Origin of the sequence: Mesorhizobium sp. M0340 (assembly GCF_040321535.1) — a bacterium.
Taxonomy (GTDB): Bacteria; Pseudomonadota; Alphaproteobacteria; order Rhizobiales; family Rhizobiaceae; genus Mesorhizobium.
On sequence record NZ_JAMYRR010000005.1, the window covers coordinates 224372 to 339714 of the forward strand.

Below are 115343 nucleotides of genomic sequence, written 5' to 3' on the forward strand. Positions count from 1 at the left end.
ATGAAATCCTCGGCGACGTTCACATAATGGATCATCCGGTCATAGGCCTGTTTGGCATCGTCGCCGAAGGTGAAAATGCCATGCTTGTCGAGGATCAGGCCTTCGACCATCGGATCGGCGTCGAAAACATCGGCGGCCGCCTTCGCCAAATCGAAGCCCGGCATGATGTAAGGCACAAAGCCCATCTTTTCGCCGAACACCTTGCGGCTCAGCGCCTCGCTGTCCTCCTGGTCGACGATGGCGAGGATTGCGGTCGAATGCGTGTGGTCGACGAATTTGTGCGGCAGAAAGGCGTGCAGCAGCGTCTCGACCGATGGATTTGGCGAGGACGGATCGATGAGGTTCGCCCGCTGCAGCGCGACCATGTCCTCGTCGGAGAGCTTCTTCAGCGACCGCGCCTTCAACAGCGCGCCGAGCTTGACCGCCGGCAGGCCCTGCGGCTCGATGACGCCCATGTCCCAGCCGCTGCCCTTGACGCAGAGCACGTCCCACTCGTCACCGACAAGATCGGTGGCCTTGGTCTTGCACGAGGTGTTGCCGCCGCCATGCAGGACGAGCCGCGGCTCGCCGCCCAGCAGCCTGGTCGTGTAGACGCGCAACGCCAGGTCGCGGGCCACACCCTTCTTTGCATAGTCGGCGACCAGCTTCTCCGCCTCGCCGTCATTCCATAGGTTCTTCATGTCAGCTTCGTCCGATTTCTCTTTGTTGTGAACAGGAATGCCGCGACGCTTTGATGACAACGCACCGGCTGGAATTAACTATCAGGCGACCTTTTCTGCTGCCGCTCCGGCATGGTCGAGCAGCCGTCGTGCCATGCGCGCGCCGACGACGAGATGAGTGCAGAGCCCGCCGGCGATCGCCGCGACGAGCGGTTCGAACTTGCTCTCCTCCTGCACCACCACAAGGCGCTTTTCGATCTGGCGCAGCGATGACAGCTCCGCCGAAATCAGCCGGCGGTTGTAGCTGCAGTCGAGCGCCTGGCCCTGGGCGTCGATGATTTGCCCGGCAATGACGCCGGCCGCACCCGCCTTGCGCAATGCAGCCATTTCGCTTGGCGTCAGCGCGCCGCATTTGACCAGATGGCTGTCGGTATCCACCGAGCCGACCGAGTATAGCGCCAGGTTGCAGTCACCGATGCCCGACAATTGCTCGCGGATCACCGGCTCGGCGCGCAGGCCGCGTGCCAGTTCTTCCGTCGTCAGCACCAGCGGCGCGTAAAAATTCAGTCCCTTGGCGTTGAGCCGGCGGGCGATCTCCATGGTGCATTGGTCCGGCCGGTACGAATAGGGGGCGCCGAGATTGCCGCAGAGCTGCACCACGGTGACGTGCTGCAGATCGGCATAGGACATGATGTCGGCGATCGTGTAGATGGTCCGCCCCCAGGCGACGCCGATGCGGTCGCCCTTCCTGACCAGCTCGAGGAAGACGCTTGCCGCAAGTACCGCGATGTCGGTGGACGGGTCGGCGACATAGCCGTTTTCCGGCGCGATCCAGACGGCGTCGAGCTTCAGCGCGTCTTCCAGCTCGCGCGCCAGCACGTCGTCGGTGAAAAGCTGGGTCGAGGTCGAGATGTTGACGATGCCGGTCTCGCGCGCCTTGCGCAGATACATGGCCACCGAGGCACGCGAAATCTTGAGCTGGCTGGCCACCTGGTCCTGGCGCAAGCCGTGTGCGTAGTAAAGCCAGGCGGCCTTGTGGATAAGCTGTTCTGCCGGTCGGATCGCCATGCCATCTCCTCGCTGACATTATTCACGGCTCTCGACAAAAGTCAAATTGGAGGAAGGAATAGATGCGCTTTCGCTCGCCGAATCTAGACCGTTCTTATGCCAAACGCGGTCTGTGATGGCATCGTTGGTGGTGACGGGCCGGAAGCCGGTCGCTAAAGTTATCGACGAAGACATTGCGGAGGACGGGATGGGCAATCCCTACGAACAGGACCTCGATCGAAATCCGGCCAACCATCAGCCGCTGACGCCGCTCACCTATTTCGAGCGGGCGGCAAAAACCTTTCCCGACCAGGTCGCCATCATTCATGGCCGCCGGCGCACGACTTATCGCGATTTCTGGAAACGCTCGCTGAGGCTTGCCTCGGCCCTTTCTAAGCGCGGCATCGGCAAGGGCGACACCGTTACTGTCATGCTGTCCAACACACCGCCGATGCTGGAAGCGCATTTCGGCGTGCCGATGACCAAGGCGGTGCTGCACTCGCTCAACACCCGCCTCGACGCCGCCGTCATTGCCTTCCAGCTCGATCACGCCGAAAGCAAGGTGCTGATCGTCGACCGCGAATTCGCCGGCGTGGTCCGGCAAGCGCTGACGCTGGCCAAGGTCAGGCCGCTGCTGATCGATTACGACGATCCCGACTATGCCGCCGATGCGCCCTACGCCAAGGGGGAACGGATCGGCACGCTGGACTATGAGGCGTTCGTCGCCGGCGGCGACGAGGATTTCGCCTGGTCGATGCCGGACGATGAATGGGACGCCATCTCGCTCAACTACACCTCCGGTACGACAGGCAATCCGAAGGGCGTCGTCTGTCACCATCGCGGCGCGGCACTGATGGCCTATGCCAACACTATCCATGCCGGCATGGGCAAGCACCCGGTCTATCTGTGGACGCTGCCGATGTTCCATTGCAACGGCTGGTGCTTTCCCTGGACGCTTGCCGTGCAGGCTGGCACCCACGTCTGCCTGCGCTGGGTGCGGCCGAAGCCGATCTACGACGCCATCGCCGATCACGGCGTCACCCATCTGTGTGGCGCACCGGTGGTGATGTCGGTGCTGATCAACGCCAGGGACGAGGACAAGCGGCAATTTCCGCAGACCGTCACCTTCAACACCGCCGCGGCGCCGCCGCCTGAGGCGGTGCTGTCGGGCATGGCCGATGCGGGCTTTGCCGTCACCCATCTCTACGGCCTGACCGAGACCTACGGCCCGGCCGTCGTCAACGAATGGCATGGCGAGTGGGACCGGCTGGAGAAGGGGGCGAGGGCGGCGAAGAAGGCCAGGCAGGGCGTACGCTACGCCGCGCTCGAAGGCCTGACGGTGATGGACCCGCAGACCATGCAAGAAACGCCGGCCGACGGCGAGACGATCGGCGAGGTGATGTTCCGCGGCAATATCGTCATGAAGGGCTATCTCAGGAACCGCAAGGCGAGCGACGAGGCTTTTGCCGGCGGCTGGTTCCATTCGGGCGACCTCGGCGTGATGCATCCGGATGGCTACATCCAGCTCAAGGACCGTTCCAAGGACATCATCATCTCCGGCGGCGAAAACATCTCCTCGATCGAGGTCGAGGAGGCGCTCTACAAGCATCCCGCCGTCGCTTCCTGCGGCGTTGTCGCCCGATCCGACGATAAATGGGGCGAGGTGCCCGTTGCCTATGTCGAGCTGAAGCCGGGCAAGGCGGCGACTGAGGCCGAAATCATCGAGCACTGCCGCGCACTGCTCGCCCGCTTCAAGGTGCCGAAAGCGGTGATCTTCGCCGAAATCCCGAAGACTTCGACGGGCAAGATCCAGAAGTTCCGGCTGCGGGAGATGGCAAAGCAGCCTTAGCGCCTGATCCGAAACGGAACCGATTTCGGAAAGCATCTTTTCAAAAATCCTTCGCACAAAAAAACGCGCGCTGTCGCAGGCGCGCCCGGCGCCAATCCCATGCGCTTCATGGGCCAACTCCGTCCAGAGATGTCACCCTCTGTCGTCAGCGCCCAAAATCGTGCCTTGACAGGTGACGGTTTTCAATTTACGAGTGACGAAATTCTAAATTCGTCAGTCGTAAATTTTGGCCAACGAGATGCTTGAAACCCTAGACGCCACCGCCGATTCCGCCCGCCAGGAAAATGTCACGCGCATCCTGGATTGCGCGGAGCGATTGTTCCGCCACTACGGCTACGGCAAGACCAACGTCGCCGACATAGCGCGCGAACTCGGCATGTCGACCGCCAACATCTATCGCTTCTTCGCCTCCAAGGTGGAAATCCACCAGGCGGTTTGCGGCCGTATGCTCGAGACCTGCTACCGGTTGACCTACGAAGCCTGCCATAGCCCCGGCACCGCCAGCGAAAAGCTCCGCCGCTACGTGCGTACGCACTATCAGTGGACGCTCGAGACCATGATCGACCAGGAGAAGGTGCACGAGATGGTCATCGTCGCCATCGAGCGCGACTGGCACGTCATCGAAAAGCACATCGACAGCATCCATGAACTGGTCGCGGAAGTGATCCGCGAGGGCATCGCCACCGGCGAGTTCGTCGATCAGGATCCGGTGATCGCGTCCCGGTGTTTCGGCGCTGCCATTATCAGCCTCTGTCATCCACAGATGGTGGCCCAGTGCCTCGCCAAGAAGAACCGGGCAACGCCGGACGAGCTTGCCGACTTCGCCATCAGAGCCTTGAAGAAATGACCGTTGCCGCCCGTCGGGCGGCGATGCCGAGAATTCATCTCCACAGTTCGGGAGTACGAAAGTGTCTTTGTCCAAGTCTATCACCTACAGGCGACCGGCCGCCGGCCTGGCACTGATTGTCGTTGCCGCTCTCGGCCTCGCCGGCTGCTCGCAGGAGAAAGCCGAGGTCAAGGAGATCATCCGCCCGGTCAAGGTGGTCGAGATCGCCAAGGCGAGCGATACCCGTCAGCTTTCCTATTCCGGATCGGTGCGTGCCCGCACCGAGATGAATCTCGGCTTTCGCATCAACGGCAAGATCACCGAGCGCCTTGTCGACATCGGTGACCGCGTCAAGCCGGGCGACGTTCTTGCCCGCATCGATCCCACCGACTACGAGCTTTCGGTGAGAAGCGCTCAGGCCAGCCTCGATGCTGCCGACCGTCAGGTCGAGACAGTCGAGCTTACGCGCAAGCGCGCCGAACAGCTCTACGCCAAGAATTTCGCGCCGAAGTCGCAGCTCGAGCAGGCGACGCTCGCCTATAATCAGGCGGTCGCCACGCGAGACTCCGCCCGCTCGCAGCTTGCCCAGGCGCAGAACCAGGTCCGCTATACCGATCTCAAGGCGGACAAGAACGGCATCGTCACCGCCGTTGCCGCCGATGTCGGCCAGGTGGTCGGCTCCGGCACGCCGGTGGTGACCGTTGCCATCGACGGCGAGAAGGAAGTGCTGATCGCTGTTCCGGAAACCGATATCGCCGAATTCAAGCCGGGCAAGACCGTCAAGGCTGGCTTCTGGTCCGACGAGGCGCTGACGCTCGACGGCAAGGTCCGCGAAGTCGCCGGCAGCGCCGATCCGCAGTCGCGCACCTTTGCCGTTCGCGTCAGCCTGCCCAACGATCCTCGCGTGCTGCTAGGCATGACCGCCTCCATTGAAGCCGCGGCGGACAACCGGCAGCAGCTGGTGTCGATCCCGCTGGCCGCGTTGGCGCAAAAGGACAGCCAATCGATCGTCTGGACCGTCGACCGCAATGGCGGGACCGTCCATGCGCATCCGGTCAAGGTCGCCGCCTTCACCCCCGACGGCGTCAGTGTCGCCGATGGCCTGAAGCCGGGTGACGTGGTCGTCGCCGCCGGCACGCAGTTCATGACCGAGAATCTGAAAGTCAAGCTGACCGGTGATGCAGCGCAACAGTCGGCGTCTGCCGATGACGCTGCGAGGCGCTTGCGCTGACGGCCAGGCAATTCACGGTTTCCGGGCGGCAGGCGCCCCGATTTTCGAGATCTCAGGTCGATGTAACCCCCACGTCGATCCTCGTGTCCCACCGCGATGTAGATCTCTCAACTCGGAAAGCCACGCCGCCCGGAAGCCCACATCGGAAGTTCCTTGGGCATGCGAAAGCGCGTGCTCTGTTGATCAAATTGAAACGGACTGACGCCGATGACCATCGATACCAATGAAAAGCGGTCTTTCAATCTTTCGCGCTGGGCAATCGGCCATCCGAGCATTGCCCGCTTCCTGTTCGGGCTGATCATCGTCGCCGGTGCGCTCGGCCTGATGCGCATGGGCCAGAAGGAAGACCCCGATTTCACCTTCCGCGTCATGGTTGTCCAGGCGATCTGGCCAGGCTCCTCGATCAAGGAGATGGAGGACCAGGTCGTCAACAAGATCGAGCGCAAGCTGCAGGAAACCCCACACCTCGATTTTGTCCGCTCCTACACCCGCGCCGGCAGCGCCATCATCACCTTGCAGGTCAAGGGCGACACCAATCCGGCGCAGGTCGCCGATGCTTTCTATCAGGTGCGCAAGAAGGTCGGCGATATCGCCAACGAACTGCCGCAGGGGCTGCTCGGGCCTTACTTCAACGACGAATTCGGCGACACGTTCATCACCCTGCATTCGATCAGCGGCGACGGCTACAGCTATCCCGAGCTGAAGAAATTCGCCATCCAGGCGCGTGACATGTTGCTGACGACGCCCGGTGTCGAGAAGGCCGTGATCATCGGCGACCAGCCGGAAAAACTCTACATCGACGTTTCATCCAAGGCGCTTGCCGAACGTGGCCTGACGTTGACCGACCTGCAGAATGCGATCCGAGGCCAGAACAATGTCGACCCGGCAGGTTCTGTCGACACCGGCCAGCGTTCGGTGCGCATTTCGGTCGAGGGCGATGTCACCAGGGCGGCCGACATCCGCGAGCTTCGCCTGCGCGCCGGGAACCAGGTGACGCGCCTCGGCGACATCGCCACCGTGACCTCCGGCCTCGAGGATCCGTACCAGCGCAAGTACCGTTTCAACGGACACGACAGCGTCCAGCTCGGCGTCGTCATGGCCAAGGGCTTCAACGTCACCGACGTCGGCAAGGACGTCGAAGCGACCTATAAGCGCTTCGAAGAGGCGCTGCCCTATGGCGTTTCGGTCGATCAGATTTCCGACCAGCCACATGTCGTGAAGGAGGCGGTGAGCGAGTTCATGGAAGCGCTGGGCGAAGCGCTGCTGATCGTGCTTTTCGTATCGTTCCTGTCGATAGGCTGGCGCTCGGGCCTGGTGATCGCGATCGTCATTCCGCTGGTCCTGGCGGCCACGTTTGCCATCATGTACGAGCTCGGCATCGACCTGCAGCGCATTTCGCTCGGCGCGCTGATCATCGCCCTTGGCCTCTTGGTCGACGACGCGATGATCGTCGTCGAAATGATGGAGCGAAAGCTCGAGGAAGGCTTGGTCAAGGTCGAGGCGGCAAGCTTCGCCTACTCCTCGACCGCCTTCCCGATGCTGACCGGCACGCTGATCACCACAGCTGGCTTCATCCCCGTCGGGTTCGCTGCCTCGACAGCCGGCGAATATGTGCGCACCCTGTTTTACGTCGTCGGCATCGCGCTGGTCGTGTCCTGGTTTGCGGCAGTCTATTTCACGCCGTGGCTCGGCCACATGATCCTGAAGCAGCGCAAGCACGCCGGCAACCATCACGATGTCTTCGACACGCGCTTCTACCGCCGTCTTCGCTCGACCGTGGGATGGGCGGTGCGCCACCGCATCATCGTCCTGGTGATGACGCTGATGACGTTTGCCACCAGCCTGTGGGCGTTCCAGTTCATTCCGCAGAATTTCTTCCCGCAATCGTCGCGTCCGGAAATCCTCGTCGATCTCTGGCTGCCGGAAGGCACCAGCATCAAGGAAGTCGAGACGCAGGCCAAGGCGCTCGAAGCCAGGATGATGGACGACAAGGACAAGCGCTTCATAGCCACCTATATCGGTGAAGGCGCGCCGCGCTTCTTCCTGCCGCTCGACCAGCAGCTTCGCAACCCGAACTTCGCCCAGCTTCTGGTGATGGCCAATGACGAACCGGCCCGCGAGCGGCTGATCGTCAAGCTGCGCACCATCCTGGCCGAAGATTTCCCATCGATCCGCGCCAAGGTCGATCGCCTGTTCCTCGGTCCGCCGACCGGCTGGCCGGTGCAGATGCGCGTCATGGGTCCCGATCGCCAGGAGGTGCGCCGCATCGCCGACGAGGTAAAGGCGAAGTTCCAGGCAAATCCGCTGCTCGGCGCCATCCACGACGACTGGCTGGAGCCGGTGCCGGCGATGAAGCTGGTGATCGACCAGGATCGTGCCCGTGCGCTCGGCGTCACCTCGCAGCGCATCCGCCAGATGCTGCAGGCGACCATGTCCGGAGCGCCGCTCGATGACTTCCGCGACGGCGAGGAGACGGTTTCGATCGTCGCCCGTGAGCCGGAGGCAAGCCGTCACCTGCTGTCGGCGGTCGACTCCGTCTACATCCCGACCGATTTCGGTGGCTCCGTGCCGCTGTCGCAGGTCGCCAAGGTGGTCCCGGTGCTGGATCAAGGCGTCGAATGGCGGCGCGACCGCTTGCCGACCATCAGTGTACGCGCCACGCTTCCGGATGGCGTGCAGCCGAACGATGTCGCCATGAAAATGTACAGCGAGATGCAGGGCCTGCGCGCCAGCCTCGCCCCCGGCTACAAGATCGAGATCCAGGGCGGCGCGGAGGATGCGGCCGAAAGCCAGGCCTCGATTGCGGCGAAAGCGCCGATCATGCTGGCCGTTATCGTCGTGCTGCTGATGATCCAGCTGCAGCATTTCGGCAAGGCGATGCTGGTGCTGGCGACCGGTCCGCTCGGCATTATCGGCGCGGCCGCGGCACTTTTGATCAGCGGCGCGCCGTTCGGCTTCGTCGCCATCCTCGGTGTCATCGCCCTGCTCGGCATCATCATGCGCAACTCGATCATCCTGGTCGATCAGATCGACCAGGACATCGCCGCCGGCGTGGAGCGTTCCGAGGCCATCATCGGCTCGGCGGTGCGCCGGTTCCGGCCGATCGTGCTGACGGCGCTGACGGCGGTGCTGGCGCTGATCCCGATCTCGCGCGGCGTCTTCTGGGGGCCGCTCGCCTACGCCATGATGGGCGGCATTCTCGTCGCCACGGTGCTGACCATCCTTGTCCTGCCGGCAGCCTATGCGCTGTTCTTCGGCAGGGAGCCCAAGAAGGTGGTGGAGCAGCCGGCCGAGACGGAAGAAAAGAACGAAAGGCCGCAACTGGCCCTGGCGGCCGAATAGCGCTGTTGGCAAATGTGACCTCCGGCGGTTTAATCCGCCCACCAGGCGTAGGCGCCGGAGGAGGACGTTATGACCATGCCTCAGACAGCGGCGGCGCTGCGGCTGCCGATCGACGGGCGCCATCGCCGGATGTTCATCGGCGGTGGGTGGGTTGATGCCCGCTCCGGTCGGACCATGGAGAGCCGCAACCCCGCCACCGGCGCGGTCATCGCCACAGTGCCGCGCGCCGACCGCCAGGACATCGACGTCGCGGTGACTGCCGCCCGCAAGGCGTTCGAGGGGCCATGGAGCCGGTTCAAGCCTTATGAGCGGCAGGTGCTGCTGCTAAGGATCGCCGACCTCTTCGAAAAGCACTGGGAAGAGATCAGCCGCTCCGACACCACCGACATGGGCATGCCGATCATACGCACCCGCGCCAACCGCAACCGCGTCATCGGCATGCTGCGCTACTATGCCGGCATGGCGACGGCGCTGCACGGCGAGACCATCGACAACTCGCTGCCCGGCGAAATCGTCTCTTTCACCCGCAAGGAGCCGGTCGGCGTCGTCGGCGCCATCATTCCCTGGAACGCGCCAACGGCGGCGTCGATCTGGAAGATCGGCCCGGCGCTGGCGACCGGCTGCACCATCGTGCTGAAACCATCGGAAGAGGCGCCGCTGACGCCGCTTTTGATCGCCGACATCATGAACGAAGCCGGCGTCCCGGAAGGCGTCGTCAACATCGTCACCGGCACCGGCGCCGAGGCAGGCGCGGCACTCGCCGAGCACATGGGCGTCGACAAGATCGTCTTCACCGGCTCGACGGCAACCGGCCAGTCGATCGTGCGGGCCTCGGCTGGCAACCTCAAGCGCGTCTCGCTGGAACTCGGCGGCAAGTCGCCGGTCATCGTCTGCACCGATGCCGATCTCGACAAGGCGGTACCGGTGGCGGCGATGTCGGTGTTCGCCAATTCCGGCCAGATCTGCATTGCCGGCTCGCGCCTGTTTGTCGAACGCGCCGTCCATGACGAGTTCGTCGAGCGGCTGGCGGCATATGCCAAGGGTCTCAGGGTCGGCGACGGCATCGACCCGGCGACCGAGATCGGCCCGCTCGTCTCCGAAAAGCAGTTGCAACGGGTCACCGGTTACCTTGAGGCCGGCACTGCGGAAGGGGCGAAACTCGTCACCGGAGGCACCCGGCTTGTGGAAGGCGCGCTTGCCACCGGCAATTTCGTCGCGCCGACCGTCTTTGCCGGAGTCTCGGACGACATGAAGATCGCCCGTGAGGAGATCTTCGGGCCGGTGATTTCAGCCTTGCCGTTCGATGCTCTGGACGAGGCGGTCGAGCGGGCCAACAACACGCCTTACGGCCTGGCTGCAGGGGTCTTCACCCAAAATCTCGCTACCGCCCACCAGCTGTCGCGCAAGATCCGCGCCGGCTCGGTCTGGGTCAACACCTATCACGCCATCGATCCGGCCGTGCCCTTCGGCGGCTACAAGATGAGCGGCTACGGCCGCGAGGGTGGCGCCGAACACCTCGACGAATATCTCAACACCAAGGGCGTGTTCATCAAGATCGATTGAGCCTGGCGCCAACAGGGTCAGAAACGAAAAACCCGCCTCGGGAGGCGGGTCTTTGGAGCCAATTGGCACCATACCCAATTTAGTAGCATAGCTGCGGGCACAAAGCAAGAACAAAATAGGGCTATGCCTCAAATAATCGACGTGCCGGGCGTCTCGATGTTCCGGCAGGGGATCGGGCGCATCGCGCACCCGATCCCTCAAGGCAAGCCTCAGATGACGAACAGCCAGTTGGCGAGCAGCATCACCGCGACGCCGGCGACCAGCGTCAGATAGGGCAGCATCCCCGCCTTTCGCACTGTAAGGTCGGACGAGCTCATGCCGAGATCGGCCAGCATGTGGTCGGGGAACTTGCCCTTGTCCTGGATGTAATGCCGGAAGCAGAACACCGGGATGATCAAGGCTGCCGTGATCAGCCCTGCCCACAATGCCATCGGGTTCCAGACCTTGGCTCCGGCGCCCATGAAAACAGCGTTGACGTAGGCAAAGACCGCGCCAAGGCCGAGCAGCCAGCTCGGCGCCTTCCAGGGCCGCGCGATGTGGCCATTGTCGATGCGGTGGATCCAGCCGGCATTGAGATTGAGGAAGTTGAAGATGATATAGCCGCAATTCGACACCGCCAGGATGAAGAAGAAGCTTGTCGCGTCGGCCGAGGCGATGGCCAGCACGATCAGGTTGAAGACCAGGTCGGTCCACATCGCCCGCGTCGGTGCGCCATGCTCGTTGACATGGCTGAGGTAGCGCGGCAGCCAGCCGTCGACCGAACCTTGGTAGAGCGTGCGCGAAGAGCCGGCCATCGCTGTCATGATGCAGAGCACCAGCGCCAGGATCATCAGCATGACCAGCAGGCTGTGGATCAGCTGTCCGCCGCCGACCATGCCGGCCAGCGCATCGGCAACGCCGGAGCCGTCGACAATCGGCGTCGCCAGCATGCCGTTCAAGCCGAGGACGCCCTGGAAGGTGAATGGCACCAGGATGAACAGCAGCATGCATAACAGGCCGGAGTAGAAGATCGCCTTGAAGGTATCGGTGCCAGGGTTCTTGAATTCGGAGGTGTAGCAGACCGCGGTCTCGAAACCATAGGTCGACCATGCCGCGATGAACATGCCGCCGAGCACCAGCGTCCAGCCGGCGATGTTCCAGGCGCCGGGCTCCGGCGCATAGGCTGCCGCGAGCGGCACCAGCGGCGAGAAATTTGCCCAATCGATCTGGCCGGTGACGATCGGCACCACGCCGACAATGAGCATCGGGATGATGACAAGCAGGCCGATATATTTCTGCACGTTGGCCGTGCCCAGGATGCCGCGATGCTGGATCGAGAAGATGATCAGCATCAGCACCGCGCCGATGAAGAAGGTGGCGTTGAAGGTAAAGGAAACCGGGCCCAGCGTGTGACCGTAGAGCGTCCAGTTACGGATCGCCGGCGTCGCCGCCGCGGTGACCGCGGTGATGGCGTCGGCGGCGCTGGTTCCGGCATGGCCGCAATATAGGCGGCGACTTCCGGCGAAGTGTCGGTGAACAGCGGCACCGGCGCCAGTGCGTTGAGGATGTAGGCGGCGGCGATCGAGCAGCCGAGCGACAGCACCGGCGACCACGCGAACCAGTTGCACCACACCGAAAGCGGCGCGATGAATTTCGAATAGCGCAGCCATGCGGTGGCGCCATAGATCGAGGCACCGCCGGATTTATTCGGGAACAGCCCGGCGATTTCCGCATAGGTGAAGGACTGCAGGAAGCCCATGACCATGGATACGGTCCAGATCAGGAAGGCCAGCGTTCCGGTAGTGCCGGCGATGCCGCCGATCGAAAACAGGACAAGGGCCGGAACGCCGCTCGCGACCCAGAAGGCGCCGCGCCAATCGATGTTCCGGTGCAGCTGCCCTTCGGCAGGCGGCACCAAGGTGGTGACTATCGTGCTCATTTACGTGGATTCCCCATTTTTGATGTTCCCATCGGCAACAGCCACAGTCTCGCGAGGCGTCATCGACGCTCACGTTCAACGGCCCCAGGCGTTTTCCGCTCAGTAGTATTTTTTTCTTAGCAGTGAAGATTGACCCAACGCGCTTTCACGTCAAGCGCTTTGTGACGCTGTGCACATTGCGTTTGTGAAACAGTCGAGCTTCGTTGGCACTGCTAACGGGTGCGGTCTTCCTTCTCCCACGACAGCAACGGGAGAAGGGAAGAACCAGACAGCATCGATCAGGAGCGCGGCCTGGTCTTTTGCGGGTCATAATGGGCAAAGGCGACGACGCGCGCCGGCAGCCGCTTGCTGTGGCCGTCGAGCTTGCCGATCTCGACCTCGGTGCCGACCGACGAATGCGCGACGTCAAGCCTGGCCAGCGCGATGGTCTTGTTTAGCAGCGGCGAGCGCATGCCGGAGGTGACCACGCCGATCTGGGCGCGGCCGACGTGCACGCAATCGCCGTGGCCGACGGCGACATTGGCGTCGATGTCGAGGCCGACCAGCTTCCTCTGTGGATTTTCCTTGCGCCGGATCAGCGCCTCGCGGCCGATGAAATCGTCGCTCTTGGTCTTCAGCGGTACGGTGAAGCCGATGCCGGCCTCGAACGGATCTGTTTGGTCGGAAAATTCGTAGCCGGCAAAGATCAGCCCGGCCTCGATGCGCACCATATCGAGCGCCTGCAGCCCCATCGGCTTCAGGCCGTGCGGCTGGCCGGCCTGCCAGATCGCGTCGAACACCTTTTCGGCGTCGCGCGGGTGGCACCAGATCTCGTAGCCGAGCTCGCCAGTGTAGCCGGTGCGCGAGACAACGACGGGAATGCCATTGCCGCCGCCGATGCGGGCGACCGCGAAACGGAACCATTCAAGCTCGTCGATCGACGGCTGCAGCGGCGAGGTCCAGATGATCTGCCGCAGGATGTCGCGGCTTTTCGGTCCCTGCACGGCGACATTGTGCATCTGGTCGGTCGACGAGCGCACCAGCACGGTGAGGCCGAGTTTTTGCGCCGTTTCCCGCAGCCATTCACCGGATAGATCGTCGCCGCCAACCCAGCGGAAATTATCCTTGCCGAGCCGAAGCAGCGTGCCGTCGTCGATCATGCCGCCATGCTCGTAGCACATGGCGGAGTAGACCACCTGACCGACGCCGAGTTTCTTGATGTCGCGGGTCAGCGTGTATTGCAGCAGCGCTTCGGAGTCCGGCCCGGTGATCTCGAACTTGCGCAGCGGCGACAGGTCCATGATCACGGCGTCCTGCCGGCAGGCCCAGTATTCGTCGATCGGGCCTTGCCTGGCGAAGGAATTGGCCAGCCAATAACCCTTGTACTCGACGAAGTTGCGGGTGTGCTTGGCAAAGCTCGAATGAAAGGCGGTCTCGCGGGTCATTTTCGGTTCCGAATCGGGCGTCATGCGTCTGGCGATCGCTCGCGAGAATTTGTGCTGGCCGGAATAGGTTCGCACATGGATGTCGGTCAGGTTCCAGCCATTGGCCGGCGTGGTGTCGTCGGGGCAGGCGGACGAGACGCAGACGATGTCGGTCAAGGCGCGCAGCAGCACATAGTCGCCCGGCCGCGACCACGGCTCGTCCGAAACCACGACGCCATGCGCGTCGATCGCCGTGTTAAAGAAGAAGTTGATCGCCATCCAGCCGGCGCGGGGCGTGACGCCCTTGTCGGCCAGCGCGCGGTTGAAATTCTCCGAGCAGTTGGGATGGCCGGGATAGCCGATGTCGTCGTAATATTTGGCGGCGCAGGCGAGCGCGAACGCATCGTGCCGGCCGCAAGTGTCCTGCACCACCTCGACCAGCGGCTCCATGTCCTGGTCGTAGTATTTCGAATGCAGGCCGGGCATCGGATAGCTCGAGCCCATCAGCGTGCGCGTCGTCGTCACGTCGAGCGGATGATCGCGGCCCTTGTCCAGCTTGCGCGCCGAAAAGCACTGGAAATCCGTGCATTGGCGCCCGTCGACATCAATGATCTGCAGATAATCGCCCGCCCTAACGAAATAGGCCTCCGCCGTCGCCGAATGGACGCGCAGGTCGAGCACGGGATCGGCCAGCGGGTCGGCGAGCCTGGATTTCTCCGCCGGGCGGATGGTGGCGCGCCGGACGACGACGCTAAGCGGCGTCGCGGTATCGTGGCCGTCGACCAGCATCGGCCCGCCGGGCGCGGCAATCAACATTGAACCGTCGCGGGCGACGGCAAAAGCCTGTTCGGTACCGGCAGGGGTGGCGCCGCCGAAAACGCGAACCGCCTTTGCCTGATCGAGCTGCACCTCGCGCCGCTCGAGGCCTCGGCGCAAGGAAGCGAGGCTGTCGTCGCCCTCGGCCAGCATCGCCTTGATGCCGGCGGCATTGCTGTTCGATTTCTCTCCGAGAATGCCGGGATCGGTCGCGCCGCTGCTGTCCCATGCCAGCAGCTCGCAAGCCTGCCCGCCCTCGACATTGCGCACGCTGATCGTATCGCCGGCCTCGACCTCGATCAGCACCGCGCCGTTGCCATGGACGGTGTAGCGCTCCATCCCGGCCGGCAGCGCGATCTGGCCTGGCCTCAGGATCAGGCTCGGCCGCGGCGGTCCGGCGACGACGGCGGGGTAGGGCGACTGGCTCATCTCAACCCTGGTTTCGAGAAACAAGTTTGCCTGTGCGTGAAATTATTTTAGCGGGAAGAATAGGATAGAAGAGCCGGAGTTGGCAAGTGAAGGTGGAGCGCGCGCCTCTTCCTTCTCCCACAAGGGGAGAAGGGAAGACGCGCCAAGGCTACCCCAATTCCTCGGAATGCCCGATATCGACGCCATACTCCGCGGCCGCATCGAGCATCGTGTGCCACAGGCTTTCCGCGAAGGTGGCGAACACCAGAAGATTGAACACCGCCTGCCCATCCGGCCGGTCACTGCCGCGCCAGAGATTGATGCTGGTGTGATCGACCGAGGTCGCCGCAGCGGTGCCGGCCGGGAACGCCGCCGGGTGCAGGTCTAGCGACGACAATTTCACCAACATCGAGCGCGCCTTGGCTCCAGAGACGCTGATCAGGGCGCGCGCATGCGACTGATCGGAAAGCGAGGCGGACTGCGAGAACGCCTGGCTCAGCTTCTCCATCGCGTGAATGCCGCCCTTCGACAGGACGAGGAACTGATCCGGTCCCGACCAGATCAGCGTGGCGTCGGGAACTCGGACCGCGTTGGGCGCATTCGGGGCGGCAACGCCGAAGCGGGTTTCGGCAGCCTTCGCCAGTTCTGCCGCCTTGCCGCGCTGCGCCATCACCTGGATCAGGTCGAAATTGCGAATCTCGGTGAGCGATACGCCGGCCGCCGTGCCGCGCGCGCCATAGCCGCCGACAACAAGCGCTTTCTCCAGCGGACTGCGGGCAATCCAGGAAAACTCAGCCACGCTGGCGCCCTCCATCCGGATCGTAGAAGACGGGACTGCACAGCTCGACATCGTAATCTTCGCCGCGCAGTGGATCGTGCGCATGGACGATCTCGCCGATGCGCTCGCGGCCGCGCTCGACCAGCCCAAGCCCGATCCACTGGTCGAGCATCGGCGAAAAGCAGACCGAGGTGACATAGCCCTGGTCATTGTCGGGACCGGGCGTCTCGCCCTTCGGGATAATATGCGCGCCGGAACGCAGGCGGCGCGTCTTGTCGACCGGCTTGATGCCGACGACGACCTGACGGTCCGGCGCGACCAGCGCCTCGCGCCCGGCCATGACGCGGCCGATGAAGTCTTTCTTGGTCGACATCATCTTGCCGAGGCCGAGGTCGGCGGCGGTCGTCGTGCCGTTCAGCTCCGGTCCGGCGACATGGCCCTTTTCGATGCGCATGACGCCGAGCGCCTCGGTGCCGTAGGGCGTAACGCCGAATGGCTTGCCGGCCAGCATCAAATTGCGCACCAGTGCGTCGCCATAGCGGGCGGGACACGAAATCTCGAACGCCATTTCGCCGGAGAAGGAGATGCGGAACAGCCGCGCTCTGATGCCACCGTGCAGCGCGACTTCCCGCGCCCCCATGAACGGGAAACCTTCGTTCGACAGGTCCTCGGATTCATCAACGACCTGTTTCAGCAACTCCCGCGCGCTCGGCCCGGCGATCGAGAATTGCGCCCACTGGTCGGAAACCGAGGTCAACTGCACGTCGAATTCAGGGAATAGCACCTGCCGGCAGAATTCGAGATGCTGCATCACCAGCCCGGCCTTGGCGGTGGTGGTGGTCAGGAAATAATGGTCCTCGGCGAGCCGCGACGTCGTGCCGTCGTCATAGACGATGCCGTCCTCGCGCAGCATCAGTCCGTAGCGGGCTTTTCCGACGGCAAGATTGGAGAAAGTGTTGATGTAGACGCGGTCGAGGAAGGCGCCGGCATCCGGGCCGTGCACGTCGATCTTGCCGAGCGTCGAGACGTCGCAGAAGCCGACGCCTGAGCGCACCGCCTTGACCTCGCGCGTCACCGATTCCAGCCAGTCCTTTTCGCCGGCGCGCGGATACCATTGCGCCCGCTTCCACAGGCCGGTGTCGACGAACACCGCGCCCTGTTCGGCTGCCCAGTGATGCGACGGCGTCAGTCGTGTCGCGTGGAAGTTTTCGTCGCGATGATGGCCGGCGAAGGCGCCGATGGCGACCGGCACATAGGGCGGGCGGTAGATCGTCGTGCCGGTCTCGGGAATGGACTTGCCTGACAACGCAGCCATGATGGCGAGGCCGGCGACATTCGAGGTCTTGCCCTGGTCGGTGGCCATGCCGAGCGTCGTGTAGCGCTTGAGATGCTCGACCGATTCAAACCCTTCACGCTGCGCCAGTTCGATGTCGGACGCGGTCACGTCATGCTGGTAATCGACGAAGGCTTTCCCTTTGCCGGCCACATGCCAGAGCGGCGTTAGTGAAAACGCCTCGCTGTCGGCGACCGGCCGCGTGCCGGCATTGCCGCTGCGCCCGGCGCTCTGCGCTGCCGCAGCACCCGCGGCAAATCCCTGGCGCAGGCAGTCGCCTAGGCCGAAGGCGCCGTTGGCGGCGCCGACGGCCACCATGCCGGGCGGCGCGCCATCCGGCACGAAGGCTGCGATATCGTCCTGCCATTTCGGCCGGCCGCGATGATAGGAAGTCAGCCCGACCGCCGGATTCCAGCCGCCGGACACGGCAAGCCCATCGGCTTCGACTTCGGCGCGCGCGCCGCCGGTGAGCGATACCGCGATTTTCCGGACCCCGTCCTTGCCGCCCTCGACCCCACTGACGAAACCGTTGAGCACGGCAAAGCCGCCTTTGGCGGCAAGCGCGCGACGTTCGGCGGATACGTCCGGGCGTGCATCGACGACCGCTGCGATCTGCAATCCGGCGCCAAGCGCGGTCTCGACGGTGCGCCAGCCATCCTCATTGTTGGTGAACAGCGCGATCCTCGTGGCAGGGGTTGCCGCATAGCGTTCGACATAGGTCCGCATCGCCGAAGCCATCATCACGCCGGGCGTGTCGTTGCCGGCAAAGACAATCGGCCGCTCGATGGCGCCGGCGGCAACGACGCAGCGCTTGGCTACGATCCGCCACAGCCGCTGGCGCACCTGGTGCTCGGGCGGCGAGGGCAGGTGGTCGTTGACCCGCTCGATCGCGCCATAGGTGCCGCCATCATAGACGCCGAACAGTGTCGTGCGGTTCATGATGCGGACATCGGGCAGTGCGGCGAGTTCGGCCAGCGTGCGCGTAATCCATTCGGCCGCCGGCGCGCCGTCGATCGTGCCGCCGTCGGCAAGCAGGCGGCCGCCAAGCGCGAAATCTTCCTCGCACAGGATGACGCGGGCGCCGCCGCGCCCGGCCGCCAGTGCCGCAGCCAGCCCAGCCGGGCCGGACCCGGCAATCAGCACGTCGCAATGCGCCCACGCCTTGTCGTAATGGTCGGGATCGGCGATGCCTGCAGCGCGACCGAGGCCAGCGGCGCGGCGGATCGCCGGCTCGTAGACCGCTTCCCAGAATTTGGCCGGCCACATGAACGTCTTGTAGTAAAAGCCGGCGACGAAGATCGGCGCCAACAGCTGGTTGACCGCCATCAGATCATGGCGCAGCGACGGCCAGCGGTTCTGGCTGGCCGCTTCCAGACCGTCATAAAGCTCGGCCGTGGTCGCCTTGGTGTTGGGCTCGCGTCGCGCTCCGCTGCGCAGTTCGACCAGCGCGTTGGGCTCCTCCGAACCAGCGGTCAGGATGCCGCGCGGCCGATGGTATTTGAACGAGCGGCCGACCAGCTTGACGCCATTGGCGATCAGCGCCGAGGCCAGCGTGTCGCCTTGGAAGCCGGCAAAGCTCTTGCCGTCGAAGCGGAAGGCCAGCGGCGCGGCGCGATCGATGAGACCGCCTGATACGAGACGATAGGGCTGGCTGGAGGTCACGATCGCCCGCCTTCCGTCGCTGTGGCCTGATGCAGGAGCGTCGCGCTGCCGCTCATCCGGCCTCCGCTTCGCTGTGGCCGCCTTGCACGCAGCCTCCTTCTCTTCTCCCCGCCGGGGAGAAGGTGGCCGCGAAGCGGCCGGATGAGGGGGCCGCCGGCAGGGTTATGAGCGCTGACCCGGACAGAATTCATTTGGCGGGCTGCCTTGCACCAACGCCCGTCGCCGGCTCGACGGAGGAAATCTCATGCGTCAGCGTGTTGCGGGCGACCTTCAGCCAGGCCCGGCAGCCGCCGCCATGGTACCAGTATTCGCTCATCGGCCCGGCGATGTTGTCACGCAGGTAGACATAGTCGAAGACCTCGTCTTCGGTGGCGCCGGCCGCAGGACGCGTCGGCTTGGCGTCGCCCAGATAGGTGAACTCGCCGAGTTCGCGTTCGCCGCAGAAGGGACAGACAATCCGCATGCTTCTTCAGCCAGCCTTCAATGCAGGTTCGGTTGGGCGCCCTGGCCCTTTTCGTCGATCATGGCACCTCGCCGGAAGCGGTCGAGGCGGAAGCGGGTAGCCTCCTTGTGCGGCTCGTCGCGCGCCAGCAGATGGGCAAAGACCAGGCCGGAGCCGGGCGTCGCCTTGAAGCCGCCATAGCACCAGCCGGCGTTGAGATAGAGCCCGTCGACCGGTGTCTTGTCGATGATCGGCGAGCCGTCCATCGACATGTCCATGATGCCGCCCCACTGACGCAGAAGCCGTATCCGGCCGATCATCGGCATCAGCGCCATGCCGCCTTCGCAGACGTCTTCCATGACAGGCAGATTTCCGCGCTGGGCGTAGGAATTGTAGCCGTCTATATCGCCGCCGAAGACCAGCCCGCCCTTGTCGGACTGGCTGACGTAGAAATGGCCGGCGCCGAAGGTCATGACATTGGGGATCAGCGGCTTGATCGCCTCGGAGACGAAGGCCTGCAGCACATGACTTTCGATCGGCAGCCACATGCCGGCCATCGCCGCGACGCGCGACGAGGAGCCGGCGACCGCCATGCCGACCTTGGCGGCACCGATCCTGCCGCGCGATGTCTCGACGCCGGTCACCTTGCCGCTGCCGTCGCGAACAAAGCCGGTCACCTCGCAATTCTGAATGATGTCGACGCCGAGCGCGCTCGCCGCATGCGCATAGCCCCAGACCACGGCGTCGTGCCTTGCCGTGCCGCCGCGTCGCTGCAAGAGGCCGCCCTGCACCGGGAAACGTGCGTTGTCGAAGTTCAGGAACGGCATCATCTTCCTGACTGCGGCGAGGTCGAGCAGTTCGGCATCGATGCCGTTGATGCGCATTGTGTTGCCGCGCCGCGCATAGGCGTCGCGCTGCGCGTCGGAATGGTAGAGGTTGATGACGCCGCGCTGGCTGACCATGGTGTTGTAGTTGAGGTCCTGCTCCATGCGCTCCCAAAGCTTCATCGACAGCTCGTAGAACCCTGTATTGCCGGGCAGCCCGTAATTGGAACGGATGATGGTGGTGTTGCGGCCGGCATTGCCGGAGCCGATCCAGCCTTTTTCCAGCACGGCGACATTTCTGATGCCGTATTCGCTGGCGAGGAACCATGCCGTCGCCAGGCCATGGCCGCCGCCGCCGATGATCACCACGTCGTAGTGGCTCTTCGGGGTGGCGTCGCGCCAGGTGCGCTGCCAGTTCTTATGGCCGGAAAATGCCGCCCGGGCGAGGGAGAAGATCGAGTATTTCATGAACCTGTTTCGCGCCGGGCGTGCAACAATCCGGATCAGATGTCGAGCGTGTGGTCGCGCTCCCACTGGGTGAAGTGGGAAGCATAGGAATTCCATTCCTGCTGCTTGAGCTTTAGATAGGCCGACGAGAATTCCTCACCCAGCGCCGCCTTGAGCGATTTGTCGTTGTCAAACTCGCGCAACGCGTCGAGCAGGTTGAGCGGCAGCTTCGGCGCGCCCTCGACCGTATGGCCGAACTGGTACATGTCGATGTCGTAGCGCCGGCCGGGATCGGCCTTCGAGCGGACACCGTCAAGGCCGGCGGCGATGATGACGGCCTGCAGCAGATAGGGGTTTGCCGCGCCGTCCGGCAGGCGCAGCTCGAACCGGCCGGGACCAGGCACGCGCACCATGTGGGTGCGGTTGTTGCCGGTCCAGGTCACGGTGTTCGGCGCCCAGGTGGCGCCGGAGATGGTGCGCGGTGCGTTGATGCGCTTGTAGGAATTGACCGTCGGGTTGGTGATCGCGGCAAGGGCGGAAGCATGTTTCATGATGCCGCCGAGGAAGTTCCGGCCCTTTGCCGACAGGCCGAGCTCCATCGCATTGTCGGCAAAGACATTGGTCTTGCCGTCCCTGTCCCACACCGAGATATGCGCATGGCAGCCATTGCCGGTCAGGCCCTGGAAGGGTTTAGGCATGAAGGTTGCGCGCAGGCCGTGCTTTTCGGCGACCGATTTCACCATGAATTTGAAGAAGGAATGCTTGTCGGCGGTCGCCAGCGCATCGTCGAAGGCCCAGTTCATCTCGAACTGGCCGTTGGCGTCCTCGTGGTCGTTCTGGTAGGCGCCCCAGCCGAGCGCCAGCATGTGGTCGCAGATCTCGGCGATCACGTCGTAGCGGCGCATCACCGCCTGCTGGTCGTAGCAGGGCTTCGACGCCGTATCATATTCGTCGGAAATCGTCTTGCCATCCGGCGAGATCAGGAAGAATTCGGCCTCGACGCCGGTCTTGATGTGCATGCCATCGCCAGCGGCCTCCGCGATCAACCGCTTCAGCGTGTTGCGCGGCGCCTGCTCGACCGATTTGTCGTCCATGATGCAGTTGGCGGCGACCCAGGCGACCTCCGGCTTCCAAGGCAACTGAATCACCGAGGCCGGATCCGGCACCGCCAGCATGTCGGGATGCGCCGGCGTCAGGTCGAGCCAGGTGGCAAAGCCGGCAAAGCCGGCACCGTCCCGCTGCATGTCGGCGATCGCCTGCGCCGGCACCAGCTTGGCGCGTTGCCCACCGAACAGGTCGGTGTAGGATATCATGAAATATTTGACGCCCTTTTCCTTGGCGAAGGCGGCGAGATCGTTCCCCATTATAGTTCCTCGCTTACTGGCATTTGGTTTGTTTTTAGAAGCCGTTCTTGCCCGGTATCCAATTGGTGCCGGCCAGCGGCACGCCGGCCATGGCTGCGGCTTCGATCGTCAAGGCCACAAGATCCTCGGGCTCGAGATTGTGCAGGCTGTTCTTGCCGCAGGCGCGGGCGATTGTCTGAGCCTCAAGTGTCATCACCTTAAGATAATTCGCCAGCCGTCGTCCGGCCGCAATCGGATCGACCCGTTTCATTAGCTCGGGATCCTGCGTGGTGATGCCGGCCGGGTCGCGTCCCTCATGCCAGTCGTCATAGGCGCCGGCGGTGGTGCCGAGCTCGTTGTATTCCGCCTCCCAGCGCGGATCATTGTCACCGAGCGCGACAAGCGCTGCCGTGCCGATCGACACCGCGTCGACGCCGAGCGCCAGCGCCTTGGCGACGTCGGCGCCGTTGCGTATGCCGCCCGAGACGATCAGCTGCACCTTGCGGTGCATGCCGAGGTCCTGCAGCGCCTGCACCGCCGGCCTGATGCAGGCAAGCGTCGGCTGGCCGACGTTCTCGATGAACACTTCCTGGGTTGCCGCGGTGCCGCCCTGCATGCCGTCGACGACGACGACGTCGGCGCCGGCCTTTACCGCAAGGGCTGTATCGTAATAGGGCCGGGCGCCGCCGACCTTGACGTAGATCGGCTTTTCCCAGTCGGTGATTTCGCGCAGTTCCAGGATCTTGATCTCGAGATCGTCCGGCCCGGTCCAGTCGGGGTGGCGCGAGGCCGAGCGCTGGTCGATGCCTTTCGGCAGCGTGCGCATTTCGGCGACGCGGTCGGAGATCTTCTGGCCGAGCAGCATGCCGCCCCCGCCGGGCTTGGCGCCCTGGCCGACGACAACCTCGATCGCGTCGGCACGGCGCAGATCGCGCGGGTTCATGCCGTAGCGCGACGGCAGATACTGGTAGACCAGCGTCTTCGAATGGCCGCGCTCTTCCTCGGTCATGCCGCCGTCGCCGGTGGTCGTCGAGGTGCCGGACAGCGTCGCGCCACGGCCGAGCGCTTCCTTCGCCGGGCCGGACAGCGAGCCAAAGCTCATGCCGGCAATGGTGATCGGGATTTTCAGTTCGATCGGTTTTTTTGCATAGCGCGAGCCGAGCACGACGCTGGTGTCGCAGCGTTCGCGATAGCCTTCGAGCGGATAGCGCGAGATCGAAGCACCGAGGAACAGAAGGTCATCGAAATGCGGCAGCTTGCGCTTGGCGCCGGCGCCGCGGATGTCATAGATGCCGGTCGCCGCGGCGCGGCGGATCTCGGAAAGGGTGTAGTCGTCGAAGGTCGCGGATTTGCGCGGCGTCGTCGGCGGGTTGCGATAGGTCATTGAGCCTCAATACGCGTCGGCGTTGTCGATATTGAAATTGTAGAGGGTACGAGCCGAGCCATAACGCTTGAACTCCGCCGCCTTGACGCCGGTCACGCCGGCGCGGTCGAGCAAGCCTTGCAGCAATTCGAGATGCTCGGGCCGCATCTCCTTGGCGATGCAGTCGGCGCCGAGGCTTTCGACCTTGCCGCGCACGAAAAGCCGCGCCTCGTAGATGGAATCGCCGAGCGCATCGCCGGCATCGCCCAGCACCACCAGATTGCCGGACTGCGCCATGAAGGCCGACATGTGGCCGATATTGCCATGGACGACGATGTCGATGCCTTTCATCGAAATGCCGCAGCGCGATGACGCGTTGCCTTCGATGACGAGCAGCCCGCCGCGGCCGGTGGCGCCGGCATACTGGCTGGCATCGCCTTTGACGACGATCTGGCCGGACATCATGTTTTCGCCGACGCCGGGCCCGGCCGAGCCATGCACGGTGATGGTGCCGCCGTCGTTCATGCCGCCGCAATAATAGCCGACGCTGCCGCGCACATCGATGGCGACCGGCTGGTCGACGCCGACGGCGACCGAATGGCTGCCTCGCGGGTGCAGCACCTCCCAGGCAGTCTCGTTCGAACCGGGCGCCAGACCGTGCAGCGCCTGGTTGAGCTCGCGCAGCGACATTTCGGCCAGGTCGAAGACCCGTGACGCATGGCCCGGCTCGCGAGCCGCCTTGGAGAGGTTGATTGCCGGCATTGGTTCAATGCTCCCAGAAATAGACGGTTGCGGGCTCGGGTTCCCAGACCTTCGCATTGTCTATGCCGGGCAGTTTGGTGAGCGCACGATATTCCGAGCCGAAGGCGACATACTGGTCGGTTTCGGCCATCACGGCGGGCTTGCAGGCGATGGGGTCGCGCACCACGCCGAAACCGTTCTTGGTGCCGACGACGAAGGTGAAAAAGCCGTCGAGATCGCTCAGCGTGCCTTCCAGCGCCTCGCCGAGGTTCTTGCCATGCGCCATCTGCGAGGTGAGATAGGCGGCGGCGACCTCGGTGTCGTTCTCGGTCTCGAACGTCATGCCTTCACGGATCAGCTCGCGGCGGACATTGTTGTGGTTGGACAGTGAGCCATTATGCACCAGGCACTGGTCGGCGCCGGTCGAGAACGGATGCGCGCCCATCGTCGTCACCGCCGATTCGGTCGCCATGCGGGTATGGCCGATGCCGTGCGTACCGGTCATCTCGCGGACGCCGAAACGGTCGACGACCGCTTCCGGCAAGCCGACTTCCTTGTAGATCTCGACGACGTCGCCGGCGCCCATGATGCGGATGTCGGGGCGCAGCGTCTGGATCGCCTCGCGCGCTTCGTCGATCTTGGCAGGCATCGTCCGGACCACGGCATGCGTCGACTTCGCAGCAATGCTCACCGGTGCGCCGATTGCCTTGGCGAGTTCGGCGTCGAGGCCGCGGAAATCGCGCTCCGGCTTGGCCGACTGGATGGTGATCTTGGCTTCACTGGAGGGCGCGCCATAGATGGCGATGCCGGCGCTGTCGGGACCGCGATCGCTGAGCGAGATCAGCATCTCCGACAGCATCGCGCCAAGCTGGGGCTCGAGCGACTTGTCCTTCAAAAACAGTCCGACGATTCCGCACATGTCAGGCTCCGCGAGTTTGTTCCTCCGAGATGTATCGAATGAGTCCCGGGAATTCAATTGGTATGAAAAAAATTTTCCTCTCGTTATATATCGGTTGAGGCGCCGTCGGCCGCACCATCGCTACGCTGGCCGCCATTGTGAACCCATTTGGCATAGCGGATGCGGGCGATCTTGTAGGCATCCAGGATCGACAGGGCATAGATCAGGACGCCGCCGGCATGGCGGCCGATGAAGCTGGCATCGGGCGGCGCGATCTTGGCGGTGACCCAGGCCAGGACCACCATGAAGAACAGGAATTGCAGGCCGCGCACCGGCACGCCGAGCACGACATGCCCGCTCGCCGGCAAAACGATCGCAGCGCCCAGAACCAGATAGGGGCTCGGTGGTGCGGGGGAGGTGCTGATCTGGCTGGTCATGCCGCCTGCCGTTCGCTTTGATTGATGGCATCGCGGAGCGCCGAAGCCGACGACAGCAGCCGCTCGATCAGCCCCGGATCGAGCCTGACCGTGCCGAATTCGGCTTGCCGGAATACGCCGTAGCGCGCCCGCTCGGCCTCGGCCAGCAGCCAGACGATGCGCACGCCGTTCGGTGTGATCAGCAGTTCCTTGGCGCGCTCCTCGGCAAAGACATCGAGGTGATCGGCGATGATGGCTTCGGGGAAGCGCACGCCCTTGCGGTCGCTCCGCAGCACCGCCTCGGCTGGAAATCCGGCGGCCTTCGGCAGTGTATGGACGAGATGATCGAAATTGGAAAAAGTCGTCGGCGATCCCGGCCGCATCATCATGTCGAAAGTGCCTGGTATCACGACCTTTTCGGTGATCGAAACGCTCAGCCAGCGCGCCGGCAGCTTCCTTATCGCCAGCGTGTCGACGATGGTCCGCACCTGCACCCGCCGGCCGTTCCACGAGCCGGCGAAGGTGACGACGCCGGTGGTGCCGTCCGAGACGTTGGCCGCGTCGGGGATGACGGCGCGGACGTCGGCTTCGTCGGCGGCAAGCCCGGTCGAAGCCTTGGCGCGGCTGGCCCGCGCAAGCCAGGTTATGTGGAGGACGAGAGCCAGGGCAACCGCCCCGGCGAGCAATGCTGAGATCACCTAACGCACCTCGTCACGCAAATGCCTGCCCAGACCGGGCGCGCCGTCAGTACCCCTGTGGTTTCGGCCACGGCATGGTGAACTGGGCACCGCGGCGCACGAATTTGTAGCGGTAGAAGTGGAACCACAGCGAAATCAGGAAGTAGAAGGCGACCATGGCGATCAGCTGCGAGCCGAAGCCGAGGAAGATCGCAAAGAAGGTGACCACGCAAAGGCAGAACAAGACGATCGCCGGCAGCGGATGGAAGGGATGGGTGTAGCCGCGGCGGATCGAGCCGAGCGGCCACTTCTTCCTGAACATGATGATGTTGATGCTCATGAAGGTGTATTGCAGCACGCCCGACAGAATCGAGAAGGTGATCGCCTGGTTGAGGTCGGCGATGAAGGCGAAGGCGAGCGCGATCGGCAGCAGGAACAGGATCGAGCGGTAGGGTGTGCGGTATTTCGGATGCACCGCCGAGAACCAGGTCGGCAGATAGCGGTCGCGGCCGAGCGAAAACCAGGCGCGCGCGGCGTCGTTGATGCAGCCATTGGCAGAAGCAAGTGCAGCAAGCAGCGTCGCGATGAACAACAGGTTCTCCAGCAGCGCACTGCCGGTCAGTTTGCCTGCGTCCCACAGTGGATAATAGGTGATGCCGAGATATTCCCAGGGCATCAGCGAGGCGCAGACATACCAGGTCATGGCGGCCGCGATCAGAAGCGTGATCATGCCGGCCATCGTGCCGTAAGGCAGCGAGCGCGCCGGCGAGCGTACTTCCTCGGCCGCCTGCGTGGTGCCCTCGATGCCGAGATAGTACCAGATGCCGAACTGGAAGGCGGCGATGACGCCGATCCAGCCATAGGGCAGGGCGTTGCCGGGGGTGACCAGCTCGTTGAGCTTCAGCACGGCGCCTTGGGTCCACGGGCTGACCGAGAAGAACAGGATGACGATCGAGACATAGGCGATGGCGGTGATGACGAAGTTTACGTTGAGCGTCATCAGCACGCCGCGATAGTTCAGCCATGCCAGCACGACGATGGTCGCGGCGATGAAGGAATTGTGGTTGAGGCCCTCGACGCCGGCCTTGGCGACAATGGTGTCGCCGAGCAGGATCGCGTCCGACACTTCGAGCATGGTATAGGCAAAGACCAGGAAAAGCGCGACGTTGAAGGCCATCAGCGGCCCGACAATGTGCTTGGCCTGGGCATATTGGCCGCCGGCGGCGGCAACCGTCGAGGTGACTTCGGAATCGATCATCGCGACCGAGGTGTAGAGCAGTCCGACGATCCAGCAGACGATCAGCGCCGCCAGCGCGCCGCCCTTGTCCGCTGCGAAATTCCAGCCGGTGAATTCGCCGACCAGAACGATGCCGACACCGAGCGCCCAGACATGGGCGGGGCCGAGCACTCTGAGCAGTGAAACCCTGTCGCCTTGCACTTGCACCGCTGGTTCAGCCGTGATCGTCATCGTTCAATTCCCCACTCAGATCCGGTGTTTTTCGGACACGGCTTCAAGCTCGCCTTCCCTGGACGAGGTCAGCATCTCTTCGGAATAGGTCGTGTCGATCTTGAACCAGTCGTAGAGCATCCACAGCGCGAACACGATCGAGATGCCCCAGCATGCGTAAGAGAGTGCCACCCACATGACGATGCTTCCCTATCTATTTGTCGCCGAACTTTTCGTCGATGACGTCGCGGTATTCGCGGTCCGATGCGCGGAACAGAAAGATGAAATAGCCGATCAGCACCGCGGCCATGATGATCAGCGTCGGCCAGTCGATGATGTAGTGGAACCGGTTCTGGATGATGTCGTGCGCGGTTTCCGGCGTGTAGCCGAGCTTTTCCCAGATCGAGGCCATGGTCGGGTTCTGGCCGAGCGCTTCCCACGTCTTGGCGTCGAGCGCGTCGATGGATTTTGCCGCCCCTGCCAGGCCTAGTTTCAGCGGCAGCCACAGCGCGACGAAAATCGCGACCACGACGACGGCGATATCGAAAACCTGTCCGGCCTTGCTCTGTTCGGGCGGTGTATAGCGGGCCATGCGTCTCCCCCTCAGGACTTGCGGTTGCGGTAGGCGTCGGCATTCTTGATGTCGAGGCCGTAGATGAAGTCCTTGTCTTCCTTGTAGTGATTGACCATCGCCAGGATCGCGGCCGTGTTGAAGATCAGCACGGCGGCCGCGGCGACCGCGACCACGAGCTTGATGCCGCCATCGGGGATGTATGGCCATGTCATGAACAGGACAAAGAGGATCGTCGCCCACAGGCAGACGATCAGGAGCATGGATCCACGCACGTCGGAACGGTACAACGCTTCCACGCGCTGTTGCAGGTCGGACATCGGCTTTCCCCTTTTTCAACGCCGGTCCGGACTGGCCGGTCATTGCCCTCTTTCAAGAGAGTGAAATTTTTTTCATAAAATCCGGCCGAATTCTGGAATTGTCAAGACGATTTTACGCGACGTTAACCGTTTGTTTGATCCGCCGAATTTTGCCTGACAATGAAATTATTTGCTTGCGGGTATTGCAGGCTCCCGGCGTTTGCGATCAATATTCGGGCAACGCTCCCGCCGCTGTGCAGGGAGCAGGGGAAAGCAAACGTTTTTCGAAACGGAGGACAAACGGATGACGGCATCCTGGAGATTTTCGGCGCTTGCGGACCGCCATCGCGCGCTCGGCTCGAAGCTCGAAGATTGGAGCGGCATGGGCACCGCCTGGACCTACGACAAGGACGCTGACGAAGAGTATATCGCCATCCGCACCAAGGCCGGCCTGATGGATGTGTCGGGCCTAAAGAAGATCCACATCACCGGGCCGCACGCCTCTCACCTGATCGACCTGGCGACGACGCGCGACGTCGAAAAGATCTATCCCGGCAAGTCGGCCTATGCCTGCATGCTCAACGAGGCCGGCAAGTTCACCGACGACTGCATCCTCTACCGCACCGGCCCGAATTCCTGGATGGTCGTGCATGGCTCGGGCACCGGCCATGAAGAGCTGCAGCGCGCTTCCGTCGGTCGCGACGTGTCGCTACGCTTCGACGACAATCTTCACGACCTTTCGCTGCAGGGGCCGCTAGCCGTGGATTATCTGGCAAAGCATGTGCCCGGCATTCGCGACCTCAACTATTTCCACCACATGCAGACGCAGTTGTTCGGCTTTCCGGTGATGATCTCGCGCACCGGCTACACCGGCGAGCGCGGCTACGAGATCTTCTGCCGTGGCCAGGACGCCGGAACGATCTGGGACAGGATCCTCGACGAGGGCAAGAGCGCCGGCATCATCCCGTGCCGCTTCACCACGCTCGACATGCTGCGCGTCGAGAGCTACCTGTTGTTTTACCCTTACGACAATTCGCAGAAATATCCGTTCGAGAATGAGGGGCCCGGCGACACGCTGTGGGAGCTTGGTCTCGACTTCACCGTCAGCCCGGGCAAGACGGGCTTTCGCGGTGCCGAGGAGCACTACCGCCTGAAGGGCAAGGAGCGCTTCAAGATATTCGGTGTGCTGCTCGAAGGCAGGGAGCCGGCCGACGAGGGCGCACCGGTCTATCGCGACGGCAAGAAGGTCGGCGTGGTGACCTGCGCCATGTATTCGCCGCTGGTCAGGAAATCGATGGGTATCGCCCGGCTCGACATTGACTGCGCGGTCCAGGGCACCCGGCTCGAGATCCGCAACAAGAGCGGCGCCATCAGCGCAACCGCCGAGCCGCTTCCGTTCGACGATCCGAAGAAGACCAAGCGCACGGCGAAAGGCTGAGGCATACTGCGGGTATGGCAGCGAAAAGCATCATCAGCCGCCCGGTCTATGGGACCCTGTCTCCACAGCCCGGCAAGCACCATCTTTTCGTAGCGGACGCAGAGGGAGCGCTGGCGATTGCCGATCTTGCCGCCAAGGCACCGGCGGATTTCTTCGGCGGCACCCACATCATCTTCATTCCCGGCCGTGACGGTAAATATGCCGAGGCGCTCGAAGCACTAAAGCCGGCGCAGCTCTACCTCGGCCATTCCTTCGCCAGTGCCCTGCCGCGGCTGAAGCAGACGCTGGCCAACGCCCATATGGGCCTCAGGCTCTATCTTGCCGGCACCGAAGGGCTGATCGGCCAGGCCATGCAGGCGGCGCTCGAAGCCGGCGTCGACCACACCTCGATCCAGACCGAGCATCGCGGCTCGCTGGCGCGCCGCGTGCAGTGCGTCCATTGCAAGGGCATCACCGAGAACGTCACGACGCAGCCGGCAACCTGTTCGCATTGCGGCCTCTTGCTTCTGGTCCGCGACCACTATTCGCGGCGCCTCGCCGCCTTCCAGGGCGTCTGCATCAACGCCGAGGACCGCAGCGAAATTCCTCCGATCGAGGAGGTCTTTCGATGAGCACCGGCACCACCAAACTCGATGTCGTCGTCAGCGATGTCGTCCCGGTCAACGAACTGGTGACGCGCTTTCATTTCCGCAGGCGCGACGGCCAGCTTTTGCCGACCTTTTCCGGCGGCGCCCATGTCGTCGTCGAGATGCGCGATGGCGAACGCACCAGACTCAATCCCTATTCGCTGATGGGCTCGCCGCTCGACACCCGCGAATACACCATCTCGGTGCGCCGCGACGACGCCGGCCGCGGCGGCTCGCTGTTCATGCACAGGCAGGTCAGGCCGGGCACGGAGATGGTGGTGAGCTACCCCGTCAATCTGTTCTCGCTCGATCTTCGGGCCAGGAAGCATCTGATGCTGGCCGGTGGCATCGGCATCACCCCGTTTATGGCGCAGACCGCGCAGCTGGCGGCGCAAGGCGGCAATTTCGAATTGCATTACACCTGCCGCACCGCCTCGCTCGGCACCTATGCGGACCTGCTGAGAGAGCGCTACGACCGCCGGGTCAGGCTCTATCACGACGACCGCGACGAGCGCGTCGATCTCGACCGGCTGTTGTCGTCGCAGCCGCTCGGCACGCATCTCTATGTCTGCGGGCCGTCCGGCATGATCAGCTGGGTGCGCGAACGCGCCGCTGCCCTCGGCTGGCCGCCAGAGACCGTGCATTTCGAGCATTTCGCGGCCCCACAGCCCGGCGCGCCCTTCGACGTGACGCTGGCGCTCAGCGGCAAGACGATCCGCGTCGACGAGCAGCAGAGCCTGCTCGAGGCGATCGAGGCGGCCGGCGTCGATCCGCCCTATCTGTGCCGCGGCGGCGTCTGCGGCCAATGCGAGACCAATGTGATTTCGCATGACGGCAAATTCATCCACAACGACCACTGGCTGAGCGAGGAAGACCACCGTTCGGGCTGCAAGATCATGCCTTGCGTCTCGCGCTTCGAGGGCAGGTCGCTGGTGCTGGAAAGATAGGAGGCGAGCTTGGGCATCACCTTTCGCAAGGAAACGTTCCGCGACGACTTCACCTTCAGGAACAGCCCCGAGCACATCAGGCGGTTCCCGTTCCCGTTCCATGAAGACAGCTACATGTATGCGGTCAACATCGAGCCGCATGTCGTCGGGCCGAGGGGCAGCGTGCTGGAGAATTTGATCGACGTCGACGAGCACTATGTCGCCGAGATGCAGGACCGCGCTTTGGTGCTGGCCGAGGATCCGCTGCGCTGCCAGTCGCTGCCGCACATGACGCTGGCCGGCTGGGACCTGCTCGAACTCCTGATGGAGCAGCAGGCGCTGGGCTATCCCGAGCATTTCACGCTGATCCGCGACGGCGATCGCTGGCGCTGGATCAACCGGCCGCTCGGCATCGACGACAGCTTCACCTTCGGCGACGTCTCGACGCTGCCCTATGGACCGATGGAATACATCACCCGCCAGAGCCAGGGCGATTTCTGCATTCTCGACCAGCGCGACGGCAATCTGTGGATGGATGCCGGCATGGTCACCACCCAGGCCGACTGGTCGCTCGATTTCGACATCGGCATGAACTTCTTCGAATGGCACGCGCCGGTGCCGCTGGCGCACGAGAAGGGGATCTTCGTCCGGGCGCTGAAATTCCTCACCAACATCCAGCAGGGTAAGCCGGCGCGCCGGCTGAACTGGACGATGACCATCAATCCGCGCCTCGACACCAGCCCGGAAAATTACCACAAATGGGGCCCGGACCGCGCCACGGTGACGCCGGAAAACGTCGGCGAAAAAGTGCATCTGCGCGTCGAACTGCAGAGTTTCTGGCGGCTGCCGCGCTCGAATGCGATCGTCTTCCCGATCCGCTGTTACCTCATCAAGATGGACGAACTGGTGACGCAGCCGAAATGGGCACGCCGCCTGCACCGCGTCATCCGCGACCTGCCAGAGGAACTCGCCAATTACAAGGGCCTGACGCGTTATCGGCCGACCTTGGTCGAATGGCTGTCGAAATTGGATGATGGCAGCCCGACATCGCCGGGCTTCGGGCCGGATTGAGTTTTTTCCTGCTGATGTTGGCGCTGCCCATCAAGCTGCCAATCTCCCCCCAAGAGGGGGAGATGCCCGGCAGGGCAGAGGGGGGCGCCGTGGAGCGCCGGCCTTGCCGTTATGTCAGCCCATCGCTTGGGCGAGACTCACGGTGCGCTAGCCAGACCAGCCACAATCACGATATGCTGGCAGACATTGTCGATATCGCGGACAACGTCATCATTCCAGAAGCGAAGGCTGGTCCAGCCCAGCGCTTCGAGCCTTGCGGTTCTTGCAGCGTCTAATTCCGACGCTTCGGCCTCCGCGTGCTGGGAACCGTCGAGCTCGACGATCAGCTTTTTGTCCGGGCATGCAAAGTCGACGATATAGCCGGCGATAGGCATCTGGCGCCGAAACCCCAGTCCCATCAGCCTGTGCGCCCGGATCTCGTTCCAGAGCTTCAGTTCGGCATCGGTCAGCACCCTGCGCATCCTGCGCGCATTGCGGCGATTGTTGGCGGGTACTGGATTATGCGTCATCGCGGTTCGCCCCCCTCTGTCCTGCCGGACATCTCCCCCTCAAGGGGGGAGATTGGATGTCACCTCAGCTTTCGCTGATCACCAACGTTGCAAAAGAGGCGCCGTCGGCGAAGCTGTCGATCTCCCCCACGAGGTCCACAAGGGGGTGAGATCGCTCAGCCCGCACTGCTCTGCGGGTAGCAGATGATCGACAGATAGCGCATCGGCAGAACGCTCAGCACTTCCGGTCCGTGCGGCGCATCGGCGTCGAAGAACAGGCTGTCGCCGGGCTTCATCGGGTAGAGATTACTGCCGTGCCGGTAAACCACTTCGCCTTCGAGCATATAGAGGAATTCCATGCCTTCGTGCTGGAAGGTCGGGAACACGTCGGAATCCTCGGTCAGCGTGATCAGATAGGGTTCGACGACGACGCCGCTGGTGTTGGAGCCGATATGGCCGAGCAAATTGTACTGGTGGCCGGCGCGCGTGCCGCGGCGTTCGACGTCGAGGCCTTCGCCGGCCTTGACGAAGACGGCACTGCGCTCCTCCTCGAAACGGCGGAAGAAGGCGGTGACCGGAACGCCGAGCGCCCGCGACAGCGCCTGCAACGTGGTCAGCGATGGCGAGGTGATGCCGTTCTCGATCTTCGACAGCATGCCGAGCGAAATGTCGGTGGCGGCAGCCAGATCGGCGACGGTGATGCCGAGCTTTTTGCGGAATGCCCGCACCTCGCGGCCGATCGCGACCTCAAGCACTTTTTCGCGGGTGTCGCGAATGGCGTGCGGATTCTGGGTGAGCGGCACGCGTATCTTGCGCGGCTCGATCGCGGCGGGTTTGGCTTTGCCCGCCGCGGCGCCGGCATCTTGCTTCAGACTGGATGCTTTTTTCGCCATTTCGCCACCCCGGACCTTGCCGATTCATTTCACTCACGGTGAACATATTCGGTGCCGATACAGAAGCGCAACTGGCACGGCAAGCCGAATTGCGCAATGACCGGATTTCGCCCGAGCTTCCACGTCGTTTAGAAATCCAACTCGGCGAAGCGCGGTTTCGCGACAAGCCCTGTTGACAGCATCGAAGGGGCAATTACTGTCCTGTCAGTGAAATTTGTTTCGTTAGAGAAATGAGATCTGGAGGCCCGCATGAAACATCGTGTTGCCGTCATCGGAGCCGGGCCGTCCGGCCTGGCCCAGCTCCGGGCCTTCAAGTCGGCCGCCGACAAGGGCGCCGATATTCCCGAGATCGTCTGCTTCGAAAAGCAGTCCGACTGGGGCGGCCTGTGGAATTACACCTGGCGCACCGGCCTCGACGAGCACGGCGACCCGGTGCATGGCTCGATGTACCGTTACCTCTGGTCGAACGGCCCGAAGGAATGCCTCGAATTCGCCGACTACACGTTCGAGGAGCATTTCGGCCGGCCGATCGGCTCCTACCCGCCGCGTGCCGTGCTGTGGGACTACATCAAGGGCCGCGTCGAAAAATCCGGCGTGCGCCAATGGGTGCGCTTCAACAGCCCGGTGCGCATGGTCACCTTCTCCGACACGACGAAAAAATTCACCGTCACCGCGCATGACCGCACCAACGACGTCACCTATTCGGAAGAGTTCGACAATGTCGTCGTCGCCTCGGGGCATTTTTCCGTGCCCAATGTGCCCTATTTCGAGGGCTTCTCGACCTTCAACGGCCGTATTCTGCACAGCCACGATTTCCGCGACGCGATGGAATTCAAGGGCAAGGATATCTTGATCATCGGCCGCTCCTATTCGGCCGAGGACATCGGCTCGCAATGCTACAAATACGGCGCCAAATCGATAACCTCTAGCTACCGCTCGAAGCCGATGGGCTTCAAATGGCCGGAGAACTGGAAGGAAGTGCCGCTGCTGCAGAAGGTCGTCGGCAAGACCGCGCATTTCAAGGATGGCAGCACCAAGGACGTCGACGCCATCATCCTGTGCACCGGCTATCTCCATTCCTTCCCGTTCCTCACCGAGGATTTGAAGCTGAAGACCGCCAACCGCATGTGGCCGGACGGGCTCTACGAGGGCGTCGTCTGGGAGAAGAACCCGAAGCTTTTCTATATCGGCATGCAGGACCAGTTCTACACCTTCAACATGTTCGACGCGCAGGCCTGGTTCGCCCGCGACGTCATCATGGGCCGTATCAAGCTACCCTCGGCCGAAGCGATGGCGGACCACGGCCGGAAATGGCGGGCACGCGAGGAGACGCTGGAAGACGCCGAGCAGATGATCTGGTTCCAGGGCGACTACACCCGAGAGCTGATGGAGCAGACCGACTATCCGGGCTTCGACGTCGAGGCCGTCAATCGGACCTTCATGGAGTGGGAGCACCACAAGGCGGAAGACATTATGGGCTTCCGCGACCATGCCTACCGCTCGCTGATGACCGGCACGATGGCGCCTTTGCACCATACGCCGTGGCTGCAGGCGATGGACGATTCGATGGAGAGCTATCTCGAGGTGAAGGGCGTGGCGGCGGAGTAGCAGTCCGAACGGCGATGACTTGCCTCAGACAACCTCCCGCGTCGGGTCGGCTGCAAGCGCCAGGGAATTTGCGACGTGCTCGAGCTGCTCCTCGTCCAGAATGCTGGTCGCGACGCGGACGGCGTTCGTTTTTCCGGTCGAAAACTTCGCTCCGGCATGGACCGCGATGCCGTGGGCGGCCAGCGTGACCATCGCGTAAGGTTCCGAAGCAACCGGAATGAGGATGCTGAGACCGTGCCCGGCGTCGATCACGACATTGCGTTTGGCCAGTTCGCAGGCCAGCCGTTCGCGGCGGTGGCGGTAGACCTGCTTCGCCCGCTCCACCAGGGTGGCCGTGGCCGGGTCTTGCAGCAGCCAGGCAGTGGCCGCCTGCAGGATGCGGCTGGTCCATCCCGAGCTGAAGCTGCGGTAGGATTGGATCTGCTCGACGATCGTCGCCGATCCGGACAGGACGGCGAGCCGCAGGTCAGGGCCATGGGTCTTGGAATAGGACAGGATGTGGACGACGCGATCGGGAAAACGCCGACCCAGCGAAATGCGCGGCGCCGAGGCAATATCGCCAACGCCGTCGTCTTCGACAATCAGCACGTCGGTACCGGCGAGCAGGTCGCCGATGACTTCCAGCCGCGCCGGCGACATGCAGGCGCCGGTCACCGAATGGACGCGCGGCTGGAACAGGAACGCGACCGGCCGCTGCCGCAGAGCGCTGGCGAGCGCGTCGGGCAAGGGGCCGTCACCGTCGCAATCCACCGGGATGATCGGTACGTCGAGATCTTCGAGGATGTCGAGCAGGCGAAGCGCCGTCGGGTTCTCGATGGCCACCGGCGCTCCCGGCGGGACCAGCGCATGCAGCAAGGTGTAGATGGCGTTGTAACCGCCATTGGTGGCCAGGAACGCACCGGGATCGTACGGCCATGACGGGCGCACTGCGGCCTCCAGCTCGGGCAGGATACGCACCCGCTCGTAACTGTTGAGCTTTTCGGCGCGCGCACCATGCGCCAGCGCGATGTCGAGCGGCGGCAAGAGCCTCACATCGGGCTCCGCGATCGCCAGGTTCAGAACATCCTGTCCGTAATTGCCGCCGCTCATGTGGCGCTCGGGCCGGGCGGCAAAGCGGTTGCCCATGATCCAGGTGCCGTTGCGTCCGCGGCCGCCGATGATCTTGTAGCGCCGCAACTCGCTCCACGCCTGCGAGACCGTCGCCGGGCTGACGCCGAGCACATAGGCCAGATCGCGCACCGGCGGAAGTTTCGCGCCGACCGGCAGCGCGCCGCTTCTGATCAGAGCACTGGTCTCGCGCGCGATGCCGCGCATCGTGCGGTCGCCAAGGCGTTCAGCGAACCATCCTGCATCGAAATCCATCGGCATCGGCGACCGTTAAAGCTAATGTTCAATAACATAATAACATTTGATCGGCAGAAAATAAACATTTACCAATCGCCGGTCAAACATAGCTTTGAAGTTCATGCCGATGGCCGTTTCGATCACTATAGCCACCCGCGATTGGGACTATCTCACCCCCTTGGTCCTGGGTGACGTCGCCTCCAATCGCCTGTCGTTGAAGGTTGACCGCGTCGCCACGCTGATCGCGGATCTCGGCACCGATCCGAACTACGATGCGGCGGAGGTCTCGTTCAGCCGTTATGTGTCGGCCATGGCTTCGGGCGTCGATACGGTGGTTGGACTACCGTGTTTCATCATGCGCGGCTTTCGCCATCGCTGTATCATCACGGTCGAGGACAGTCCGCTGCAGCAGCTTTCCGACCTTGCCGGCAAACGTATCGGCGTCACCGGCTGGCGCGATTCCGGCAACACGTGGACGCGCGGGGCGCTTCGCCGGGAGGGCGTCGGCATCGAGGATGCCTATTGGTTTGCCGGCCGGTTGACATCCGAGCACCCGATCGCCGACCGCCTCGACGGATTCGGCAGGCCGGGGCGCATCGAAGCAGCACCGGGCGAGCGCCCGATGATGGAGCTGCTGGCGCAAGGCGAGCTCGACGCCGTTTTCACGCCCTTCATGCCGGACGGCTTTTTCGGCCCGGCTTCCGGCTTCCGGCAAGTGCTGCGCGATTTTCGCGCGGCCGAACGCGCCTATTTCGCCGACGTCCGTTATGTGCCGGGCATGCATCTGGTCGCTGTCAAGGCTGCAATGGCCAGGGAACATCCCTGGCTGCCGCAGGAACTCGCCAGGCTGATCGACGAAAGCCAGCGCGTCTGGACGGCAAAGCGCCGAAAATATGCCGACACCTCGCCGTGGATCCTCGAGGAGCTGCTTCATGCGGGGCGCGACCTGCCTGCCTCCTGGAACGCCAGCGGCCTGCCTGCCAACCGGCGCATGATCGAGGATTTCGTCACCGAGCTCCATGTCCAGGGCATTCTGACGGAACCGATTTCCGCCGAAGCCTTGTTTCCTTTCGAGGCCAGGTCGCGGGCCACCTGACAACGCAACGAAGAACACGAAGGAGAATGCCATGAGGACAATCAGCTTCATATTCGCCTCGCTCGTCACCATGCTGGCGCAGGCCAGCTTTGCCCAGGATATCCAGAAGCAATCGGTGAACGAAGACTTGCGGGCCCGGCTGCCGGAGGAGATCCGCGCGGCGGGAACGATCACGGCCGTCAACAACGGCTCGTTCCCGCCCTATGAGATCGTTACCGGCACGGAACTGTCAGGGGCGACCAAGGACATTTCGGACGCTATAGGCCAGTTGCTCGGGATCGAGGTCGATCATGCCTCCGTCGCCGGCCTGCCGGCTTTGCTGAGCGGCATCAATGCCGGCCGTTATCAGTTCGCGATGGGGCCTGTCGGCGACTATCCCGACCGCCAGAAATCCAACGACTTCGTCGATTGGGTGCGCGAATACGTTGTCTTCGCCGTCGAGAAGGGCAACCCGCAAGGCATCACCTCGCTCGACACCGCGTGCGGCAAGCGCATTGCCGTGATGTCGGGTGGCTCGGCCGAAAAGGTTATCAAGCAGCAGGCGCAGAAATGCACCGAGGGCGGCAAGCCGGCCGTCGAGGTGCAATCCTTCACCGACCAGCCAAGCTCGATACTGGCCGTCCGGTCGAAGCGCTCCGACGCATTCTTCTCCTCGCAGGCGCCGCTGACCTATTTCGTCGAGCAGGCGAAGGGCCAGCTGGAACTCGCCGGGGTCGGCCAGGCCAACGGCTTCAAGGACATCTACCAAGGCGCCGTCGTCAAGAAGGGTTCGCCGCTGGGCGGCGTGCTGCTCGACGCCTTCAAGATCCTGATGAAGAACGGCACCTACGCCGCGGTGATGAAGAAGTGGGGCCTCGAGAAGAACATGATCGACGCGCCCGGCATCAACCAGGGCCAGTAGAGGCTGCCATGACCGACGCGACCGCTGCCTACGCGGCCGGGCTGCCGCGACGTCCCGACGACGCGCTGCGCGACGTCAAACGAGCCCACCGGCCATTCCCGCTCGTCCGGCTGGCGCTCTGGGCATTCACCGTCGCCGTCGCCGCCGGCTTCGCCTATATCGTCGCGGTCAACCCGAATTTCGGCTGGCCCGTGGTCGCCCAGTATTTCTTCGATCCGACGGTCATGCAGGGGCTTTCCGTAACGCTCGGCCTGACGGTCGTGGCGATGATCCTGGGCATCGTGCTCGGCCTGCTGCTCGCCATCGCGCGCATGTCGAACGACAGGCTGGCATCCTTTCTCTCCGGCCTGTTCATCTGGTTCTTCCGCGGAACGCCGCTGCTGGTGCAATTGATCCTGTGGTACAACCTTTCGACGCTGTTTCCGCGCATTTCCATTGGCTTCGCCAGCTGGAACACCAACGACCTGATCACGCCTTTGACGGCCGCCGTTCTTGGTCTGGCGCTGAACGAGGCCGCCTACATGGCCGAGATCATTCGTGGCGGGCTGCTGTCGGTGGACAAGGGACAGGCCGAAACGGCTGAAGCCTTCGGCATGACCCGCGCGCGGGCCTTGCGGCGCATCATCATCCCGCAGGCGATGCGATCGATCGTGCCGCCGACCGGCAATCAGCTGATCAGCATGATCAAGGCGACGTCGCTTGTCAGCGTCATCGCCATGGCCGACCTGCTCTACTCGGTGCAGTCGATCTACAACCGCACCTTCGAAATCATTCCGCTGCTGATGGTTGCAGTGCTGTGGTACCTGCTGATCACCTCGATTCTCAACGTGGCGCAAGGCGCGATCGAACGCCACTACAGCCGCGGCGACCGCGGCGCGCGTGAGAAGACGGCGACCGCCACACTGGAGGCCGCCAATGAGCGCGCATGACACGCCCCTGGTCAGGGCGCGCAACGTTCACAAGGCGTTCGGCCCGCTCGAGGTGCTGAAGGGCATCGACCTGGACGTCGCGCCTGGCGAGGTGGTGGTCATTCTCGGACCGTCCGGCTCCGGCAAATCAACCTTCCTGCGATGCATCAATCATCTGGAGGCGATCGACCAAGGGTCGATTGAGGTGGACGGCGAGCAGATCGGCTACCGGCTGCACAACGGCCGGCTCGACAAACTCTCCGACCGGGCGATCGCGGCGCAGCGGCGCAAGATCGGCATGGTGTTCCAGCAGTTCAACCTCTATCCACACATGACGACCCTGCAGAACGTCATCGAGGCTCCGGTCGGCGTTCACCGGGAGAACCGCAAGGAGGCGATCGGCTACGCCCGCGAACTGCTGACCCGCGTCGGTCTCGCCGACAAGATCGACGCCTATCCGCGCCAGCTTTCAGGCGGCCAGCAGCAGCGCGTCGCCATCGCCCGTGCGCTCGCCATCCGCCCGAAATTGATGCTCTTCGACGAGCCGACGTCGGCGCTCGATCCGGAACTGGTCGGCGAGGTCCTCTCCACCATGCGTGATCTCGCCAGGCAGGGCTTGACCATGATCGTCGTCACGCACGAGATCGGCTTTGCCCGCGAAGCGGCGGATCGGGTGGTGTTCATGGACGACGGCAATGTGATCGAGGCCGGGCCTCCGGACGAGGTTCTCGCCAAACCCAGGCACCCGCGCACGCGGGCCTTTTTAAGCCGTTTCATCTGACAGCAAAGCCGGCACGATTACGTGCTCGGCAAAGGACCTTCCATGCCAAAGACCTCCAACCAGTTCGCCGACATTTCCGACTTCGCCGACAAGGCCGCCGAGCTTGCGGCGGTTCGCCAGCACCTGCACGCGCATCCCGAGCTTTCATTCCAGGAGCACGAAACGGCTGCATACGTTGCCGAACGGCTCGAAGGCTGGGGCTACGAGGTGACGCGCAATGTCGGCGGGCTCGGCGTCGTCGGCCGCTTGCGCCAGGGCAGCGGCCGCAGCATCGCCATCCGCGCCGACATGGACGCCTTACCGATTACCGAAGCGACCAATCTCCCTTATGCCAGCCAGGCCAGCGGCACGATGCACGCCTGCGGCCATGACGGCCACACCACGATGCTGCTCGGCGCCGCCGAATACCTGGCGCGCACGCGGTATTTTAACGGCACGGTGAACCTCATCTTCCAGCCGGCCGAGGAAGCCGGCAAGGGAAGCGGGGCGCAGGCGATGATCGCCGACGGCCTGTTCGAGCGCTTTCCCTGCGATGCGATATTCGGGCTGCATAACCATCCGGGCGCGCCGACGGGTTCGTTCCTGATGCGCGCCGGGCCGCTGATGGCGGCGAGCGATACCGTCACGATCAAGATAACCGGGCGTGGCGGCCACGCCTCGCGTCCGCACCTGACGGTCGACCCGATCGTCGCTGCCGCCAACATCGTCATGACGCTGCAGACGGTGGTGTCGCGCAACGTCAACCCGATCGAGACGGCTGTCGTTACCGTCGGCACCATTCACGGCGGCACGGCCTCCAACGTCATCCCGGAACACGCCGAGATCACGCTGAGCGTCCGCTCTTTCTCGGCCGAGATTCGCGACACGCTTGAGCAGCGTATTCGCAATATCGCAGCACTTGTGGCGCAGGCGCATGGCGCAACGGTCGAGATCGATTACGAGCGCGGCTACCCGGTGGTGATCAATTCCGAGGGCGAGACGTCCTTCGCGACAGACGTCGCTGTCGAGCTCGTCGGTCAGGACAAGGTGTCCGTCTGCCCGTTGATCCCCGGCAGCGAAGATTTTTCTTATTTCCTCGAACACAAACCCGGTTGCTTCCTGCGCCTCGGAAACGGCGAGGATTCAGCCATCCTGCACAGCTCGAAATACGATTTCAACGACGGCAATCTGACCGTCGGCGCAGCGCTCTGGGCTCGATTGACCGAGAGATTCCTGGCCATGTGATCCACACCTGCGGCTTGGATTGTCGAACGGCCGGCCGGGCAGAATTGGGGCGACCGGCCGCGCGACTATCCTCAACGAACTCTCACCGCATTCCAGCTCCTTCGAACAGGGTAGGTGTTTATTCTCTCAGACGAACAAAAAGTCACTCGTTGTCAGCGGGCTCGTAAAGTTTGCGAGAGTAACTTGATCGACTCCCGCGGTAATGATGGTGTCGGCTCCAGTTTGCGCAATTGTGAGATCATCGAACGATTGCACGCCCTCCACGCCGCTAAACACGATAGTGTCGCCTTGGGTCTGGCTGAAGTCGTAAATGGTGTTTTGGGTTCCGACCGTCATGGAACCATCGTCCTTGAATATGAATTGGTCTTTGCCGCCCTGAGCCAACTCGCTCAGTTGCCCGTCGCCCCACATGTCATTGATGACCGTGCAGCCGGGTGCCGCGCTCCCGGCGTACAGGGTATCGTTTCCGCCCTTGGCCGAACCGGACATTTGTAGAGCGTCGCCGCACAGGAAGTTACGGACCTGGCCGCTTTCGCTGTTGTGGCCCCCGGTAAGAATGTCGTTGCCGCCCTGGGCGGAACCGGACATAGCGCGCGCGTCGCCGTATAACTCGTTTAGAACATCAGGAAAGGCGCTTTTGTCCCCGCCGGTCAGGGTATCATTGCCGCCCACAGCGCTGCCGAGCATCGTGACCGCATCGCCATACCCCAAATTATGAGTGCCTTGCAACACGGCCACGTCGTCGCCCCCAAGCGCGTGATCGAACATACTGCCGCCCGCGTCGCCGTAGAACGTTATCTCCGAGCCACCCGCGCTCGTGAAAGTGTCGTTGCCGCCCGCGGCGAAACCGGAAAGATCACCGCCCGCATCGCCATAAAGAGTTTTGCTCCCGATCTCCCCACCCAGGTCCGTATAGTGGTCGTCGCCGCCCTGAGCATGGTCAGACATGTTGCCGCCGGCGTCGCCGAAGAAAGTGTTGGTGGAAAAGAAGCCACCCGTGAAGGTATCGTTGCCACCCTTGCTGTAGTCCGACATATCGCCGCCGGCATCGCCGTAGAAAGTGTTGAAGGAGTCGGTCCTGGTCGTGAAACTGTCGTCGCCGCCTTGCGCATTGCCGGACATGTTGCTGCCCGCGTCACCGTAGAAAATGTTATTGGCTTCTATCGAGCCCTGGAAGGTGTCGTTGCCGCCCTTGCCATGGTCGGACATCTCGCCGCCCGCGTCACCGTAAAAGGTGTGATCGGCTCCTTGTCGAGTGCTGGTCACGAAAATGTCGTCGCCGCCTTGAGCAAAGCCGAACATGTTGCCGCCGGCGTCGCCGTAGAACGTGTTGTCTACCCGTCTACCCACTTCACTGCTCAACGTATCGTTGCCGCCTTTGCTGTGGTCCGACATATCGCCGCCGGCATCGCCGTAAAAAGTGTTGAAGGAGTCGCCCTCGGCTCTAAAACTGTCGTCTCCGCCCAGAGCATGAACGAACATGTTGCCGCCGACGTCACCGTAGAAGACGTAGGTGCCCAGCGAGGCGCCTGTGAAAGTGTCGTTGCCGCCCTTGCTGTGGTCCGAGCCATCCTCGCCGGCATCTCCGTAAGCAGTGGTGGTGGAGGATGGCGATCCCGTGAAGATGTCGTTGCCGCCCCTCGAGAAATCTAGCAGGCTGCCGCCAGCATCGCCGATTAAGATGTTTGTATTTAGATCGCCTGCGAGGACGTCATCGGTGCCCCGTTGACGGTCTACTAGATCACCGGGAGTAAAGGGAACGCGTATAGCCATTGTTCGCTCTCCTGTTGAGCCTGCCCGTCCGATGACAGCCGTACGAGGTGAGGTAACAGCGAGCAATCATCCCGAATGGCTATATCTTTAGGCGTAGGGATCGGTGCCTCGTTAACGGCGCGCTTGGCGGCAGCTTCCTGAGGCCGTCCTATTCCGGACTATCCCAGCCTTGCGCGAGCCTTCGCCGTCCAGGCGTTGAACAGCCGGTCGGCGACGATGCCGATGAAGGCAATGGCCAGGCCGGCGACGATGCCGCGGCCGGAATCGGCCTTGGACAGCGCGATGAACACCTCCTGGCCGAGATCGCGGGTGCCGACCATGGCGCAAATGATGATCATCGCCAGTGCCATCAGGATCGTCTGGTTGACGCCAAGCATGATCTCTGGAAGGGCCAGCGGCAGCTGCACGCGAAAGAAGGTCTGCCGCTTGGTGCAGCCGGACACCTTCGCCGCCTCGATCAGCGCCGGCGGCACCTGCCGGATGCCGTGATTGGTGTAGCGGATCGCCGGCACCACGGCGAAGGCGACGGTGGCGATCATCGCGGTGACGTCGCCGACTCTGAACAGCATCACCACCGGAATGATGAAGCAGAACGACGGCAGCACCTGCAGCGTGTCGATGACCGGCGTGACGGTCTTTTCGAAGCGGTCGCTGCGCGATGCCATCAGCCCGATCGGAATGCCGATGAGGCAAGCGATAAAGGCCGAGATGCCGCACAAATAGACCGTCGCCATGGTCTTTTCCCAAAGGCCGGTGACGGCGCAGAACGCTGTCAATGCCGCGACCAGGGCGGCGAGGCGGAACCCGCCGAGCTGGTATCCGGCAAGGCCAAGGAGACAAACCGCGCCCAGCCACGGAAAGCCCTCGCAGAAGGCGCGCACCGGGTTCAGCACGTTGAGGATAAGCGCCACGCGGAACGCTTCGATCGTGTCGAAGAAGTTGATGGTGATCCAGTTCACCGCCGCCTTCCACAAAGGCGCGGTGGTGAAGGTGATCGCTTTTGGCACCGCGGCGAAGGCCGGCACGAACAGGCCGAGCAGCGTGGCGACGGCGAGGATGGCAACGGCCAGCGTCAGGTTGGGATAACGCCGCCAGAAGCTGGTGCCGGCCTGATGGCGGACATTGCCCTTGTCGTGATTGTGGGCGATCGCCTGGCTCAGCCGGTCGAGTGCAATTGCCAGTGCGACAATGGCGAGGCCAGCCTCCATCGCCTCGCCGACCTTGAGCGCGCGCAGCGCCAAAAGCACGTCATAGCCGAGCCCACCGGCGCCGATCATCGAGGCGATGATCACCATATTGAGTGCCAGCATGATGACCTGGTTGACGCCGACCATCAATGTCGGCCGCGCCGACGGCAACAGCACTCGCCACAGCTTCTGCCGTGCCGTGCAGCCGGCCATCTCGCTGAAATCGTCGATCTCCGACGGCACCCGCGACAGGCCGAGCATCGTCGCCCGCACCATTGGCGGCGTCGCGAAAATTGCCGTCGCGATCATTGCCGAGACCGGGCTGTTGCCGAAAAGAAGCAGCATCGGGATGAGATAGGCGAAGGTCGGGATCGTCTGCATCAGATCGAGGGCAGGGGAGATCAACAGCCTCTCCACCCAAGGCTTGCGCCATGCCCAGATGCCGGCGAACAGCCCGGTGACAATGCAAAACGGCACGGCGATCGAGATCAAGCCCAGCGTCAGCATGGCGCTGGTCCACTGCCCGAACAGCGCGATGTAGAGAAAACAGCCGCCGGCCAGCGCACCCAGCTTCCAGCCGCCGGCGGCGCGTCCGGCAAGGTAGGCGGCAGCGCAGACGCCGACCCAGGACAGGCGCGGCAACACGACCATATCGGCGCCATGGCCGATCTTGAAATTCTTGGCCAGAAGAGCGAGCGCGAAATCGAGCGGTACGCCGAGCACCGCGGTGATCGAGCGGGTCAGCCAGGAGAAGTTCGACTTCACCCAGTTTATCAGCGCACCGACCCAGTCTGCGACAGGAACGATCGCGCCGGCCGGGTAATTGACCGCCCAGGGCAGGCCTTCCTGCAGCAGGAAGACGATAAGCACGGCGGCGAGCGCGCAGGCCCAGATCGCCAGCCAGGTTTGAACCGGCCGGGGCCTCGCTGCGCTGGCGCTTGCCGTGACCGTCATGCGCCGGCCCCACGACGTTCTATGCCGGCCAGAAGATCGATCACCGCCTGCGGCGTGACCTCGCCGATCGGCTTGCCGGTGCCGTTGACCACCGCGAAGGGCTTGCCGGCAGAGACGATATCAGCCGAAAAACTTGATATCTTGGCATCCGGCGCGACCGTGCCGCCGTACTCGGCGCCGTCGCAGGCGCGCATCAGGCTGCGCGCCGATATCACCTTGGCGCGATCGACATCGCGGGTGAATTCGGCGACATAGTCGGTCGCCGGATTGACCACCAGCTCTTCCGGCGTGCCGATCTGGATGACCTCGCCGTCCTTCATGATGGCGATCCGGTCGGCCAGCCGGATGGCCTCGTCGAAATCATGGGTGATGAAGACGATCGTCTTGTGCAGCATGGTCTGCAGCCGCATCAGCTCGTCCTGCATCTCGCGGCGGATCAGCGGATCGAGGGCCGAGAACGGTTCGTCGAGGAACCAGATTTCCGGCTTCGTGGCGAGGCTGCGGGCGATGCCGACACGCTGCTGTTGTCCGCCGGAAAGCTCGCGCGGATAGAAATGCTCGCGGCCGCGCAAGCCGACCAGCTCGATCACTTCCCGTGCGCGCGCCTCGCGCGTCGGCCGGTCCTGTCCCTGGATGCCCAAGGGAAAGGCGATGTTCTCCAGTACGTTGAGATGCGGGAGCAAGGCAAAATTCTGGAACACCATGCCCATACGGTGGCGTCGCAGCTCGATCAGCGCGGCATCGGAAATCTTGAGCAGGTCCTTGCCTTCAAACTCGACCTTGCCGTGGGTCGGCTCGATCAGCCGCGACATGCAGCGCACCAGCGTCGACTTGCCTGACCCGGAAAGTCCCATGATGATGAAGATCTCGCCCTGGCGGATTTCGAGATCGACGGCGCGCACCGCCCCAACCAGTCCGGCGGCGGCGATGTCCGTCATGCTGGCCTTGCCGTCGCGCCGGCGGATGAAATTGGCCGCGTCCGCGCCAAACAGCTTCCAGACATTGCGACAGGCAAGTTTGATCGGGCGTGCATCGTTGCCCGCTTTCGCCGCCTGTTCAATCGTATCGCTCATTCAATCGTCCTTCTGGAATAGGGGATCGAGACCCGGCCCTGAGTGGCCGGGTCGTCGCGTTTCCAGTCAGACGGTCACTCGGCCCAGGCTTTCCAGTCGGCTTCGTGGGCGGCGATCCAGGCGGCGGCGACGTCTTCCGGCGTCTTGCCTTCGAGATCGATCTCGCCGCTCATCTTGTTGAGCTCGTCGGTATCGACCGTGTAGTTTTTCGCGACCTTGTAGGCGACCGGCCATTTGTCCTTCATGCCGGCCCAGGAATATTTCCAGATCTCGCCATGCGGCTTGCCGCAGTCATATTTGGCATCGGGGTTCACGCCCCATTTCGGGTCGTTGTAGCATTCCGGCGTATAGTCGGGGAATTCGACCCATTCGCCCTTGTATTTGGCCGGCGCCCAATGCGGCGAATAGATCCACAGCATGATCGGCGCCTTGCGCTGATAGGCCGAGTCCAGTTCGGCGAACATCGCCGCATCGGTGCCGGCATGGATGACGGTGAAGGGCAGTTTCAGCGCCTCGACGCGTTCGTCATCAAAACCTTCCCATGTCACGGGTCCGCCGAGATAGCGTCCCTTCGGCGCGGTTTCGGCGGTCGAGAACGCTTCGGCGCATTTCGGGTCTTTCAGCGCCTCCCAGTTAGGCAGGCCGGGGCATTTCTCTTTCATATACTCGGGAAACCACCATTCCTCCTTGGCCTTGGGCCCGAGCTTGCCGAGACGTTCGGTCTGGCCGGTCGCGTCCGAGGCCTTCATCGCCTCGCCGGCCGTCGTGTCCCAGAATTCCAGGCCGACATCGATGTCGCCATTGGTCAGGCCGGTGGTCAGGCTGGAGAGATAGTCGGCGGTCGGATACTCGACGGTGTAGCCGAGCTTTTCGAGGATGCCGCCGAGGATCTTGGCGTTCAGATTGACGCTGGTCCAGTCGAACAGCGCGATCTTGATCGGGTCGTTGGATTCCGGCGCTGCCGCATAGGCCGAAGACGTCAGCGCGCTCGCCGCGGTAAGTATTAAGGCTCCCATTGAGAAACTCGAAATCATGTTCCGAAGTGACATGCTTGTTCTCCTGTCAAGCTCTGGTGAAGTTATCGTTCGTTCCCTTCTTGCGTCTTTTTTTGATTGTGTTGGAAAAGCTGGTCGTTGCGCAAGGGCGTTGGCGCCAGATTGCTGCCGGCGCTGAAGCGGCGCAGAGCGGATGGTGCCCAATTTCGTGAAGATGTGCCGGAGGGGACCGTGTCATGGCTGCCGATGGATTGCTGCCAAGGCAGTCCGCGGATCGATCGCCGGTCTGGCGGCGCTCTGAAAGATGCGAGCCATCAAGGTCCCATGATCTCAGCTGTCGGCCTGGCGAACCCCATCTCGCCAGAGCCGTTTCATGGGATGAAATTATATATACCAACAGTCATGTCTCGCAACGCATAATGCCGTCACGGTGATGCAATTCGGACAGGGCACTGGCGCCCGAGTATCCTCACGACATGATCAGGCCGCCATCGACATTGATGGTCTGCCCGGTGATGTAGGCCGCATCGTCGCTGGCGAGAAAGCTGACCAGGCCGGAGACGTCCTCGCCGCTGCCGGCGCGGCCCATCGGGATGTTCTTCACCCATTCGGCCATCAGTTCGCCGGGCTTGTAATCGCCCATCAACTTGCCCCACGCCGCATCGTTATAGGCCCACATGTCGGTGTCGATGATGCCGGGGCAGATCGCGTTGACGGTGATCTTCTCCTTCGCCACTTCCTTGGCCAGGCTCTGGGTGACGCCGACGACGCCGAATTTCGAGGCCGCATAATGCGGCGTGTAGATAAAGCCCTGCCGCGCCTGGCCGGATGCGGTGTTGATCAGCCGGCCGCCGTCGCCGTGCTTGCGGATGCGCGCGATCGCCTCCTGGCAGCACAGGAACACGCCCTTGGTGTTGACCGCCATCACCTTGTCCCATTCGGCCTCTGTCATCGCCTCGACCCTGGCGATGGTGATGACACCGGCATTCTGTACGGAGATGTCGACGCGGCCGAACTGTTGCTCGGCCAGATCGTAGAGCGCGACGACTTCGTCTTTCCTGGTCACGTCCATGCGCAGCGATGCGACCCTGGCGCCCGCAGCCTTCAGATCGGCGGCAACCTCTTCGACGCGCGCGTCGATGGCGCTGACGACGACCGCAGCACCTTCCGCCGCGAAGCGCTTTGCCATTGCCGCGCCAATGCCGCCGCTGGCGCCGGTGATGACCGCCGTTTTTCCCTGGAATCGCTTCTGCATTTTTTCACCTACCAGCAGACGAAGCCGCCATCGACGATCAGGTCGATGCCGGTGACGAAACTCGAGGCGCGGCTGGCCAGGAACACGGTCGGGCCGACCATCTCTTCCGGCGCCGCCATGCGGCCCATCGGCGTGTCGCGCTCGAAGATCTTGACCTGGTCGGCGACCTCCGGTCGCTTGTTCATCGGCGTCAGCGTATAGCCGGGGCTGACGACATTGACGCGCAGGCCGCGATCGGCCCATTCCATGGCCAGGCTCTTCGACATGTGGATGACCGCGGCCTTCGACGAATTGTAATGCGCCTGTGTCAGGCCGCGATTGACGATCGAGCCAGACATCGAGGCGATGTTGATGATCGAGCCTTTGCGCCGCGTCAGCATGGCGCGGGCCTCGGCCTGGCAGGACAGGAACACGCCGCTGACATTGACGTCGTAGAGCTTCTGCCATTTCTCCAGCGACAGCGTCTCCGCCGGCTCAGCTCCGGCGACGCCGGCATTGTTGACGGCGACCGTCAGCGCGCCGAGTGCCTTCTCCGTACGCTCGATCGCGGCCGCGAGATCGGCCTCTGACGTCACCGTGCCGTTCAGCACCAGCGCCTTGCGGCCAAGTGCCGTGATCCGGTGCGCGGTCTCCTCCAGCCCGCCTTTGGAGGCGTGGCCGAAGCAGGCTATGTCGGCGCCGGCCTCGGCCAAGCCGATGGCGATTGCTTGGCCGATGCCGCTGCCGGCGCCTGTAACAAGTGCCACGTCACCATGAAGTTCGAATAGTTTCATCGTCGGTCCCTCTGTTCCAACCGCCGTCCTCCGGAAATAAAGGGGCGCCAACTCTGTTGCTGGCGCCCCGCGCGGTCTGGTGCCCGGGAGGATACCACCTGCTGCGCTTTGTTTCGATGGGCCGTCCTAGCTCGTGGCGAGTTCCATCACGGCGACATTGCTCGCTTCGCTGCGGCCGAGAATGCCGCGTTGCCGGCCGCGGCTCAGTACCAGCACGCGATGCGACAGGCCGAGCACTTCCTCGAGATCGGAACTCACCACCACCACCGCCATGCCGGAACGGGCAAGGTCGGCGATGACATCATAGATCGCGGCGCGCGCACCGACGTCTATGCCGCGCGTCGGCTCGTCCAGGATGAACACCTTGGGCGGGCGCGACACCCATTTGGCGATGATCACCTTCTGCTGGTTGCCGCCGGAGAGCTTGCTGACCGCCTGGTTCGGCCGGCCCTTGACGCCGAGCCGGCGAATGCCGGCCTCGGCGAATTTCTGCACCGCCTTCGGGAACACCCAGCCATTCGGCGCGACATGGTCGAAATTGCCGATCGCCAGGTTCTCGCCGATCGTCTGGTCGAGCACCACGCCTTGCGCCTTGCGGTCTTCCGGTACGAGAACGACGCCGGCCTTGATCGCCGCCGCCGGGCCATTGAGATGCACCGGCTTGCCGGCGACGCGCACCGAACCCGATGAGATCGGATCGGCACCGGCGATCGCCCGCACCAGCTCCGTGCGTCCGGCGCCGATCAGCCCGGCAATGCCGAGGATTTCGCCGGCCCGCACTGAAAAGCTGACATTTTGAAAGCTGCGTTCCGGCGAGGACAGGTTCTCGACTTCGAGCAGCGTGTCGTTGCCCGGCGCCGATACCGTAGGGAACATCCGCTCGACGCTGCGGCCGACCATCTGCTCGACCACGGTGCGCACCGGAACGTCGGCGCGCTCGTGCCGGGCGACGATGCGTCCGTCGCGCATCACCACCACGCGGTCGGCGATTTGGGCGATCTCGTCCAGCCGGTGGCTGATATAGATGAAGGACATGCCTTCCGCCTTGAGCTTGCGGATTTGCTGGAACAGGAGCTCCGTTTCCTCGCCGCCAAGGGCGGCCGTCGGTTCGTCGAAGATCAGCAACTCGGCATTGAGCGTCAGCGCCTTGGCGATTTCGACCTGCTGCTGGGCGGCGATACGCAGCGTGCGCACTTTGCGCTCGGGTGAGACATCGAGGCCGAGGCGCTTCAACTGGGCCGATGCCCGTGCATTCATTGCCGTGCGATCGATGCGGCCGCCGCGCATCGGCAGGCGCCCCACATAGACGTTTTCGGCGACCGACAGATCGGGCAAGAGCTTCAGCTCCTGGTGGATCATGCCGATGCCGGCGTCGATCGCCGCGGCAGGATTGGCGGGGGAATAAGGGTTCCCCCGCCAGGTGATGGTGCCGGCATCGGGTTTCGTCGACCCGGCGATGATGTTCGAGACGGTCGACTTGCCGGCGCCGTTTTCGCCAAGCAGCGCCACGACCTCGCCCGGCCGCACCTCGAAGCTCGCATCGGCCAGGACCTGCACCGGCCCGTAGCTCTTGCAGAGGCCGCTGACGACGAGCCCGTTATGGGGGCTGTGCGTATGGCGAGGATCGGTGGACATCGTTGCGCTCGCTGACTGCCGGACTGGTCTCAATCAGGGATGCTTGGCGATGAACTGCTCGACATTGTCCTTGGTGGTCAAAGTCGCATCCTGCAGCTGTTCGGCGGGAATGGTCTCGCCGGCCACCAGCTTGATTGCCGCGTCGACGGCAAGCCGGCCCATGCCTTGCGTCTGCTGCGTTGCCGTCACGTCGAAGACGCCGTCCTTCAGCGCCTTGAGCGCCGCCACGTCGCCGTCGAAGCCGGCAACCCAGACCTTGTGGCCGGGATTGGCGACCTTTACCGCCTGCGCCGCACCGAGCGCCAGCGCGTCGGCCTGGCCGATGACGATCGACACATCCGGATGCGACTGCAACAGATCCTGCGTCAGCTTGAAGCCTTCGTCCTGGTGCCAGCCTTCGCTCCACAATTCGCCGACCACCTTGATGTCGGGATAGCCCTTCAACGCTTCGCCACAGCCCTTCGAGCGATCGACCTCGGGCGTCGTACCCTTCTGGCCGTGGATGATGATCAACTCGCCCTTGCCGCCGGCCTGCTTGGCAATGTAGTCGCAAACCGCCTTGGCCGATGCCACGCTGTTGGTGGCGATGAAGGTGTCGCCGGGTGCGCCGTCGGCGTTGCGATCGACATTGATGACTGGGATGCCGGCCGCCTTGGCCGTCTTGGTCGGCACGGTGGCGGCGGTGGCGCCGGCCGGAATGTAGATCAGCGCGTCGATGTTTTGCGTGATCAGGTCCTGCACCTGGCTGACCTGGGTCGCCGAATCGCCCTTGGCATCGACGGTAACGACCTCGATGCCCTTTTCCTTGCCATAGGCTTCGACGGACTGCTTGATCTGGTTGAAGAAGTCGGCCTGCAGATTGGCGACGGCGAGGCCGAGCTTCTTGGCCTCCTTCGCCGAGGCCATATCGGACAGGCCAAGCAGCGGGATGACGGCCGCGGCGGCAAGCAGCAATGAACGTTTGGTCAGCATGTTATTCCTCCGTTGATGTTCAATATGTCCTGCCCGCGCATCGCGGCGCCCCTTGGCCGAACAACTCCCAGTTTCGGATCACCGATCCGTTTTCGCCCGAATATCCGGGTGAATCTCATTGAGCCCAATTCTTCATTGTGCCCATTCTTCATTGTGCTCGGCGCCGCCAGGTGTCGGTGGCCACCGCCAGCGCGATCACCACGCCGATAACCACTTGCTGGATGAAGGGCGAGACACCGAGCAGGTTCAGCCCGTTGCGCAGCACGCCGATGATGAGGACGCCGATCGCGGTGCCGCCGATCGAGCCGACGCCGCCCGACAGGCTGGCGCCGCCGATCACTACCGCCGCGATGGTGTCGAGTTCGTAGCCGAGGCCGGAGCTCGGCTGGACGGAATCGAGCCGCGCGGCAAGCACGATGCCGGCGAGGCCGGCCAGCACGGCGCAGATCGCATAGACCCAGTTCGTCAGCGACTTGACCGGTATGCCGGACAGCCGGGCGACTTCGGCACTGCCGCCGATTGCGTACAGGCTGCGGCCGGTGGCGCGGTAGTTGAGGAAGATCGCGAAAATGACGGCAAGCACGATCATCAGCCCGACGGTGACCGAGAGGAAGCCGAAATGGCGGATGATCGACAGGCTGGTGAACCAGTCGGGAAAGCCGACGATCTGCGAGCCGTCGGTGATCATGTTGGCGAGACCGCGCGCCACCGACATCATCGCCAACGTGGCGATGAAGGGCGGCAGCTTGGTGATCGTGACCAGCAGGCCCGAAACCAGGCCGCAAAGACCGGCGACGACGAGGGCCGCGGCGATGCCGGCGGGCAGGCCGAGATTGAGATAGTCCGGATGGGCGACGAAGCCCATCACCATGGAAGCCAGTGCCAGCACCGAGCCGACGGACAGGTCGATGCCGCCGATCAGGATGACCAGCGTCATGCCGATCGCCATGATGCCGAGCACGGTGACCTGGTCGAGCACGTTGAGGATGTTGCGGATGGTCAGGAACGTGTCGGTGGTCAGCGAGAGCGCCAGGCACAGCAGAACCAGCCCGATCAGCGGACCCATGGTTCCGGCAAAGACAGCTGAAAACCTTGCGCCCGCCGTAGCCTGCGCGCCAGAGCCTGCCTTCAACTCGCCTGCCTTCAAATTGCTTGTGTCGTTGCTCACAGCCACTTTGTCTCCTCCACAGCAATCCGGCGCTGCATCACCGGGCCACTTTGCTCACCAGGCTCCTCCCTGTGAACAATTTATCTTTAACATGCAATTTTGTTCAGCTAAACTGTTCGTCGGAAAATTGTCAAGGCCTGCCGCTTCATTCGAGGACGGGTTTGCGCTGTCCGCCGGATTGGCTTACGCAAGGTCTCCGAAATCTTGGGCATTTCGAAGTCGCCGGATTGGAATTTCATGAGCAGAGCCGGCGGCTGCGGCAAGGCAAACAGATGACGATCGTAGAGAACGAAAGAGCCTCGCGCTTCCCCGACGCCGAACTCAAGGCCCGGGCCGCCTGGCACTATTACGTCGAGGGTCTTACACAGGAACGGATTTCCGAAATTCTTGGCGTCGGCCGCATCAAGGTGCATCGCATTCTCTCCGCCGCCCGCGAAGAGGGGGTCGTCCAGTTTCGCATCCGTGACAGCGTCGTCGAATGCGTGATTTTGGAGGAAAGCCTGAAGCAGCGGTTCGGGCTCAGCCAGGCCGTGGTCGTGCCGTCGGCAGCCGACCGAAGCAATGCGCCGCTGATGATCGGCCACGCCGCTGCCGCCTACCTGGCCGACCATGTGAATGCCGGCGATGTCATCGCGCTGGGCTGGGGGCGGACACTGAAATTCGCCATCAATGAATTGCCGCGGCGGCCCATCGCCAGGACGACGGTGGTTTCGATGCTTGGCGGCCTCACCCATGCCCAGCCGCTCAACCCGACAGAAAGCGCCTGGGATTTCGCCGAAAAGATCGGTGCGGAGTGCTTCCTGCTGCCGGTGCCGGTCTATGCCGACAGGCCGGAGCAGCGCGACGCCTTCATGAGCCAGCGCAGCGTCCAGGACGTCGTCTTCCGCGCACGCCGGGCAAACATCGCCGTGCTCAGCGTCGGCTCGTTTTCCAACGACAGCCCGATCGCCAATTATGGCTTCATCAAGCCAAGCGAGCTCGAGGAATTGCAGGCGGCCGGTGCCGTCGGCGATATTCTGTGTCATTTCATCGACGCCGAGGGCCGCCCGGTCGACCACGAGGTCAACCGCCGCGTCTGCGCCTATCCGCTGCAGGATCTGTCGGATATCCCGAGCATCATCCTGGTGTCGGGAGGCAGCGAGAAGGTTGCTGTGATGCGGGCTGCGCTCGCCAACACCAAGGTATCGGTTCTGATCACCGACGAAGACGCGGCAAAGGGCCTGCTCAACCGCTAGATTTCGCGGAGAGCGCCGAGGCGGGTATGGATATCGCGCGTCGCCTGGTAAAGGTCGCGGTAGATTGCCTTGCGGGCGCGATAGGCGGCGACAAGCCCGTCGACCGGATCGACATGCCTGGTGGGAGCGGCAGCCATTGCCTGCGCGGCGGCTTCCGGTGAGGCAAACCAGCCGATAGCCGCTGCCGCCAGCACCGCAGCGCCGAGTGCGGCGGCTTCGTTGACCGGCGAAACCGAGAGCGGCCGCTCGAGCACGCTTGCCATGATCTGCATGAGCAGCGCGCAATTGGTGCCGCCGCCCGCGGCAATCATCGCCGCCGGTCCGCCGGCCTGGGCTTCCATGGCCTCGGTGGCAACGGCCTGCTCGAAGGCGATGCCTTCCAGGACAGCGCGGAAGAGATGCTCCGGCCGGTGATCGAGCGACAGGCCGACAATGGCGCCGCGCGCCGCACCGTCCCAATAGGGGCTCATGACGCCGGCCCAATAGGGCATGATGAGCAGGCCCTCGCTGCCCGCGGCAACATCCAGCGCAGCCTTCTCCAGCGCTGCCACCGACGGCGAACCGGTCGTGCGAACGATCCAGTCGACCAGCTGCATGCCAGAGCGCAGCACGGTCTCGAGCATGAAACCGGAGCCGGTCGGCGAGACCAGCGTTCGAAAAGCGTCCGAGGTTTTCACCTTGCCGGAATAGCAGCCGCTGACCACGCCGGAGCCGAGCGAGAGATAGCTCTTGCCCTCGCCGTAAACGCCCATGCCAAGGCCCATAGCTTGGCCGTCACCGGCGCCGGCAACAACCGGCGTGCCGGCCTTCAGGCCGGTCAGTTGCGCTATGCTTGCGGAAAGACCGCCGCAGACCACGCCCGGCGCGACCAGCTCGGGCAATTGCTCCAGTTGCAGCCCCGCCGCCGCAACGAGCTCTGGACGCCAAGTGCCCTTCTCGACGTCGAGCAGCCCGAGCGGATCCGCACTTGCGGTGCTGGTGACCAATCGCCCGGTCAGTCGCTGGACGAAGAATCCATGCACGTCGACCAGCGCCGCTGCCTGGCGAAGCACTTGCGGCTGGTGCTCGGCAAGCCAGGCGACGGCGTAGAGTGCCGGCGTCGGGTCCGGCGGCTTGCCGCTCCAGTCGCGGATCGCCTCGCGGCCGAGTTCGGCCGAAAGCCTGATAACCTGCGGACGGGCGCGTTCGTCCAGCCACAGGATCGCCGGGATGAGTGCTTTGCCGGCGCTGTCCACCAGCGTGAAGGTCTCGCGCTGATGGGCGATACAGATCGCCGCCACCCGCGCAGCGCCGACCGCCTCGGTGACGTGCTTCAATGCGCCAAGCAGCGCCGTCCACCAATGTTCGGCATCCTGCTCGAAATGGCCGGGCTTCGGATTTGAAAGCGGGTACGGCTCGCGCGCCTGGAACAACTCCTCGCCGTCGCGCGCGAAGGCAATTGCCTTCACGGCCGTGGTCGAGGCGTCGATCCCGATTACGACATCTTCCATCAGGCGGAGATCCGGCGGGTCAGGCCGCGTTGGTAGCGAACCGTCCGTCTGACTGGTCGAGACGGCGGCGGATCTGGGTTATCACCATCGAATCGTCGGGTACACAATTTTCATAGGTCAGGAAGTCGCCGGTCTTGAGCGGCTTGACCACCTTGGCGCGTTCAGCAAGGCCGAGCGGCAGGGCGCCGCGGGCGCGCGCATCCTCCCAGGTCATGGCGAAGCCACGATAGTCGTTCTCGCCGATCATGCCGAGAGATTGGCCAACGCCGAGATCGCTCTTGGCAACCGCCACCGCCTCGGCGACCGGATGGTCGAGCGGCTCCATGTCGGCACGCTTGTAGACGACCGCGCGCGCCGCCGACAGCGGCACTTCCAGGCTGGTCAGATGATAGGGCCGGAAGATCGTGAAATAGGGGCCTTGGCCGACCTTGAGGTCGATCATGCGCTCCAGCACACGCGGATGCCGGGTCTCGATGATGCAGAACACGCCGGGCGCCACACCCTTGCCGATCGAGTAATCGACAACGCCCTTGCGGTGCAGCACGCCGCCATCCTCGCGCGGGCAAAGCACGCTTGCCAGCTCCTCCAGCGTCGCGGTCGGGCCGTGCATGCCCGGCACATCGGGCACCAGGCCGGTCGCATTGGCGATTGCCACCATTTCGATCGCCGTCTTCGAGCCGTCGACGAATTCGACCAGCATGCGCGCATTCATGTTGCGCTCGGCCGCCTCCTTCTCGTAGTCGGCCGGCATGGCGTCGATCTTCAGCGGATTGTTCTTGCCCTTGCCGGCGGCGATGATGTTGAAGCCGAGGCTTTTAGCAAAGCCGATGATCTCCAGCGTGCAGGCGGGCTCGTCGCCGGCGGCACCGGTATAGACGACGCCGGCCTTGCGTGCCTCCTCCTTCAGGAAGCGGCCGATGGTGATGTCGGCCTCGACATTGAGCATGACGATATGCTTGCCGTTCTTCATTACTTCGAGCGCAAACAGCGTGCCGATATTGGGATTGCCCGTTGCGTCGATGATGACGTCGATCCGGCCGGCCGCCGCCAGCGCATGCAAATCTTCGGTCACCGCGATCTTGCCCGCCTCGATGGCGCGGTCGATCGCCGCGGCATTGCCGGCCTGAACGATGTCGGAATGGTCATGGCCAGCGAGCAGCGCCGCGTCGATCGCTGCCTGCGGCCTGACTTCAGAAATGGCGCCGATCCGCATGCCCGGCATCAGCGCGACCTGGACGACGATGTCGGTGCCCATCTGCCCGGCGCCGGCAAGCCCGATGGTGATCGGCCCCTGCTGTTCAGCGCGCTGCAGAAGTTCCGCTGCAAATTGCGGATGGGACATGTCGCTTCCTCCAGTTCCTGACGCGCCGCAGCGTCGAAATCAACGTTTTGAACATTTCTATTTGCAAATGAAAAATATTTCAACCGGCAATTGGGTATTGTCGCTCTGCAATCGGCCGAAGACGATTGGATGAGCGGTCAATCCACACGACCGTGCCTCCGCAGTCAGAAGGACGCGGCATATTCAGGTTGATTCGGTGCAGCCTTATTGCAGTTCAGCTGCCGATTTCGAAGAAGGGCGCACCGAGCAGGCCGGGAACGACATCGATGCCGAGGCCCGGCCCATCCGGAATGCCCATACGGCTTCCCGAAACCGGCGGCATGTTGGATGCGGTGCGCACCGTCACCCATTCGTGAAAGGCGATGGCGTGCAGCCGGCGCTCCTCCGGCGTCGACAGCGACAGATGCGCCATGGCCGATGTGTCGATCTCGGCGCCGCCAGTGTCCTCGACCGTGATCATGAAGCCGAGGTCGACGGCAAGGTCGCGGATCTGGCGCGTTTTGGTGACGCCGCCAAGGCGTGAGATCTTCAGCGTCAGCCCGTCGGCGGCCCCCTTGCGATGGATGTCGAGCATATCGTCCAGCGAGGCGACGGATTCGTCGAGCACCATCGGCTTGTCGAGCGAGCGGCGCACCGCCAGGCATTCGTCGATCGTCGTGCAGGGCTGCTCGAACGTGTAGTCGATGTTGCGCGTCGCATCGGCGAACTGGCGCGCCTGGTAAGACGTCCAACCGGCATTGGCGTCGCAGAAGATGACGGTGCCCTTCGGCACGGCGGCGGCGACGGCTGTGACGCGTTCGATGTCGTCATGGACGTTGCCGCCGACCTTGACTTGCAGCCGATGAAAACCGCCGTTGACGATGCGCTTGGCGAGTGCGGCCATCGCGTCGACGGTGCCGTGGGTGACGACCTTGTAGAGTTCGGCCGTCTCACTTTCGCGCCCACCGAGCAGGGTGACCAGCGGCACGTCGGCGGCGCGCGCCGCGAGATCCGAGCATGCCATGTCGAGCGCCGACTTGATGTAGGGATGGCCCTTGAACACCGTGTCCATCAGCCTGTTGATACTGGCAAGCCCGCGTGGGTCATGGCCAATGAGATGCGGTGCGATCTCGACGACGCCGGCGCGCGTTCCGGCGGCGAAGGCAGGCGAATAGAAGTTGCCGAGCGGCGCCATCTCGCCCCAGCCGGTGAGCCCGCTATCGGCGGTGACGGCGATGATCACCGCGTCGAACGCATCGGCGACGCGCCCCTTGGACATACGATAAGGCCCGTCAACGAAGGGCTGCACGACATGGTAGGCCTTGATGGTTTTGATCTGCACGTTTCTGTCCGTTATCTGCGGTATTAAGGGTGGCCCGCCAAGCTTATCGGGCTCGTCACGCGGTTTCTGGCCGGCCGCGGGTCAGGCTGGCACGATCAGCGTCATTTGGGCGGCGTCGCTCCAGCCCGCGCGCATAGGCGAGCAATGCCTCGAAATCGAAATCGATATGCTCCTTGGCGTGGCGCTGGGCAGCGCGCATGTCGCTGCCCTTGAGCAGCCGTACATAGGTCTCGTGAGCATCTTCGGCAGGCACCGGCTCGTTGCGCGCCCGCTGGTGCAGCGCGAAATACATCTGCAGCCGGCTGGTCAGCCGCTGCCACGTCTCGAGCAGCACCGAATTGTCGGCCCATTCATGGATCAGGCCATGCAGTTGCAGCGCCGTTTCGATCTGCCGCGTCGTGTCCAGTTTGCGCGTCGCCTGCTTCACCGCCGCATGGCGCCGGTCGAGCTCGTCGAAGAAGCGCTGGTCGCGAAGCGGCCAGGTCCGCGCGATGGCGAATTCGTCGAGCACCCTGTTGAGCGAATAGGCATCGTCGATGTCCTTGGCGGTAACGTCGATGACGAAGGTTCCGGCGTAGGGGATGCTGGTCAGGATGCCTTCCTGCACCAATTCGCGCATCGCCTCGCGCAGCGGCGCACGGCTCACCCGCATCTGCTCGGAAATCCTGAGTTCGTTGAGCTTCTGCCCAGGTTCCAACTGGCCGGTCAGGATCGCCCGCCGGAGCAGCGCCACGATCTCGGCGCGTCTTGTCGTGTCGGCGATCGGACTGAAATCCAGCGTTGCCATTCCGGCTGCTCCAGCAAACCGAAAGGAAAAACAGATTGTCGACAATCTTACAAGAGGCGGGTCGTGGATTTCTTGACTTCCGCTTGGCCGCGGCTTGCGGCGCAGGCAAGGCCGTCAGGGCGCACGGCCGCAAAAGCCGACCCCGCTGAACATACGCCGGCTTCTCGAAGCCGGCGTATGTAGCGCTCTCCCCAAGGAATTGCGTAAGACGAACATAGCAAAACGGCGCCCTTGGCGTGGGAGCCGAGAGCGCCGCGGGACCGGACCTGATGGGGGTTATCAGGTGGCCGGTTTCTCGGGCAGCGGCGAGACCGGCATTCCCGGGCCGATCTTCTGTAGATTGCCGGTAATGACCCGGTCGCCTTCGGCCACACCGCTCAAGATGGCGACCTGATCGCCATTGGTCGGTCCGAGCGAAACGATACGCTGGTCGACCGTGTTGTCCTTGCCGACGACATAGAGGTATTTGCCGAGCTGGCCTGAGCCGAGTGCCGTCTGCGGTACCATCAGCGCATCGGGCTGCTCTTTGACGTGCAGCCGGACGCGGACATATTGGCCGGGGAGCAGCGTGAACTTGGCGTTGCCGATCGTCGCCCGCGCCGTGATCGTGCCGGTCGAGCGATCGATCGTGTTGTCTATGAAGGTAAGATCGCCCTTCTGGCGCGGTTCCGTTTCACCGGGAAGCAGGACGTCGACGCTGATCGGTCCTGCGGCCCGGGCTTCCTCGATCTGTGTCAGGTCGGTCTCGCTCGGATTGAAGGTGACGTAGATCGGATCGAGCTGCACCAGGGAGTTGAGCACGGTGCCGGCAACGCTGACCAGCGTTCCAACGGATGCCTGGCTGCGTCCGATGCGTCCCGCGAATGGGGCACGGATTTCGGTATAGCTCAAATTGAGTTCGGCGGTCCGCAAGGCGGCCTGGTTCACGGCGAGCGAGGCCTGAGCCTCACGCAAGGTGCTGGTGCGCTGGTCGAACACGTCCTTGGCGAGATAGCCGCTCTTGGCGAGCTCGCTGCCGCGCCCGAGATTGGAGCGCGCATAGTCGAGTGTTGCCGTGTCGCGCTGGATAAGCGCCTTCGCCTGCTCGAGGGCAGCCTGGAAATCCTCGGGGGCGATCTTGTAGAGAAGGTCGCCCTTCGCAACGTCACTGCCGTCGATGGCGACCTGCTCCTGCAGGTAGCCTGGCACGCGCGCCTGCAGCGTGATGCTGCGGATCGGCTCCACCCGGGCGGCGTAGTCGAGATAGATCGGGATCGTCTTCTTGACGACGCTCACCACCGGCACCGGCATGACGAAGGCTTCCGGCTTGGGTGTTGCCGCCCCGGCTGTGCCGGCGTTGAGGCTGAGGCTGCCCATGTCGAGCAGGTGAACGCTCGCCACCGAAATCGCCCCAAGGGCGACGGCCGTTCCCAGCGCGATTTTCCATTTACGCATGATCAATTCTCCAGTCCTATTCAGCCGCTTCGGCCAATGGCTCGAAGGCGGGTTCGGCAGTTGGTTGTTCGGTCGCTTCGGAAACCGGTTCGCTCTCCCTGCGGCGCTCGCGCAGTTGCTCGATCACCGCATAGAAGACCGGCACGAACACCAGCGACAGGATCGTCGCCGCGACCATGCCGCCAAAGACGGTGGTGCCGATCGACTGCCGGCTTGCGGCACCCGCACCTGTGGCGAACATCAGCGGCAGCACGCCGAGGATGAAGGCGAAGGCGGTCATCAGGATCGGTCGCAGCCGAAGCCGCGCCGCTTCCATCGCGGCGTCGACGATGCTGAGGCCTTCTTCGCGCCGGCGCCGGGCAAACTCCACGATCAGAATTGCGTTCTTGGCCGCCAGTCCGATCAGCATGACGAAGCCGATCTGCGAATAGACGTCGATCTGCATGCCGCGCAGCCACAGCACGACGAACGCACCGAACAATGCGAGCGGCACCGCCAGCAGCACCATGAACGGCATCGCCCAGCTCTCATACTGCGCGGCCAGGATCAGGAAGACGAAGACGATTGCAAGGCCGAAGACGACGGATGCGATCGATCCTGCCTTGAGCTCCTGATAGGTGATGCCGGTCCATTCGTAGCCGAAATCTCTCGGCAATGCCGTGGCAGCGGCACGCTCCATTGCCGCCACCGCCTGGCCGGACGAAAAGCCGGGGGCGGCGCCGCCATTGATCAGCGCCGACGCATTGTTGTTGTAATGCGGCACGGTCTCGGGGCCGACGATCGGCACAAGCTTGCCCAACGTGCTCAACGGCACCATGCCACCCGACGCATTGCGGACATAGAGCCGCGATATGTCGGCCGGACCGGCGCGAGAGTCCTTGTCGGCCTGGATCGTCACCCGGAAGGTGCGGCCGAACAGGTTGAAATCGTTCACATAGAGCGAGCCGAGATAGATCTGCAGCGTGTTGAAGACGTCCGGCAGGTTGAGCCCGAGCAGCTTCGCCTTGGCGCGATCGAGATCATAGTTGAACTGCGGCGTCGAGGTCGAGAACGACGAGAACAATTGCTGTGGGTTGAGCTCCGGCTGCTTGCGCGCCTCGGCAATCACCGCTTGCGTCGCATCGTTGAGCGCCACGCTGCCGCGGCCGGTCAGGTCCTCGACCTGGAACTCGAAGCCACCAGTGGTGCCGATGCCCGGGATCGACGGCGGGTCGAAGCTCAGCGCAAAAGCCTCCGGAATTTGCAGCAGCTTGTTGCGCACGTCGGCGACGAGCTTCGAGGCGCTCTGGTCGGGGCCGCGTTCGTCCCATGGCTTCAGGATCGCGAATTCGACCGCCGAGTTCGACTGCGCGGCACTGGTCAGGAAGTTCAAGCCGCTGATCGAGCCGACGATGTCGACGCCGGGCGTGTTTTGCAGGATGTCGCGCGCCTTTTGCGCCACTGCATCGGTGCGTTCCAGCGAGGCCCCATCGGGGAGCTGGATGACGACGAAGAAATAGCCCTGGTCCTCGACCGGAAGGAAGGTCGACGGCAGGCGCTGCCAGACGAAATAGGTCGCGACAAGTCCGGCCGCGAACACGCCGAGCATGATCCAGCGCAGGCGGATGAGAATGCGTACGCCATTCGCATAGGCATGCGCCAGCCGTTCGAAGCCCCTGTTGAACCAGCGGAACAGCACGAACTGTGTTTCCGGCCGGTGGCGCAGGAAGGCGGCGCTGAGCGACGGGGTAAGCGTCAGCGAGACGAAGGCCGAGATGCCGAAGGAGATCGCCACGGTCAGGGCGAACTGGTTGTAGAGTCGGCCGGACACGCCGGGAATGAAGGCGACCGGCACGAACACGGCCATCAGCACGGCGGTCGTGGCGATGATCGGGCCAGTGACCTCGGCCATCGCCGTGCGCGTGGCGGCCAGAGGTTTGAGGCCGGCCTCAAGTTGGCGTTCGACATTCTCGACGACGACGATGGCGTCGTCGACGACGAGGCCGATCGCCAGCACCATGCCGAGCAGGCTGAGCATGTTCAGCGAGAAGCCAAGCATATGCATGACGGCCAGCGTCGTCACCAGCGACACCGGAATTGCGATCGTCGGGATGATCGTGGTGCGCCAGCTTTGCAGGAAGATGAACACCACGGCGACGACCAGGACCAGCGCTTCGCCGAGCGTGATCAGCACGTCGTGCATTGAGGCCGAAACGAAACGTGTCGTATCGTAATGCATGGCGTAGCTGACGCCCTTCGGGAAACGGGCTGACAGCTCCTGCATCTTGTCCTTGACGCGCTGCTGCAGATCGAGCGCGTTGGAGCCCGGCATCTGGTAGACCGCGAGCACCACCGTCGGGTCCTTGCCGAAGAAGGCCGACGACGAATATTGCAGCGCGCCGAGTTCGATGCGCGCAACGTCGCGCAGCCTGACCAGCGAGCCGTTGGCGGTATTGGCCCGCACGACGATGTCGCCGAACTCCTTGGGATCGCTCAGCCTGCCGACGGCGTTGACCTGCATCTCGAAGGCAGTGCCGGCCGGAGCCGGTGATTGCCCGATCTTGCCGGCCGCCACCTGGACGTTCTGCTCGGCGACGGCGTTCTGCACGTCGACGGCGGTAATGCCGAGATTGGCGAGCTTGTCGGGGTCGAGCCAAATGCGCATCGAATAGCGCCGCTCGCCAAAGATCTGCACGTCGCCGACGCCGGGCAGCCGCTTCAGCGGATCGACCACCTGCAGATAGGCGAGATTGCTCAGCGCGACCGGATTGACGGAACCGTCCGGCGAGGTGAGGTCGACGATCAGGACGAAGTTCGGGTTCTGCTTCTTGATCGTCACGCCGCCCTGATTGACGATGGCCGGCAACGAGGAAGCCGCCTGCGAAACGCGGTTCTGGACGTCGACGGCCGCCGTGCTCAGATCGTAGCCGACGTCGAAGGTGATGGTGATCGTCGACGAGCCGTCATTGGAGCTCGACGACGACATATAGATCATGCCTTGGACGCCGTTTATCTGCTGTTCGAGCGGTGTCGTCACCGTGTCGGCGACGACCTGCGCGCTGGCGCCCGGGTAGTGGGCGCTGACCACGACCTGGGGCGGCGTGATGTCGGGAAATTGCGAGACCGGCAGAAGGAAATAAGAGATCCCCCCGGCGAGCACCATGATGATGGCGATCGCCGACGCAAAGATCGGACGATGGATGAAGAAGTTTACCATGAGATGCAGGCCTCGCCCGATGTTCTGGCCCGGCCGAAGGCCTTGGCCACCCTGGACAGCCGCCGGCTGCGCGTTGAGCCGGAATCTTCGAGAAAGCCGAAATCTTGCAGGGGACGACGCGGCGCATTGCGGCGCTCGGCCTGCTCGTCCGCCAGCGCACGCAGCATCGCCTCGAAAGACCGCGGGTCGACGCGGTCGGCTTTCATCAGCATGCGGATCATCGGATCCCTCACGACTTCATCGATCGTCAGATCATTGCGCTGCGACATCGAAGCGGCTCCTGGTTTTGGCGATACGCGGCAAGCCGCGGATCTGGTGTTTTCTTGCTCGCCAGCCGAGGCCGTAAGGTGCGGTTCGTCCCCTTGCCGATCGGGGCGGGGCTGATCGCCGGCACTTGCGAGTTTGACATGATGCAATGCGGGTGTTACAGGTAAGTAACATCGCTAACGTTACAGACCGGTAACACCCTAGTCAAGAGGTGCACCGAGGGAATTTCGGAAACGCAATCACGGAGGTTTTGATGACAGACGGTGTTGTGGAGCGTGTTCGCCCCCGGGACAGGATCCTGGAGACGGCACGGGACATGTTTCACAAGCATGGCATTCGCGGCGTCGGCATCGACGCCATCACCGAGGCCGCCGGCACCAACAAGATGACGCTCTACCGGCATTTCGAGTCCAAGGACGACCTGATCATCGAATGTCTGCGGGCGACCGCCTGCAGCGCTAACGCGATGTGGGAGAAATTCGAGGCCGAGAATCCGGGCGACAAGCTGGCGCAACTGCACGCCTGGGTCCGGATGGCGGCCGATTGCCTGATGTCGGATCGCCGCGGTTGCGACATGGCCAACGCCGCCATCGAGCTGAGCGAGGCCGATCATCCGGCAAGGCAAGTGATCAAGGAACTCAAGGAAGCGCAGCGCGAGCGTCTGGTCTCCCTATGTCGCGACGCGGGTATCGGACAGGCCGAGCTTCTCGCCGATACGCTGTCGCTTCTGCTCGAGGGCGCCCGCGTCAGCCTGCAAAGCGTCGGCGCCGAGGGCCCGAGCGCGCAGTTCGTCCGCATGGCGGAAGGCCTGATCACTTCTTTCAGGGCCAGATAATCTCGCAAGCGGCGAAACGATCCGCGGCGTTTCGATTGCGCGCCGTGCCGCCGGGTGATGTCTCGTCCATCGCGATGTGCCATCTCGCGTCTCCCTTGCCCCAACAGCATTGCTGGCGCGGCGTTGTTTGCTGGTCGTGAGGCAGGATAGGGCCGCTGGCGAACCAGTGAGAGTGACAAGTGTGACAGGATTCTGCCCGACAAGCCGCGGCGAAGCTCAACGATTTGCGGATCAACAGCCGTGTCCGATGCTAGTAACGACCCCAAGCATCGCCCGCTATCCCGGCGCCGGAACAAAAAAAGCCCGCTGCCGGGAGGAGGTGGCAGCGGGCTCGATTTCGAATACGGCACGGGAGGAGGTGTACCGCACTCAGCGTCGGCATCGCATCTGGGAGGAGTAGATGGCCGACACCTGCGAAACTATCAATTGCCCAATGATTCGGCAACCAAAAAAGTTGCATAGGTGATGTGCAGATTTGCGGTATCAACCGAATTTTAACGATCAAGGCCCGAGCGACCATCGCCCCCGCACGACATCACTGCACCGGGACATTTTCCTTGAAGATCAGGCGCGGCTCGATGAATTTCCGCGTCAGATAGGGCGCCGACGAGGCGATCGAGCCGAGCAGGCGAATGACCGACTGTTCGGCGATCAGCCGCGCATTCTGGTCGATGACGACGTCGAGCAGATCGTCGACCAGATAGCCGCGCGTCTCGCGCGTCAGGTCATGGCAGATGAACACCGGCTTCGTCCGCGGCCTGGCTTCGAGCAATGCTTTTGCCACGCCCGAGCGCCCGGCCCCGATACAGTAGATGCCGAGCAGCTCCGGCTCGTTGTGCAGCGCCTTCATGGTCGCGGTATAACTGACCTCCGGCTCGTCGTTAATCTCGACGGCGCTGGTGACGGTCAGATTGGGGAACTCCTCGCCGAGCACCGAGCGAAAGCCCATCTCGCGTTCCTCGTGGCCGCGATAGGAACGTGAGCCGACCACCATCGCCAGATGGCCTTGGCGGCCGCCGAGGAACCGTCCCATCAGCAGCGCCGCGGTGCGGCCGGCCACCCTGTTGTCGATGCCGACATAAGCTGAGCGCGGCGCGCCGGGAACGTCGGACACCAGCGTGACCAGGCGGATGCCGGCCTCGACGATCTCGCGCAAGATGTTGCGCGTTCTCGGATGGTCGATGGCGATGACGCCGACACCGTTCGCCTTGAGCGAGAGGTTTTCGACGGCCATCTGCAAGGCACTCGGCGAGATGCCGGCGAGCTTGTGGATGCGGCAGGACGCGACCAGCGGCAGGCGCGCCGCATAATCCTCGATGTGCCTGGCCAGATCGGCCATGAAGGCATTGCTGCCCATCGGCAGGAAGAATTCGAGATGTGCCGGCCGCGAGGGCAACGCGACCTGGTCGACGACCGGCAGATAGCCGAGCTGCTTGGCCGCCTCCATCACGCGCTGCCGGTTGGCGGCACTCGCCCCCGGCCGGTTGTTGAGCACACGGTCGACCGTCGCGGTCGACAGGCCGCAGCTCCTGGCAATATCCGAAACGGTGGCTTTCATGTCGCAACCATGTGGCGATGCGATCCAGTGCCTCGACGATAAGCCCGGCCCGGCTGCTCAGCCGGGCCGTTGCGTGCCCTCGGCCAGCGCGTCACGGATCTCCTTGTCCGACATGCCGGTGATGACGCGCTCGACTTCGGCGACGCTGGTCTTCTTCGGGTCGATATCGTCGGCGACCACCTTGCCGCGGCGCATGACCACGATGCGGTCGACCACCTGGAAGACATGGTGGATGTTGTGGGCGATGAAGATGCAGGAATGGCCGGAATCGCGGGCACTGCGCACGAAGCTCAGCACCCCTTGTGTTTCGGCGACGCCGAGATTGTTGGTCGGCTCGTCGAGGATGATGAGGTCGCTGTCGAAATGCATGGCGCGCGCAATCGCCACCGCCTGCCGCTCGCCGCCGGAGAGTGAGCCGATCGGCGTCGTCGGCGGGATGTTCTTCGAGATGCCGACCTGCTTGAGCAGGTCACGGGCAACCACGTTCATCGCCTCCTGGTCCATGCGGTTGAGGAAACGCGGCGGCTTGATCGGCTCGCGTCCAAGGAACAGGTTACGGGCGATCGACAGCTGCGTCACCAACGCGGAATCTTGGTAGATCGTCTCGATGCCATGGGCGATGGCGTCGCTGGTACTGCGCAAATTCACCTTCTTGCCGCGGATAAAGATGTCGCCGCTGGTCAGCGGGACCGCGCCCGACAGCACCTTGATCAGCGTCGACTTGCCGGCGCCGTTGTCGCCGAGCAGTCCGACGATCTCTCTTTCGTTGACATGGAAATTGGCATCAACCAGCGCCTGCACGCGCCCATAGGACTTGCGGATGTTCGTCATGCGGATCAGTGGCTCGACCATCGTCTCAAGTCCCTGCCTGATGCCGGCGTTCCAGCCATGAGTGGAGCGCCATCATGCCGAGGATGATGGCGCCGATGAAGATGTTGTAGGCAAGGCCCGGCACACCGATCAGCACGATGCCGTTGCGCATCACGCGCAGGATCAGGATACCGAGCACCGTGCCGATGATTGTGCCGCGCCCGCCGGTCAGCGCCGTGCCGCCGATCACCACCATGGCGATGACTTCGAGCTCGTAGCCGGTACCGCTGTTGGGGTTGGCCGCCGAGGTGCGCAGCGAGGAGATGACGCCGGCGAGCGAGGCCAGGATCGACGACAGGATGAACAGGCCGATCTTGACGCCGCTGACATTGACGCCGCGCGCCCTTGCAGCACTCGGGTTGCCGCCGGCCGCCTGGATCCAGTTGCCGGTCCGGCTCTGCGTCAGCACGTAGCCGAGCGCGATTGCGGCGGCGATGAACCAGAACAGCGACATATAGATACGGAACGGCCCGATGAAGAAATCGCCGACCAGGGCTTCCGCCAGCCAGCTGCCCTCGGCGCTCCAGGTCCGCTGCGGAAACCCGCTGGTGACGAACAAAGCGGTGCCGCGCACCACCAGCAGCATGCCAAGCGTCACCAGGAAGGACGGGATCTTGAGCTGCGTCACGAACCAGCCATTGACCAGTCCGATGAAGGCAGCGACCACCAGCGCAACGACGAAGGCGGCTTCGAGCGAGGCGACGCCGCTGTTGAACAAGGTCCACATCAGGACCGGCGAGAAGCCGAACACCGAGCCGACCGAGAGGTCGAATTCGCCTGATGTCATCAACAGCGTCATCGCCAGCGCGATCAGCCCGAGTTCGACCGTGAAGGCCAGCGTGTTCGAGATGTTTTGCGGCGACAGGAAGTCGTGGTTGATGCCCCAGAACACGGCGATCTCGATGACGAGCAGCACGAACGGCCCGAACTCAGGCCGCGCGATCGAGCGTTGGATAAGAGAACGATTTTCCACCTTGGACCCGCGATAGGATTGGATTTGGCCGAGACCGCAAGCGGTTCGGCGGAATGATGAGACGGTCACGGCCGCCGAAGGGGCCGTGACCAACTCGATCGCGGACCTATTTGCCGGACAGGATCTTGTCGTATACCGCGGCGGTGTCCTTCTCATAGAGCGCGCCGGTGATCACGTCGAAGCCTGGCGGAATACCGCTTGCCGCCATGTTGGCGAGCGAGAGCGCGACGTAGCTGGTCGCCTGCGGATCCTGCCACTGCGCGGCATTGACGTAGCCGTTCAGCACTTCCTGGGTGGTGTCGAGCGAGTTGCCCCAGCCGACGACCGGGATTTCGCCCGGCTTGACGCCGACCTGGTCGAACACCCGCTTGATCGAACCGGTGACCAGGTCGCCGAGGCCGATAACCGCCTTGACCTTGGCCCTGTTGGCGGTGAGGTAATCGACCATGCGGTTGATCACTTCGGCCTGGTCGAGCGTCGCTTCGGTGATCTCGTAGGTGATGCCGAGCGGCTCGAACACGCTCTTGATGCCTTCCTCTTCCTGGACGCCATAGGTGGCGCCGGGAACCTCGACCGGCATCCAGACGAAGTCGCCCTTCTTCACAAGGCCCTTGTCGACCAGATACTGCGCCCAGTGCTTGCCGAAGGTGACGTTGTCGCCGCCGACATAGGCGTTGAAGTCCGCCTTCGGGTCGGGCGTGTTGAAGTTGATGATCGGGATGTTCGCCGCCCGCGCTTCCTTGACGATCTCGACAAGGCTGCCCGGATCAGGGCTGGTCGTGGTGATGCCGTCGGCCTTCGCGGAAATCGCGGCGCGAATAGCCTCCTGCTGCGACGCCACGTCGCCATTGTGGAACGATGTGTTGACAGTGTTTCCGGTGTCCGCCGCCCATTGCTTGGCGCCGGCAAGGAAGTAGGTCCAGACCGGATCGGCCGGGCCGCCATGCGAAATCCAGTAGAACGTCTTGGCCTGTGCCGCGGCCGGAATGGCCAGCGCCACTACCAAGCCAAGTACAAGCAGTCTTAGCCTCGTCAGCATTTGATTTCCTCCCATTTGAACCGAACTCCTCCTCCGACGACGATCACCGCGAAAAGCCGTGCGCGGCCAAAACGGTGGTCGCATTTTGCCAGCGTCGACCTGGGCGCATTAGAGCATTCCCTTTTTCGATCGATGGCAAGCCTCGATTGCCAATGGACGTTGGCGCAAAGCACGACGCCATCAGCAATCCCATCAGATTGCATCAGTTAGGCTGATATTTTCCGGGCGGCCGACGATCGGCCCTGCGACCGTCACGCAATGCCGCGCGGCGGCGCGCCGAGCACGGATTGCTCTAGGTCGATAAGCGTCCCGGTCATCAGCCCGGAGGCGTCGCTGAGCAGGAACAGCGTTAGCTGGGCGACTTCGTCCATGGTCAGCAATCGACCAAGCGGCAGGCCGGCGGCGGCGATCTTTGCCCAGTTTTCGCCCTTGCCCAGCGTGCGCGCCTGCATCTCTTGTTCGGCCGGCGTCGCTACCCAGCCCATGTTGATGCCGTTGACGCGGATGCGATCGGAAAGATGCGCGTTGGCAATGTTTCTGGTCAGCGTCGAAAGCGCGCCCTTGGTGGCGGAATAGATGGCAAGGTCCGGCGCACCGCAATGCGCATTCACCGACAGTATGTTGACGATGGCACCCGCCGCACGCCGTGTCTTCATGTCGGCTACGGCCGCTTGCATGAGGAAGAACGGCGCGCGCGCATTGACGGAAAACAACCTGTCCCAGTCGTCGATTGTGCCAGTTTCCAGCGAGGCCCGGTCGGTGAGGGCCGCAGCGTTCACCAGACAATCGATGCGGCCGAGTCTTTTGATCGCTTCCGCCATGACAGCTGCAGGCGCGGCCGGATCTCCAAGCTCGGCCTGGATGAAGACGACGGGCCGGCTTGGTCGTGAAAGCTCTTCGGCGATGCGTGCGCCACGCTCGGCATTGCGGCCGACAATGGCGATCCCTTCGCCGCCGCCGGCTGAGGCCAGCCGGGCGATGGTCTCGCCAAGCCCTTGCGTCCCGCCGGTAACGACAAGGGTCTTGCCCTCAAGAGCGACGATCAATGGACTCTCCCGAATGCCGACTAGCAGGTAATTTCCAATCAGAGAATTCTAGATCTATCGGATGTTAGGCTGGGGGACTAGATGAGGTCGGCCCTTGCGAGGTCACGCATCAGATGGCTGGCGCCGTAGGTCCAGTGTGGGCAGTCGGGTGACAGCCGCACGCGGTTGACCAAGGCACCGAACTTCTCCGAGGATATGGTGACGATGTCGCCGACCTTGTGGGTAAAGCCCTTGCCTGTTTCGCCGCGATCCTTCGACGGCACGAACATCGTGCCGAGATAGAGCGCCAGCCCGTCCGGGTATTGGTGATGTGGCCCCATGGCGGCGGCGACCAACTCTTCCGGCGAGCGGCTGATCTCGGCCATCGAACTGGCGCCTTCCAGCGAGAATCCATCCTCGCCTTCGACTTTCAACCGTACGATCGCCTGCTTCACGTCGCCGATGGAAAATGTCTCATCGAACAGCCGGATAAAGGGGCCAAGTGCTGCCGAAGCGTTGTTGTCCTTGGCTTTGCCGAGCAGCAGCGCCGAGCGCCCCTCGACGTCGCGCAGATTGACGTCGTTGCCGATCGTCGCCCCGACGATCCTGCCGCTGCTCGCGGCGATCATGGCGATCTCCGGCTCCGGATTGTTCCATGTCGAAACCGGATGCAGGCCGACATCGGCGCCGAAGCCGACCGAGGCCATCGGCTGGCATTTGGTGAAGATCTCGGCATCGGGGCCTATGCCGACTTCCAGATATTGCGACCAGGCGCCGCGCGCAATCAGCTTGGCCTTGATCTCCATCGCTTCCGGCGAGCCGGGCTTGAGCTTCGACAGATCGTGGCCGATCAGCCCGGCGATGTCGGCGCGAATGGCGTCGGCCTTTTCCGCCGAACCGCGCGCCTGCTCCTCGATCACCCGTTCGAGCAGGCTGACGACAAAGGTGACGCCAGACGCCTTGATCGCCTGCAGGTCGACGGGGGACAGCAGGTACGGTTTCCCCGGATCGCGCGCTGTCTCGAAACTGTTGGCCGCAATGGCGTCGAGCGGGCCGATCGGCCGCCCCTTTGCCGAGCGGACGTGTCCTGCCGGATCCGGCAATTCGCAAACGTCGCGTACGGTCGGTGCCACATTTGACGTGATGTCGAAGACCGTGCCGTCACGCACCGTGACCACCAGCGGATGGGAAGCATCGCTCGCCCGGGCGCGGCCCACGAAGAGGCCTTCGGCGGGCAAATGTGTGGCGTTCGTCATGGCTTGTATTTCCTGTTGTCTTGTCCTTCGGCCGCGGCACTTTCAACAAATTCCCGGCAAAGGTCTATCCCGTTTCGAAGGCCAGCTTTGTCAATCTGTTAAGGTCGTCTTGCGCTGCTGGATCGTAATCGATTTCGCGCTGCGCCAATGGCGAGCCGAAAACAGGCTGTCAAATCCATGAAATCGTCATTAGGATTTTCACTGAAAAGCGCAGCCCAGGTGACCCTTGTCCTTACGGTTTTCCGATCCGATCTGGCAAAGGCCGCGGACAGCCACCGCGTTCCAGTCGCTTTGTCCAGCCGGCCGACGCGTCGATGTCGTCATCGTCGGCGGCGGCATCCTGGGGCTGTCGACGGCCTTGCACGCTGCCCGGCTCGGCCTTGCGGTCCAGGTGCTGGAGGCCGGCGAAATTGGCAATGGCGCGTCCGGTCTGAACGGCGGTCAGGTTATTCCTGGCCTGAAATACGATCCGGACTGGCTGCTGGAGCATTTTGGTCTCGAACGCGGTGAGGCGCTCGTCAACTTTGCCGCCTCGACGGCGGACGCCGTTTTCGAAATGATCCGCGACGAAAGACTGGCGGTGCCGTTCGTCCGCAACGGCTGGATCCAGGCCGCACACACCGAGACCGCGCTGAAAGCGGCGGCGAATCGGGATCGGCAGTGGCGCGCCCGCGGCGCCGATGTCCGGTTGCTGAGCGGGACGGAGATCGCGACGATGACCGGCGCGCAAGGCTATCTCGGCGGCTGGCTCGATCGCCGTGCCGGCGTCATCGATCCGCTCGCCTACACGTCGGAACTGGCGCGCGTCGCTGCAGCGGCAAGCGTAAAGATCGCCGAGCGCCAGAACGTGATGCAGATCAGCAAGGATGCTGGTATTTGGCACGTTGCCACGGAAAGCGGCGCCGAACTCAAGGCCAGGGCGGTCGTCCTGGCGACCAACGCCTATACTGGCGGCCTGCTTCCCGGCCTCGCCGAGACGATCGTCCCGCTGCATTCCTTTCAGATCGCGACAGCGCCGCTATCGTCCAATCTCGCGGCGGCGATCCTGCCGGAGGGGCAGGCGGTTTCGGATTCGCGCCGCATCCTCGTCTATTACCGCAAGAGTGCCGATGGTCGGCTGGTGCTTGGCGGACGCGGCCGCATGGCCTTGCCGAACGGCCCGGCCGACTGGGCGCATCTGGAACGCGCGCTGCTGCGACTCTACCCGGCGCTGTCCGACGTGGCCATTGAAAAGCGCTGGTTCGGCCGGGTGGCAATGACGCCGGACCATCTCCCGCATATCCACGAGCCAGAGAAGGGTCTGCTGGCGGTGGTTGGCTGCCAGGGCCGCGGCATCGGCCTGATGACGGCGCTTGGCGAGCGGATCGCCTCCTATCTGTCGAGCGGCGACCCCAGGCAATTGCCGTTCCCGGTCTCGCCGATCCGGCCGATCCCGTTTCACGCCTTTCGGCAGGTCGGCGTTGCCGCGACCATCGCCTGGTACCGAATGCTGGACGCCTTCGAACGCTGACGTTCATTCCCGAACGTGAAACAGCTTGACAGCTTCACGAATATGAAAAAAGCTTAGTCGATTTCAAATACCATAGGCAGTCGATGTCGACCGTCGCCGCAACGCAGCCGCTGCCGGAAACCCAGTCTTCGCCGGGTTTTCGCTTCGCCATGCTGCTGCCCGGCGGGTTGGTCACCTTTTTGCTGATCCTTTTCGCCTTGGGCCTGGTGTTCTTCCTGGCCTTCCGCGGCAATGACGGCTCGCTGCTCGGCGCTGGTTTCACCCTTGCGAATTTCGTCACTGTGGCCACCGATCCGCTGTACTGGACTGTGACGCTGCGCTCGCTCGGCATCGCCGGCCTGGTAACGCTGGCAACCGTCGTCACAGCATATCCTGTCGCCTATTATCTGGCTTTCCATGCCGGGCGGCGGCGTGGGCTGTTGCTGTTCCTGCTGACCCTGCCATTCTGGACCAGTTATCTGCTGCGCGTCTTCGCCTGGAAGATCGTGCTTGCCTATAATGGCGTGCTGAACTCGGCGCTGATCGAAAGCGGCATCTGGTCGGAGCCGACATTGGCCTTCCTTAATACGCCGGCAGCGGTCGTCGTCACGCTTGCCCACGCTTATGCCCCGTTCGCCATCCTGCCCATCTATGTGGCGCTGGACACGATCCCGAAATCGCTGCTCGAAGCCGCTTCCGATCTCGGCGCAAAACCGTTCACCAGCTTCCGCCGCATCGTGCTGCCCAATTCGATGCCGGGCGTGCTGGCGGCGGCCCTCGTCGTCTTCGTGCCGACCGTCGGCGACTATGTCACCCCGGCGTTGGTCGGCGGCCCGGCCAGCACCATGATCGGTACGCTGATCCAGGCCGAGTTCGGCAAGGCAAATGACTGGCCGTTCGGCGCCGCACTCGCCGTCGCCGTCATGCTGGTCATCCTCGCCGTGGTGCTGGTGGTGCGCTTCGCCGACCGCCGATACGGCAGCCGCACATGAACGCGGCGCGTGTCGATGCAAAACAGGGCGGCGGCTGGCTCGGCGCCTATGTCCTTGCCTATTTGATATTCCTGTATTTGCCGATATTGCTGATCCCGCTGTTTTCCTTCAACAATTCGATCCAGGCGGCGTTTCCGCTGCAAGGCTTCACGCTTGAATGGTACGGCACGCTTTACGGCAATTCGGCGCTGTCCGGCGCGCTTGCCACCAGCCTCGTCATCGGCGCAATTGCTGCCACCGGCGCAACACTCTGCGGCGTGACCGTGTCCTATATGGACCTCTACGGCCGCTCGCCGCTGGCCGCCACGATCAGTGCTATAGCGCGGCTGCCGATCCTAATCCCAGGCGTCATCGTCGGCATATCGCTGCTCATCCTGGTCAACCTCGCCGGCTTTGGGCCGTCGCGCATTGCCATTGTGCTCGGCCATGTATTGGTGGCGCTGCCGACGACGGTGGTGGTCATGCGCAGCCGCTTCGCCGCCATCCCGAAGACCATCCGCGAGGCAGCGCTCGACCTCGGCGCTTCCGACTGGACGACCTTCAGACGGGTGATGCTGCCGCTTAGCCTGCCGGCCATTATTTCGGCGTTCATGCTGGCCTTCCTGACCTCCTTCGACGAGTTCATCGTCGCCTTCTTCCTTGCCGGCACCGAGCCGACGCTGCCGCTTTATATCTGGAGCCAGCTGCGCTTCCCGAAATCGCTGCCGACCGTCATGGCGCTCGGCACTTCGATCCTGGCCGTGTCGTTCCTCATCGCCGCACTCGCCGAAATGCTTCGCCATCGCGGGCTTGCTGCCACCCGGCGGTCAGCGCCCGCCAACCTGTCAAAACCAGAAGAAACCGAAGGAGGAGAACTGCAATGGCATTCGACCTGAAATCGATAACGGCAAAGACAGCGAAAACCGGACTGGCTGCGTTCGCGCTGGCGCTTGCGTCGACTGTCGCCTTTGCCGGCGACAAGCTGCAATATTTCACGTGGTCGGGCTATGAACTGCCCGACTTCAACAAGAGCTTCCTCGCCGCGCACCCCGATGGTCTCGAAGCTTCGATGTTTGGCGACGACGATGACGCTTTCACCAAGGTCAAGGCCGGCTTCCGCCCCGATGTCGCTCACCCATGCTATGACAAAGTGGCGCGCTGGAACAAGGAAGGCCTGCTGCAGCCGATCGACACCAAGCGCATCAAGAACTGGGATTCGATCTTCCCGGTCTTCAAGAACCTGCCCGACCTGCAGGCCGGCGACGGCAAGGTCTGGATGGTGCCGTGGGACTGGGGCAACACCTCGATCCTCTACCGCACCGATCTGGTGAAGAACCCGGAAGCCAGCTGGAACCTGCTTTGGGATAAGCAATATGCCGGGCGTATGGCGACCATCGATGCCATCCACGACACACCGGTGGTGGCGGCCCTTCTCGCCGGCGTCAATCCATTCGACATGACACCGGAACAGATGGACAAGGTGGCAGAAAAACTTCGCGAGCAGCGCCCGCTGCTCTCGAACTACACCACCGACATGACCTCGGTCGAACAGGCATTGGCGAGCGGGCAGCTGGTCGCGGCGATGACCTGGAACGCCTCGGCCACGTCGCTGACGAAGCAGGGCGTGCCTGTCGAGTTCATGAAGCCGAAAGAAGGCATGCTGACCTGGGCTTGCGGCTTCGTCATGCTCAAGGACGCCAAGAACGTCGACCTAGCCTATGACTTCATCAACAGCCGGCTGGAGACGGATTCCGGAAAGTATCTGATCCAGGCCTACGGCTATGGCAGCTCGACCAGCTCGGCTTTCGCCGCCGTGCCGAAGGAGGAGTTGGAGAAACTGCAGCTGCCTTCCGATCCCGAGGTGATGCTGAAGACCACGATCTTTACCGGGCCGATGAAACAGAATGACGAACTCGCCAAGATGTTCGAGAAGGTCAAGGCAGGCGGCTGAGTTCGTACTTCCTTCTCCCCTTGCGGGAGAAGTGTCGCCGAAGGCGACGGATGAGGGGTGTTCCAGATGGCACCGACGGCACTCCGGCCAACACCCCTCATCCGTCTCGGCACTTCGCGTCGATCCACCTTCTCCCACGGGGAGGGAAAACCTTACCAAATAAGGACGAACGAATGGACATGCTGGACGAAGCGGCTGAGAAGCCGAAGGACGACGCCGACGTAAGGGTCGGCCGGCGCGTGCGGGCGCTCAGGCTGGAGCGCAATCTCTCGCTGGCCGAACTCGCCGCCAAAGCCGGCGTCTCGATCGGTGCGCTGAGCCAGATCGAGCGCGGCATGTCATCATTGCGGGTGCGAGTGATCTGGCCGCTCGCCGCCGCACTCGACATCGAGCCGTCGGCGCTGATCGTTGACGGCAACGATGCCGGCAACGATCTTTATTGCGTGCGCGCCAACAGCCGGCGTCAGATCCCGGTCAAGTCGGAAGGCATCGCCAAGGCGCTGCTGTCGCCGCCGGCTGCCACGCTGACCGGCATGCTGGTGACGGTGGACGCCGGTGGCGGCACCGCCGAAGCCTACGCCCATGCCGGCCATGAATTCGGCTTCGTCCTGTCGGGCGAGGTCGAGCTGGTGGTCGATTCGACCAGATACGGGCTGAAGGCCGGTGACAGCTTCGCCTTCAAGAGCACCTTGCTGCATGCCTTCCGCAATCCGGGCAGCGAGCGCTGCCAGATCCTGTGGGTCAACACCACCAAGCCGTCCGAGGTTCGCGATGGCGCCTGATCCGCTCGTCCGGCTGGACAAGGTCTCCAAGATTTTCCCCGGCGGCATCGTCGGGCTCGACACTGTCGATCTCAATATTTCGCGCGGCGAGTTCCTGACCCTGCTCGGACCGTCCGGCTGCGGCAAGACCACCAGCCTGCGGGTCATCGCTGGTTTCGAAGGCCCGTCGAGCGGCAGGGTCCTGCTCGAAGGGCGCGACATCACGGGGCTCAGGCCCTTCGACCGCCCGGTCAACACCGTATTCCAGGACTACGCGCTGTTTCCGCACATGAACGTCGCCGAAAATGTCGGCTTCGGCTTGTCGCTGCGCAAGCTCGCGGGTGCCGAACAGGCGAAGCGCGTCGGCGCAGCGCTCGACATGGTCGGCCTTGCCGACAAGCTCGGCGCCCGCGTGTCCGAATTGTCGGGTGGCCAGCGCCAGCGCGTCGCGCTTGCCCGCGCCATAGTCTGCGAACCGCGCGTGCTGCTGCTCGACGAGCCGCTGTCGGCGCTCGATGCGCATCTGCGCGAACAGATGCAGGTCGAATTGAAGCGCCTGCAGTCGCGCCTCGGCACCACTTTCGTCATGGTCACGCACGACCAGACCGAGGCGCTGTCGATCTCTGACCGCATCGTCGTCATGAACAAAGGCCGCATCGAGCAGACCGCGCCGCCGGCGACCCTCTACGACCGGCCCGCCACCAAATTCGTCGCCAGCTTCATCGGCACGATGAACCTTCTGCAGTCGCGCTTTGTCGGCCGCGACGGCGAGCGCTTGCGGTTCGCCGCCGGCGCCCTGCCGCTGGAAGCCGTTTCGGAGACGGGCGAACTGCCTGGCGAGGGCACGGTGCGCACCATCGGCGTGCGTCCGGAGGATCTTTTGGCGACGACCGAGGCCACGGCCGGCACTGTACCGGTGCGGGTGAACAGCATCGTCTTCCACGGCCGCACCTTGCGCCTTCATGCAGAGCTGGGGCAGGGGACACAGGTCGTGATCGACGCGCCACGCCCGACAGAGGGTTTTCAATTCAGCGTCGGCGATGTGGTGCATATCAGCCTGCGCCGCGGCGCCAACTGCCCTATGCTGCCCAGCTAGTCTGATTTTCAACTTCCAGAAAACCGGAGTGTTCCCACATTATCGGCAACGGGGCGCAGACTTCGAATTCCTGCTCGGCAGGGCTTCCTCGACCGCTGAAATCGCGGGTGTTGGCGCGGAAAGCATTCAGCGCCCGTTGCGTTTCCATTTGACGAGTTCTCTGTTTGTTCTAAATTTCTCGGTCGGATACGATTTTGCCGGACGAGAGATCAATTATGAGTGGGCAACCTGCATTCGGAACCGCGAACAACGGCCAGACCTTTTCCGATGGGAGGGGTCCAAGCGACGTTTCGACGACCGCACATTCTTCGCCATCTTGGCTGAGAGCGCGGTCGCTGGTCCCTTGGCGCGAAAGGCTATCGCCTTGAGTCGAGAGTTAGGGCTGCAAGGCTGGTTTGTTCCGGAAAACCACATCCATATCTCGCTCGTCGGCCTCGGTGACCATGATAGGTATCCGGAAAAGCTGGTTGAAATCGCTCGGCATATCGGCTCGATGAGCGTTGCAAAACCGTTCGATGTTTCTTTCGATCGCCTGACGGCTTTTGGTGGTGGTTCGCTGGTTCTGCGCAACGGTGACAGCAATCCAGCGCTCCAAGAATTCTGGCGCAATCTCACCGCTCTGATTTCCGACAGCCCGCTAAAGCTCTTTCTCACGAAGTCCATTGAACCGCATGTTACGCTGCTTCGTGACGAAGTCCGTGTCCCCAGGATTCGCGAACGGTCGATTGATCCAATTGGCTGGACAGTCCGGGATTTTGTGCTGATCCACAGTGTAATCGGCAAGGGGATTTACCGCGAGAGCGCACGTTGGCAATTGAACGGCCAAGACGATGCCTTGGCCGGGATGTAGAGGCCCAAGCCGTCGTCATAGCCCGCACGATATTCATCATCCTGACATGGCATGTCAGCTGTCTCGGGATTGACGATGGCAGGCCAGCACGCGACCCGCTACTTCCAACGCGTCTTAACAGGAGGAACCCCCATGACGATCACGGAAATTGCCAAGGATTTCACCGAGCTCCTCAAGCAGGGCGATCACCAAGGTGCTGCTGAGAAGTACAATGCCGATGACGTCGCCAGCTACGAAGCCATGGAGGGGCCGATGGCCGTCTCCGGTGGCAAGGAAGCTCTGAAGCAAAAGAACCAGTGGTGGCAAGAGAACAACGAAGTGCATGGCGGTTCGGTCGAGGGCCCATATGTCAACGGCGACCAGTTCGCACTGCGCTTCAAGTTTGACATAACGCCCAAAGCTACCGGCGAACGTGCCACCATAGATGAGGTTGGTCTGTACACGGTCAAGAACGGCAAGATCACCGAAGAGCGGTTCTACTATTGAGGCCGGAAATACCACCGGCTTCCGGGAGCCGCTGCAAGGTTGAACAATAAGCATGGCGGCCGGGAGGATGACCTGGCCGTCTTCGAGAAGCTCAGATCGTTTTGACGTAGCCCGCCAACTGATCCGCCACCGTGCCCCAGCCGTCGTAGAAGCCCATCTCCGCGTGGCTGTTGCACGTGGCTTCGTCGCGGTGGATGGCGGTCGCGGTGTAGCGCGTCGCCTCGCCCCGCGATTGCAGCGATATGACGGCTGTAATGAATGGGTCGCCTGACGGCCGGTAGCCTGGCAGCAGCGCATCGGTCCACACCAGCCGCTCGTCCTGGACGATCTCGAGGTAGCAGCAACGCCTGTCGTTGACCTCCTTGCCGTCGGGCGACTGCATGCGGGTGCGGAACAGGCCGCCGGGCCGCAGGTCGATCTCGCAATCGGTGATGATCCACGGCTTCGGCGTGAACCATTGGCGGACATGCTCGGGCTTCGTCAAGGCCATCCACAGCAGTTCGCGCGGCGCCTCGATCGACCGTTCCAGCACGAGGTCGAGCTTCGGATCGGGTTGGAACAACGGGGCCATGTTCATCTGTCTTTCTCCTTGAGTTTCAGCACGTAGTCGTCGAACTGGTCGAGACGGCGCTCCCACAGCGCCCGCTGCTCGGCCAGCCAGTTTTCCGCGAGCTTCAGCGGCTCCGGCGCGAGCCGGTAGGTCCTGACGCGGCCTGCCTTCTCCGAATGCACCAGCCCGCAGCCTTCCAAAACCCTGAGATGCTCGATGAAGGATGGCAGGGCCATCTCGAACGGCTGGGCAAGCTCGCTGACCGAGGCGGGGCTTCGGTTCAGTCGCTCGACCACGCGTCGTCGGGTCGGATCGGCGAGCGCCCGGAAAATGCCGTCGACGGGCGGGGGGCATTCGGTCTGCAGGCTCGTCATAGTCGTTTCCTTGCCTCGGCCATTCCGCGTGACCAGAGTTGGCTTAGAAACACTTAGGGAAATTCCTTACTATTGGCAAGGGCGAAAATCATGGATGCCCGGCAAGGTCGCTGGAAAACTGCGAGGTGCGGTTTTAGGGTGCCGTCAGATTCGACTGGTCCGAGGATCCGTTTTTGACGATCACCATGTATGGCATCACCAATTGCGATACGATCAAGAAGGCCCGTTCCTGGCTGGCGAGCCATGATGTTGCCTATCGCTTTCATGACTACAGGGTCGACGGGCTGGATGCGGATCGGCTGAACGGCTGGTCAGGCAAAGTCGGCTGGGAAATTCTGCTCAACAAGGCGAGCACGACGTTTCGCGAACTGTCGGAGGAGGACAGGATGGGCCTGGATGAAAGGAAGGCCAAGGCGCTGATGCTGGCAAAGCCGACGATGATCAAGCGTCCGGTGCTGGAACTTGGCGATCGCATACTGGTTGGCTTCAAGCCTGATGTTTATCAAGAGGCGATCGGTAGGAAGTAGAACCGACCCACCGCGATCCGTCGCGCCCCCCTCTGTCCTGCCGGCATGCATATCGATCGTATCAGACGCTTGTGGTTTTCCCACGCAAATAGCTCGCCAGCGCGACCGCATTATTATGGGCCTCGTCATGCGCGCCGTAGAGCAGCGTCACCTTGCCCTCACGGAGCAAGGCGCGCAGTTCCGCTACCGCCTCGCCGTTCCGGTCGAGCTCATCGCTGTATCGCCGCTGGAACTCCGCCCAGCGCGCCGGCTCATGGCCAAACCATTTGCGCAACGCGTCGCTCGGCGCGATGTCCCTCAGCCATAGCGTCAGCGCCGCGTCCTGCTTGGCGATGCCGCGCGGCCATATGCGGTCCACGAGCACCCGCTGCCCGTCATCGGGCGCCGGCGGCTCATAGATGCGCTTGACCGCGAGTTCCATTGCCAACCCCGGATGCGTCACAGGCGCGGCTGCGTGCTGGCGCTCTTAAACCCACTCGCCCTTGCGCATCACCGGCACGCGGCTGCTGTCCTTGTGGACGCCGTCTATATCGATCTTGTCCGAGCCAATCATCCAGTCGATGTGGATGAAACTCTTGTTGCCGCCGCGCGCCGCGATCTCGTCCTGGCTGAGCGAGGCGCCGTCGACAAAGCACTTCGAGTAGCACTGGCCAAGCGCGATGTGGCAGGCGGCGTTCTCGTCGAACAGCGTGTTGAAAAACAGCAGCCCGCTCTTGGCGATCGGCGAGGAATGCGGCACCAGCGCCACCTCGCCGAGACGGCGCGAGCCTTCGTCCGTATCGAGCACCTTCTGCAGCACATCCTCACCCTTCGAGGCCTTGGCCTCGACGATGCGGCCCGCCTCGAAACGCACCGCAATGCCGTCGATCAGCGTGCCCTGGTAGGACAGAGGCTTTGTACTCGTGACATGACCTTCGACGCGCCTTGCATGCGGCGTGGTGAAAACCTCCTCGGTAGGGATGTTCGGGTTGCAGGTGATGCCGTTCTTGGCGGTCGAAGCGCCGCCCATCCACTCGTGGCCGTCGGCCAGCCCGACGGTCAGGTCGGTGCCGGGGCCGGTGAAATGCAGCGCGTGGAAATTGTGGCCGTTCAGCCATTCGGTGCGGCTCTTCAACGCCGCATTGTGCGCCGTCCAGTTGCCGATCGGGTCTTCGACGTCCACCCGCGAGGCGGCAAAGATCGCGTCGGCGAGCTTGGCTACGGCGAGGTCTTCGGCATCGTCCGGGAAAACCTGCTTGGCCCACGCCTGATCGGGATAAGCCACAATGTTCCAGTTGATGTCGAAGCCGGTGATCTTCTCCAGCGCCGGCTGATAGGCCATCGAATTCGCCTTGTTGGCACGCGCCACCTTTGCCGGGTCCTGAGAAGAAAGCAGCGAGGGATCCTCGCCGCGCACGGCAAGCCTCGCCGCATTGTTGGCGAAGGCTTTTGCCATGCCTTCATAGAGCCAGCCGGCGGCGCGGTCGAAACCGGCGTCGGCGCCGTAGCGGAAGCGCGCGAGAGTGATCTCGTCGTCGTTGAAGATCGGCGTCACCAGGCCGGCACCTGCCTTGTAGGCGTGCTCGACGATCCGCCGCGTCAGAGGCAGCGCGGCGATAGACGAGGTCAGCACCAGATCCTGACCCGGCTGCAATTGCAGCCCGACCTTGACGGCGACCTCCGCCAGCCTGTCGAGCTTCACCGGGTCGATGGTTGCGGAAACGCCGCGCGAATGTGTGGTCATGATCCTGCCTGCCGTGATTGGGGACTGTGTCTTACATAGACCGGGGCTACCGACCTTTCCACTCCGATGACGCCGGCAGGTCTAGCTGACGCTCTCGAGCGACCTGAACTGCGCCATCGTCGCCTCGATCTCTTCGCGCACCCAGATCTTGAAATCCCTGACCTTGCGGCTTTCGCCCTTGCTGGCCGAGGTCACCAGCCAATAGCCGAGTCCGCTCTGGGCGCGTATGCCGAACGGCGCAACGAGGCGGCCGTCGGCCAGCGCGTCGGCGGCCAGCAACTGCCAGCCGAGCATGACGCCGTGACCGGCAATCGCCGATTCCAGGCACAGCATCGGATCTGTGAAGCGCGCGCCTTTCATGAAGGTGACCGGCTCCACCCCGGCCGCTTCGAACCAGCTCTCCCAACTGATCATCGACCTTTCGTCGGTGATCGCACAGGTGAAAGCAAGGTCCTCGATCGTTTTCAGCTTGCTGGCGATCACCGGTGAACAGACCGGAAACACCTCTTGCGCCAGCAGCAACTCGGCCCGCCCGCCCGGCCATTTGCCGTCGCCGAGCCGGATGGCGACGTCGATGTCCGAACGATCGAGATCGGCAAGCCGCACCGAGGCATCGATGCGCAGGAGCACGTTCGGATGCCGGGCAAAATGCCGCGACAGCCGCGGCAGCAGCCATTTCGAGGCGAACGCCGGCGCCACCGAAACCACCAGCGTGCACTCCGAGCTTTCATCGGCAAGCGCCACCGCCTGTGCGAGTTCGCGAAACCCGGCGCTGAGCCGCGCCGTAAAGACGACACCGAATTCGGTCGCCACCAGGCCAGCTGGCGTCCGGTCGAACAGCGCCCGGCCGAGCTGCTTTTCTGTCCGGTTGATCTGCTGGCTGACGGCGCTGACCGAAACGTTGAGCTCGCCGGCCGCCGCCGCGAGCGAGCCTAGGCGGGCAACGGTTTCCACGGCGCGCAAGCCGTTGAGATGGACGCGGTTCAAAGTAGCCATACAGTTTTTCTAAACTCGAACGGCTGAAATCTCAATTGCCAGACACTGCAGGATGACGGATTCTAAGTGGGTTACGCAGAATGAGGAGGCAATCTGATGAAGATTTTGTCATGGCTCGGCGCCTTTTCCCCGATCGGAGCGCAGCCGCACCGGCATGACAGCGAGGCCACCAGCTGGGTGACCGATCCGCTGTCGCATCCGGTGCTCGACACCATGTCGGAACGCGAACTCGCCGACATGCCGTTCAGGCTGACCGCGTGTCATACCCGCCATGAGACGGCCTTGACGAGGGCCTGCTGCGGCAGAGTCTCCTGAACGAAGCACCTCAGGCGAGCCAGCCGCCGACGCGGCTGCGCAACCCCTTCTGGCCCAACAAAAGGCGGATTGTCTCGCGAGCAGGCGCACTTATTGTGCACCGCGATGAACATCGCTTCGCCCTTGCGCCTGGCAATCGCCGGCATGATCGCCCTGGCCGTCGCCATGGGCATCGGCCGCTTCGTTTATACGCCGATCCTGCCTGGCATGATGGACGAGCTCGGCCTGTCGCCGGCTGATGCCGGCTGGATCGCATCGGCCAATTATCTCGGCTACCTCGTCGGCGCGCTTGCCGCCACCGGCGGCTGGGCGCAAGGCCGCGAGCGCCAGCTGATGCTGGCCGGCCTTGCCGCCACTGCGATACTCGCCGGGCTGATGGGCCTGACCGGCACGATGGCCGCCTTCCTCCTCATACGCTTCCTTGCCGGCCTCGCCAGTGCGTTCGTGCTGGTCTTCATGACCAGCATCGTTTTCGGTCATCTCGCCGCGACGGGGCGAAACGACCTGCAGGCGCTGTATTTCGGCGGTGTCGGCCTCGGCATCACGGCATCTTCGGCGCTGTTGGCGCTCCTCGTCACCGAACACGCCGGCTGGGCGGCGGGCTGGCTGTGGTCCGCGGTGATTTCGGCCTGCGGCTTTGCCGCCGTCGCGTTGCTGGCTGGCGGCACCTCGACCGCGAACAGCGTTGCCGGGCCCGAGCCGGCGTTGCCAAAAAACCCTTCGCTGGTGAAGATCATCGTCGCCTACGGCCTGTTCGGCTTCGGCTACATCGTCACGGCGACGTTCTTGGTCGCGATCGTCCGCCAGGGCGGCGGTGGCCGGGTCTTCGAGGCCGTGGTTTGGATGGTTACCGGCCTTGCCGGGTTCCCCTCGGTCTGGCTGTGGCAGAAGCTTACGGCCAGGATCGGACTCTATGCCACCTACGCCCTGGGGTGTCTGGTCGAGGTGGTCGGGGTCAGCGCCAGTGTCGTCATGGACGGACGCACCGGGCCGCTGCTCGGCGGCCTTCTTGTCGGCGGCACCTTCATCGCCATTACCGCGCTTGGCCTGCAGGCCGGCAGGCAGCTTGCCCCGCAGGCACCACGCCGGATGCTGGCGGTGATGACGGCCGCCTTCGGCCTTGGCCAGATCATCGGCCCGATCGTCGCCGGGCTGCTCGCGCAGGCCTCGGGAGACTTTTTCCTTGCCTCGATCGTTGCTGCCGCCGTCCTGCTCGCTTCCGGTGCAATCGTCTGGTCGGCTGCGCCAAAATCGCCATGATTATGGTTTTGCTCGGCGCCGGGCACCTGGCACGGGCATTTTCTTTCCCACTAATGTGTGACTTTATGCCCGCTGAACGCCGCTGATTTGCGCATCGACCGAGGATTCCCCACAGTGTTCGTATCCTTCTTCCCGCAGCCGAAGCTGTTCTTCACCTCGGCGGCCATCTGGAGCGTGGTAATGGTGGCCGTCTGGTTTCTCGGCGGCTACCAGCTAGGCGCCTTGATCGGATTGCCCCCCCTCGCAGCGGACGCGGCGCCCATCATTGGCGTTTCCGTGTTCTGGTCGCCTCCATTCCTTTGGTTTTACATCTACTTTACCCTCGGCGTAATGCTCTTCTACGCCTTCTGGCATTGGTATTCTCCGCACCCTTGGGAACGTTGGTCAATCCTGGGTTCCTCGCTGATCTTGTTCACGACCTATTTTCAGGTGCAGGTGAGCGTCGCAATTAATGCCTGGTACGGGCCGTTCTGGGACCTCATTCAAGCCATCCTCAGCAAAACTGTAACAGCGACAGAATCCGACCTTTACGCGCAAGTACTAGCTTTCCTCGGCATCGCTCTGGTGGCGGTCACAGTTTTCGTCATTACGAACTTTTTCGTCAGCCATTGGGTGTTCCGCTGGCGTACTGCGATGAACAATTATTACATGTCGCATTGGCCCAAGCTGCGCCATATTGAAGGAGCTTCCCAGCGTGTGCAAGAAGACACGATGCGGTTTTCTCAGATCATGGAAGATCTTGGTACTAGCTTTGTCGATTCCATCATGACCCTGATCGCTTTCATGCCCATCTTGTTGGCTTACTCTAAGCACATCACCGTTTTGCCGTTCATTGGTCACGTTCCTCAGCCGCTGGTCGTGGCTGCGATCTTCTGGGCAATTTTCGGAACCGTCTGCATTGCCACCGCCGGCATAAAGCTTCCCGGTCTGCAGTTTAGAAATCAGCGCGTCGAAGCGGCATACCGCAAGGAACTCGTCTACGGCGAGGACGATCCAGATCGGGCGCAGCCGCCCACAGTTATAGAACTGTTTGGAAATGTGCGCAGAAACTACTTTCGCCTCTATTTCCACTACGTCTATTTTAATGTGGTTCGCTATCTTTATTTGCAAACCAACAACATATTCGCCCTCTTTTTGATGGTGCCATCGATCATCGCGGGAACCATAACGCTGGGTCTCATCAACCAGATCAGTTCAGCCTTCAGTCAGGTGACGAGCTCGTTCCAGTATCTCGTCAATTCATGGTCGACGATTGTCGAGCTTCTGTCGGTGCACAAGCGTCTGCGCGCCTTCGAGGCAACGATCTATGGCGAACCGCTTCCGGACATCGACCAGCGCTATCTGGAGCGTGAGCAAGCCGGCTTGCGCCCTGAAGATCAGCCGGTAAGCTAGAATGGCGGGCGGCGACCGCTTCCGGTTCAGCCGCCCACCGCCGCCTGTCTTTCGCCTCGCCGCGAAACATAGTCGCGAAAGCTGATGCACTCGACGTCGGCCTTGACGCAGACCTCGCCGGCAAAGCGTTCCAGCGCGTTCCAGTAGGCGCCGTCATTCATCAGCGTGAAGTGGAAACCGAGCTCCAGCGGAATGCGCTTGCCCTCGTATTGCGCATCGAAGGCGGCGCGAAAGGCGTGGTAGGTCCGGTCGGCGAACTCCTCCGCCATACTCGGCCGCTCGAAGCCGCCGGAATGCCTGACATAGAGATTGTAGTCCATGGCGATCACGCGCCTTGAGTTCGGCCCTTCCGGGATCTGCGGCAGCGAAAAGCGCGTGATGCCATTGACGGTCGGCGGCTCGACCGGCCCACGGGAAACGCCGCTTGCGTCGAGCAGGAAACCGGCCGCGGGCAGCGCCTCGTAAAGCGCCCTGTTTGCCGACAGGTAGGGCGCGCGAAACCCGACCACTGCCCTGCCTGCGAAATCGCGCCAACCCTTTGGTTCGGGTGCAATGCCGTTGATCGAATAGGCGTTTTGGAGAATGTGCTTGAACGAGCCGAACTCGCTCAGCCAGTCGGCCTTGCTCCAGTCCTTGCCATCGAAATGACCGCAGCCATGGCTGCCGATGTCGTGGCCTTCCCTGGCGGCGAGGTTGATCTGCTCGAGCCGCTCGGCAACTTCCTGTTTGGAGGCGGCAAAGCCGATATTCGATTTGCCGGCCGTTTTGCCCGGCGCGGCGTATTCCTTGCGCGTCTCGGGTGACAGCAGGAACACGCAGGAGACAAAATACGTGAAATGCGCACCGGTGCGCGCGGCCAGCGCCCGGCTGCGCTGCCACTGCGAAACATCGCGGGCGCTGTCGAACGAGATGATGACGATCTGCTTCGGTTTTGCCGGCGCCGCCGGCGGGTCGGCAAAAGCCGCGCCGGTAGCAAGCGCGGCAATCGAAAACGCAACAACGCGGGACAAACGGGGCAAAGGCATCTGACCGGATCAAGGAATGTAGAAGCACCGCCTACCGGCGAAATATGGCACGGATACGATCGACCTGCGCGGCCGCCGGTGGCGGCGGCTGCCTCATGAATGGGCGATTTTCCTGCGGAACCCCTTCCATGCCGGCAAAATTTCGCTAAAACGCGGGCTCATCAACCGCCCCGGCCGGGGGCATGAATGGTTTTGATCCATGTCGGACGACAGTTTTATCCGCGAAGTCAACGAAGAGATTCGTCGCGACCAGGCGCATGCGCTGTGGGACCGTTTCGGTCCCGCCTTGCTCGTGCTGGCTGTACTGGTGGTGTTGGGCACCGCTGCCGTCGTCGGCTACCGCTATTGGGACGAGACCCGCGCCAACCGCTCGGGCGATGCTTTTTCGCAGGCGCTCAAGCTCGCCAATGAGGGCAAGAACGACGAGGCGCTTGCCGCTCTGGAGGCGCTGGAAAAGGACGGCTACGGCGCCTACCCGCTGCTCGCCCGTATGCGCGCGGCAACCGTCAAGGCGGACAAGGGCGACGTCGATGCCGCCGTCAAGGACTTCGACGAGGTCGCCGCCGACACCAAGATTCCCTCCGGCATTCGCGACATGGCCCGGCTCAGGGCAGCGCTGCTGCTGGTCGACCACGGCTCTTTCGCCGATGTCTCCAGCCGCGTCGAGGCGCTCACCGCCGACACCAATACGCTGCGCCATACGGCGCGCGAGGCGCTTGGCCTTGCCGCCTGGAAGGAAGGCAAGGCGGCGGATGCTTTGAAGCTGTTCGACCAGATCGCCGCGGACGACGGCGCCTCGCGCAATACGCGCGAGCGGGCGACGTTGATGTCCGAGCTGATCCGCGGCTCGGGCGGTGTATCGTAATGCATGTCGCCCAAAAGTGCGCAGCGGTTTTGGGACAACGACATGCATGGCAGATGTAGGGCCGGATGACCTTCAAAGTCGCCATCATCGGCCGGCCTAACGTCGGCAAATCGACCCTTTTCAATCGGCTGGTGGGAAGGAAGCTGGCGCTTGTCGATGATACGCCCGGCGTCACCCGCGATCGACGCGTCCATGCCGCAAAGCTCTACGATCTGCATTTCGACGTCATCGACACCGCCGGTTTCGAGGATGCGGCCGCCTCGACGCTGCCCGGCCGCATGCGCGCCCAGACCGAGATCGCCATCCGCGAGGCCGACCTGATCTTTTTCACGATCGACGCCAAGTCCGGGCTGATGCCCGACGACAAGACTTTCGCCGAGATCGTGCGCAAGTCCGGCAAGCCGGTTGTCGTCGTGGCCAACAAGGCCGAGGCGCGCGGCGCCCAAGGCGGCATGCTGGAGGCCTGGGAACTCGGCCTTGGCGAGCCGATCCCGGTCTCGGCCGAACATGGCCAGGGCCTGCCCGATTTGCGCGATGCGGTGATCGCCGCACTGGGCGAGGCGCGCGCCTTCGGCGAGGACGAAGAGGCTGGCGAGGAGGAGATCGCCGCCAGCGAGGTGCTGATCGGCGAAGACATCACCGACCCGGACGCCGAGCCGAGCTATGACGACACCAAGCCGATGCGCATCGCCGTCGTCGGCCGGCCCAACGCCGGCAAGTCGACGCTGATCAACGCGCTGATCGGCGAGGAGCGGCTGCTGACCGGCCCTGAGGCCGGCATCACTCGCGATTCCATCTCGGTCGACTGGGACTGGCATGGCCGCCGGCTAAAATTGTTCGATACCGCCGGTATGCGCCGCAAGGCCAGGATCCACGAAAAGCTCGAGGTGATGTCGGTGCAGGACGGCTTGCGCGCCATCCGCTTTGCCGAGATCGTCATCATCGTGCTCGATGCGACTATTCCCTTCGAGAAGCAGGATCTGCAGATCGCCGACCTGATTATCCGCGAGGGCCGTGCCCCGGTAATCGCCTTCAACAAATGGGACCTTGTCGATCATCCCCAGGAGCTGCTGGCCGAGCTGCGCGAAAAAACCGAGCGGCTTCTTCCGCAGGCGCGCGGCATGCAGGCGGTGCCGGTGTCAGCCGAGACCGGGCGCGGGCTCGACAAGCTGATGGATGCTGTGATCAGGACGCATCGAGTGTGGAACAGCCGCGTCTCGACCGGCAAGCTCAACCGCTGGCTGGAAGGCATCCTGGCGCATCATCCGCCACCCGCGGTTGCCGGACGCCGGCTGAAGATCAAATATGTCACGCAGGCCAAGACGCGGCCGCCGGGCTTCGTCGTCTCCTGCTCACGCCCCGATGCGATGCCGCAATCCTATCTCCGCTATCTCTCGAACAGTCTGCGCGAGGCTTTCGACATGCCTGGCGTGCCGATCCGCATCGCCTTGCGCACCTCGGACAACCCGTTCGCCAACAGGGCGAAGAAGCGCCGCTGAGCTGCGGGTCCTCTGGGCGCCAGCATCAGGCTACGCTCCGCAGGCCGCTCGCGGGCAGCGCCTGCACATTTTCGGGGAGAGCGATTCCACCGACACCTGCAGCAGGATGTTGGCAAGTCGCGCCGCCGCCGGGTCTGGCTCGGCCTTCCTTGCGATGCGGGAACAGCGCCATCTCAGGCAGTGCGGGCAGCCCCGGCGATCTCCGGCATCATCGCCCTGAGGGTGGCCGGCGCGAGTGGGGGCAGCCTCTGCACCTAATGGGCAGTGTAGGCTCCGTCCACCAGATGGTAGCTGCCAGTGATAAAGCTGGCCTGGTCGGACAAGAGGAAGCATACAAGAGCCGCCACCTCTTCCGGTTTCCCGCGCCTGCCCATCGGCTGAAGACCTGCCATGCGCCGGCTGGCTAATGCCTCCATTTGCTCCGATAAAAGAGGCGTTTCGATCCAGCCGGGGCCGACGACATTGATCCGGATGCCCATCCTCGCATATTCAATCGCCGCAACCTTGGTTAATCCAACGACCCCGTGTTTCGCTGCAGTGTAAGCGGACGCAGTTGGCAAGCCGACGGAACCGAGAACGGAGGACATGTTCACGATGGCGCCTCCGCCTCGATCCAGCATCGCGGCGATTTCGTACTTCATGCTGTAGAAAACGCCATTTAGATTGACGTTTATCAGCTTGTGCCAGTTGTCGAGCGGATAGTCTGCCGTGGCTTTTCGAATGCCGTCGATACCTGCATTGTTTACCGCCATATCCAGTCCGCCGCATTTCTGGACAGTGAACTCGATCAGCCTTTCCACGGCTGCCGCATCCGTGACATCTACCGCAAAGTCGTAGGCCCTGCCGCCTTGCGAGCTTATTTCGGCGGCTCTGCAGTGCGCGGCCTCGGCATCAAGGTCGGCGACAACAATCTCGGCTCCTTCTTGCGCGAGTTGCCGTGAAACAGCCGCCCCTATTCCGGAGCCTGCGCCGGTCACAATCGCGACTTTACCATGGAAGTCAGGCTTCATCGTCTCTGTCCTATGCCAATTTTGACATAACCGAACAGAGGCAGACTGTTATCGCAAGAAGTTTCGCTCCAATTCGCTTGTCAATCCTGTGAATTCATTTTGCCACCACACAGCGAGACTTGGCGCGCAGGCCTTGGAATGGTAGAGACGAGGGCGGCGGTAGATGACCAGTTTCCTAGCAGGTACAAATGGAAGAACACCACATTGCGCGCCGGGGGCTCGTGCTGGGTAGTCTGGCTCTGATGGTCTCCGGATGTACGTCGATTTCATCCGCGTTCGGACCAAGGCTTGGCCTGAATCCTCGTTACCGACGGCAGCATGTGCGGTACGACGGAAACGAGCCGGCCGGAACGATCGTCGTCGATACTTCGCAACGCTTTCTCTATGCCGTCGAGACGGACGGGTGGGCGACGCGCTACGGCGTTGGCGTCGGCGAGCAGGGACTTTCGTTCAAGGGTACAGCGACCGTCGGCCGCAAGGCGGACTGGCCGTCGTGGACACCCACCGCCAGCATGATGCAGCGCAAGCCGCGCCTGGTGAAGTATGCAGGGGGGGTCCCTGGCGGACCAAACAACCCGCTTGGTGCGCGTGCCCTTTATCTCTATCAAGACGGGCGCGACACCCACTTCCGGATACATGGTACAAACGAGCCATGGACGATAGGCACAGCGGTATCGAACGGGTGCATCCGTATGATAAATGACGACGTCATTGACCTCTATGACCGTACTCCGTTGGGCACGACGGTGGTGGTTGTTTGATGGTGGGCAGGCCTGATCTCCGTTGGATGGTGAACCCTGCCAGCACGTCACCGCAAAGGTGCCGCCGGCAACTGGATGCCAACTGTGTCATTTCTGCACTAGGCGTTGGTGTAGATCGCAGCTAACTTGGTGGGGCTGCATATCGTTTTAGTTGTGGCGATTCTATAGGCTATTCCGCCCCCGGGGAAAGGATTGCTTGATGAACAGGATATTGGTTGCAATGGTTGCTGTGCTCGCCGTTGCCAGCCTGAGCGGCTGCGCGAACGACTGGATCGGCAAAGGAAAGGGTAAGGCTCCGGCACCCGCTCCGGTAGAGGAACCAGTGATTAAGTAAGGACCGGCTTGTATGGGGAAGGGGTGCCAAGCCCTTCCCCATACATACGCAGCCGGGGCTTTGGCCGGCTTCATAGCGTACGGCGCGGTTGGCGGGCATAGGCCGTTATTAGGTCTGTGCATTGTGAAGTTCGGGAATGGACGCGGCGATGACGCTTGTAAGTAGCCGTCTCTTGCTTGTGGCGTTGGTGGCCCTCCCGGCAGCGGCATGTCAGACGAAAGACCTGCCGCCCCAGCCGAATTTCGTATCTTATGCCGATGGCGGAGCTGCGCCTAAAAAAAACGACGAGCGGTACTTCATCGAGTTCCGCTCCCGCTACGCCCTAAGCTACGGCCACACCTACGCAGTTTTTGGGCGCCTGGACCGGGCCGGGAGAATGATCGATCCCCAAGTCGCGGGCCTTCACCCGGCTTCGAACAGTGCGGTTCCCTATGTTCTGGGCCATATCGTGCCGGTGCCAGCCGAAACCGGGTGGAGCGACGGTGATCTGGAAGAACCATACAGATCCGCAAGCTGGCGAATCATATTGACCCGGGCCGAATACGACAAAGTCGTTGCCTACATCCGCAAGCTGCAGGCGAGCTCGCATGTCTGGCAGGCGACGGTCTTGAACTGCAACGGCTTCGTGGCGGACATCGCTCATTCCATGGGATATAAGACTCCCGCCATTCAGCTCCGGCCGCAACAATTCATAACCGAGCTTCGGGAGATGAATACATAACCAAGATTCGAGGGATGAATGGGACCGAATGCGATCGGTACTGCCCCTCCGGCTTTCGCGTGTGCGGACTAACTCGGAGAGGATCGCTGCGCCTGAAGGTAGGCCGGTGACGAAATCGAGGCGATGGGTGAAGTGGCCATACTCAGGGGCAGCTGCTACAGTCGCGATCGCAGAAAGGGCGCTGGTGACCTGAAGTGACCATTGCTTTAGCCTCACTTGGCGAGATCATATGGGTGATCGGCATCGTCGCTTGGTACGTGATCCGGTATCCCTTCGAGCGCCGGGCAAGGCGCGTGCGAATAGTAGCTGGCGGCCGCTCAAGTTCCGACACCGTCGGGCTTGCATCGGCTCTCCTTGGCCTGGCGATCCTGCCTGGCTTCTATGTCGCCACCGGCATCCCCGCAGCGGCTGATCATCCGGCCAGCGTGTGGTCGGTGGCGCTCGGAACCATCATCTTCTGCTCAGCGCTGTGGATTTTTCGCTTATCCCACAAGGAACTTGGCCGTAACTGGTCGATTACGCTCGAGATTCGCGAACGGCATGAACTGGTCAGCGCCGGGCCATACGCCTTGGTCCGTCACCCTATGTACACCTCTTTCCTGCTTATGGGGCTCGGCCAGCTCTTTCTGCTGCCGAACTGGGTTGCGGGCATATCGGGTTTGGTTGGTTTCGCAGTCCTTTTCCTGCTGAGAGTGGATAAGGAAGAGCGTATGATGCTGGAGAATTTAGGCTCGCAATACCGTGTCTATATGGAAAGGACCAAGCGAATATTCCCTTATCTTTATTAGAGGTCGTTTTATGCGAGGCCGAGCCCTCAAGCTTTCCGCGCCCCGGCGCCTTGTTGGCGACCTGATGAGGTTTTCGATCGGCGTGCCACGGGTCGCGGTGCAGCGTCAGATGAATCTCGGCCCACTCGTAAGGGCTAGAATGGCGCAGCAGACCAGGCCCTCGTGGACCGCGATCTTCCTGAAAGGGTATGCGCTTCTTGCCCTAGAGACCCCGGAGTTGCGGCGCGCCTATGTCAAGTTGCCCTGGCCGCAGCTTTACGAGTATCCGGCAAGCGTAGCCTCGATTGCCCACGAGCGCGAATATGATGGCGAGCCGGCCGTTCTGCTGAGCTGCATCAAATGCCCGGAGCGCTACTCCATCACGGAACTTGAGCGATCCATCCACGCGGCTCGATCACGGCCGATCCAGGAGGTCCCGGAGTTTCGGCGTGCCTTGCGGATGGCAGGTGCGCCCGCGCCAGTCAGGTGGCTGCTTATGTGGCTAGGGTTGAACATCGCCCGGCAAAGGGCAAATTACTTCGGTACCTTCCAACTGTCCGTCTATTCTGGTCTCGGTGCGGAATCACTCAACCCGCTGACACCACTGACCACCCTTCTAAACTACGGTCCGATCGGCAAAGACGGATCGGTGAATGTCCGCATCCACTACGATCACCGGGTCATGGATGGAGCGAACGTCGCACGAGCACTGGAGAGATTCGAAAAGATTCTGAACGGCACTGTCGCCAATGAAGTGGTGCTGCTCGGTCAAGGTGTTTCCGCTCCTGCAAGACAGAGGAACGCGACGTGATTTCGCACTGTGAATTCCGGCCAGCTATCGTCGTGATTGGCGGCTCGGGTGGAATTGGCCGGGCAATTGCGAGCGTCGCTGCAAGGGAGCGCGGTGCGGTTGTGCTGGTTGCCCGCTCGCCTGAGGGTTTGGCCGCCGCGGCGTCTGAGGTTAGGGAGGCGGGCGGCGAGGCATTCACGCTCGAGTTGGATCTCGTGGCAGGCGATGCGCCAACGCGCCTGGAGGGCTTTCTGTCCGCACACGGCCTGGTCTGTGATGTCCTGGTCAACAGCGCCGGCTATGGCCTGCGGGGCGCGACGACGGCGCTGCCTATTGATGGTCAACTCGGCATCATCGATCTCAATATACATTCTCTCACAGAACTGACCCTTCATTTTCTGCCGGGAATGGTGGCGCGCCGACGGGGCGGGGTGCTCAATCTCAGTTCCGTGGCCGGGTTCGTTCCCGGGCCTTATATGGCTCTGTACTTCGCTAGCAAAGCTTTCGTGCGCTTCTTCTCAGAGGCGCTTCACCAGGAATTGCGCCGAACCGGTGTGACGGTCACATGCGTTGCACCAGGCCCGGTGTCCACGGAGTTTCTCGCAAGATCAGGCGCCAATCAGACGGTGCTCTTCAACATCTTGCCCAAGGTGGATCCGAAGTATGTGGCCGAACAGGCGTGGCGAGCGTTCAAATCCGGTCGTCGCCTCGTCGTACCGGGAATCTCGGGCAAGTTGGCTGCCCTTGTGGCAGCGCTCCTGCCTTCCGCGGCGCTGCTGCCCCTGGTCGGCCGGCTGCAGCGCGGCGGCAATGATCAATGTCCTTGCGGTTCAGGTATGAAGTTCAAGAAATGCTGCGGTACCCGCCAGATTCAGCTACGCCGGGGCCCTCGGGGAATTATCCCCTGAACCGGACCAGCACGTCACCGAAAAACCTCATTGAAACAAGAGACCGCTCGCCGATGACGGGCGTTAGGTAAGCATGTTGGTAGCATAGAGGCGGCTTTCGACATGCCCGGCGCGCCGATCCGCATCGCTTGCGCACCTGGAACACCTGTTGGCCGGCCGGGGGAGATTGGCCGTTCCCTCCGCTTTTAGCCAATCTCCGACGCCGAAAGACGGGTGGGACGGCGAAGCTGCCAACCTCCCCCTCGTGCGGCCCTCGAGGGGGAGATATCCGGCAGGACAGAGGGGCGCGAGGGATCGCCAGCATTACTGCTTCTTCGACCGACTAAGTTATGGAGCGCCCGCGGCCCTTTCGGCTCGTCTGCGCTAAGCCGCTTTCCTCAGACCATCCGCGTCGCCACTTCCCGGCAACGCTTCCAGCGCCGCCTGCAGCAGGATGTCGCCAAGCCGCGCCGCTATCGGATCGGGCTCGGCCTCCTTGCGATGCAGGAACAGCGCCATCTTGGGCAAGGCGGGAAGCCCGGCGATCTCCGGCGTCATCGCCCTGACGCTGGCCGGCAGGCCGATATCGGTGCGGATCGTCAGTCCGAGCCCGGCGGCGACGGCTGCCCAGATGCCGCCAAGGCTCGGGCTGGAGAAGGCCATCCGCCATGCCAGGCCGGCGCGGTCCAGCGTCTCGGTCGCCACGCTGCGCAGCAGGCACGGCGCTTCGAGCGCCACCAGCGGCAACGGCTCGCCATCGCGCAGGCAGGTCTCGATCTGTTTTGCCGGGCCGATCCAGCGCATCTGGACGTCGGCGACATGCCGGCTGTAGGGCAGCGTCGCGCCATTGTGCCAGGCAAGCGCGATATCGAGGCTGCCCGAAATGATCCTTTCGGCAAGCTCATGGCTGCGCGCGATCCTGGCCTCGATCTTGACCTTGGGATGGGCGCGGGCGAAGCGCCCGAGCACCTCCGGCAGCACCGCCTCGCCGAAATCCTCCTGTAGCCCAAGCCGCACCCAACCCTCCAGTTCGACATCGTGGATGGCGGACGCGGCCTCGTCATTGAGCTCGATCAGCCGGCGCGCGTAGCCGAGCATGGTCTCGCCCGCGTCCGTCAGCGCCAGGCCACGCCCAGATTTGCGGAAGATCGGCGTCGCCGCCTGCTCCTCCAGCTTCTTTAATTGCGCACTGATTGCCGAGGTCGAGCGGCCGAGCCGGTCGGCGGCCTTGGCGAAGCTGCCCAGCTCCATGCCGGCAACGAAGCTGCGCAGAACGTCGAGATCGAATGTCACGCGTCGCATAGCAATAATCCTGATATTTGGGACATCACGTGAAAAACTTCCTGATATTCAGTACGAAGTTATGGCGGTAGAGACAGCGCGTCAAGAACCGAACGCAACCAGCCCATGCAGGAGCTGAACCATGTCCGCTGTCGCCACACGAGCAGATTGCAAACCGCGTCGCCCGGCCGCCGTTACCACCCTGTCAGAGGCGGCGGTGCTTCGACCCAATCATCGCTGGAAGGTGCTGGGCATCGGCGTCGCCGCCAATGCCTGCTTCTCCGCGACCTTCTCCGGCATTCCGGCCACGGCGGTGTTCCTGCGCTCGGGCTATCATCTCTCCAATGGCGAGCTCGGTCTGGCGCTTGGCCTTCTCGGCTTGGGCGTGGCGCTGAGCGAATTGCCGTGGGGGCTGCTGACCGATCGCTGGGGCGACCGCCGCGTGCTGCTGACCGGGCTCGGCGCAACCGCGGTGTGGCTGCTCGTCATGGCCGCGCTGGTCGTGCCGTCACCAGCCCAAATTCCCGGCGTCGCGCTTCTCGCCGCTGCCCTGCTGGTCACCGGATTGCTCGGCGGCAGCGTCAACGGCTCCAGCGGCCGTGCCATCATGGCCTGGTTTGGCGAAGGCGAGCGTGGCTTTGCCATGAGCATCAGGCAGACGGCGGTGCCGCTTGGCGGCGGGCTTGGCGCGCTGGTGCTGCCGTCGCTCGCTTCGGCCCATGGCTTCACGGCGGTCTTCGGACTTCTGGCGGCTGCGTCCGCCGTCTCGACCTCGCTCGCCTGGCGCTGGCTGCATCAGCCGCCGGCGCACGACCATGCCCATTCGAGCAGCGCGGCAAAGCCGGCCGGCCCCGCGCCGCTGCGCAACCCGGCCGTCTGGCGCATCGCGACAGCCATCGGCCTGCTGTGCTTCCCACAGGTGGCCGTGCTCACCTTTGCTTCCGTCTTCCTGCATGATTTTGCCGGCATGGGAACGGCCGTGATCAGCGCCAGCCTGGCTGCCGTGCAGGTCGGCGCCATGGTCATGCGCGTCTGGAGCGGCCGCTACACCGACCGTCACGGCAACCGCCGGTCGTTCCTGCGTCTGTGCAGCATGCTGAGCGTGGCCGCCTTCGCCGTGCTTGCGGCGCTCGTCTTGTTTTCGGCCCAACTCTTGTCAGGCCAAGCGCCGATGCTGTCGCCGGCGATCGTTGCGATGCTCGTCGTCGCCGGCATCTGCGTCTCCTCCTGGCATGGCGTCGCCTACACCGAGCTTGCGACGCTGGCCGGCGCCAGCCAGGCCGGAACGGCGCTCGGCCTTGCCAACAGCCTGGTCTTCATTGCCTTCTTCCTGGTGCCGATCGCCATTCCCGGGCTTCTCGTGCTCTGCTCTTGGGCAGGCGTCTGGCTGGGTGCGGCTATTTGCGCGCTGATCGCCTGGCCGATCTTTCTTCCGCCAACGGACAGCCGCAAAAGCGCCTGACTTCGACACGAGATGGGAAAACAACGTTCTAAGCTGTTAACGCCCCATCAAGGTTAATGCATCATTGTAGCTCTCCAGTGGGGTCCGTGGCGTTTCTGGAGAGTTCCGTGCATCGACGTGTTTTGACGCGGCTTGTCGCCGCCGCCGGTGAGAAAAAGCGTTCCTTCCTGTCTCCGTTCGTTGTTGGCCTTGGCATCTGGATCGGCTTTCCGACGGTCGCTGCCTATCAGGACATGACAAGCCTGGTCTCCGGCCTGGAGGCGCCGAGCGTCCGCTGGAACGCCTATGTCGAGAAATCCGTCGCCGGCTCCGTTCACGCCGCCGAAATGCCCTTCCTCGATTCCAGCAGCACCGGCTCGCTCTCCGGCTCCGGCGTCCAACTGCCCGGCATCGGCGCCGTTTCGTTTCGCGGCAAGGGCGGCATCGCCGGCACGACGCCGGACGAGAACCGCATCACGCGTGCCGACAAGAAGGGCCGCATCATCCAGGTCTCGCCCGTCTCGCCGCCGAAGAACTTCAACGCCGGCTCGATCTTCGAGCGAACCTCCTCGCTGCTGCGCCCAAGCATGGACAGCGGCCTGAGGATGGCCTTCGCCAAGCCCGAGATCAAAGGCAAGGAAATCCAGATCGCCGCCTCCTTCCACACGCGCGTCGACAAGAAGCCGGATTCCGGCGTGCCGGCGATGCTTGCCGCGCTGGTCAACAACGATCATCCCGACGTGCTGGCGACCGCCTATGCCTCGTCGGCCCCCGATTACGCCAAGGCATCGCCTTTCGAGGCCTTGCTGCAGGACCAGGACCCGAACGATGGCCGCTTCATTCCGCCGCTGAGCAAGGGCGATCATTCTTGGATGCAGACGCCGCTGCCGGCGAGCGTCTTTTCCAAACCGGAGCAGGCCTGTCTCGCCAACGGCATCTATTTCGAGGCGCGCGGCGAGTCCGTGCGCGGCCAGGCCGCCGTCGCCCAGGTCATCCTCAACCGTGTCCGCAATCCGGCCTATCCGAACTCGATCTGCGGCGTCGTCTACCAGAACGACAACTGGTTCAACCGCTGTCAGTTTTCCTTCGCCTGCGACGGCAGGAAGAAGCGGATCGACAACCCCGCTGCCTACAAGACCGCCCAGGATGTCGCCATGGCCGTCACAGCCGGCAAGATCTTCATTCCGGAAGTCGGCTCGTCGACCCATTATTACGCCAACTACGTCCATCCGGGCTGGGCGCGGACGATGCAGAAAATGACCAGGATCGGCCTGCATATCTTCTACCGCACCTATGGCGGCGGCTGGAGCTAAGCGCTCTGGCGGCCCTTGCATCTTTCCCGCGAGAGCGGCCGATGGAAGACGCATCGCTGTGGGGATTCGGCCGCAGCCCGCCGGAGACCGCGTCGGGCACGATGTCGCACCCAGGCAAGTAGCTGATTCATAACGAAAAAATACTTGAGCTTGAAGATCCGCCCGTGGCTTGACGGGCGCGGACCCTCTAACTATGTTGCCGGCGACTTTAAGAAGCGGACGGACGGTGACGGTCTGACCGGGCAGGGGGGTTGCGTGGCCGACAAGAATGGGCCAGACGGAACCGGCGAAACCGGCCGCGGCAAGCAGCATGAAGCCGACATCCGCGACGACGATCTTGAGCGCCGCCGGCGCGACCTTGAAGCATCGCTTGCGACAAGGCGGCCGGATCGGCTCGAAGGGAAAGACGACGCGAAAACGGGCAGTGTGGCCGGGTACGGCCAGGCGCTCAAGCTGTCCAGCGAGTTCATCGCCGGGATAGTGGTCGGTGCGGCTCTCGGCTGGTTTATCGATCGCGTGGCGGGGATATCGCCATGGGGTCTGATAGTCGGGCTGCTGCTGGGTTTTGGCGCCGGCGTGCTCAACGTCCTGCGTTCAGCCGGGCTTGTGTCGGAATTCGGGACGGGCGACAAACCGCGCGATCCGAAAGAATGAATTGAGGCGCCGCATGCCGGCGCATTGAACAGAATGCTGAAGCCGTCTGCGGCTTTGATGGGGATTTAAAGTGGCTGCTGACAAGGTCGATCCGATCCACCAGTTCCAGATCCATCCGATCATTCCGATTCACATCGGCGGCTACGACCTGTCTTTCACCAATTCGGCTCTGTTCATGCTTGCGACGGTTGCCGTCGCGGCGGCGTTTCTCTATCTCAGCACATCGAGCCGCAGCCTGGTTCCGGGCCGCCTTCAGTCGGTCTCGGAAATGGCCTATGAATTTGTCGGCAATATGCTGAGGGACGCCGCGGGCACGCAAGGCATGAAGTTCTTCCCCTTCGTGTTCTCGCTATTCATGTTCGTGCTTGTCGCCAACCTGCTTGGCCTGTTCCCGTATTTCTTCACCGTCACCAGCCACATCATCGTCACTTTCGGCCTCGCCGCGCTGGTGATCGGAACGGTCGTCGTCTACGGCTTCACCAAGCACGGCCTTGGCTTCCTGAAACTGTTCGTCCCGCATGGCGTGCCGGTCTACCTGCTGCCGCTGGTGGTGCTGATCGAGGTGATTTCCTTCGTCTCGCGTCCGGTCAGCCTCTCGGTTCGTCTGTTCGCCAACATGCTCGCCGGTCACATCACGCTGAAAGTGTTCTCGGGCTTTGTCGTCAGCCTGAGCGCGCTCGGCGCGGTCGGCGTGGCGGGCTCGGTTTTGCCGCTGGCGATGGCCGTGGCGCTGACGGCGCTGGAGCTGCTGGTCGCGTTCCTGCAGGCCTACGTCTTTGCCGTGCTGACCTGCATGTATCTCAACGACGCCCTGCATCCCGGGCACTAACTAGGTTCCGGCATTGCCGCCGGATCGAATTTGCAACGGAATTTTAGATCCAAAGGAGTTGAACAAATGGACGCAGAAGCAGCAAAGTACATCGGCGCCGGCATCGCATGCCTCGGCATGGGCGGCGCGGGCGTTGGCCTCGGCAACATCTTCGGCAGCTATCTGGCGGGCGCGCTGCGCAACCCGTCGGCCGCCGACGGCCAGTTCGGCCGCCTGATTTTCGGCTTCGCCGTGACCGAAGCGCTGGGTATTTTCTCGCTTCTCATCGCGCTTCTCGCCCTGTTCGGCTGAATATTTGTTCGGCTGAACATTGGGAAGAATAGAACAGGCCGGTCGCGATCCTGCGGCGGGCCTGAATTTCGGGGATAGTCCATGTTCGTGACATCTGCCTTTGCGCAAGAGTCCGCGCCCGCCGCAACGGAAGCCGACACGCACGCCGCCACCGGCGTGCCTGCCGAGGCGCACGGCACGTTCCCGCCATTCAATCCGGCGACGTACCCGTCACAGCTGGTGTGGCTGGCAATCACTTTCGGGCTGTTCTACCTCTTCTTGAAACGGGTAGTGATGCCGCGCGTCGGCGGCATCATCGACGTTCGCAACGACCGCATCACGCAGGATCTCGATCATGCTGCCCGGCTGAAAAGCGAGGCCGATGCCGCCGTTGCCGCCTATGAGCAGGAATTGGCGGAAGCCAAGGGCAAGGCCAATGCGATCGGCCAGCAGGCCAACGATGCGGCCAAGGCGGAAGCCGAAGCTGCCCGCAAGACGATCGAGGCAGCGCTTGACCAGAAGCTTGGCGAGGCCGAGGCGCGTATTTCTTCCCTCAAGGCCAATGCCATGAAAGAAGTCGGCGCGATCGCCGAGGACACCGCTTCGGCCATCGTCGAGGCGCTTGTCGGCGGCAAGGCCAGCAAGGCCGAAATCGCGGCCGCGGTCAAATCCGTGGCGGGGTGAGGAGCGCATCATGGACGCCACATCTCTCGCGACGCTTTGGGCAACGGTTGCCCTCGTAATCTTCCTCGGCATCGCCATCTATATCAAGGTGCCGGGCATGATCGCCAAGGCGCTCGATGCGCGGGCCGACAAGATCAGCTCCGAGCTTGAGGAGGCGCGCCGGTTGCGCGAAGAGGCACAGCAGCTGCTTGGCCAATACCAGCGCAAGCGCAAGGAAGCCGAGCAGGAGGCGGCGGCCATCGTTGCCGCCGCCAAGCGCGAAGCCGACATGCTTGCCGCCGAGGCGCACAAGAAGACCGAGGACTATGTCGCCCGGCGCACCGCCTTGGCCGAGCAGAAGATCGGCCAGGCCGAGCGCGAAGCGATCGGCGAAGTGCGCGCCAGCGCTGTCGACATCGCGGTCGAAGCCGCGCGCGCGCTGCTGGCCGGCAAGATCGACGCCAAGGCCGGCGCCGACCTGTTCAACGCCTCCCTGCAGGATTTGAAGTCGAAACTGAATTAAGCGACTTCGTCGAGAAATTCATCGAAAGCCGCCTGGGAAACCCGGCGGCTTTTTTGTTGGCGAAAGCGGCAGAGCGCATAATCTCCCCCCTCGAGGGGGAGATGTCGCCGAAGGCGACAGAGGGGGTCGGTACGTCCTGGCGCGACGCCATGTAAGACGAAGAGGAGCTTGGCGCTTCACGCGCGGCGACCCCCTCTGGCCTGCCGGCCATCTCCCCCTCGAGGGGGGAGATTACGCGCCTAGCCGCTTTCGCCAATCTCAATCCAAACCCGAAAAACTCTCTTCCTCCAGCACCTCGGTGCCGCCGAACCGGAACGGCGCGAAGGAGGCGCGGTGCAGCCGCGCCACCGGCCCGTGCAGATCGATCGCCGTGCGATGGCGCACAGTGGCGTAGCCCATATGCAGTTCGAAGCCGTAACGCGCATGATGGCTGCCGCAGCCGCACATCATGCGGTCGCGCAACACCTTGGCGACGATCGAGGCTGCGGCGATCGACTGCGAGCGCTGGTCGCCCTTGATCAGCGCTGTGCCCTCGCAGGGCAGGCCGGGCGGCACGTCGCGGCCGTCGGCCAGTGCCAGCTTCGGCCGGATTGACAGGCCGGCCACTGCACGGCGCATCGCCTCCAGGCTGGCCTTGAGAATGTTGGAGGCATCGATGCCTTCGGCACTGACCGAGGCCATCGACACGGCGAGTGCGGAGCCGAGGATTTTCATGAACAGCGCCTCACGCTGCAAATGCGTCAGCCGCTTGGAATCATCGAGACCGTCGGGGATGTTGGCGGGATCGAGCACCACCGCTGCCGCCACCACCGGGCCGGCGAGTGGGCCGCGGCCGGCTTCGTCCATCCCCGCCACCGGCCAAAGGCCTTCGGCCATCGCTCTCGTCTCGAACGAGAAGTCGGGTTTCTCGACGATTTCGAAGAGAAGCGGAGAATCGGAACGCGGGCGAGCCATGGTGCGGCGAGGTTCGCATCGGCTCCGATTCTCCGCAAGTCCCCTCCGGGTCGGGCGGGGCACCGGACCAGGAGGGGGCTACCGTCTGCAAGCCCGGGGACAGGACAGGCCGGACGGGATTTTCGCCTGCTGCGGCCGCTTCAAAGCGGCTGGCGCGAGACGCTTTGTCACAGCAGCATCAGCTGCTCGGTTGCCTTGGCAGCGGGGACGAACTGGTCGGTCCTGAGCGAGCGCCGTTCGGCATTGAGGCCGAGCCGTTTGGCGGCGATCTCGAAACGCCGGCCAATCTGCCAGGCATAGGGGCCGGAGCCTTTCATGCGCTTGCCCCATTCCGAATCGTAGTCCTTGCCGTCGCGCATCGAACGGATCAGCGACATGACGTGGCGATAGCGGTCGGGATAGTGGCGCAGCAGCCAGTCCTTGAAGATCGGCGCGACCTCCAGCGGCAGGCGCAGCAGCACATAGCCGGCTTCACGCGCGCCCGCTGCCTGCGCCGAATCGAGGATGCGCTCCATTTCCGGGTCGGTCAGTCCGGGGATGATCGGCGCGACCATCACCGAGGCCGGAATGCCGGCGTCCGAAAGCTGTCTGATCGCCTCCAGCCGCTTGGTCGGCGTCGACGCGCGCGGCTCCATCGTTCTGGCCAGCATCCTGTCCAATGTCGTCACCGACAGCGCCACCTTGGCCAACCCGCGCTCGGCCATGCGCGACAGAATGTCGATATCGCGGGTCACCAGTGCCGATTTGGTGACGATGCCGACCGGATGGCCGCGCGCCTCCAGCACTTCGAGGATCTCACGCATGATCCGGTATTGCTTCTCTATCGGCTGATAGGGATCGGTGTTGGTGCCTATGGCGATGGTGCGCGGCTGGTAGTTATCCCTGGACAATTCCTTGTCGAGCAACCGCGCCGCATCCGGCTTGGCAAACAGCTTCGATTCGAAATCCAGCCCCGGCGACAGGCCCATGAAGCTGTGCGTCGGCCGCGCGAAACAATAGACGCAGCCATGTTCGCAGCCGCGATAGGGATTGATCGAGCGGTCGAAGGAGATATCGGGCGATTCGTTGCGGGTGATGATGGTGCGCGGCTTCTCGACCTGTACCTCGGTCTTGAAGGGCGGCAGCTCCTCCAGCGAATTCCAGCCGTCATCGAACACATGCCGGCTGACCGGCTCGAAACGGCCGGACGGATTGATGCCCGCCGACCGGCCGCGATTGCGGTCCGGACGGACGCGCATGCCGCTCTGCTCGATCATCGCATTCGCCATCTCGGCCCTGCCAGCGCCGAAGGCGGCAATGTCGGCACGCACGATCTGTTCCATTTTGGCCCTTTCCCAGGGACTGTCCGCCCGCTGTCGAATCGCTCTGCTCATGAATGTATTCCTATCGCGTCGACTAGAACAAAGCAAGAACTTTCTCGCGGCGTGCCGCAAAAACTGGCGCTGCCCACCGCTTTCCGCTATTCGGCTAAATATGCTCAGCGTCCTGATCGAAACCCTGAATGACGAGGAGGGCCTGGCCCGCACGCTCGCCTCGCTGATCGGCGGCGCGGTCGAAGGCGTGGTGCGCGACGTTCTCGTCTGCGACACCGGCTCGACCGATCAGACGCACCGCGTCGCCGAACATGCCGGCTGCCACTATGTCAGTGGCGGCATCGCTGCGGGCATCAGGCAGGCCAAGGGCGACTGGCTGCTCTTGCTGGAACCGGGCGCGCGGCTGGGGGAGGGCTGGATCGACGAGGTCGTCGCCCATACCGCCAGACAAACCATGGCGGCGCGATTTTCGCGGGCACGCGGCAGCCGCGCGCCCTTCCTGTCACGCGTCTTTGCCGGAAATCGCGCTCTCGCCGAAGGCTTGGTGATCAGCAAGCGTCAGGCCGCCGCGCTGTCTAAGAGCGCCCGCAGCGCCGAAGCGATCGCCCGCGGCCTGGCGACAAGAAGGCTCCACGCCCAGATCTGGGTGGCGCCGCGGAAGTGACGGCTTACCATCCCGGGCCGAGGGAATGCCGCCTAAGCAAATTTTCTGGCGGGTCGTCGCTTATTGTGCATTGCACAAAATCTGGCCGGGGGTTACCATTCCCTGCGAAACGGGCGAATGGGTTTGGGGTGTGCCGGAGCGGCGGCGACGACTATCGTCGATGCTGTTCCCTCGACATTTGAGGACCCCGATGACCCTTTCAAGCCCCGACAAGTCCGGCGCTGCAAGCCTCGAGGCGATCGCACGCAACGGCGGTACGCTGCGCCGCATCGCCGCCCGCATCCCGACCTATCTTTCCGACCTTCGGGAGAATCCGGCATGGCTGCCGATGTTCATGCTGGCCCGCACCATGCCGGCGCGGCGCCTGCACTGGCGCGGTGCAAAGCCCGTTCCGCCGGCGCGCAATGTCGGTGAAACGATGTTCGCCGGCGTCGATCGCGATGCCGTCGTCGGCGCGCTGCGCACGGAAGGGCTCTATTCGGGCCTGATGCTGCCGGCCGCCATCCATGAGGAGATCGCCCGCTTCGCCGAGCGCACGCCATGCTTCGGCAATTTCGACCGCCGGCTGGAATTCCTGCCCGAAAAACACGCCGATGCCGAAAAGCATTTCGGCCGCCCGCTGCTCAGCGGTCACTATTTCGAACGGGTCCTCGACTGCAACGCTGCGGTCGCCGTGCAGCGCGATCCGCTGCTTCTCGATATCGCAGCGCACTATCTCGGCAGCCAGGCCAAGCTGATCACCACCCGCGTTTGGTGGAGCTTTCCGACCGGTGGCGTCTCGGACGCCGACAAGAACATGGCCTCGCTCGGCAAATACCATTTCGACCTCGACGACTGGCGCATGTTGAAGTTTTTCTTCTACCTGGTGCCGGTCGACAACGACACCGGGCCGCATGTCTATGTCCGCGGCTCCCACAACCGGCGCATCCTGAAGCACCAGCTGACGCTGCTGGTAGGGCATTCGGCGGAAGAGGTGCTGGGCGTGTACGGCGAGCAGAGCCCGGTAACGCTGACCGGGCAGGCCGGCCTCGGCTTTGTCGAGGACCCGTTCGGCTTCCATATGGGCACCGTGCCGACGCGCACCCCGCGGCTGATGATGGAGGTCGGCTTCGGCGTGTCGCCGCCCTCGCGCCGCCGTTTTCACGGCGAGCCGGTCATTCGCTAAACCGAGGTCGCTCGGCTGACACCTTGGCCCGCCTCAGCCGCGCCGCAAATGCTCGTCCAGCCGCGGCATGATCTCGACGAAGTTGCAGGGCATGTGCCGATAGTCGAGCTGCGGCTTCAAGATACCGTCCCAGGCGTCCTTGCAGGCGCCGGGCGAGCCCGGCAGCACGAAGACGAAGGTGGCGTTGACGACGCCGCCGGTTGCCCGGCTCTGGATCGTCGAGGTGCCGATCTTGTCGTAGGAGATGCGGTGGAACACTTCGGAAAAGCCGTCCATGCGCTTTTCGAAGATCGGCTCCAGCGCTTCCGGCGTCACGTCGCGGCCGGTGAAGCCGGTGCCGCCGGTGGTGATGACGACATCAATCGCTTCGTCCCTTGACCAACCCAGGACCTTGTCGCGGATCTTGTCGCGGTCGTCGGTGACGATGTCGCGGGCGGCGAGGATGTGGCCGGCCTCGGCAATACGGTCGGCCAGCGTCTGCCCGGATTTGTCGTCGGCGAGGCTGCGCGTATCGGAAACGGTCAGTACCGCGATGCGCACGGGAACAAAGGGGCGGCTCACGTCAATCCTGGCCATAGGCATCAGCCTCCGATGTCACGCTTCGCGTCGCCGCGACAAACCAGTCGGGATGGCGGCCGCGGATATCGACGGCCGCGCGCTTGGCCACGTTGCCGGTCTCGAACAGCCCGAAGCAGGTGGCGCCGGAACCCGACATCCTTGCAAAACCGGCTCCGGCCTTGTTAAGCACGGAAAGCGCCTTGCCGATGACGGGCTGGATTGCACGCGCCGCAGGTTCGAGATCGTTGCGGGTGATCTCCAGCCAGTTGCGGATACTGTGGAAGTCGAGGCTGTGCGGCAGCGGCGGCAGCCCGGCATTGTCGCGGCGGCCAAGCGCCTCGAACACGTCGGCCGTCGAGACGGCAGTGCCGGGATTGACGAGCACCAGACCCAGCGCCGGGAAACCCGGCACGAGCGTCAGCTCGTCGCCGACGCCGCGGGCTATCAGCGGCTTGGCAGCGAGGCACATCGGCACGTCGGCGCCGAGCGACAGGCCGATCCGCGCCAGTTCGGCATCGTCGACATCAAGTCCCCAGGTCTGGACCAGGGCGCGCAGCACAGCCGCCGCGTCGCTCGATCCGCCGCCGACACCGGACGCGACCGGCAGGTTCTTTTCGAGCCGGATGGCGACAGCCGGCGCGTGTTGGGAACCGGCCTCGCGACGCAGTGCGTCGCGCGCTCTCACCACCAGATTATTGTCGTCGACCGGCACCGCGGAGGCGTATTTGCCGAACACGGAAAACCCATCGCTGTCGGCAAGTTCTGTCTCGATGCGGTCGCCGAAGCGCGTGAACACAGCCAGGCTTTCGATCATGTGATAACCGTCGGCGCGCCGGCCGGTGACGTGCAGCGCGAGATTTATCTTGGCGTGCGCATGCAATGCCCGGATGCTGGCCTCGGCGTTCATGGGCTCGGCCGCGAGGGGGAAGACGGTCAATCCTTGGCCAGACGGTATTCGCCGGTCTTCGGATCCTTGACCAGTGTTCCCATGGTCCCGTTGGCCGTCTGCTTTTCGGCCCGACGTACCTTGGCGGTCACCCGCTCGGCTTCCCTGATGAAGGAGCGGTAGCCGAAATAGGCGGCAATGCCGACGACGGCGAAGAAAATAATCTGCGGCATGTCAAACTCCTCCCTCGCAAGGCCGGCAAGGCCGCCGGTCGGGTCGGTTGATGATTTATGCTAGACGCTTTCACCGGCTTTTCAAAGCCCGAAGCGCGCCCACAGCGCGCGCTCTTCCGCCGCATCGATGACGCCGCTTGCCGCGGCGGCGGCGATGTCGGGCGCCGAAAAGCTCGAGCCGAACAGGCCGAAGCGGCCGAACAGGCCGCGCGGCGCGGTGATCAGCTTGAGCTGGGTTTTCGGCCCGAAACGGCTCTTCAGCACGCTGCGCATGTCGCCGAGCGCATCGACCAGCCCGAGTTCAAGCCCCTTCTTGGCCGTCCAGAACAGGCCTGTGAACAGGTCGGGATCGTCCTTGAGCTTGCTGCCGCGCCTGTCCTTGACGAGGTCGATGAAGGTCTCGTGGACCTCCAGTTGCAGCGCCTTCAGGCGCTCGACGTCCTCCTTCTTTTCCGGTTTGAACGGGTCGAGCACCGCCTTGTTCTGGCCGGCGGTGTGGACGCGGCGCTCGACGCCGATCTTCTTCAACAGCTCCGGAAAGCCGAACGAGGCCGACACCACACCGATCGAGCCGACGATGGAGGATGGGTCGGCAAAGATCTCGTCGCCCGCGACCGCGATCATGTAGCCGCCCGATGCCGCCACGTCCTCGACGAAAACCAGGACTTTCTTGTTCTTCTCGCTCGCCAGGTCGCGGATGCGCCTGAAGATCAGCCGCGACTGCACCGGCGAGCCCCCTGGCGAATTGATCGAGATGGCGACCGCCGGCGCATCGAAGGAAAACAGCTTTTCGAGAAGACCGGCGGTGGAAGCGAGCGACAGGCTCGGCCGGAACTGGCCGCCGCCGGGCATGATCGTGCCGTGCAGCCGGATGACCGGAATGGTGACGACGGTGGAGCGCCAGGATTTCGGCAGCAGGCGGTTGAAAAGGCGTTTCACGAGGGGGCGGTCTCCGGTCGATTTGCTTGAGGCATGTAGGAATTCGCCGGCCAACGGCAATGCCGTCACCCCGGCAATCAGAATGGATCAGTCTCCGAACAGCGACGCCAGCCCGTTATTGATCAGCTCTGCCCGCTCCGAAGGGCCATTGCCTGAGTAGGCATGCAGCATCAGCGGTGGCCGGATCGACAGTTTGCCGCGTGCGCCGAGTGCTGCCCGGACGACGATGCGGATCGCTGCCGCCTCGGGGCGAGGATGGACGGCCAGCATCTCGGCGTCGCCGAAGCGGCCGGCAACGGCATCGAGGATCGCGCTGAGCTGTTCCGGCCGGGCGATGACGGCCAGCCCGCCACCCGGCCTGACCACCGCGGCCGCGCTGCGGATCCAGCTGTCGAACAATCCATCCTCCGAGACATGTGCGGCTTTTCTCAGCGGATCGGGCGTCGCGCGATCCTCGGCGGCATTGAACGGCGGGTTCATGATGACGAAATCGAACCTGTTGTCCTCGAGGCCGGCGGCCGTTCGCGCCCGGCCCGACAGCGCGACATCGGCGACGAGCACCGAGGCGCGGTCGCTGAGATGCGCATTGCCGGGATGGGCAAGCGTGGTGGTGGCGAAGGCCGCCATTTCCGGGGAACGCTCGACAAGCACGGCCGCGGCAGCGGGGCAGCGCGACAGCACCGCCAGGCCCGCGGCACCGGCACCCGCGCCAAAGTCGGCCAGCCGCCCGGCGAAGGAGGACGGCACGGCAGCCGCCAGCATCATCGCATCCATGCCGGCGCGGTGGCCGGCCTTTCTCGGCTGCACCAGCCAGAAGCGACCGCGATGGAAGGCATCGACCGTGTGAGCCGGCATGTCCGGGACAAGGGCAGCGGGCGACGCGGACATTATTTTTGGCGGATCTCGTTGGCGATGCCGGCATCCGTCAGGATGCGCCGCGCCGCATCGGCCTTGTCGGCGTCCACCATGACACGGCGGGGCAGGATGCCGATCGAGCCGTCGAGCACGCTCATGTTCTGGTCGGCGACGAAACAGCCGATACCGGCATCGCGCATCAGCGATTCGACAAACGAAATGATGACAGCGTCGTTGGTGCGGATGAGCTCTATCATCGGATGAAACTCGCAGTTTGCAGCGTTGATGTAAACGTAGGCGTGATCATGTACCAGAGCCGGCGCGCCAATTCGCCTCTTGCCGCACCGGTGGGTGACACCCTAGAGTCTGTCCAGGGACCATGTTGCCGTCGTGCATATCGAGGTTGGGAGTTTTGCCGTGGGTGTCGTTCTCAACATTGAAAACGGGAAGCGCGAAGCCGCCTCGATAAAGGACCTCATCGACCTGACCGCGGCCGACATGGGGCGCGTCAACAAATTGATCCTGTCGAAGGCCGGCTCCGATGTCGAGATGATCCCGGAGATCGCCAACCATCTGATCTCATCCGGCGGCAAACGGCTGCGGCCGATGCTGACGCTCGCCGCCGCCCAGATGTTCGGCTATTCCGGCGACGGCCATGTCAAGCTCGCCACATCGGTCGAATTCATGCACACCGCGACACTTCTCCACGACGACGTTGTCGACGAAAGCGGCATGCGGCGCGGCAAGAAGACGGCGCGCATGATCTGGGGCAACCAGGCCAGTGTTCTGGTCGGCGATTTCCTGCTCGGCCAGGCCTTTCGCATGATGGTCGATGTCGCCTCGCTGGAAGCGCTCGACATCCTGTCGAGTGCGGCCTCGGTGATCGCCGAAGGCGAGGTGATGCAGCTTGCCGCCGCCAAGAACCTCGAAACCACCGAGGACGAGCACTTCGCGGTGATCAAGGCCAAGACCGCGGCGCTGTTCTCAGCCGCCGCCGAGGTCGGCCCGGTAATCGCCCAGGCGACGCGCAACGATCGCGCAGCACTCCGCTCCTATGGCATGAATCTCGGCCTTGCTTTCCAGCTGATCGACGACGCGCTGGATTATGGCGGCACCAGCAAGGATCTCGGCAAGAATGTCGGCGACGATTTCCGCGAAGGCAAGGTAACGCTGCCGGTGATCCTCGCCTATCGGCGCGGCACCAAGGCCGAGCGCAGCTTCTGGAAACGCGCCATCGAGGACAATGCCGCCGACGATGCCGGGCTGGAAAAGGCAATCGGCCTGATGCTCCGCCACGGGGCGATTGCCGACACCATCGGGCGCGCCCGCCATTTCGGCGAAATCGCCCGTGACGCGCTGGCGCCGCTCGAAGCGACGCCGCAGAAGTCTGCACTGATCGACGTCATCGATTTCTGCATCAGCCGGGTGAATTGACAGCCATCGGCGCCCCGCGCCGTTCTCATCGCGCCCTTGCCGGAAGAACCATTGCTGCGAGCAGGCTGGCGGCGATGCCCGCCGCCGCGAACCAGAAGGCGACCTGGATGCCGTCGGCGACGGCAATTTTCAAGGCATCGCCGGACAATTCGCCGATTTGGCTGTTCGCAATCGCGATCAGCACGGCCATGCCGATGGCGTTGCCGACATTGAGTGTCGTCGAAGCCATGCCCGAGGCGACGCCTTGCTGATCATGGGCAACGCCGGAAGCGGCGGCAATCCACATTGCGGTCCAGACGATGCCTTGTCCGACGCCGGAGACGATCAGGCCGGGTACGAGGGACAGATAGCTGCTCTCCGCGGTTGCGCCTGATACCATCAATGCAGTGCCGACCGCGCCGACGATCATGCCGCCGACCAGCGTGCTGCGCGTCGAAAAGCGCGTCGCCAGACGCTCGCCGGCTTGCGTGCCGGTGGCGATGGCGACCGACGGCACGAGAAAGGCGAGGCCCGTCTGCAAGGCAGTGAAACCGTGCACGTTCTGCAGCAGCACGGTGAGGAAGTAGGGCAGCGCTCCGAAAGTCGCCATGTAGAGGAAGGTTATCGTCATTCCGGCGACGAGGCTGCGGTTGTAAAACAGGCGCAGCGGCATCAGCGGATCGGTGCTCTTCGCCTCGATCATCGTGAAGGCGATCAGGAAGAATGCCGCCAGTGCTGCGCTGACGATGATTGCGGTCGATCCCCAGCCATATTCAGGCCCCTGAACCAGGGTGAAGACAAGCAGCGTCGCGCCGGCGGTGACGGTCAATGCGCCCGGCAGATCGAAGCTGCGGTGCTCGTGCCGCTTGTGATCGCGCGGGATGATGGCGAAAGCCGCGATGATGGCGATCCCGGCCAGCAGCACGTTGACGTAGAAGACCGACGGCCAGCCGAAGGCGCTGGTCAGAAACCCGCCGGCAAGCGAACCGAGCGTCAGGCCACTGGCGCCTGCGCCGCCCCAGACGGCGAGCGCCCGGTTGCGTTCCGGTCCTTCGGCGAACAGGCGGTTGATCAGCGACAGCGTCGCCGGAAACAGGAATGCGGCTCCGATGCCTTGTACCGCGCGTGCCGCAATGATGATTTCCGGTGACCATGCCAGGCCGCCGACAAGCGAAGAAAGCGCGTAGAGCCAGAGTGCGAAGATGAAGACGCGGCGCTGGCCGATCAGGTCGGCGGCCCGGCCGCCGAACAGCAGGAAGCCGCCGGTAAAGACCGTGTAGGCGCTCACCACCCATTGCAGGGTCTGCCCGGAAAATCCGAGGCCGGCGCCGATCTCCGGCAGGGCCACGAAGACGATGTTGAGGTCGAGCGAGATGATGAGCTGCGCGAAGGCGAGCAGCGCCAGCGTTGCGCCGCGCTTCACACCGGTTGTCCCTTGCGTTGCGATTGCCCCGAGCGGCGCGCCTTGATCCAGTGAACTCATGTCGGTCTCCTTGTCGACAATTATTGAATGATCCACAAAGAATTGAGATTTGCAATCCGAAGTCAAGCGGATTATTTGTTGATCGACAAAAATTGGAGGTCGCAATGGCGGGAAGGCCAAGGGAGTTCGACCGCGACCAGGCGCTGGAGAAAGCCCGGGACGCTTTCTGGAGACGTGGCTACGAGGGCACCTCGATGGCCGATCTCGTTTCGGCGCTTGGCCTCGCATCGGCGCGCATCTATGCCGCCTTCGGCTCGAAGGAGGATCTGTTTCGCGAAGCGGTGGCACTTTACGAGGCCAATGAGGGCGGCTTTGCCACACGCGCGCTCCAGGAAGAACCAAACGTCCGGCGCGTCATCGAGCGCATGCTTCGCGACGCCGTCGAAATCTATACGCGGCCGGGGCAGCCGCAGGGCTGCATGGTGGTGACGGCCGCCACCAATTGCGCTGTCGAAAACGCCGCCGTGCAGCAATGGCTGGCGGAGCGTCGGCTGGCGCGTACCGCATCGATCGTCGAGCGGTTGAAGCAAGCGGTGCGCGATGGCGAATTGAAGCCGGGTACCGACGCCGAGACGTTGGGTGATTATTACGCCACGCTGATGCACGGCCTTTCGGTGCAGGCACGCGACGGCCTGCCGAAAAAGCGGCTGCACGATCTTGTCACCGTCGCCATGCAGGCGCTCGACGCAAGCCATTCGCAAATGTCCTGAGTTCCGGGCCGTGACGCCGGTTTCCCATTGCCGGCTTGTCGCAATGCGGTCGTGCGACCTCTTTCGGCATGGTTTATTAATTGCTTGACCCGATTGTGAATTCGGGCCGGGTTGAAGCATGACCCCAAAAAGGCCATGCTTTACCTGTAAAGATCGAGTCTACGGCGATCCCGCTGACGCGGAGATGGCGTTTGGCTGAAAGGGATATGATGCGGCAAGGATATGCGCGCTGGCTGACGGGGCTGGCAATCGCGACGGGCATGGCGATCTCGGCTTTGCCGGCGCATGCCAGACAGACCGCCGAGCCGGTCAGGATCACATCCTTCTCGGGAGCGTATCTCGCCGCACGGATTGCCGAAGGCGACAACGACCTCGACAGCGCCATTTCCTACTACAAGCAGGCGCTCGCCTTCGATCCGAACGATACGGGACTGCAGCAAAGCCTGATGCTGTCGCTGATCGCGCAGGGGCGCTTCGACGAGTCCCTGGTCTACGCCGACAAGCTCAAGGCGGTTCCCGACGTCGAGCGCTTCTCGCGCCTGGCGCTGGCCATCGATTCCTTCCACAAGAAGGATTTCTCCAAGGCCGAATACTGGCTCAAGCTGTCGCTCGAATCCGATCTCGACCGGCTGATCTCCGGCGTCATGACCGGCTGGGCCAAGCAAGGTGAGGGCGACGCCGGCGAGGCCATGGCTTCCATCGACAAGCTGCAGGGCCCCGACTGGTTCAGCCCGTTCAAGTCGTTCCACCGTGCCTTGATTGCCGACGTCTCGGGCCTGCCCGACAGGGCGGATGCGCTCTACACCGCCACCCTGCAAGACACGGCCGCTGGCGGTGCGGCCCCCGAAACATGGATGCGCAACGCGCAGGCCTACGCCTCTTTCCTCGCCCGCAAAGGCGACAAGGCCAAGGCGCTGTCGGTGCTCGACAAGGCCGAGGCGTTTGCGCCCGGCAAGGTCGAGATTGCAGCGCTTCGCGACAAGATCAACAAGGGCGAAAAGATCGAACCATTCGTTGCCGGTCCGTCGGACGGCGCCTCGGAGATCCTGCTCGATCTCGCCACCGCGCTCAACCGCGGCGGCGGCGAGCCGTTCGTGCGGCTCTATCTGCGATATGCCCTGGCGCTGCGGCCCGGCAACGACGCGGCGCTCGTTCAGCTTGCCGCCGTCGCCGAGCAGTTGAAAGACGGCGAGGGCGCCATCGCGCTCTATCGCCGCATTCCCGCCGGCTCGCCGCTGAAAGAGCTTTCGGACCTGCAGCTTGGCCTCAACCTTGCCGATCTTGACCGCAATGACGAGGCGATCGCTCACCTCAAGGCCATCGTCGATGCGCATCCAGACGACATGCGCGCCTATCTGGCGCTCGGCGGCGTCTATTCCGCGAAGGAGGATTTCCGCTCCGCCGCCAATCTTTACGACAAGGCAGTCGAGGTGCTGAAGACGCCGACCGCCGCCAACTGGAACATCTTCTACCAGCGCGGCATCGCCTATGAGCGGCTGAAGGAATGGCCGAAGGCCGAGCCGAATTTCCGCAAGGCGCTGGAGCTCTACCCCGACCAGCCGCAGGTCCTGAACTATCTCGGCTATTCCTGGGTCGACAAGAACATGAACCTCAAGGAAGGCCTCGCGATGATCCAGAAGGCCGTCGACCTGAGGCCGAGCGACGGCTACATCGTCGACTCGCTGGGCTGGGCCTATTACCGCCTCGGCCAGTTCGACGACGCGGTGCGCGAAATGGAACGCGCCGTTTCGTTGAAGCCGGAGGATCCGGTGCTCA

Annotated in this window: 108 protein-coding genes and 1 pseudogene (2 of these 109 running past the window's edge); 49 read left to right on the top strand and 60 right to left on the bottom strand. The window is 63.3% G+C overall.

Translation table 11 applies throughout. The features are described 5' to 3' along the window. Window positions 1-680 carry the 5' end (the start) of a bifunctional aldolase/short-chain dehydrogenase gene (locus NKI79_RS09965; protein WP_352801366.1) on the bottom strand. It extends 1375 nt beyond the left edge of the window, so only the first 680 of its 2055 coding nucleotides appear in the window; its start codon is at window positions 678-680; the stop codon falls past the left edge of the window. An 81-nt stretch (window positions 681-761) separates the two neighbouring features. Then, window positions 762-1727: a sugar-binding transcriptional regulator gene (locus NKI79_RS09970; RefSeq protein WP_352801367.1), complete on the bottom strand. Its 966-nt coding sequence runs from the start codon at window positions 1725-1727 to the stop codon at window positions 762-764. A 187-nt stretch (window positions 1728-1914) separates the two neighbouring features. On the opposite strand from NKI79_RS09970, the gene NKI79_RS09975 reads away from it, so the two are divergent. The 5 genes from NKI79_RS09975 to NKI79_RS09995 all read left to right on the top strand — a co-directional run bounded on the left by NKI79_RS09975 (window position 1915) and on the right by NKI79_RS09995 (window position 10517). After that, window positions 1915-3555: an acyl-CoA synthetase gene (locus tag NKI79_RS09975; RefSeq protein WP_352801455.1), complete on the top strand. Its 1641-nt coding sequence runs from the start codon at window positions 1915-1917 to the stop codon at window positions 3553-3555. A 238-nt stretch (window positions 3556-3793) separates the two neighbouring features. Next, a complete protein-coding gene (locus NKI79_RS09980) occupies window positions 3794-4402 on the top strand; it encodes a TetR/AcrR family transcriptional regulator (protein WP_352505318.1) in 609 nt (202 codons plus the stop codon). A 61-nt stretch (window positions 4403-4463) separates the two neighbouring features. Next, window positions 4464-5612, top strand: coding sequence for an efflux RND transporter periplasmic adaptor subunit (locus tag NKI79_RS09985; protein WP_352801368.1), 1149 nt, complete (start codon window positions 4464-4466; stop codon window positions 5610-5612). 207 nt (window positions 5613-5819) lie between these two features. Beyond that, window positions 5820-8954, top strand: coding sequence for an efflux RND transporter permease subunit (locus NKI79_RS09990; RefSeq protein ID WP_352801369.1), 3135 nt, complete (start codon window positions 5820-5822; stop codon window positions 8952-8954). Between the two features lie 69 nt (window positions 8955-9023). Then, the gene (locus NKI79_RS09995) at window positions 9024-10517 is read left to right on the top strand and encodes an aldehyde dehydrogenase family protein (protein ID WP_352801370.1); all 1494 of its coding nucleotides are present in this window, start codon (window positions 9024-9026) and stop codon (window positions 10515-10517) included. A gap of 209 nt (window positions 10518-10726) precedes the next feature. Here the strand turns inward: NKI79_RS09995 and NKI79_RS10000 are convergent. The 16 genes and pseudogenes from NKI79_RS10000 to NKI79_RS10075 all read right to left on the bottom strand — a co-directional run bounded on the left by NKI79_RS10000 (window position 10727) and on the right by NKI79_RS10075 (window position 28324). Further along, window positions 10727-12435, bottom strand: a pseudogene (locus NKI79_RS10000) (trimethylamine N-oxide permease). A gap of 278 nt (window positions 12436-12713) precedes the next feature. After that, window positions 12714-15083: a trimethylamine N-oxide demethylase gene (locus NKI79_RS10005; RefSeq protein WP_352801371.1), complete on the bottom strand. Its 2370-nt coding sequence runs from the start codon at window positions 15081-15083 to the stop codon at window positions 12714-12716. A gap of 148 nt (window positions 15084-15231) precedes the next feature. After that, complete coding sequence (locus tag NKI79_RS10010; RefSeq protein WP_352801372.1) at window positions 15232-15861, bottom strand: sarcosine oxidase subunit gamma; 630 nt, start codon at window positions 15859-15861, stop codon at window positions 15232-15234. Then, window positions 15854-18835, bottom strand: coding sequence for a sarcosine oxidase subunit alpha (locus NKI79_RS10015; protein WP_352801373.1), 2982 nt, complete (start codon window positions 18833-18835; stop codon window positions 15854-15856). Before NKI79_RS10015 ends, NKI79_RS10010 begins: the two co-directional genes overlap by 8 nt. Before the next feature lie 187 nt (window positions 18836-19022). Continuing rightward, window positions 19023-19298 carry a sarcosine oxidase subunit delta gene (locus NKI79_RS10020; protein ID WP_352476568.1) on the bottom strand — a complete coding sequence of 92 codons (276 nt, stop codon included), beginning with the start codon at window positions 19296-19298 and terminating at the stop codon, window positions 19023-19025. 17 nt (window positions 19299-19315) lie between these two features. Then, the gene (locus NKI79_RS10025) at window positions 19316-20569 is read right to left on the bottom strand and encodes a sarcosine oxidase subunit beta family protein (protein WP_352801374.1); all 1254 of its coding nucleotides are present in this window, start codon (window positions 20567-20569) and stop codon (window positions 19316-19318) included. A gap of 35 nt (window positions 20570-20604) precedes the next feature. Further along, window positions 20605-21912, bottom strand: a complete 1308-nt coding sequence (glnT, locus tag NKI79_RS10030) for a type III glutamate--ammonia ligase (RefSeq protein WP_352476570.1) — start codon at window positions 21910-21912, stop codon at window positions 20605-20607. Window positions 21913-21946: 34 nt separating this feature from the next. Then, window positions 21947-23275: an FMN-binding glutamate synthase family protein gene (locus NKI79_RS10035; RefSeq protein ID WP_254818691.1), complete on the bottom strand. Its 1329-nt coding sequence runs from the start codon at window positions 23273-23275 to the stop codon at window positions 21947-21949. A gap of 6 nt (window positions 23276-23281) precedes the next feature. Further along, window positions 23282-24016: a GltB/FmdC/FwdC-like GXGXG domain-containing protein gene (locus NKI79_RS10040; protein ID WP_352801375.1), complete on the bottom strand. Its 735-nt coding sequence runs from the start codon at window positions 24014-24016 to the stop codon at window positions 23282-23284. 4 nt (window positions 24017-24020) lie between these two features. Next, a complete protein-coding gene (locus NKI79_RS10045) occupies window positions 24021-24914 on the bottom strand; it encodes a class II glutamine amidotransferase (RefSeq protein WP_352801376.1) in 894 nt (297 codons plus the stop codon). 83 nt (window positions 24915-24997) lie between these two features. Then, window positions 24998-25330: a hypothetical protein gene (locus NKI79_RS10050; protein WP_352801377.1), complete on the bottom strand. Its 333-nt coding sequence runs from the start codon at window positions 25328-25330 to the stop codon at window positions 24998-25000. After that, entirely contained in the window at window positions 25327-26007 is a 681-nt protein-coding gene (locus NKI79_RS10055; RefSeq protein ID WP_352801378.1) for a hypothetical protein, read from the bottom strand. Before NKI79_RS10055 ends, NKI79_RS10050 begins: the two co-directional genes overlap by 4 nt. 46 nt (window positions 26008-26053) lie before the next feature. Further along, window positions 26054-27454, bottom strand: coding sequence for an APC family permease (locus NKI79_RS10060; protein ID WP_292653875.1), 1401 nt, complete (start codon window positions 27452-27454; stop codon window positions 26054-26056). Window positions 27455-27469: 15 nt separating this feature from the next. Then, window positions 27470-27631 carry a hypothetical protein gene (locus NKI79_RS10065; protein ID WP_352801379.1) on the bottom strand — a complete coding sequence of 54 codons (162 nt, stop codon included), beginning with the start codon at window positions 27629-27631 and terminating at the stop codon, window positions 27470-27472. Between the two features lie 16 nt (window positions 27632-27647). Then, complete coding sequence (locus tag NKI79_RS10070) at window positions 27648-28025, bottom strand: hypothetical protein (RefSeq protein WP_023673992.1); 378 nt, start codon at window positions 28023-28025, stop codon at window positions 27648-27650. 11 nt (window positions 28026-28036) lie between these two features. Then, entirely contained in the window at window positions 28037-28324 is a 288-nt protein-coding gene (locus tag NKI79_RS10075) for a hypothetical protein (RefSeq protein WP_352801380.1), read from the bottom strand. A gap of 283 nt (window positions 28325-28607) precedes the next feature. Between NKI79_RS10075 and NKI79_RS10080 the strand changes: the two genes are divergently transcribed. The 4 genes from NKI79_RS10080 to NKI79_RS10095 are packed head-to-tail and all read left to right on the top strand — an operon-like array spanning window position 28608 to window position 32364. After that, window positions 28608-29741, top strand: a complete 1134-nt coding sequence (locus tag NKI79_RS10080) for an aminomethyl transferase family protein (protein ID WP_352801381.1) — start codon at window positions 28608-28610, stop codon at window positions 29739-29741. A 14-nt stretch (window positions 29742-29755) separates the two neighbouring features. Beyond that, entirely contained in the window at window positions 29756-30352 is a 597-nt protein-coding gene (locus tag NKI79_RS10085; RefSeq protein ID WP_352801382.1) for a dimethylamine monooxygenase subunit DmmA family protein, read from the top strand. Further along, window positions 30349-31314 (top strand): PDR/VanB family oxidoreductase, encoded by a 966-nt coding sequence (locus NKI79_RS10090; protein ID WP_352801383.1) that lies wholly within the window; start codon window positions 30349-30351, stop codon window positions 31312-31314. Before NKI79_RS10085 ends, NKI79_RS10090 begins: the two co-directional genes overlap by 4 nt. A 9-nt stretch (window positions 31315-31323) precedes the next feature. Further along, a complete protein-coding gene (locus tag NKI79_RS10095; RefSeq protein ID WP_352801384.1) occupies window positions 31324-32364 on the top strand; it encodes a heme-dependent oxidative N-demethylase family protein in 1041 nt (346 codons plus the stop codon). Window positions 32365-32501: 137 nt separating this feature from the next. On the opposite strand, the gene NKI79_RS10100 is transcribed toward NKI79_RS10095, so the two are convergent. After that, entirely contained in the window at window positions 32502-32873 is a 372-nt protein-coding gene (locus NKI79_RS10100) for an endonuclease domain-containing protein (RefSeq protein ID WP_352801385.1), read from the bottom strand. Between the two features lie 155 nt (window positions 32874-33028). Further along, window positions 33029-33745, bottom strand: coding sequence for a helix-turn-helix domain-containing protein (locus tag NKI79_RS10105; RefSeq protein WP_352801386.1), 717 nt, complete (start codon window positions 33743-33745; stop codon window positions 33029-33031). A gap of 249 nt (window positions 33746-33994) precedes the next feature. On the opposite strand from NKI79_RS10105, the gene NKI79_RS10110 reads away from it, so the two are divergent. Continuing rightward, window positions 33995-35353, top strand: coding sequence for a trimethylamine monooxygenase (locus NKI79_RS10110; protein WP_352801387.1), 1359 nt, complete (start codon window positions 33995-33997; stop codon window positions 35351-35353). 24 nt (window positions 35354-35377) lie between these two features. Here NKI79_RS10110 and NKI79_RS10115 read toward each other — a convergent pair whose 3' ends face one another. After that, window positions 35378-36721, bottom strand: a complete 1344-nt coding sequence (locus NKI79_RS10115) for an aminotransferase-like domain-containing protein (protein ID WP_352801388.1) — start codon at window positions 36719-36721, stop codon at window positions 35378-35380. Between the two features lie 103 nt (window positions 36722-36824). Between NKI79_RS10115 and NKI79_RS10120 the strand changes: the two genes are divergently transcribed. From NKI79_RS10120 to NKI79_RS10140, 5 genes are all read left to right on the top strand, one after another. Continuing rightward, a complete protein-coding gene (locus NKI79_RS10120; RefSeq protein WP_352801389.1) occupies window positions 36825-37793 on the top strand; it encodes a substrate-binding domain-containing protein in 969 nt (322 codons plus the stop codon). Between the two features lie 70 nt (window positions 37794-37863). Next, window positions 37864-38694 carry an ABC transporter substrate-binding protein gene (locus NKI79_RS10125; protein WP_502909805.1) on the top strand — a complete coding sequence of 277 codons (831 nt, stop codon included), beginning with the start codon at window positions 37864-37866 and terminating at the stop codon, window positions 38692-38694. 8 nt (window positions 38695-38702) lie between these two features. Further along, window positions 38703-39623, top strand: a complete 921-nt coding sequence (locus NKI79_RS10130) for an amino acid ABC transporter permease (protein WP_352645401.1) — start codon at window positions 38703-38705, stop codon at window positions 39621-39623. Continuing rightward, window positions 39610-40383 (top strand): amino acid ABC transporter ATP-binding protein, encoded by a 774-nt coding sequence (locus NKI79_RS10135; RefSeq protein ID WP_352801391.1) that lies wholly within the window; start codon window positions 39610-39612, stop codon window positions 40381-40383. The genes NKI79_RS10130 and NKI79_RS10135 overlap by 14 nt, the downstream gene beginning before the upstream one ends. 42 nt (window positions 40384-40425) lie before the next feature. Then, the gene (locus tag NKI79_RS10140; protein ID WP_352801392.1) at window positions 40426-41607 is read left to right on the top strand and encodes a M20 aminoacylase family protein; all 1182 of its coding nucleotides are present in this window, start codon (window positions 40426-40428) and stop codon (window positions 41605-41607) included. 126 nt (window positions 41608-41733) lie between these two features. Here NKI79_RS10140 and NKI79_RS10145 read toward each other — a convergent pair whose 3' ends face one another. The 9 genes from NKI79_RS10145 to NKI79_RS10185 all read right to left on the bottom strand — a co-directional run bounded on the left by NKI79_RS10145 (window position 41734) and on the right by NKI79_RS10185 (window position 53356). Next, entirely contained in the window at window positions 41734-43380 is a 1647-nt protein-coding gene (locus tag NKI79_RS10145; RefSeq protein WP_352801393.1) for a hypothetical protein, read from the bottom strand. A 158-nt stretch (window positions 43381-43538) separates the two neighbouring features. Next, window positions 43539-45521, bottom strand: coding sequence for an ABC transporter permease (locus tag NKI79_RS10150; protein ID WP_352801394.1), 1983 nt, complete (start codon window positions 45519-45521; stop codon window positions 43539-43541). Further along, window positions 45518-46594 (bottom strand): quaternary amine ABC transporter ATP-binding protein, encoded by a 1077-nt coding sequence (locus tag NKI79_RS10155; RefSeq protein WP_352801395.1) that lies wholly within the window; start codon window positions 46592-46594, stop codon window positions 45518-45520. The genes NKI79_RS10150 and NKI79_RS10155 overlap by 4 nt, the downstream gene beginning before the upstream one ends. A gap of 74 nt (window positions 46595-46668) precedes the next feature. Then, window positions 46669-47643 (bottom strand): ABC transporter substrate-binding protein, encoded by a 975-nt coding sequence (locus tag NKI79_RS10160; RefSeq protein ID WP_352801396.1) that lies wholly within the window; start codon window positions 47641-47643, stop codon window positions 46669-46671. Window positions 47644-48058: 415 nt separating this feature from the next. Then, window positions 48059-48844, bottom strand: a complete 786-nt coding sequence (locus tag NKI79_RS10165; protein ID WP_352801397.1) for an SDR family oxidoreductase — start codon at window positions 48842-48844, stop codon at window positions 48059-48061. An 8-nt stretch (window positions 48845-48852) separates the two neighbouring features. Further along, window positions 48853-49617: an SDR family oxidoreductase gene (locus NKI79_RS10170; RefSeq protein WP_352801398.1), complete on the bottom strand. Its 765-nt coding sequence runs from the start codon at window positions 49615-49617 to the stop codon at window positions 48853-48855. Between the two features lie 126 nt (window positions 49618-49743). Next, window positions 49744-51252 carry a sugar ABC transporter ATP-binding protein gene (locus NKI79_RS10175; RefSeq protein ID WP_352801399.1) on the bottom strand — a complete coding sequence of 503 codons (1509 nt, stop codon included), beginning with the start codon at window positions 51250-51252 and terminating at the stop codon, window positions 49744-49746. Between the two features lie 33 nt (window positions 51253-51285). Then, on the bottom strand, window positions 51286-52224 hold the full coding sequence (locus NKI79_RS10180; RefSeq protein ID WP_254820381.1) for a sugar ABC transporter substrate-binding protein: 939 nt from the start codon (window positions 52222-52224) through the stop codon (window positions 51286-51288). A 148-nt stretch (window positions 52225-52372) separates the two neighbouring features. Next, complete coding sequence (locus NKI79_RS10185) at window positions 52373-53356, bottom strand: ABC transporter permease (protein ID WP_302897181.1); 984 nt, start codon at window positions 53354-53356, stop codon at window positions 52373-52375. A gap of 308 nt (window positions 53357-53664) precedes the next feature. On the opposite strand from NKI79_RS10185, the gene NKI79_RS10190 reads away from it, so the two are divergent. After that, window positions 53665-54627, top strand: a complete 963-nt coding sequence (locus tag NKI79_RS10190; protein WP_031211026.1) for a sugar-binding transcriptional regulator — start codon at window positions 53665-53667, stop codon at window positions 54625-54627. On the opposite strand, the gene NKI79_RS10195 is transcribed toward NKI79_RS10190, so the two are convergent. The 7 genes from NKI79_RS10195 to NKI79_RS10225 all read right to left on the bottom strand — a co-directional run bounded on the left by NKI79_RS10195 (window position 54624) and on the right by NKI79_RS10225 (window position 64466). Further along, window positions 54624-56117: a xylulokinase gene (locus tag NKI79_RS10195; protein ID WP_352801400.1), complete on the bottom strand. Its 1494-nt coding sequence runs from the start codon at window positions 56115-56117 to the stop codon at window positions 54624-54626. The two genes, NKI79_RS10190 and NKI79_RS10195, sit on opposite strands and share 4 nt — an antisense overlap. A gap of 19 nt (window positions 56118-56136) precedes the next feature. Beyond that, on the bottom strand, window positions 56137-57459 hold the full coding sequence (locus NKI79_RS10200; protein WP_254820384.1) for an NAD(P)H-dependent oxidoreductase: 1323 nt from the start codon (window positions 57457-57459) through the stop codon (window positions 56137-56139). Between the two features lie 214 nt (window positions 57460-57673). Further along, on the bottom strand, window positions 57674-58780 hold the full coding sequence (locus NKI79_RS10205; RefSeq protein ID WP_352801401.1) for a mandelate racemase/muconate lactonizing enzyme family protein: 1107 nt from the start codon (window positions 58778-58780) through the stop codon (window positions 57674-57676). A gap of 55 nt (window positions 58781-58835) precedes the next feature. Then, complete coding sequence (locus NKI79_RS10210) at window positions 58836-59567, bottom strand: GntR family transcriptional regulator (protein WP_352801402.1); 732 nt, start codon at window positions 59565-59567, stop codon at window positions 58836-58838. A 279-nt stretch (window positions 59568-59846) separates the two neighbouring features. After that, window positions 59847-61001: an efflux RND transporter periplasmic adaptor subunit gene (locus NKI79_RS10215; RefSeq protein WP_254820387.1), complete on the bottom strand. Its 1155-nt coding sequence runs from the start codon at window positions 60999-61001 to the stop codon at window positions 59847-59849. Window positions 61002-61017: 16 nt separating this feature from the next. After that, window positions 61018-64197 (bottom strand): efflux RND transporter permease subunit, encoded by a 3180-nt coding sequence (locus tag NKI79_RS10220; protein WP_352801403.1) that lies wholly within the window; start codon window positions 64195-64197, stop codon window positions 61018-61020. After that, complete coding sequence (locus NKI79_RS10225; RefSeq protein ID WP_352801404.1) at window positions 64191-64466, bottom strand: hypothetical protein; 276 nt, start codon at window positions 64464-64466, stop codon at window positions 64191-64193. The genes NKI79_RS10220 and NKI79_RS10225 overlap by 7 nt, the downstream gene beginning before the upstream one ends. 251 nt (window positions 64467-64717) lie before the next feature. Between NKI79_RS10225 and NKI79_RS10230 the strand changes: the two genes are divergently transcribed. After that, window positions 64718-65299: a TetR/AcrR family transcriptional regulator gene (locus NKI79_RS10230; protein ID WP_031211029.1), complete on the top strand. Its 582-nt coding sequence runs from the start codon at window positions 64718-64720 to the stop codon at window positions 65297-65299. Window positions 65300-65834: 535 nt separating this feature from the next. Here the strand turns inward: NKI79_RS10230 and NKI79_RS10235 are convergent. The 6 genes from NKI79_RS10235 to NKI79_RS10260 form a co-directional block, all read right to left on the bottom strand. Further along, window positions 65835-66857, bottom strand: coding sequence for a LacI family DNA-binding transcriptional regulator (locus NKI79_RS10235; protein ID WP_352476602.1), 1023 nt, complete (start codon window positions 66855-66857; stop codon window positions 65835-65837). Window positions 66858-66914: 57 nt separating this feature from the next. Beyond that, a complete protein-coding gene (locus tag NKI79_RS10240) occupies window positions 66915-67709 on the bottom strand; it encodes an ATP-binding cassette domain-containing protein (RefSeq protein ID WP_352801405.1) in 795 nt (264 codons plus the stop codon). A gap of 4 nt (window positions 67710-67713) precedes the next feature. After that, window positions 67714-68700: an ABC transporter permease gene (locus NKI79_RS10245; RefSeq protein WP_254820392.1), complete on the bottom strand. Its 987-nt coding sequence runs from the start codon at window positions 68698-68700 to the stop codon at window positions 67714-67716. 106 nt (window positions 68701-68806) lie between these two features. After that, window positions 68807-69739 (bottom strand): sugar ABC transporter substrate-binding protein, encoded by a 933-nt coding sequence (locus NKI79_RS10250; RefSeq protein ID WP_254820393.1) that lies wholly within the window; start codon window positions 69737-69739, stop codon window positions 68807-68809. Between the two features lie 251 nt (window positions 69740-69990). After that, a complete protein-coding gene (locus NKI79_RS10255) occupies window positions 69991-70785 on the bottom strand; it encodes an SDR family oxidoreductase (RefSeq protein ID WP_352476604.1) in 795 nt (264 codons plus the stop codon). A 77-nt stretch (window positions 70786-70862) separates the two neighbouring features. Beyond that, complete coding sequence (locus NKI79_RS10260; protein ID WP_352452558.1) at window positions 70863-72020, bottom strand: fumarylacetoacetate hydrolase family protein; 1158 nt, start codon at window positions 72018-72020, stop codon at window positions 70863-70865. Between the two features lie 226 nt (window positions 72021-72246). Between NKI79_RS10260 and NKI79_RS10265 the strand changes: the two genes are divergently transcribed. The 8 genes from NKI79_RS10265 to NKI79_RS10300 all read left to right on the top strand — a co-directional run bounded on the left by NKI79_RS10265 (window position 72247) and on the right by NKI79_RS10300 (window position 79624). Beyond that, window positions 72247-73530: an NAD(P)/FAD-dependent oxidoreductase gene (locus tag NKI79_RS10265; RefSeq protein WP_352476605.1), complete on the top strand. Its 1284-nt coding sequence runs from the start codon at window positions 72247-72249 to the stop codon at window positions 73528-73530. A gap of 83 nt (window positions 73531-73613) precedes the next feature. Then, the gene (locus NKI79_RS10270; protein ID WP_352476606.1) at window positions 73614-74501 is read left to right on the top strand and encodes an ABC transporter permease; all 888 of its coding nucleotides are present in this window, start codon (window positions 73614-73616) and stop codon (window positions 74499-74501) included. Further along, the gene (locus NKI79_RS10275; RefSeq protein ID WP_352801406.1) at window positions 74498-75376 is read left to right on the top strand and encodes an ABC transporter permease; all 879 of its coding nucleotides are present in this window, start codon (window positions 74498-74500) and stop codon (window positions 75374-75376) included. The genes NKI79_RS10270 and NKI79_RS10275 overlap by 4 nt, the downstream gene beginning before the upstream one ends. Further along, window positions 75361-76431: an ABC transporter substrate-binding protein gene (locus tag NKI79_RS10280; protein WP_352801407.1), complete on the top strand. Its 1071-nt coding sequence runs from the start codon at window positions 75361-75363 to the stop codon at window positions 76429-76431. The genes NKI79_RS10275 and NKI79_RS10280 overlap by 16 nt, the downstream gene beginning before the upstream one ends. Before the next feature lie 173 nt (window positions 76432-76604). Continuing rightward, window positions 76605-77213 (top strand): cupin domain-containing protein, encoded by a 609-nt coding sequence (locus NKI79_RS10285; protein WP_352801408.1) that lies wholly within the window; start codon window positions 76605-76607, stop codon window positions 77211-77213. After that, a complete protein-coding gene (locus NKI79_RS10290) occupies window positions 77203-78288 on the top strand; it encodes an ABC transporter ATP-binding protein (protein ID WP_352801409.1) in 1086 nt (361 codons plus the stop codon). The genes NKI79_RS10285 and NKI79_RS10290 overlap by 11 nt, the downstream gene beginning before the upstream one ends. A 28-nt stretch (window positions 78289-78316) precedes the next feature. Further along, window positions 78317-79138, top strand: coding sequence for a 2'-5' RNA ligase family protein (locus tag NKI79_RS10295; protein WP_352801410.1), 822 nt, complete (start codon window positions 78317-78319; stop codon window positions 79136-79138). 132 nt (window positions 79139-79270) lie between these two features. Beyond that, complete coding sequence (locus NKI79_RS10300; protein ID WP_352801411.1) at window positions 79271-79624, top strand: SnoaL-like domain-containing protein; 354 nt, start codon at window positions 79271-79273, stop codon at window positions 79622-79624. A gap of 91 nt (window positions 79625-79715) precedes the next feature. On the opposite strand, the gene NKI79_RS10305 is transcribed toward NKI79_RS10300, so the two are convergent. Both NKI79_RS10305 and NKI79_RS10310 read right to left on the bottom strand, forming a co-directional pair. Next, window positions 79716-80195: an SRPBCC family protein gene (locus tag NKI79_RS10305; RefSeq protein ID WP_352801457.1), complete on the bottom strand. Its 480-nt coding sequence runs from the start codon at window positions 80193-80195 to the stop codon at window positions 79716-79718. Between the two features lie 2 nt (window positions 80196-80197). Beyond that, window positions 80198-80548 (bottom strand): ArsR/SmtB family transcription factor, encoded by a 351-nt coding sequence (locus NKI79_RS10310; RefSeq protein ID WP_352801412.1) that lies wholly within the window; start codon window positions 80546-80548, stop codon window positions 80198-80200. 173 nt (window positions 80549-80721) lie between these two features. Here NKI79_RS10310 and NKI79_RS10315 point away from each other — a divergent pair, with 173 nt between their 5' ends. Next, window positions 80722-81075, top strand: coding sequence for an ArsC family reductase (locus NKI79_RS10315; RefSeq protein WP_352801413.1), 354 nt, complete (start codon window positions 80722-80724; stop codon window positions 81073-81075). Between the two features lie 61 nt (window positions 81076-81136). Here NKI79_RS10315 and NKI79_RS10320 read toward each other — a convergent pair whose 3' ends face one another. From NKI79_RS10320 to NKI79_RS10330, 3 genes are all read right to left on the bottom strand, one after another. Next, entirely contained in the window at window positions 81137-81502 is a 366-nt protein-coding gene (locus NKI79_RS10320; RefSeq protein ID WP_352801414.1) for a DUF488 domain-containing protein, read from the bottom strand. A 39-nt stretch (window positions 81503-81541) separates the two neighbouring features. Next, window positions 81542-82798, bottom strand: coding sequence for an aminopeptidase (locus NKI79_RS10325; RefSeq protein WP_352801415.1), 1257 nt, complete (start codon window positions 82796-82798; stop codon window positions 81542-81544). Window positions 82799-82879: 81 nt separating this feature from the next. Further along, on the bottom strand, window positions 82880-83794 hold the full coding sequence (locus NKI79_RS10330; RefSeq protein ID WP_502909803.1) for a LysR substrate-binding domain-containing protein: 915 nt from the start codon (window positions 83792-83794) through the stop codon (window positions 82880-82882). 96 nt (window positions 83795-83890) lie between these two features. Here NKI79_RS10330 and NKI79_RS10335 point away from each other — a divergent pair, with 96 nt between their 5' ends. The 3 genes from NKI79_RS10335 to sbmA all read left to right on the top strand — a co-directional run bounded on the left by NKI79_RS10335 (window position 83891) and on the right by sbmA (window position 86761). Then, the gene (locus NKI79_RS10335; protein ID WP_254820407.1) at window positions 83891-84109 is read left to right on the top strand and encodes a hypothetical protein; all 219 of its coding nucleotides are present in this window, start codon (window positions 83891-83893) and stop codon (window positions 84107-84109) included. Between the two features lie 105 nt (window positions 84110-84214). Continuing rightward, the gene (locus NKI79_RS10340; RefSeq protein WP_352801416.1) at window positions 84215-85369 is read left to right on the top strand and encodes a YbfB/YjiJ family MFS transporter; all 1155 of its coding nucleotides are present in this window, start codon (window positions 84215-84217) and stop codon (window positions 85367-85369) included. Window positions 85370-85483: 114 nt separating this feature from the next. Continuing rightward, a complete protein-coding gene (gene sbmA, locus NKI79_RS10345; protein WP_352801417.1) occupies window positions 85484-86761 on the top strand; it encodes a peptide antibiotic transporter SbmA in 1278 nt (425 codons plus the stop codon). A gap of 26 nt (window positions 86762-86787) precedes the next feature. Here the strand turns inward: sbmA and NKI79_RS10350 are convergent, their stop codons facing one another. Then, window positions 86788-87780 (bottom strand): polysaccharide deacetylase family protein, encoded by a 993-nt coding sequence (locus NKI79_RS10350; RefSeq protein WP_352801459.1) that lies wholly within the window; start codon window positions 87778-87780, stop codon window positions 86788-86790. A 205-nt stretch (window positions 87781-87985) separates the two neighbouring features. On the opposite strand from NKI79_RS10350, the gene NKI79_RS10355 reads away from it, so the two are divergent. Both NKI79_RS10355 and der read left to right on the top strand, forming a co-directional pair. Further along, window positions 87986-88651 (top strand): tetratricopeptide repeat protein, encoded by a 666-nt coding sequence (locus NKI79_RS10355; protein WP_352801418.1) that lies wholly within the window; start codon window positions 87986-87988, stop codon window positions 88649-88651. Between the two features lie 65 nt (window positions 88652-88716). Beyond that, window positions 88717-90150, top strand: coding sequence for a ribosome biogenesis GTPase Der (gene der / locus NKI79_RS10360; protein WP_352801419.1), 1434 nt, complete (start codon window positions 88717-88719; stop codon window positions 90148-90150). A gap of 254 nt (window positions 90151-90404) precedes the next feature. On the opposite strand, the gene NKI79_RS10365 is transcribed toward der, so the two are convergent. Further along, window positions 90405-91160, bottom strand: coding sequence for an SDR family NAD(P)-dependent oxidoreductase (locus NKI79_RS10365; RefSeq protein WP_254820412.1), 756 nt, complete (start codon window positions 91158-91160; stop codon window positions 90405-90407). Window positions 91161-91348: 188 nt separating this feature from the next. Here NKI79_RS10365 and NKI79_RS10370 point away from each other — a divergent pair, with 188 nt between their 5' ends. From NKI79_RS10370 to NKI79_RS10395, 6 genes are all read left to right on the top strand, one after another. Then, window positions 91349-91921 carry a L,D-transpeptidase gene (locus NKI79_RS10370; protein WP_352476623.1) on the top strand — a complete coding sequence of 191 codons (573 nt, stop codon included), beginning with the start codon at window positions 91349-91351 and terminating at the stop codon, window positions 91919-91921. A gap of 199 nt (window positions 91922-92120) precedes the next feature. Continuing rightward, window positions 92121-92255: an ABC transporter gene (locus NKI79_RS10375; protein WP_254820414.1), complete on the top strand. Its 135-nt coding sequence runs from the start codon at window positions 92121-92123 to the stop codon at window positions 92253-92255. Window positions 92256-92403: 148 nt separating this feature from the next. Continuing rightward, entirely contained in the window at window positions 92404-92976 is a 573-nt protein-coding gene (locus tag NKI79_RS10380) for a hypothetical protein (protein WP_254820425.1), read from the top strand. A gap of 200 nt (window positions 92977-93176) precedes the next feature. Further along, window positions 93177-93764, top strand: a complete 588-nt coding sequence (locus tag NKI79_RS10385; RefSeq protein ID WP_254820426.1) for a protein-S-isoprenylcysteine O-methyltransferase — start codon at window positions 93177-93179, stop codon at window positions 93762-93764. A 10-nt stretch (window positions 93765-93774) separates the two neighbouring features. Then, window positions 93775-94554 carry a hypothetical protein gene (locus tag NKI79_RS10390; protein WP_352801461.1) on the top strand — a complete coding sequence of 260 codons (780 nt, stop codon included), beginning with the start codon at window positions 93775-93777 and terminating at the stop codon, window positions 94552-94554. Beyond that, window positions 94551-95441: an SDR family NAD(P)-dependent oxidoreductase gene (locus NKI79_RS10395; protein ID WP_352505256.1), complete on the top strand. Its 891-nt coding sequence runs from the start codon at window positions 94551-94553 to the stop codon at window positions 95439-95441. Before NKI79_RS10390 ends, NKI79_RS10395 begins: the two co-directional genes overlap by 4 nt. Before the next feature lie 363 nt (window positions 95442-95804). Here NKI79_RS10395 and NKI79_RS10400 read toward each other — a convergent pair whose 3' ends face one another. Continuing rightward, complete coding sequence (locus NKI79_RS10400; protein ID WP_352801420.1) at window positions 95805-96722, bottom strand: LysR substrate-binding domain-containing protein; 918 nt, start codon at window positions 96720-96722, stop codon at window positions 95805-95807. Between the two features lie 121 nt (window positions 96723-96843). On the opposite strand from NKI79_RS10400, the gene NKI79_RS10405 reads away from it, so the two are divergent. The 7 genes from NKI79_RS10405 (at window position 96844) to NKI79_RS10435 (ending at window position 102394) form a co-directional block, all read left to right on the top strand. Continuing rightward, window positions 96844-98163 (top strand): MFS transporter, encoded by a 1320-nt coding sequence (locus NKI79_RS10405; protein ID WP_352801421.1) that lies wholly within the window; start codon window positions 96844-96846, stop codon window positions 98161-98163. A gap of 107 nt (window positions 98164-98270) precedes the next feature. Then, window positions 98271-99455 carry a cell wall hydrolase gene (locus NKI79_RS10410; protein WP_352476628.1) on the top strand — a complete coding sequence of 395 codons (1185 nt, stop codon included), beginning with the start codon at window positions 98271-98273 and terminating at the stop codon, window positions 99453-99455. 255 nt (window positions 99456-99710) lie between these two features. Then, window positions 99711-100109: an AtpZ/AtpI family protein gene (locus tag NKI79_RS10415; protein ID WP_352801422.1), complete on the top strand. Its 399-nt coding sequence runs from the start codon at window positions 99711-99713 to the stop codon at window positions 100107-100109. 70 nt (window positions 100110-100179) lie between these two features. Beyond that, on the top strand, window positions 100180-100938 hold the full coding sequence (locus tag NKI79_RS10420) for a F0F1 ATP synthase subunit A (RefSeq protein ID WP_352476629.1): 759 nt from the start codon (window positions 100180-100182) through the stop codon (window positions 100936-100938). A 66-nt stretch (window positions 100939-101004) separates the two neighbouring features. Beyond that, a complete protein-coding gene (locus tag NKI79_RS10425) occupies window positions 101005-101229 on the top strand; it encodes a F0F1 ATP synthase subunit C (protein WP_254820421.1) in 225 nt (74 codons plus the stop codon). Window positions 101230-101310: 81 nt separating this feature from the next. Next, entirely contained in the window at window positions 101311-101892 is a 582-nt protein-coding gene (locus tag NKI79_RS10430) for a F0F1 ATP synthase subunit B (protein WP_352801423.1), read from the top strand. A 10-nt stretch (window positions 101893-101902) separates the two neighbouring features. Continuing rightward, a complete protein-coding gene (locus tag NKI79_RS10435) occupies window positions 101903-102394 on the top strand; it encodes a F0F1 ATP synthase subunit B (protein ID WP_023674071.1) in 492 nt (163 codons plus the stop codon). A 258-nt stretch (window positions 102395-102652) separates the two neighbouring features. On the opposite strand, the gene rnhB is transcribed toward NKI79_RS10435, so the two are convergent. Both rnhB and NKI79_RS10445 read right to left on the bottom strand, forming a co-directional pair. After that, window positions 102653-103348 carry a ribonuclease HII gene (gene rnhB, locus NKI79_RS10440; RefSeq protein WP_352476631.1) on the bottom strand — a complete coding sequence of 232 codons (696 nt, stop codon included), beginning with the start codon at window positions 103346-103348 and terminating at the stop codon, window positions 102653-102655. Between the two features lie 167 nt (window positions 103349-103515). Next, on the bottom strand, window positions 103516-104670 hold the full coding sequence (locus NKI79_RS10445; protein WP_254818651.1) for a PA0069 family radical SAM protein: 1155 nt from the start codon (window positions 104668-104670) through the stop codon (window positions 103516-103518). A 151-nt stretch (window positions 104671-104821) separates the two neighbouring features. On the opposite strand from NKI79_RS10445, the gene NKI79_RS10450 reads away from it, so the two are divergent. Together NKI79_RS10450 and NKI79_RS10455 are read left to right on the top strand one after the other, a co-directional pair. Continuing rightward, window positions 104822-105325: a glycosyltransferase gene (locus tag NKI79_RS10450; RefSeq protein WP_352476632.1), complete on the top strand. Its 504-nt coding sequence runs from the start codon at window positions 104822-104824 to the stop codon at window positions 105323-105325. Between the two features lie 190 nt (window positions 105326-105515). Further along, complete coding sequence (locus NKI79_RS10455; RefSeq protein ID WP_352476633.1) at window positions 105516-106490, top strand: phytanoyl-CoA dioxygenase family protein; 975 nt, start codon at window positions 105516-105518, stop codon at window positions 106488-106490. A 33-nt stretch (window positions 106491-106523) separates the two neighbouring features. On the opposite strand, the gene moaB is transcribed toward NKI79_RS10455, so the two are convergent. From moaB to NKI79_RS10485, 6 genes are all read right to left on the bottom strand, one after another. Continuing rightward, complete coding sequence (gene moaB / locus NKI79_RS10460; protein ID WP_352801424.1) at window positions 106524-107066, bottom strand: molybdenum cofactor biosynthesis protein B; 543 nt, start codon at window positions 107064-107066, stop codon at window positions 106524-106526. Then, entirely contained in the window at window positions 107053-107955 is a 903-nt protein-coding gene (locus NKI79_RS10465; protein ID WP_352801425.1) for a 4-(cytidine 5'-diphospho)-2-C-methyl-D-erythritol kinase, read from the bottom strand. Before NKI79_RS10465 ends, moaB begins: the two co-directional genes overlap by 14 nt. Before the next feature lie 26 nt (window positions 107956-107981). Next, entirely contained in the window at window positions 107982-108167 is a 186-nt protein-coding gene (locus NKI79_RS10470; RefSeq protein WP_254818406.1) for a hypothetical protein, read from the bottom strand. 81 nt (window positions 108168-108248) lie between these two features. Next, window positions 108249-109106: a S49 family peptidase gene (locus tag NKI79_RS10475; protein WP_352456850.1), complete on the bottom strand. Its 858-nt coding sequence runs from the start codon at window positions 109104-109106 to the stop codon at window positions 108249-108251. Window positions 109107-109193: 87 nt separating this feature from the next. Continuing rightward, entirely contained in the window at window positions 109194-109994 is an 801-nt protein-coding gene (locus tag NKI79_RS10480; protein ID WP_352801426.1) for a tRNA1(Val) (adenine(37)-N6)-methyltransferase, read from the bottom strand. Beyond that, window positions 109994-110218, bottom strand: coding sequence for a putative signal transducing protein (locus NKI79_RS10485; protein WP_023674082.1), 225 nt, complete (start codon window positions 110216-110218; stop codon window positions 109994-109996). Before NKI79_RS10485 ends, NKI79_RS10480 begins: the two co-directional genes overlap by 1 nt. 160 nt (window positions 110219-110378) lie before the next feature. On the opposite strand from NKI79_RS10485, the gene NKI79_RS10490 reads away from it, so the two are divergent. Continuing rightward, entirely contained in the window at window positions 110379-111395 is a 1017-nt protein-coding gene (locus NKI79_RS10490; protein ID WP_254818409.1) for a polyprenyl synthetase family protein, read from the top strand. Between the two features lie 25 nt (window positions 111396-111420). On the opposite strand, the gene NKI79_RS10495 is transcribed toward NKI79_RS10490, so the two are convergent. Then, entirely contained in the window at window positions 111421-112857 is a 1437-nt protein-coding gene (locus tag NKI79_RS10495; RefSeq protein ID WP_352801427.1) for an MFS transporter, read from the bottom strand. Between the two features lie 104 nt (window positions 112858-112961). Between NKI79_RS10495 and NKI79_RS10500 the strand changes: the two genes are divergently transcribed. Continuing rightward, the gene (locus tag NKI79_RS10500; RefSeq protein ID WP_352801428.1) at window positions 112962-113567 is read left to right on the top strand and encodes a TetR/AcrR family transcriptional regulator; all 606 of its coding nucleotides are present in this window, start codon (window positions 112962-112964) and stop codon (window positions 113565-113567) included. Between the two features lie 209 nt (window positions 113568-113776). Continuing rightward, window positions 113777-115343: the 5' portion of a tetratricopeptide repeat protein gene (locus NKI79_RS10505; RefSeq protein ID WP_352801463.1), read on the top strand. It continues 209 nt past the right edge of the window; only the first 1567 of its 1776 coding nucleotides appear in the window; its start codon is at window positions 113777-113779; its stop codon lies beyond the right edge, outside the window.

Bases quoted from the DNA above. Each gene is read 5' to 3' on its own strand.
- NKI79_RS09970 (WP_352801367.1), bottom strand. From the start codon at position 1,727: ATGGCGATCCGACCGGCAGAACAGCTTATCCACAAGGCCGCCTGGCTT.
- NKI79_RS09975 (WP_352801455.1), top strand. From the start codon at position 1,915: ATGGGCAATCCCTACGAACAGGACCTCGATCGAAATCCGGCCAACCAT.
- NKI79_RS09980 (WP_352505318.1), top strand. From the start codon at position 3,794: ATGCTTGAAACCCTAGACGCCACCGCCGATTCCGCCCGCCAGGAAAAT.
- NKI79_RS09990 (WP_352801369.1), top strand. From the start codon at position 5,820: ATGACCATCGATACCAATGAAAAGCGGTCTTTCAATCTTTCGCGCTGG.
- NKI79_RS09995 (WP_352801370.1), top strand. From the start codon at position 9,024: ATGACCATGCCTCAGACAGCGGCGGCGCTGCGGCTGCCGATCGACGGG.
- NKI79_RS10005 (WP_352801371.1), bottom strand. From the start codon at position 15,083: ATGAGCCAGTCGCCCTACCCCGCCGTCGTCGCCGGACCGCCGCGGCCG.
- NKI79_RS10020 (WP_352476568.1), bottom strand. From the start codon at position 19,298: ATGCGGATTGTCTGTCCCTTCTGCGGCGAACGCGAACTCGGCGAGTTC.
- NKI79_RS10025 (WP_352801374.1), bottom strand. From the start codon at position 20,569: ATGAAATACTCGATCTTCTCCCTCGCCCGGGCGGCATTTTCCGGCCAT.
- glnT (WP_352476570.1), bottom strand. From the start codon at position 21,912: ATGGGGAACGATCTCGCCGCCTTCGCCAAGGAAAAGGGCGTCAAATAT.
- NKI79_RS10035 (WP_254818691.1), bottom strand. From the start codon at position 23,275: ATGACCTATCGCAACCCGCCGACGACGCCGCGCAAATCCGCGACCTTC.
- NKI79_RS10040 (WP_352801375.1), bottom strand. From the start codon at position 24,016: ATGCCGGCAATCAACCTCTCCAAGGCGGCTCGCGAGCCGGGCCATGCG.
- NKI79_RS10045 (WP_352801376.1), bottom strand. From the start codon at position 24,914: ATGTGCGGAATCGTCGGACTGTTTTTGAAGGACAAGTCGCTCGAGCCC.
- NKI79_RS10050 (WP_352801377.1), bottom strand. From the start codon at position 25,330: ATGACCAGCCAGATCAGCACCTCCCCCGCACCACCGAGCCCCTATCTG.
- NKI79_RS10060 (WP_292653875.1), bottom strand. From the start codon at position 27,454: ATGACGATCACGGCTGAACCAGCGGTGCAAGTGCAAGGCGACAGGGTT.
- NKI79_RS10065 (WP_352801379.1), bottom strand. From the start codon at position 27,631: ATGTGGGTGGCACTCTCTTACGCATGCTGGGGCATCTCGATCGTGTTC.
- NKI79_RS10070 (WP_023673992.1), bottom strand. From the start codon at position 28,025: ATGGCCCGCTATACACCGCCCGAACAGAGCAAGGCCGGACAGGTTTTC.
- NKI79_RS10075 (WP_352801380.1), bottom strand. From the start codon at position 28,324: ATGTCCGACCTGCAACAGCGCGTGGAAGCGTTGTACCGTTCCGACGTG.
- NKI79_RS10080 (WP_352801381.1), top strand. From the start codon at position 28,608: ATGACGGCATCCTGGAGATTTTCGGCGCTTGCGGACCGCCATCGCGCG.
- NKI79_RS10085 (WP_352801382.1), top strand. From the start codon at position 29,756: ATGGCAGCGAAAAGCATCATCAGCCGCCCGGTCTATGGGACCCTGTCT.
- NKI79_RS10090 (WP_352801383.1), top strand. From the start codon at position 30,349: ATGAGCACCGGCACCACCAAACTCGATGTCGTCGTCAGCGATGTCGTC.
- NKI79_RS10100 (WP_352801385.1), bottom strand. From the start codon at position 32,873: ATGACGCATAATCCAGTACCCGCCAACAATCGCCGCAATGCGCGCAGG.
- NKI79_RS10105 (WP_352801386.1), bottom strand. From the start codon at position 33,745: ATGGCGAAAAAAGCATCCAGTCTGAAGCAAGATGCCGGCGCCGCGGCG.
- NKI79_RS10110 (WP_352801387.1), top strand. From the start codon at position 33,995: ATGAAACATCGTGTTGCCGTCATCGGAGCCGGGCCGTCCGGCCTGGCC.
- NKI79_RS10115 (WP_352801388.1), bottom strand. From the start codon at position 36,721: ATGCCGATGGATTTCGATGCAGGATGGTTCGCTGAACGCCTTGGCGAC.
- NKI79_RS10120 (WP_352801389.1), top strand. From the start codon at position 36,825: ATGGCCGTTTCGATCACTATAGCCACCCGCGATTGGGACTATCTCACC.
- NKI79_RS10125 (WP_502909805.1), top strand. From the start codon at position 37,864: ATGCTGGCGCAGGCCAGCTTTGCCCAGGATATCCAGAAGCAATCGGTG.
- NKI79_RS10130 (WP_352645401.1), top strand. From the start codon at position 38,703: ATGACCGACGCGACCGCTGCCTACGCGGCCGGGCTGCCGCGACGTCCC.
- NKI79_RS10135 (WP_352801391.1), top strand. From the start codon at position 39,610: ATGAGCGCGCATGACACGCCCCTGGTCAGGGCGCGCAACGTTCACAAG.
- NKI79_RS10140 (WP_352801392.1), top strand. From the start codon at position 40,426: ATGCCAAAGACCTCCAACCAGTTCGCCGACATTTCCGACTTCGCCGAC.
- NKI79_RS10145 (WP_352801393.1), bottom strand. From the start codon at position 43,380: ATGGCTATACGCGTTCCCTTTACTCCCGGTGATCTAGTAGACCGTCAA.
- NKI79_RS10150 (WP_352801394.1), bottom strand. From the start codon at position 45,521: ATGACGGTCACGGCAAGCGCCAGCGCAGCGAGGCCCCGGCCGGTTCAA.
- NKI79_RS10155 (WP_352801395.1), bottom strand. From the start codon at position 46,594: ATGAGCGATACGATTGAACAGGCGGCGAAAGCGGGCAACGATGCACGC.
- NKI79_RS10160 (WP_352801396.1), bottom strand. From the start codon at position 47,643: ATGTCACTTCGGAACATGATTTCGAGTTTCTCAATGGGAGCCTTAATA.
- NKI79_RS10165 (WP_352801397.1), bottom strand. From the start codon at position 48,844: ATGCAGAAGCGATTCCAGGGAAAAACGGCGGTCATCACCGGCGCCAGC.
- NKI79_RS10170 (WP_352801398.1), bottom strand. From the start codon at position 49,617: ATGAAACTATTCGAACTTCATGGTGACGTGGCACTTGTTACAGGCGCC.
- NKI79_RS10175 (WP_352801399.1), bottom strand. From the start codon at position 51,252: ATGTCCACCGATCCTCGCCATACGCACAGCCCCCATAACGGGCTCGTC.
- NKI79_RS10180 (WP_254820381.1), bottom strand. From the start codon at position 52,224: ATGCTGACCAAACGTTCATTGCTGCTTGCCGCCGCGGCCGTCATCCCG.
- NKI79_RS10190 (WP_031211026.1), top strand. From the start codon at position 53,665: ATGACGATCGTAGAGAACGAAAGAGCCTCGCGCTTCCCCGACGCCGAA.
- NKI79_RS10195 (WP_352801400.1), bottom strand. From the start codon at position 56,117: ATGGAAGATGTCGTAATCGGGATCGACGCCTCGACCACGGCCGTGAAG.
- NKI79_RS10200 (WP_254820384.1), bottom strand. From the start codon at position 57,459: ATGTCCCATCCGCAATTTGCAGCGGAACTTCTGCAGCGCGCTGAACAG.
- NKI79_RS10210 (WP_352801402.1), bottom strand. From the start codon at position 59,567: ATGGCAACGCTGGATTTCAGTCCGATCGCCGACACGACAAGACGCGCC.
- NKI79_RS10215 (WP_254820387.1), bottom strand. From the start codon at position 61,001: ATGCGTAAATGGAAAATCGCGCTGGGAACGGCCGTCGCCCTTGGGGCG.
- NKI79_RS10220 (WP_352801403.1), bottom strand. From the start codon at position 64,197: ATGGTAAACTTCTTCATCCATCGTCCGATCTTTGCGTCGGCGATCGCC.
- NKI79_RS10225 (WP_352801404.1), bottom strand. From the start codon at position 64,466: ATGTCGCAGCGCAATGATCTGACGATCGATGAAGTCGTGAGGGATCCG.
- NKI79_RS10230 (WP_031211029.1), top strand. From the start codon at position 64,718: ATGACAGACGGTGTTGTGGAGCGTGTTCGCCCCCGGGACAGGATCCTG.
- NKI79_RS10235 (WP_352476602.1), bottom strand. From the start codon at position 66,857: ATGAAAGCCACCGTTTCGGATATTGCCAGGAGCTGCGGCCTGTCGACC.
- NKI79_RS10240 (WP_352801405.1), bottom strand. From the start codon at position 67,709: ATGGTCGAGCCACTGATCCGCATGACGAACATCCGCAAGTCCTATGGG.
- NKI79_RS10250 (WP_254820393.1), bottom strand. From the start codon at position 69,739: ATGCTGACGAGGCTAAGACTGCTTGTACTTGGCTTGGTAGTGGCGCTG.
- NKI79_RS10260 (WP_352452558.1), bottom strand. From the start codon at position 72,020: ATGACGAACGCCACACATTTGCCCGCCGAAGGCCTCTTCGTGGGCCGC.
- NKI79_RS10270 (WP_352476606.1), top strand. From the start codon at position 73,614: ATGTCGACCGTCGCCGCAACGCAGCCGCTGCCGGAAACCCAGTCTTCG.
- NKI79_RS10275 (WP_352801406.1), top strand. From the start codon at position 74,498: ATGAACGCGGCGCGTGTCGATGCAAAACAGGGCGGCGGCTGGCTCGGC.
- NKI79_RS10280 (WP_352801407.1), top strand. From the start codon at position 75,361: ATGGCATTCGACCTGAAATCGATAACGGCAAAGACAGCGAAAACCGGA.
- NKI79_RS10285 (WP_352801408.1), top strand. From the start codon at position 76,605: ATGGACATGCTGGACGAAGCGGCTGAGAAGCCGAAGGACGACGCCGAC.
- NKI79_RS10290 (WP_352801409.1), top strand. From the start codon at position 77,203: ATGGCGCCTGATCCGCTCGTCCGGCTGGACAAGGTCTCCAAGATTTTC.
- NKI79_RS10300 (WP_352801411.1), top strand. From the start codon at position 79,271: ATGACGATCACGGAAATTGCCAAGGATTTCACCGAGCTCCTCAAGCAG.
- NKI79_RS10305 (WP_352801457.1), bottom strand. From the start codon at position 80,195: ATGGCCCCGTTGTTCCAACCCGATCCGAAGCTCGACCTCGTGCTGGAA.
- NKI79_RS10310 (WP_352801412.1), bottom strand. From the start codon at position 80,548: ATGACGAGCCTGCAGACCGAATGCCCCCCGCCCGTCGACGGCATTTTC.
- NKI79_RS10325 (WP_352801415.1), bottom strand. From the start codon at position 82,798: ATGACCACACATTCGCGCGGCGTTTCCGCAACCATCGACCCGGTGAAG.
- NKI79_RS10330 (WP_502909803.1), bottom strand. From the start codon at position 83,794: ATGGCTACTTTGAACCGCGTCCATCTCAACGGCTTGCGCGCCGTGGAA.
- NKI79_RS10335 (WP_254820407.1), top strand. From the start codon at position 83,891: ATGAAGATTTTGTCATGGCTCGGCGCCTTTTCCCCGATCGGAGCGCAG.
- NKI79_RS10340 (WP_352801416.1), top strand. From the start codon at position 84,215: ATGAACATCGCTTCGCCCTTGCGCCTGGCAATCGCCGGCATGATCGCC.
- NKI79_RS10355 (WP_352801418.1), top strand. From the start codon at position 87,986: ATGTCGGACGACAGTTTTATCCGCGAAGTCAACGAAGAGATTCGTCGC.
- der (WP_352801419.1), top strand. From the start codon at position 88,717: ATGACCTTCAAAGTCGCCATCATCGGCCGGCCTAACGTCGGCAAATCG.
- NKI79_RS10365 (WP_254820412.1), bottom strand. From the start codon at position 91,160: ATGAAGCCTGACTTCCATGGTAAAGTCGCGATTGTGACCGGCGCAGGC.
- NKI79_RS10370 (WP_352476623.1), top strand. From the start codon at position 91,349: ATGGAAGAACACCACATTGCGCGCCGGGGGCTCGTGCTGGGTAGTCTG.
- NKI79_RS10375 (WP_254820414.1), top strand. From the start codon at position 92,121: ATGAACAGGATATTGGTTGCAATGGTTGCTGTGCTCGCCGTTGCCAGC.
- NKI79_RS10380 (WP_254820425.1), top strand. From the start codon at position 92,404: ATGACGCTTGTAAGTAGCCGTCTCTTGCTTGTGGCGTTGGTGGCCCTC.
- NKI79_RS10390 (WP_352801461.1), top strand. From the start codon at position 93,775: ATGCGAGGCCGAGCCCTCAAGCTTTCCGCGCCCCGGCGCCTTGTTGGC.
- NKI79_RS10400 (WP_352801420.1), bottom strand. From the start codon at position 96,722: ATGCGACGCGTGACATTCGATCTCGACGTTCTGCGCAGCTTCGTTGCC.
- NKI79_RS10405 (WP_352801421.1), top strand. From the start codon at position 96,844: ATGTCCGCTGTCGCCACACGAGCAGATTGCAAACCGCGTCGCCCGGCC.
- NKI79_RS10425 (WP_254820421.1), top strand. From the start codon at position 101,005: ATGGACGCAGAAGCAGCAAAGTACATCGGCGCCGGCATCGCATGCCTC.
- NKI79_RS10430 (WP_352801423.1), top strand. From the start codon at position 101,311: ATGTTCGTGACATCTGCCTTTGCGCAAGAGTCCGCGCCCGCCGCAACG.
- NKI79_RS10435 (WP_023674071.1), top strand. From the start codon at position 101,903: ATGGACGCCACATCTCTCGCGACGCTTTGGGCAACGGTTGCCCTCGTA.
- rnhB (WP_352476631.1), bottom strand. From the start codon at position 103,348: ATGGCTCGCCCGCGTTCCGATTCTCCGCTTCTCTTCGAAATCGTCGAG.
- NKI79_RS10445 (WP_254818651.1), bottom strand. From the start codon at position 104,670: ATGGAACAGATCGTGCGTGCCGACATTGCCGCCTTCGGCGCTGGCAGG.
- NKI79_RS10450 (WP_352476632.1), top strand. From the start codon at position 104,822: ATGCTCAGCGTCCTGATCGAAACCCTGAATGACGAGGAGGGCCTGGCC.
- NKI79_RS10455 (WP_352476633.1), top strand. From the start codon at position 105,516: ATGACCCTTTCAAGCCCCGACAAGTCCGGCGCTGCAAGCCTCGAGGCG.
- moaB (WP_352801424.1), bottom strand. From the start codon at position 107,066: ATGGCCAGGATTGACGTGAGCCGCCCCTTTGTTCCCGTGCGCATCGCG.
- NKI79_RS10465 (WP_352801425.1), bottom strand. From the start codon at position 107,955: ATGAACGCCGAGGCCAGCATCCGGGCATTGCATGCGCACGCCAAGATA.
- NKI79_RS10470 (WP_254818406.1), bottom strand. From the start codon at position 108,167: ATGCCGCAGATTATTTTCTTCGCCGTCGTCGGCATTGCCGCCTATTTC.
- NKI79_RS10480 (WP_352801426.1), bottom strand. From the start codon at position 109,994: ATGTCCGCGTCGCCCGCTGCCCTTGTCCCGGACATGCCGGCTCACACG.
- NKI79_RS10485 (WP_023674082.1), bottom strand. From the start codon at position 110,218: ATGATAGAGCTCATCCGCACCAACGACGCTGTCATCATTTCGTTTGTC.
- NKI79_RS10495 (WP_352801427.1), bottom strand. From the start codon at position 112,857: ATGAGTTCACTGGATCAAGGCGCGCCGCTCGGGGCAATCGCAACGCAA.
- NKI79_RS10500 (WP_352801428.1), top strand. From the start codon at position 112,962: ATGGCGGGAAGGCCAAGGGAGTTCGACCGCGACCAGGCGCTGGAGAAA.